The sequence below is a fragment of the Cypionkella psychrotolerans genome (genome assembly GCF_001294535.1).
Taxonomy (GTDB): Bacteria; Pseudomonadota; Alphaproteobacteria; order Rhodobacterales; family Rhodobacteraceae; genus Cypionkella; species Cypionkella psychrotolerans.
Map to the genome: position 1 here is coordinate 169,144 of NZ_LGIC01000033.1, position 102,900 is coordinate 272,043.

At 61.8% G+C, this 102,900-nt stretch carries 102 protein-coding genes and 2 pseudogenes (1 of these 104 only partly in view); 68 read left to right on the top strand and 36 right to left on the bottom strand.

Annotation, left to right across the window (positions count from 1 at the left end; translation table 11 throughout):
• A protein-coding gene (locus tag AKV04_RS07180; RefSeq protein ID WP_054005767.1) for a group III truncated hemoglobin crosses the window boundary here: on the bottom strand, window positions 1-298 show its 5' portion. 107 nt of this gene lie to the left of the window's left edge; the window shows 298 of its 405 coding nt (coding positions 1-298); it begins with the start codon at window positions 296-298; the stop codon falls past the left edge of the window.
• Between the two features lie 251 nt (window positions 299-549).
• Between AKV04_RS07180 and ileS the strand changes: the two genes are divergently transcribed.
• Window positions 550-3,492: an isoleucine--tRNA ligase gene (gene ileS, locus AKV04_RS07185; protein ID WP_054005768.1), complete on the top strand. Its 2,943-nt coding sequence runs from the start codon at window positions 550-552 to the stop codon at window positions 3,490-3,492.
• 122 nt (window positions 3,493-3,614) lie between these two features.
• Here the strand turns inward: ileS and AKV04_RS26095 are convergent, their stop codons facing one another.
• Window positions 3,615-3,806, bottom strand: coding sequence for a DUF1127 domain-containing protein (locus AKV04_RS26095; protein WP_156317407.1), 192 nt, complete (start codon window positions 3,804-3,806; stop codon window positions 3,615-3,617).
• A gap of 132 nt (window positions 3,807-3,938) precedes the next feature.
• Here AKV04_RS26095 and AKV04_RS07195 point away from each other — a divergent pair, with 132 nt between their 5' ends.
• The 4 genes from AKV04_RS07195 to AKV04_RS07210 all read left to right on the top strand — a co-directional run bounded on the left by AKV04_RS07195 (window position 3,939) and on the right by AKV04_RS07210 (window position 7,180).
• The gene (locus AKV04_RS07195) at window positions 3,939-4,814 is read left to right on the top strand and encodes a LysR family transcriptional regulator (RefSeq protein ID WP_054005770.1); all 876 of its coding nucleotides are present in this window, start codon (window positions 3,939-3,941) and stop codon (window positions 4,812-4,814) included.
• Window positions 4,814-5,260, top strand: coding sequence for a methylated-DNA--[protein]-cysteine S-methyltransferase (locus AKV04_RS07200; RefSeq protein ID WP_054005771.1), 447 nt, complete (start codon window positions 4,814-4,816; stop codon window positions 5,258-5,260). The genes AKV04_RS07195 and AKV04_RS07200 overlap by 1 nt, the downstream gene beginning before the upstream one ends.
• 110 nt (window positions 5,261-5,370) lie before the next feature.
• On the top strand, window positions 5,371-6,243 hold the full coding sequence (locus tag AKV04_RS07205) for a class I SAM-dependent methyltransferase (RefSeq protein ID WP_054005772.1): 873 nt from the start codon (window positions 5,371-5,373) through the stop codon (window positions 6,241-6,243).
• Between the two features lie 76 nt (window positions 6,244-6,319).
• On the top strand, window positions 6,320-7,180 hold the full coding sequence (locus AKV04_RS07210; protein ID WP_054005878.1) for an EamA family transporter: 861 nt from the start codon (window positions 6,320-6,322) through the stop codon (window positions 7,178-7,180).
• Window positions 7,181-7,277: 97 nt separating this feature from the next.
• On the opposite strand, the gene AKV04_RS07215 is transcribed toward AKV04_RS07210, so the two are convergent.
• The 3 genes from AKV04_RS07215 to AKV04_RS07225 are packed head-to-tail and all read right to left on the bottom strand — an operon-like array spanning window position 7,278 to window position 9,641.
• Window positions 7,278-7,976 carry a CDP-alcohol phosphatidyltransferase family protein gene (locus AKV04_RS07215; protein ID WP_054005773.1) on the bottom strand — a complete coding sequence of 233 codons (699 nt, stop codon included), beginning with the start codon at window positions 7,974-7,976 and terminating at the stop codon, window positions 7,278-7,280.
• A gap of 49 nt (window positions 7,977-8,025) precedes the next feature.
• On the bottom strand, window positions 8,026-8,952 hold the full coding sequence (locus AKV04_RS07220) for a tyrosine recombinase XerC (RefSeq protein WP_054005774.1): 927 nt from the start codon (window positions 8,950-8,952) through the stop codon (window positions 8,026-8,028).
• Window positions 8,949-9,641: a DUF484 family protein gene (locus AKV04_RS07225; RefSeq protein ID WP_054005775.1), complete on the bottom strand. Its 693-nt coding sequence runs from the start codon at window positions 9,639-9,641 to the stop codon at window positions 8,949-8,951. The genes AKV04_RS07220 and AKV04_RS07225 overlap by 4 nt, the downstream gene beginning before the upstream one ends.
• A 101-nt stretch (window positions 9,642-9,742) precedes the next feature.
• Here AKV04_RS07225 and AKV04_RS07230 point away from each other — a divergent pair, with 101 nt between their 5' ends.
• The 3 genes from AKV04_RS07230 (at window position 9,743) to AKV04_RS07240 (ending at window position 13,305) form a co-directional block, all read left to right on the top strand.
• A complete protein-coding gene (locus tag AKV04_RS07230; RefSeq protein WP_054005776.1) occupies window positions 9,743-11,935 on the top strand; it encodes a primosomal protein N' in 2,193 nt (730 codons plus the stop codon).
• A gap of 27 nt (window positions 11,936-11,962) precedes the next feature.
• Complete coding sequence (locus tag AKV04_RS07235) at window positions 11,963-12,835, top strand: 50S ribosomal protein L11 methyltransferase (RefSeq protein WP_054005777.1); 873 nt, start codon at window positions 11,963-11,965, stop codon at window positions 12,833-12,835.
• A gap of 119 nt (window positions 12,836-12,954) precedes the next feature.
• On the top strand, window positions 12,955-13,305 hold the full coding sequence (locus AKV04_RS07240) for a hypothetical protein (RefSeq protein WP_054005778.1): 351 nt from the start codon (window positions 12,955-12,957) through the stop codon (window positions 13,303-13,305).
• A 185-nt stretch (window positions 13,306-13,490) separates the two neighbouring features.
• On the opposite strand, the gene AKV04_RS07245 is transcribed toward AKV04_RS07240, so the two are convergent.
• Entirely contained in the window at window positions 13,491-13,694 is a 204-nt protein-coding gene (locus AKV04_RS07245; protein ID WP_054005779.1) for a DUF1127 domain-containing protein, read from the bottom strand.
• A 340-nt stretch (window positions 13,695-14,034) separates the two neighbouring features.
• Here AKV04_RS07245 and ruvC point away from each other — a divergent pair, with 340 nt between their 5' ends.
• From ruvC to AKV04_RS07325, 16 genes are all read left to right on the top strand, one after another.
• Window positions 14,035-14,553 carry a crossover junction endodeoxyribonuclease RuvC gene (gene ruvC, locus AKV04_RS07250; protein WP_054005780.1) on the top strand — a complete coding sequence of 173 codons (519 nt, stop codon included), beginning with the start codon at window positions 14,035-14,037 and terminating at the stop codon, window positions 14,551-14,553.
• Window positions 14,550-15,230, top strand: coding sequence for a Holliday junction branch migration protein RuvA (gene ruvA, locus AKV04_RS07255; RefSeq protein ID WP_054005781.1), 681 nt, complete (start codon window positions 14,550-14,552; stop codon window positions 15,228-15,230). Before ruvC ends, ruvA begins: the two co-directional genes overlap by 4 nt.
• Entirely contained in the window at window positions 15,227-16,255 is a 1,029-nt protein-coding gene (ruvB, locus tag AKV04_RS07260) for a Holliday junction branch migration DNA helicase RuvB (protein ID WP_054005782.1), read from the top strand. Before ruvA ends, ruvB begins: the two co-directional genes overlap by 4 nt.
• A 277-nt stretch (window positions 16,256-16,532) precedes the next feature.
• Window positions 16,533-17,144, top strand: coding sequence for a hypothetical protein (locus AKV04_RS07265; protein WP_054005783.1), 612 nt, complete (start codon window positions 16,533-16,535; stop codon window positions 17,142-17,144).
• Window positions 17,141-17,821 (top strand): DUF2161 family putative PD-(D/E)XK-type phosphodiesterase, encoded by a 681-nt coding sequence (locus tag AKV04_RS07270; RefSeq protein WP_054005784.1) that lies wholly within the window; start codon window positions 17,141-17,143, stop codon window positions 17,819-17,821. Before AKV04_RS07265 ends, AKV04_RS07270 begins: the two co-directional genes overlap by 4 nt.
• The gene (gene ybgC, locus AKV04_RS07275; RefSeq protein WP_054005785.1) at window positions 17,808-18,206 is read left to right on the top strand and encodes a tol-pal system-associated acyl-CoA thioesterase; all 399 of its coding nucleotides are present in this window, start codon (window positions 17,808-17,810) and stop codon (window positions 18,204-18,206) included. The genes AKV04_RS07270 and ybgC overlap by 14 nt, the downstream gene beginning before the upstream one ends.
• Window positions 18,207-18,360: 154 nt before the next feature.
• Complete coding sequence (gene tolQ / locus AKV04_RS07280) at window positions 18,361-19,056, top strand: protein TolQ (RefSeq protein WP_054005786.1); 696 nt, start codon at window positions 18,361-18,363, stop codon at window positions 19,054-19,056.
• A 1-nt stretch (window position 19,057) separates the two neighbouring features.
• A complete protein-coding gene (gene tolR, locus AKV04_RS07285; RefSeq protein WP_054005787.1) occupies window positions 19,058-19,522 on the top strand; it encodes a protein TolR in 465 nt (154 codons plus the stop codon).
• A gap of 6 nt (window positions 19,523-19,528) precedes the next feature.
• Window positions 19,529-20,782, top strand: a complete 1,254-nt coding sequence (locus AKV04_RS07290; protein WP_054005788.1) for a hypothetical protein — start codon at window positions 19,529-19,531, stop codon at window positions 20,780-20,782.
• A 95-nt stretch (window positions 20,783-20,877) separates the two neighbouring features.
• Window positions 20,878-22,194, top strand: a complete 1,317-nt coding sequence (gene tolB, locus AKV04_RS07295) for a Tol-Pal system beta propeller repeat protein TolB (RefSeq protein WP_054005789.1) — start codon at window positions 20,878-20,880, stop codon at window positions 22,192-22,194.
• A gap of 84 nt (window positions 22,195-22,278) precedes the next feature.
• On the top strand, window positions 22,279-22,806 hold the full coding sequence (gene pal / locus AKV04_RS07300) for a peptidoglycan-associated lipoprotein Pal (RefSeq protein WP_054005790.1): 528 nt from the start codon (window positions 22,279-22,281) through the stop codon (window positions 22,804-22,806).
• Between the two features lie 67 nt (window positions 22,807-22,873).
• Entirely contained in the window at window positions 22,874-23,698 is an 825-nt protein-coding gene (gene ybgF / locus AKV04_RS07305) for a tol-pal system protein YbgF (RefSeq protein WP_054005791.1), read from the top strand.
• Window positions 23,689-24,957, top strand: coding sequence for a tRNA lysidine(34) synthetase TilS (gene tilS / locus AKV04_RS07310; protein WP_235815558.1), 1,269 nt, complete (start codon window positions 23,689-23,691; stop codon window positions 24,955-24,957). The genes ybgF and tilS overlap by 10 nt, the downstream gene beginning before the upstream one ends.
• 84 nt (window positions 24,958-25,041) lie before the next feature.
• Window positions 25,042-26,955 (top strand): ATP-dependent zinc metalloprotease FtsH, encoded by a 1,914-nt coding sequence (gene ftsH, locus AKV04_RS07315; protein ID WP_054005793.1) that lies wholly within the window; start codon window positions 25,042-25,044, stop codon window positions 26,953-26,955.
• Entirely contained in the window at window positions 26,952-27,734 is a 783-nt protein-coding gene (locus AKV04_RS07320; protein WP_054005794.1) for a methyltransferase domain-containing protein, read from the top strand. Before ftsH ends, AKV04_RS07320 begins: the two co-directional genes overlap by 4 nt.
• A gap of 1 nt (window position 27,735) precedes the next feature.
• Window positions 27,736-28,347, top strand: a complete 612-nt coding sequence (locus AKV04_RS07325) for an MOSC domain-containing protein (protein WP_054005795.1) — start codon at window positions 27,736-27,738, stop codon at window positions 28,345-28,347.
• A gap of 11 nt (window positions 28,348-28,358) precedes the next feature.
• On the opposite strand, the gene AKV04_RS07330 is transcribed toward AKV04_RS07325, so the two are convergent.
• Entirely contained in the window at window positions 28,359-29,570 is a 1,212-nt protein-coding gene (locus AKV04_RS07330) for a calcium-binding protein (protein ID WP_054005796.1), read from the bottom strand.
• Window positions 29,571-29,894: 324 nt separating this feature from the next.
• Between AKV04_RS07330 and AKV04_RS07335 the strand changes: the two genes are divergently transcribed.
• The 5 genes from AKV04_RS07335 (at window position 29,895) to AKV04_RS07355 (ending at window position 34,656) form a co-directional block, all read left to right on the top strand.
• Window positions 29,895-31,571, top strand: a complete 1,677-nt coding sequence (locus AKV04_RS07335; protein ID WP_054005797.1) for a formate--tetrahydrofolate ligase — start codon at window positions 29,895-29,897, stop codon at window positions 31,569-31,571.
• 88 nt (window positions 31,572-31,659) lie between these two features.
• On the top strand, window positions 31,660-31,962 hold the full coding sequence (locus tag AKV04_RS07340; RefSeq protein ID WP_054005798.1) for a chorismate mutase: 303 nt from the start codon (window positions 31,660-31,662) through the stop codon (window positions 31,960-31,962).
• A 9-nt stretch (window positions 31,963-31,971) separates the two neighbouring features.
• On the top strand, window positions 31,972-32,850 hold the full coding sequence (locus AKV04_RS07345; protein WP_054005799.1) for a bifunctional 5,10-methylenetetrahydrofolate dehydrogenase/5,10-methenyltetrahydrofolate cyclohydrolase: 879 nt from the start codon (window positions 31,972-31,974) through the stop codon (window positions 32,848-32,850).
• Between the two features lie 9 nt (window positions 32,851-32,859).
• A complete protein-coding gene (gene folD / locus AKV04_RS07350) occupies window positions 32,860-33,750 on the top strand; it encodes a bifunctional methylenetetrahydrofolate dehydrogenase/methenyltetrahydrofolate cyclohydrolase FolD (protein ID WP_054005800.1) in 891 nt (296 codons plus the stop codon).
• 162 nt (window positions 33,751-33,912) lie between these two features.
• Window positions 33,913-34,656 carry a LytTR family DNA-binding domain-containing protein gene (locus tag AKV04_RS07355; protein ID WP_235815559.1) on the top strand — a complete coding sequence of 248 codons (744 nt, stop codon included), beginning with the start codon at window positions 33,913-33,915 and terminating at the stop codon, window positions 34,654-34,656.
• Window positions 34,657-34,658: 2 nt separating this feature from the next.
• On the opposite strand, the gene pdeM is transcribed toward AKV04_RS07355, so the two are convergent.
• Both pdeM and AKV04_RS07365 read right to left on the bottom strand, forming a co-directional pair.
• Complete coding sequence (gene pdeM / locus AKV04_RS07360; RefSeq protein ID WP_054005802.1) at window positions 34,659-35,300, bottom strand: ligase-associated DNA damage response endonuclease PdeM; 642 nt, start codon at window positions 35,298-35,300, stop codon at window positions 34,659-34,661.
• A 105-nt stretch (window positions 35,301-35,405) separates the two neighbouring features.
• Window positions 35,406-37,796, bottom strand: a complete 2,391-nt coding sequence (locus AKV04_RS07365; RefSeq protein ID WP_054005803.1) for a ligase-associated DNA damage response DEXH box helicase — start codon at window positions 37,794-37,796, stop codon at window positions 35,406-35,408.
• A 145-nt stretch (window positions 37,797-37,941) separates the two neighbouring features.
• On the opposite strand from AKV04_RS07365, the gene AKV04_RS07370 reads away from it, so the two are divergent.
• The 3 genes from AKV04_RS07370 (at window position 37,942) to AKV04_RS07380 (ending at window position 40,523) form a co-directional block, all read left to right on the top strand.
• Window positions 37,942-38,754 carry a TIGR00282 family metallophosphoesterase gene (locus AKV04_RS07370; RefSeq protein ID WP_054005804.1) on the top strand — a complete coding sequence of 271 codons (813 nt, stop codon included), beginning with the start codon at window positions 37,942-37,944 and terminating at the stop codon, window positions 38,752-38,754.
• Entirely contained in the window at window positions 38,751-39,695 is a 945-nt protein-coding gene (locus AKV04_RS07375; RefSeq protein ID WP_054005805.1) for a DMT family transporter, read from the top strand. Before AKV04_RS07370 ends, AKV04_RS07375 begins: the two co-directional genes overlap by 4 nt.
• Before the next feature lie 84 nt (window positions 39,696-39,779).
• The gene (locus AKV04_RS07380; protein ID WP_054005806.1) at window positions 39,780-40,523 is read left to right on the top strand and encodes a YebC/PmpR family DNA-binding transcriptional regulator; all 744 of its coding nucleotides are present in this window, start codon (window positions 39,780-39,782) and stop codon (window positions 40,521-40,523) included.
• 107 nt (window positions 40,524-40,630) lie between these two features.
• Here the strand turns inward: AKV04_RS07380 and AKV04_RS07385 are convergent, their stop codons facing one another.
• Complete coding sequence (locus AKV04_RS07385) at window positions 40,631-41,509, bottom strand: DUF2189 domain-containing protein (RefSeq protein WP_054005807.1); 879 nt, start codon at window positions 41,507-41,509, stop codon at window positions 40,631-40,633.
• Between the two features lie 337 nt (window positions 41,510-41,846).
• Here AKV04_RS07385 and AKV04_RS07390 point away from each other — a divergent pair, with 337 nt between their 5' ends.
• Window positions 41,847-42,944: a GTP-binding protein gene (locus AKV04_RS07390; protein WP_235815560.1), complete on the top strand. Its 1,098-nt coding sequence runs from the start codon at window positions 41,847-41,849 to the stop codon at window positions 42,942-42,944.
• Between the two features lie 468 nt (window positions 42,945-43,412).
• Here the strand turns inward: AKV04_RS07390 and AKV04_RS07395 are convergent, their stop codons facing one another.
• A complete protein-coding gene (locus AKV04_RS07395) occupies window positions 43,413-44,291 on the bottom strand; it encodes a LysR family transcriptional regulator ArgP (protein ID WP_054005808.1) in 879 nt (292 codons plus the stop codon).
• A gap of 84 nt (window positions 44,292-44,375) precedes the next feature.
• On the opposite strand from AKV04_RS07395, the gene AKV04_RS07400 reads away from it, so the two are divergent.
• From AKV04_RS07400 to galE, 9 genes are all read left to right on the top strand, one after another.
• Window positions 44,376-44,618 (top strand): ACT domain-containing protein, encoded by a 243-nt coding sequence (locus tag AKV04_RS07400; RefSeq protein WP_054005809.1) that lies wholly within the window; start codon window positions 44,376-44,378, stop codon window positions 44,616-44,618.
• Window positions 44,611-45,216, top strand: a complete 606-nt coding sequence (locus AKV04_RS07405) for a LysE/ArgO family amino acid transporter (RefSeq protein ID WP_054005810.1) — start codon at window positions 44,611-44,613, stop codon at window positions 45,214-45,216. The genes AKV04_RS07400 and AKV04_RS07405 overlap by 8 nt, the downstream gene beginning before the upstream one ends.
• A gap of 18 nt (window positions 45,217-45,234) precedes the next feature.
• The gene (locus tag AKV04_RS07410) at window positions 45,235-46,116 is read left to right on the top strand and encodes a DMT family transporter (protein ID WP_156317410.1); all 882 of its coding nucleotides are present in this window, start codon (window positions 45,235-45,237) and stop codon (window positions 46,114-46,116) included.
• 78 nt (window positions 46,117-46,194) lie between these two features.
• Window positions 46,195-47,805, top strand: a complete 1,611-nt coding sequence (locus AKV04_RS07415; RefSeq protein ID WP_054005811.1) for a DUF2793 domain-containing protein — start codon at window positions 46,195-46,197, stop codon at window positions 47,803-47,805.
• Window positions 47,806-47,815: 10 nt separating this feature from the next.
• A complete protein-coding gene (locus AKV04_RS07420) occupies window positions 47,816-48,229 on the top strand; it encodes a hypothetical protein (RefSeq protein WP_054005812.1) in 414 nt (137 codons plus the stop codon).
• Window positions 48,229-49,095: a hypothetical protein gene (locus AKV04_RS26100; RefSeq protein WP_054005813.1), complete on the top strand. Its 867-nt coding sequence runs from the start codon at window positions 48,229-48,231 to the stop codon at window positions 49,093-49,095. The genes AKV04_RS07420 and AKV04_RS26100 overlap by 1 nt, the downstream gene beginning before the upstream one ends.
• A gap of 154 nt (window positions 49,096-49,249) precedes the next feature.
• Window positions 49,250-50,554: a UDP-glucose dehydrogenase family protein gene (locus AKV04_RS07430; RefSeq protein WP_054005814.1), complete on the top strand. Its 1,305-nt coding sequence runs from the start codon at window positions 49,250-49,252 to the stop codon at window positions 50,552-50,554.
• 72 nt (window positions 50,555-50,626) lie between these two features.
• On the top strand, window positions 50,627-51,544 hold the full coding sequence (locus tag AKV04_RS07435; RefSeq protein ID WP_054005815.1) for a hypothetical protein: 918 nt from the start codon (window positions 50,627-50,629) through the stop codon (window positions 51,542-51,544).
• 98 nt (window positions 51,545-51,642) lie between these two features.
• Complete coding sequence (gene galE / locus AKV04_RS07440; protein ID WP_054005880.1) at window positions 51,643-52,629, top strand: UDP-glucose 4-epimerase GalE; 987 nt, start codon at window positions 51,643-51,645, stop codon at window positions 52,627-52,629.
• Window positions 52,630-52,734: 105 nt separating this feature from the next.
• Here galE and AKV04_RS07445 read toward each other — a convergent pair whose 3' ends face one another.
• Entirely contained in the window at window positions 52,735-53,508 is a 774-nt protein-coding gene (locus tag AKV04_RS07445; RefSeq protein WP_054005816.1) for a nitrilase-related carbon-nitrogen hydrolase, read from the bottom strand.
• 119 nt (window positions 53,509-53,627) lie between these two features.
• On the opposite strand from AKV04_RS07445, the gene AKV04_RS07450 reads away from it, so the two are divergent.
• From AKV04_RS07450 to AKV04_RS07465, 5 genes are all read left to right on the top strand, one after another.
• Window positions 53,628-53,849, top strand: a complete 222-nt coding sequence (locus tag AKV04_RS07450) for a hypothetical protein (protein WP_156317411.1) — start codon at window positions 53,628-53,630, stop codon at window positions 53,847-53,849.
• Window positions 53,850-53,967: 118 nt separating this feature from the next.
• Complete coding sequence (locus AKV04_RS07455; protein ID WP_054005818.1) at window positions 53,968-55,782, top strand: DNA methyltransferase; 1,815 nt, start codon at window positions 53,968-53,970, stop codon at window positions 55,780-55,782.
• Between the two features lie 20 nt (window positions 55,783-55,802).
• Window positions 55,803-56,060 (top strand): hypothetical protein, encoded by a 258-nt coding sequence (locus AKV04_RS07460; RefSeq protein ID WP_156317412.1) that lies wholly within the window; start codon window positions 55,803-55,805, stop codon window positions 56,058-56,060.
• Entirely contained in the window at window positions 55,999-56,508 is a 510-nt protein-coding gene (locus AKV04_RS27685) for a type IIL restriction-modification enzyme MmeI (protein ID WP_328287142.1), read from the top strand. The genes AKV04_RS07460 and AKV04_RS27685 overlap by 62 nt, the downstream gene beginning before the upstream one ends.
• A gap of 114 nt (window positions 56,509-56,622) precedes the next feature.
• Window positions 56,623-57,024 (top strand): RNA-binding protein, encoded by a 402-nt coding sequence (locus tag AKV04_RS07465; RefSeq protein WP_235815562.1) that lies wholly within the window; start codon window positions 56,623-56,625, stop codon window positions 57,022-57,024.
• 5 nt (window positions 57,025-57,029) lie between these two features.
• Here the strand turns inward: AKV04_RS07465 and AKV04_RS07470 are convergent, their stop codons facing one another.
• Entirely contained in the window at window positions 57,030-58,877 is a 1,848-nt protein-coding gene (locus tag AKV04_RS07470) for a sigma-54-dependent Fis family transcriptional regulator (protein WP_054005820.1), read from the bottom strand.
• A 261-nt stretch (window positions 58,878-59,138) separates the two neighbouring features.
• Between AKV04_RS07470 and AKV04_RS07475 the strand changes: the two genes are divergently transcribed.
• Together AKV04_RS07475 and AKV04_RS07480 are read left to right on the top strand one after the other, a co-directional pair.
• A complete protein-coding gene (locus AKV04_RS07475) occupies window positions 59,139-60,209 on the top strand; it encodes a 2,3-butanediol dehydrogenase (RefSeq protein ID WP_054005821.1) in 1,071 nt (356 codons plus the stop codon).
• An 81-nt stretch (window positions 60,210-60,290) separates the two neighbouring features.
• Window positions 60,291-62,093: an NAD(P)/FAD-dependent oxidoreductase gene (locus AKV04_RS07480; RefSeq protein WP_054005822.1), complete on the top strand. Its 1,803-nt coding sequence runs from the start codon at window positions 60,291-60,293 to the stop codon at window positions 62,091-62,093.
• A gap of 74 nt (window positions 62,094-62,167) precedes the next feature.
• On the opposite strand, the gene AKV04_RS27010 is transcribed toward AKV04_RS07480, so the two are convergent.
• The 3 genes from AKV04_RS27010 to AKV04_RS27020 form a co-directional block, all read right to left on the bottom strand.
• Window positions 62,168-62,332: a sugar-binding domain-containing protein gene (locus AKV04_RS27010; RefSeq protein WP_235815563.1), complete on the bottom strand. Its 165-nt coding sequence runs from the start codon at window positions 62,330-62,332 to the stop codon at window positions 62,168-62,170.
• Entirely contained in the window at window positions 62,329-62,490 is a 162-nt protein-coding gene (locus AKV04_RS27015) for a hypothetical protein (RefSeq protein WP_235815564.1), read from the bottom strand. Before AKV04_RS27015 ends, AKV04_RS27010 begins: the two co-directional genes overlap by 4 nt.
• A gap of 194 nt (window positions 62,491-62,684) precedes the next feature.
• Window positions 62,685-62,864, bottom strand: a complete 180-nt coding sequence (locus AKV04_RS27020; protein ID WP_235815565.1) for a hypothetical protein — start codon at window positions 62,862-62,864, stop codon at window positions 62,685-62,687.
• Window positions 62,865-62,932: 68 nt separating this feature from the next.
• On the opposite strand from AKV04_RS27020, the gene AKV04_RS26480 reads away from it, so the two are divergent.
• On the top strand, window positions 62,933-63,130 hold the full coding sequence (locus AKV04_RS26480) for a hypothetical protein (protein ID WP_162232840.1): 198 nt from the start codon (window positions 62,933-62,935) through the stop codon (window positions 63,128-63,130).
• A 396-nt stretch (window positions 63,131-63,526) separates the two neighbouring features.
• On the opposite strand, the gene AKV04_RS27025 is transcribed toward AKV04_RS26480, so the two are convergent.
• The 12 genes from AKV04_RS27025 to AKV04_RS07540 form a co-directional block, all read right to left on the bottom strand.
• Entirely contained in the window at window positions 63,527-63,694 is a 168-nt protein-coding gene (locus AKV04_RS27025) for a hypothetical protein (protein WP_235815566.1), read from the bottom strand.
• 154 nt (window positions 63,695-63,848) lie between these two features.
• Window positions 63,849-64,430 carry a type 2 periplasmic-binding domain-containing protein gene (locus AKV04_RS27030; protein WP_235815567.1) on the bottom strand — a complete coding sequence of 194 codons (582 nt, stop codon included), beginning with the start codon at window positions 64,428-64,430 and terminating at the stop codon, window positions 63,849-63,851.
• Window positions 64,431-64,495: 65 nt separating this feature from the next.
• Entirely contained in the window at window positions 64,496-65,131 is a 636-nt protein-coding gene (locus tag AKV04_RS27035; protein WP_235815568.1) for an ABC transporter substrate-binding protein, read from the bottom strand.
• A 54-nt stretch (window positions 65,132-65,185) separates the two neighbouring features.
• Complete coding sequence (locus AKV04_RS27040) at window positions 65,186-65,425, bottom strand: hypothetical protein (protein WP_235815569.1); 240 nt, start codon at window positions 65,423-65,425, stop codon at window positions 65,186-65,188.
• A gap of 240 nt (window positions 65,426-65,665) precedes the next feature.
• A complete protein-coding gene (locus AKV04_RS07505; protein ID WP_054005824.1) occupies window positions 65,666-65,893 on the bottom strand; it encodes a hypothetical protein in 228 nt (75 codons plus the stop codon).
• Between the two features lie 94 nt (window positions 65,894-65,987).
• Complete coding sequence (locus tag AKV04_RS07510) at window positions 65,988-66,626, bottom strand: hypothetical protein (RefSeq protein ID WP_054005825.1); 639 nt, start codon at window positions 66,624-66,626, stop codon at window positions 65,988-65,990.
• An 8-nt stretch (window positions 66,627-66,634) separates the two neighbouring features.
• Window positions 66,635-67,000 (bottom strand): hypothetical protein, encoded by a 366-nt coding sequence (locus AKV04_RS07515; protein WP_054005826.1) that lies wholly within the window; start codon window positions 66,998-67,000, stop codon window positions 66,635-66,637.
• A 398-nt stretch (window positions 67,001-67,398) separates the two neighbouring features.
• Complete coding sequence (locus AKV04_RS07520) at window positions 67,399-68,373, bottom strand: FAD:protein FMN transferase (protein ID WP_054005827.1); 975 nt, start codon at window positions 68,371-68,373, stop codon at window positions 67,399-67,401.
• The gene (locus tag AKV04_RS07525; protein WP_054005828.1) at window positions 68,354-70,558 is read right to left on the bottom strand and encodes a PepSY domain-containing protein; all 2,205 of its coding nucleotides are present in this window, start codon (window positions 70,556-70,558) and stop codon (window positions 68,354-68,356) included. Before AKV04_RS07525 ends, AKV04_RS07520 begins: the two co-directional genes overlap by 20 nt.
• Before the next feature lie 13 nt (window positions 70,559-70,571).
• Window positions 70,572-71,036 (bottom strand): DUF2271 domain-containing protein, encoded by a 465-nt coding sequence (locus AKV04_RS07530; RefSeq protein WP_054005829.1) that lies wholly within the window; start codon window positions 71,034-71,036, stop codon window positions 70,572-70,574.
• A 35-nt stretch (window positions 71,037-71,071) separates the two neighbouring features.
• Window positions 71,072-71,401 (bottom strand): hypothetical protein, encoded by a 330-nt coding sequence (locus AKV04_RS07535; protein WP_054005830.1) that lies wholly within the window; start codon window positions 71,399-71,401, stop codon window positions 71,072-71,074.
• Window positions 71,402-71,584: 183 nt separating this feature from the next.
• The gene (locus AKV04_RS07540; RefSeq protein ID WP_054005831.1) at window positions 71,585-71,902 is read right to left on the bottom strand and encodes a PepSY domain-containing protein; all 318 of its coding nucleotides are present in this window, start codon (window positions 71,900-71,902) and stop codon (window positions 71,585-71,587) included.
• A 142-nt stretch (window positions 71,903-72,044) separates the two neighbouring features.
• On the opposite strand from AKV04_RS07540, the gene AKV04_RS07545 reads away from it, so the two are divergent.
• The 7 genes from AKV04_RS07545 (at window position 72,045) to cydX (ending at window position 80,534) form a co-directional block, all read left to right on the top strand.
• On the top strand, window positions 72,045-72,704 hold the full coding sequence (locus tag AKV04_RS07545) for a response regulator transcription factor (RefSeq protein WP_054005832.1): 660 nt from the start codon (window positions 72,045-72,047) through the stop codon (window positions 72,702-72,704).
• Window positions 72,701-74,041: an ATP-binding protein gene (locus AKV04_RS07550; RefSeq protein ID WP_054005833.1), complete on the top strand. Its 1,341-nt coding sequence runs from the start codon at window positions 72,701-72,703 to the stop codon at window positions 74,039-74,041. Before AKV04_RS07545 ends, AKV04_RS07550 begins: the two co-directional genes overlap by 4 nt.
• A 200-nt stretch (window positions 74,042-74,241) precedes the next feature.
• The gene (gene cydD / locus AKV04_RS07555; protein ID WP_082351551.1) at window positions 74,242-75,894 is read left to right on the top strand and encodes a thiol reductant ABC exporter subunit CydD; all 1,653 of its coding nucleotides are present in this window, start codon (window positions 74,242-74,244) and stop codon (window positions 75,892-75,894) included.
• Window positions 75,891-77,528 (top strand): amino acid ABC transporter ATP-binding/permease protein, encoded by a 1,638-nt coding sequence (locus AKV04_RS07560; RefSeq protein WP_054005834.1) that lies wholly within the window; start codon window positions 75,891-75,893, stop codon window positions 77,526-77,528. The genes cydD and AKV04_RS07560 overlap by 4 nt, the downstream gene beginning before the upstream one ends.
• Window positions 77,529-77,620: 92 nt before the next feature.
• Entirely contained in the window at window positions 77,621-79,231 is a 1,611-nt protein-coding gene (locus AKV04_RS07565; protein WP_054005835.1) for a cytochrome ubiquinol oxidase subunit I, read from the top strand.
• 4 nt (window positions 79,232-79,235) lie between these two features.
• On the top strand, window positions 79,236-80,399 hold the full coding sequence (gene cydB / locus AKV04_RS07570; RefSeq protein ID WP_054005836.1) for a cytochrome d ubiquinol oxidase subunit II: 1,164 nt from the start codon (window positions 79,236-79,238) through the stop codon (window positions 80,397-80,399).
• A gap of 12 nt (window positions 80,400-80,411) precedes the next feature.
• Window positions 80,412-80,534, top strand: a complete 123-nt coding sequence (cydX, locus tag AKV04_RS07575; protein ID WP_054005837.1) for a cytochrome bd-I oxidase subunit CydX — start codon at window positions 80,412-80,414, stop codon at window positions 80,532-80,534.
• Window positions 80,535-80,546: 12 nt separating this feature from the next.
• Here the strand turns inward: cydX and AKV04_RS07580 are convergent, their stop codons facing one another.
• Window positions 80,547-81,548, bottom strand: a complete 1,002-nt coding sequence (locus AKV04_RS07580) for a hypothetical protein (protein ID WP_054005838.1) — start codon at window positions 81,546-81,548, stop codon at window positions 80,547-80,549.
• Between the two features lie 90 nt (window positions 81,549-81,638).
• Between AKV04_RS07580 and AKV04_RS07585 the strand changes: the two genes are divergently transcribed.
• On the top strand, window positions 81,639-82,055 hold the full coding sequence (locus tag AKV04_RS07585; RefSeq protein WP_054005839.1) for a hypothetical protein: 417 nt from the start codon (window positions 81,639-81,641) through the stop codon (window positions 82,053-82,055).
• Between the two features lie 88 nt (window positions 82,056-82,143).
• On the opposite strand, the gene AKV04_RS07590 is transcribed toward AKV04_RS07585, so the two are convergent.
• The 7 genes from AKV04_RS07590 to AKV04_RS07620 all read right to left on the bottom strand — a co-directional run bounded on the left by AKV04_RS07590 (window position 82,144) and on the right by AKV04_RS07620 (window position 93,146).
• Window positions 82,144-82,935 (bottom strand): dimethylarginine dimethylaminohydrolase family protein, encoded by a 792-nt coding sequence (locus tag AKV04_RS07590; RefSeq protein ID WP_054005840.1) that lies wholly within the window; start codon window positions 82,933-82,935, stop codon window positions 82,144-82,146.
• A 335-nt stretch (window positions 82,936-83,270) separates the two neighbouring features.
• Window positions 83,271-84,044 (bottom strand): crotonase/enoyl-CoA hydratase family protein, encoded by a 774-nt coding sequence (locus AKV04_RS07595; protein ID WP_054005841.1) that lies wholly within the window; start codon window positions 84,042-84,044, stop codon window positions 83,271-83,273.
• Window positions 84,041-84,898 carry a hydroxymethylglutaryl-CoA lyase gene (locus tag AKV04_RS07600; protein WP_054005842.1) on the bottom strand — a complete coding sequence of 286 codons (858 nt, stop codon included), beginning with the start codon at window positions 84,896-84,898 and terminating at the stop codon, window positions 84,041-84,043. Before AKV04_RS07600 ends, AKV04_RS07595 begins: the two co-directional genes overlap by 4 nt.
• Complete coding sequence (locus AKV04_RS07605) at window positions 84,891-86,894, bottom strand: acetyl-CoA carboxylase biotin carboxylase subunit (RefSeq protein WP_054005843.1); 2,004 nt, start codon at window positions 86,892-86,894, stop codon at window positions 84,891-84,893. The genes AKV04_RS07600 and AKV04_RS07605 overlap by 8 nt, the downstream gene beginning before the upstream one ends.
• 10 nt (window positions 86,895-86,904) lie before the next feature.
• Window positions 86,905-88,512, bottom strand: coding sequence for a carboxyl transferase domain-containing protein (locus AKV04_RS07610; protein ID WP_054005844.1), 1,608 nt, complete (start codon window positions 88,510-88,512; stop codon window positions 86,905-86,907).
• Window positions 88,509-89,675: an isovaleryl-CoA dehydrogenase gene (locus tag AKV04_RS07615; protein WP_054005845.1), complete on the bottom strand. Its 1,167-nt coding sequence runs from the start codon at window positions 89,673-89,675 to the stop codon at window positions 88,509-88,511. The genes AKV04_RS07610 and AKV04_RS07615 overlap by 4 nt, the downstream gene beginning before the upstream one ends.
• Before the next feature lie 12 nt (window positions 89,676-89,687).
• Entirely contained in the window at window positions 89,688-93,146 is a 3,459-nt protein-coding gene (locus AKV04_RS07620) for an indolepyruvate ferredoxin oxidoreductase family protein (RefSeq protein WP_215905423.1), read from the bottom strand.
• A gap of 185 nt (window positions 93,147-93,331) precedes the next feature.
• On the opposite strand from AKV04_RS07620, the gene AKV04_RS07625 reads away from it, so the two are divergent.
• From AKV04_RS07625 to AKV04_RS07680, 10 genes and pseudogenes are all read left to right on the top strand, one after another.
• The gene (locus AKV04_RS07625) at window positions 93,332-93,790 is read left to right on the top strand and encodes an Lrp/AsnC family transcriptional regulator (RefSeq protein WP_054005847.1); all 459 of its coding nucleotides are present in this window, start codon (window positions 93,332-93,334) and stop codon (window positions 93,788-93,790) included.
• Window positions 93,791-94,228: 438 nt separating this feature from the next.
• Window positions 94,229-96,055 (top strand): phosphomethylpyrimidine synthase ThiC, encoded by a 1,827-nt coding sequence (gene thiC / locus AKV04_RS07630; RefSeq protein ID WP_054005848.1) that lies wholly within the window; start codon window positions 94,229-94,231, stop codon window positions 96,053-96,055.
• The gene (locus AKV04_RS07635) at window positions 96,052-97,014 is read left to right on the top strand and encodes an FAD-dependent oxidoreductase (RefSeq protein WP_054005849.1); all 963 of its coding nucleotides are present in this window, start codon (window positions 96,052-96,054) and stop codon (window positions 97,012-97,014) included. Before thiC ends, AKV04_RS07635 begins: the two co-directional genes overlap by 4 nt.
• Window positions 97,004-97,201 carry a sulfur carrier protein ThiS gene (thiS, locus tag AKV04_RS07640; RefSeq protein ID WP_054005850.1) on the top strand — a complete coding sequence of 66 codons (198 nt, stop codon included), beginning with the start codon at window positions 97,004-97,006 and terminating at the stop codon, window positions 97,199-97,201. The genes AKV04_RS07635 and thiS overlap by 11 nt, the downstream gene beginning before the upstream one ends.
• A gap of 1 nt (window position 97,202) precedes the next feature.
• Window positions 97,203-97,991 (top strand): thiazole synthase, encoded by a 789-nt coding sequence (locus AKV04_RS07645; RefSeq protein WP_054005851.1) that lies wholly within the window; start codon window positions 97,203-97,205, stop codon window positions 97,989-97,991.
• Window positions 97,988-98,590 (top strand): thiamine phosphate synthase, encoded by a 603-nt coding sequence (locus AKV04_RS07650; protein ID WP_202905578.1) that lies wholly within the window; start codon window positions 97,988-97,990, stop codon window positions 98,588-98,590. Before AKV04_RS07645 ends, AKV04_RS07650 begins: the two co-directional genes overlap by 4 nt.
• The gene (locus AKV04_RS07655; RefSeq protein ID WP_054005852.1) at window positions 98,587-99,540 is read left to right on the top strand and encodes a HesA/MoeB/ThiF family protein; all 954 of its coding nucleotides are present in this window, start codon (window positions 98,587-98,589) and stop codon (window positions 99,538-99,540) included. Before AKV04_RS07650 ends, AKV04_RS07655 begins: the two co-directional genes overlap by 4 nt.
• A complete protein-coding gene (locus AKV04_RS07660) occupies window positions 99,537-100,235 on the top strand; it encodes a hydroxymethylpyrimidine/phosphomethylpyrimidine kinase (protein ID WP_054005853.1) in 699 nt (232 codons plus the stop codon). The genes AKV04_RS07655 and AKV04_RS07660 overlap by 4 nt, the downstream gene beginning before the upstream one ends.
• Before the next feature lie 295 nt (window positions 100,236-100,530).
• Window positions 100,531-101,345: pseudogene (locus tag AKV04_RS25435) on the top strand (IS5 family transposase).
• A 102-nt stretch (window positions 101,346-101,447) separates the two neighbouring features.
• Window positions 101,448-102,563 (top strand): annotated as a pseudogene (locus AKV04_RS07680) (IS110 family RNA-guided transposase).
• Window positions 102,564-102,900 lie beyond the last annotated feature (337 nt).

Below are 102,900 nucleotides of genomic sequence, written 5' to 3' on the forward strand. Positions count from 1 at the left end.
CGGGCGGCAGTTCGCGCGTAAGGGTGGCATCGAACAGCGCCAGCCAGGGATCAAACATGCCGGGGCGGACGTTGCCCGCGGCCTTATGCACGGCCATCGGATTGCCGTCATAGCCGCCCTCTAGCAGAATGGCGTTGCGCCAAAAACGGGCGATTTTCGCCTCATGTGCCGGCCAGTCGGTGATGTGAGAGGCGAAAACCGGGGCCAAGGTCGGGTGGCTGCGGACGGCTGCATAAAACGCCGATACAACGGCGTCGATCTGGGCGGGCGTGATCGGAAAGCGGGCGAGGGGGGACATATCAGGCTCCTATCCGTCTAGGGTGCGGGTTTTCCCGGCGCGCTGCAACAGGGCGCGCTGACGCAGGGGCTTTGACCTTTCCGCGCGAGGTTTCTATAAGGCCCGCATGGACCGCATATTCGTGAGCATAATCCGAATTATCGGCCCGGCGCTCTGACGTTTCAGACGCCGGGATTCTGGTGCATTGCACCCCTCCGATACCCTCCTTCCTAAGGCCTGCGACCAAGGCCCACCTTCCAAGGACTGCCGCGATGTGCGCTGATACGACTGACTATTCCAACACCGTTTTTCTGCCCGAAACCGATTTCCCGATGCGGGCGGGCCTGCCTGCCCGCGAGCCTGATTGGCTGGCGCGTTGGGAGAAGATAGGGGTTTACGACCGCCTGCGCGAAAAGGCCGTGGCGGATGCCCGCACGCCGTTCACCCTGCATGACGGCCCGCCCTACGCCAACGGCCATCTGCACATCGGCCATGCGCTGAACAAAATCCTGAAGGATATGGTGGTGCGCTCGCAGCAGATGATGGGCAAAGACGCCCGTTATGTGCCGGGTTGGGATTGCCACGGCCTGCCGATTGAGTGGAAGATCGAAGAACAATACCGCGCCAAGGGTCTGAACAAGGACGACGTGGATGTGGTGGCCTTCCGTCAGGAATGCCGCAAGTTTGCCGAGGGCTGGATCGACGTGCAACGCTCGGAATTCAAGCGGCTGGGCGTGACGGGGAAGTGGGAAAAGCCATATCTCACGATGGATTACCACGCCGAGGCGGTGATCGCGGATGAGTTTATGAAATTCGTGAGCAACGGGTCTTTGTATCAGGGGTCGAAGCCTGTGATGTGGTCGCCAGTGGAGAAAACGGCCTTGGCCGAGGCGGAGATCGAGTATCACGATCATACCAGCCACACGATCTGGGTGCGGTTTAAGCCGCATTCAGTTCCACAGCACAATGACACCGACTTGCGGACGCACGAAGATTTGCGTCAGGCATCTGTCGTGATCTGGACGACGACTCCTTGGACCATCCCTCAGAACCGGGCTATCGCGTTTAATCCTACCATTCAATATGGCCTTTACGAGGTTGCCGAAGTTGCCGAAAACTCGACGGCCAAAGCTGGAGAACTTTTAGTTCTCGCAAATAAACTTGCTGAAGGCGTGATGTCGGCTGCAAAAGTTACGCAATTTGTTAAGCGTCGGGACGTTCCAGCAGTTCAATTGGAGCAGATGGACTTTGCCCATCCCTATCGCGGCATTGAAGGCGGAGATAGCGAGTGGGATTATAATGTCCCGATGATCGCTGGCGATCATGTCACTGACGACGCAGGCACGGGCTTTGTTCACACCGCCCCCAGCCACGGCGATGACGACTATCAGATGGGCCTCAAGTTCCAGCTGCCGATGACCTATAACGTCGAAGCCGATGGATCATATCGCGCCGATCTGCCGCTGTTCGGCGGCCAGTTCATCATCAATGCCGAGGGCAAAGAGGGTGCGGCCAACGTCAGCAATATCAAGGCCCTGCACGCGCAAGGGGCGCTGCTGGCCAAGGGTAAGGTCAAGCACTCCTACCCGCATTCCTGGCGATCGAAGGCTCCGGTGATCTACCGCAACACGCCGCAGTGGTTTGTTGCCATCGACAAGCCGCTCGACGATGGCATGTCGACCTATGGCGAGACGATCCGCCAGCGCGCGCTGAATTCCATCAACCAACTGGTGACTTGGACGCCGATTGCGGGGCGCAACCGGCTGCATTCGATGATCGAAGCGCGGCCGGATTGGGTTCTCAGCCGTCAACGCGCTTGGGGTGTGCCGCTGACTTGTTTCACCAAAGTGGGTGCGAAGCCGACCGATGCGGACTTCCTGTTGCGCAACCAAGACGTGAATGCGCGGATCAAGGAAGCGTTCGAGGCTGAAGGCGCGGATGTTTGGTATGTGCAAGGATTCAAGGAAAAGATGCTGCATGGCATCGTTGATCCGTCGCAATATAACCAAGTCTTCGACGTGCTGGACGTGTGGTTTGATAGCGGCTCGACCCATGCTTTCGTGCTGCGCGACCGCGAGGATGGCAGCAGCGACGGCATTGCCGATCTTTACTTGGAAGGCACCGACCAGCATCGCGGCTGGTTCCATAGCTCGATGCTGCAAGCCTGTGGCACCAAGGGCCGCGCGCCGTATCGCGGCGTGCTGACGCATGGGTTCACGCTGGACGAGAAGGGCATGAAAATGTCCAAATCGGTCGGCAATACCGTCGCCCCGCAAGCGGTAATTGATGAGTATGGCGCGGATATTCTGCGGCTTTGGGTGGCGTTGTCGGATTACACCGTCGATCTGCGCATCGGCAAGGAAATCCTGAAAGGCGTCGCCGACAGTTATCGCCGTTTGCGCAATACGATGCGGTTTTTGCTGGGGAATTTGGCGGGGTTTAGCGAGGCAGAAAAGGTCGCCCATGCCGATATGCCAGAACTGGAGCAGTGGGTTTTGCACCGTCTGGCGGAACTTGACGCCGAGGTGCGGGCCGGTTATGCGCGCTACGATTTCCAAGGCGTGTTCCAGAAACTGTTCACCTTTGCCACCACCGATCTGTCGGCGATCTACTTCGATATCCGCAAGGATTGCCTGTATTGCGACCCGGCAGACAGCCAACGCCGCCGCGCCGCGCGCACGGTGTTGGACATCGTGTTCCACCGTTTGACCACTTGGCTCGCCCCAGTGCTGGTGTTCACGATGGAGGAGGTTTGGCTGTGCCGCTTCCCCAGTGAGGACTCGTCGGTGCATCTGGTCGATATGTCGGAAACCCCTGCGGAGTGGTTGAACCCTGACTTGGGTGCCATGATGGATTATAAGCGCTTGGTCCGAAAAGATGTGACAGAGGCTATTGAAGTTTATCGCGTCAAGAAGGAAATTGGGTCTAGTCTTGAGGCTAGTCCGATTGTCTATTTTGCTGGTGACTCAGCTATGCCGGATCAGTTTGGTGGTCTTGAGGCGTTTGGCAAAGACTTTGCGGAATTCTGCATTACTTCAGGAATTGAACTGAAGATTGGACAGCCGCCGGGTGTCGAATACGCAGGAATGGCCCGATACATACAGTACCGCGCCGCTCCCGGTGAGAAATGTCAACGTTGCTGGCGGATTTTGCCAGACGTGGGCAGCCACAAACACCCCGGCACCTGCAAACGGTGCAACGACGCGCTGGGCTAAGCAAACCGCCGCCGCCTTGGACTTGATCCGGGGCGGTGTGGGTTTTGGGGTTGAACACTTGATGCAAAAAAACGGGCAGAGGTGGTGCCTCTGCCCGTTCAAGTTGCCAGGGTAGGGAAATCTTAGGCGTGAAACGGCGCGAAATAGCCGGATTTCGGCTGGGCAGGCGCGCTGCCAGCGATCAAACCCTGCACTTCACAACGGGTCAGTCCGATATCCTCCAGCAAATGATCATCGGCGCGGCGCAGCAGGCTGCCGATGGACTGACGCAAAGCATGGCGCTGGCGCAGGGTGGCGAGGGTGGAACGGATCATGGCGGACTCCTTCATGGCGCGGTTTTGATCGGACGGCTTCGTTTCGGATAAGCCTGTTTTGCCCGAATCCTTGACATAAGACAAACGAATAGAAATGATGCCAGCCATCGGTTTCATAGATGGCGATGCGCAATGGTCCCCCTTGATAGCGATTTGATGCGGGCGTTTCTGGCGGTGGTGGATACGGGCTCGGTGACGGCGGCGGCAGACCGGGTTGGGCGCACGCAATCGGCGGTGTCGATGCAAATTCGCAAGCTGGAGGAGAGCCTTGGTCAGCCGCTGTTCACCCGGCTGCCGCGCGGCGTAGCGCTGACGCCTAGGGGGGCGCAACTGCTGCCCTATGCGCGCCGCGTCACCAGTCTGCTGGAGGAAGCGGCGACGGCTTTGCGGGAAAAACCGCTGCAAGGCCCAGTGCGGATCGGCATCCCGGATGAATATGCGGAAACCATCCTGCCCCGCGCTTTGGCTGCGTTTTCCGAGCGTCATCCGGGCGTGGAAGTCACCGTGCGCTGCGATTTCACCGCACCCCAGCAGGCGGCTCTGGACGAGGATCATCTTGATCTGGCAGTGATTTATGACAGCAGCCATACCTCGGGTGATGAGGTGTTGTGTCTGGACCCGACGGTTTGGGTGACTTCCATCGCTCATGCCCAACACCTGCAACAGCCGGTGCCGGTGGGGGTGTATTTCCGCTCTGACTGGTGCCGGGATTTCGCGTTGCGGTCCCTGGATCAGCAAAGCATCCCGTGGCGGGCGGCGTTTGAATGTGACACCTCGGCCAGCCTGCGGGTGGCGGCGCGCACGGGGCTTGCGATCTCACCCCTCTCACGCAGCACGATCCCACCGGGGTGTCGCGAGTTAACTAATGCAGATGGCTTCCCCATCGTGGATCGCGCCCGCGTCGTGCTGAAACGCAACCCGCGCGGCGGATCGGCGGCGATTGAGGGGCTGGCCGACATGCTGCGCGAGGCGTTTCGGCCTTTGGCTTCAGGGGGGGCGGTGGCGTGATGCAGGCGGGGATGCAAAGCCCGCTGGGGCCGATCAGTGTGACGGAAACGGACGGTGTGATCACGGCACTGCAGTGGCACGCGGGGCCTGCGCCCGAGACGCCGCTGCTGATCGAGGCGATCCATCAACTGACCGCCTATTTTGACCGCCGCCTGACCACGTTTGATCTGCCCTTGGACTTTGGCAGAGGTTTCGCCGAGCAGGTCCGCCGCGCGATGGCAGCGATTCCTTATGGCGAGACGCGGCAGTATGGTGATCTTGCGCGGGAAATCGGGGCACCTGCGCAGGCGATTGGGCAGGCTTGCGGGGCAAATCCGATCCCGGTGCTGATCCCCTGCCACCGGATTCTGGCCGCCAAAGGCTTGGGTGGATTCTCGGCGAAGGGCGGGGTGGAGAGCAAAGTGTTCTTGCTCAAATTGGAAGGCGCGGCCAGTCTTTTAATTTGATCGGGCCTGCTGATTTGAGCGGTCAAATGGCCAGAGGTGTCTGTTGTACAGGGCAAAAATTGCACCTAGTCTCTGGTGAAAGTTCAGCTCTGCAGTGGAGAGACGCGACGATGGATGACGAGAAACAGCGCGTCAAACTGTTTGCAAAGCCGGGGCATTACTACAGCCCGGTTGGCAATCAGGCGGAATTGCAGGCCTTTTGGCAGTCAGACCATCACGCCCGGCAATATGACCGCGTGGATGCGCTGTTGGACTATGACGCAATGCGAGCGCTGTACGAAAAGATTGCGCCGCTGGTCGTGGCGTTTCCCTTTAAACCCACCGAAGGTTTTCGGTACTATGGCCGCAACACACAGTTTATGTATTACGATGCCTCTATCCTGTCCGCGATGCTGCGCTGGCTGAACCCACGCCAGATCATTGAAATCGGTGCGGGCTATTCCTCGGCGGTGATGTTTGACACGCTGGATCGGATGACCGATGCCAAGTTGGAAAAATTCACCACGATCGACATCGACTTGACGCGCATCAAGGGACTGAACCCGCCCGACAGCTCTTGTCTGATCGAAGCGCCTGTTCAATCCTTGCCGCTCGAAACCTTCACGGCATTGGAGGCGGGTGACATCCTGTTCATCGACTCGTCCCATGTTTTGAAGACCGGTAGCGATGTGCATTACGAATATATGCATATCCTGCCGGCGCTGAAATCCGGCGTGATCGTGCATATTCATGATATATTTTACCCGTTCGAGTATCCCGAGCGTTGGGTGTTTAACGACAACAGATCGTGGAACGAGGTCTATCTGGTGGATGCCATGCTGACCCATGGCAACGCTTTTGAGGTGCTGTTCTTCAACGATGCCGTGCTGCAAAAGCTTGGGCCCAGCCTGAAAGCTAAGGGCGACATGTTTGAGCGGTTTGAGCGGATGAAAACCAATCAGATGGTGCGCAACAACGGCTCGATCTGGCTGAGAAAGCGGTAAGTCCAGTTTGCGCCGGACCTTGCCTATTCAAGGCCGCTCTGTAACAGTTTGGTAACACTTACAGGCGGGATTGATCTTGAGCTTTGCTATTCTGCTGGCCGTCCTCGGCTCGGCCTTCCTGCACGCCCTCTGGAACGCGCTGATCAAAACCGGAACCTCTCGGATGGGGGCGATGATCATCCTGTCGATTGGCGAGGTGCCGATTGGCCTTGCGGTTGCCAGTTTCTGCCCGCTGCCCGCGCCCGAGGTGTGGAAATGGGTGCTGATGGCGGGCTGCGCGCATTTCTTCTACAAATCCTTCCTGACCTATGCATATGAGCACGGCGATCTTTCGCGCGTCTACCCGATTGCGCGCGGATCGGCCCCTTTGATCGTGGCGCTGTTGGGGCCGGTACTGGCGATGCTGTGGCCAAGTGCGATGCCTGCGGATGCGCTGAGCTTGCATGAATATGCCGGGATTTTCGTGCTGGGCTGCGGGATTTTGCTGATGGCGCAGGGGATTTTCTCGAATGGTGAAAGCCGCAAGATGCTGCCGTTTGCGCTGGGATCAGCTTGCGCGACGGCGAGCTACACGCTGCTGGACGGTCACGGCGCGCGGGTGGCGGGCGACGCGATTGCCTATGTGGCGTGGGTTTTCGTCGCCGATGGGTTGATGTTTGCGACGGGCATGCTGGCTTATCGGGGCCTTGACGTGCTGCCGCGCGACCGCAAGGCCTGGGGCGTTGGCATGATTGCGGCGGCGGCGTCTTATGGGGCTTATGGCGTGTCGGTCTGGGCGATGACGAAAGCGCCGATTGCGGTGGTGGCGGCGGTGCGCGAAACCTCGATCCTGTTCGCAGTGCTGATCGGCTGGCTGGCGTTTGGCGAGCGGATGACGAAGGGCAAGGCTATAGCCTCGGCGGTGATCGTGGCTGGGGTCATCCTGACACGGCTTTGACCGCTACAATTTGACTAAAATTTGTTTCATCTTGGCAAAAATATCCCGGGGTCCGGGGCTGGCCCCGGCTTGGCCTGACCAAAACGCCACGCCAGACTTAGTGCGCCGAGCGATCCGGCACGATCTGCTGCACGATCCCGGCCAAACACAGATACAGCGAGGTGATCACCAAGCCCCAATGCGCCAATGATCCTTCGGCGAAGTTCATCCAAGCCGCCCATCCGGCGAAGATCACCCAAGCCAGTGACATCGGCAGGGTGATCCAACGCCAGCGTTTGGTGCGGGTGGGGTGGACGAATTTCAACCGCAGGAACATCGCCACGGTCAGCAGGATCACCGCGATCAGGATCACCCATTGCGAGGGTGCGACGGCGAACAGCACCAGCACCACCATGTTCCAGCAGGCAGGAAAGCCCGAGAACGACTTATCCTTGGTTTTCATCCGGGTATCGGCGAAATAGATCACCGAGCCATAGCAGATCGCGATGATCGCCAGCCAGCCGGTCCAGCCATCCAGCATGCCGGATTTGAACAAAGCATAGGCCGGAATGAACACATAGGTCAGGTAATCGACGATCAGATCCATCAACACGCCGTCGTAGATCGGAAAGTTGTTCGGCGTGTCGTAGCGCCGCGCGAGGGGGCCGTCGATGCCATCGACGAACAACGCCACCACCAACCAGAGGAACATCACGCGCCAGTTGCCTTCAACCGCCGCGAGCATCGCGAACATCGAAAGCACCGCGCCAGAGGCGGTCAGCAGGTGGACGGAAAGGGCTTTAAGGCGAATATCCATGCGTTGTGATCGCTCAAATTGGGATTCGGGGCAAGGCTTGGGGCGTAAATCAGGCGCGGGGATGGGCTTTTTCGTAAACTTCCATCAGGCGGGCGGCATCTACCGCCGTATAGGCTTGGGTTGTCGACAGCGAGGCATGGCCAAGCAATTCCTGAATGGCGCGCAGATCGCCGCCCGCCGACAGCAGATGGGTGGCAAAGCTGTGGCGCATCGCGTGCGGGGTGGCCGATGAGGGCAGGCCAAGTTGCATCCGGGCTTTCTCCATCACCAAGGCGATCAGGCGGGGGTTCAAGGCACCGCCGCGCGCGCCCCGGAACAGCGGTTCGGTGCGGGTCAGATCGTAGGGGCAGAGCCGGGCATATGCGGCCACGGCATCACGCGCGGCGGGGAGGGTCGGGACTAAGCGCTCTTTGCCGCCTTTGCCCAAGATGCGTAGGGTGTCGGACAAAGGGTGTGCGGCTCCGGTCAGGCCCAAAGCCTCGGATATCCGCAAGCCGCAGCCGTAGAGCAACGTCACCACGGCGATATCGCGGGCGGCGATCCAGTCTTCACGGGCTTGCTCGCCGACTTGGGCGATCATATCGCGCGCACCATCGACGGTCAGCGGGCGCGGCAGTTTGCGGCGGAATTTTGGGCCACGCAGGGAGAGGACGGCGGTTGCGTCTATGTTTTCACGATCGGCGACCCAGGCAATGAAGTTCTTCACCGCAGAGAGTTCGCGGGCCAGACTGCGCGACGAGAGTTTGCGCTCACGCTCATACGCCATCCAGGCGCGCAGGTCGGACTGATCGATCTGCGCGATGACTTTCAGGCCTTCGGATTCGCCGTGATGGATAGCGAGGAAGCCTAGAAATCCTGTCACATCATGCGCGTAGGCGGTGAGGGTGTTCACTGCCACCGCATCCAAAGCCCGCAGATGATCCAGCCAGCGCGCGAGCGCGTCGCGTTGCGCGGGCGGGATGGCGAGGCTGTTCAAGACAGCCAGCGGCGCATCGTCCGCTCAAACACACCTGCGAAGAAGGCCAAAAGGTCGGTGCCATGCGTCGGTTTGAACTGATGCGGGTCTTCAGCGCCCAACACCAACATGCCGGGCAGGCGGCCTTTACCGAAATCGAGTTTCATCAGGGCTTCTGACCTAACCCAGCCCGCGCGTTCGCCATAAAGCGCGTCCGATTGTGGCAGCACCTGCCGCAGCACGACCGGGCGCAGCGGTACATTGCGCCCGCCTGAAATATATTCGCCGACGAAGCCCGGCTCGGCCACATAAAGCACGTCGCCCAGTTTGCGCAGGGCGGGGTCTTCGGCGTCTTGCACCGATTCCAGCACCAAGCGCACGCAATCCACCCGCAAGGTGCCCGCCACGTCCGAAGCCAAAGTCTTGAGAAACTCCTCAAAACTCAGCGGGTCCATCATCTGCAAAATTGCGCGATGCACCTGATTGGTGCCCGCGAGATTTTCATAGGCCGCCGCGATCACGGTGCGATGAGTGTCTTCCAAACGGTCCAGCCGTCCCTCAAGACGCTCCATCGCGATGCCGCGCAGATCGACGATATTGCTGCCCATCAACCGCTCATTCGCGCCGATCAGCGCGTTCATCACATCGCGGTCTTCCAGCAGAACCTCGGGTTCCGCGAGGATTTTGTCGCGCAGCTCTTGGTCGATCATGCTTGGCCTATCTTGGTTTTTTGTAACTATAGCAGATTGGGGTGGGTTGCGGTGGCTTGGGTGGGGGTTTACCTCAAAACCACATAACAAGGAAAGAGTGGATGCTGGTCGAGCGGGTCTATCAGGCGGGTGATTTGGTTGGCGTGCTGACCACCGAGCCTTTGGGCCGCATGCTGGATTACAAGGCGCCCGAGGGCGGCTGCGGCGATGGCGATTTCGTCGAGGTGCCACTTGGGCCGCGCAAAGTCATTGGCGTCGTTTGGGGCAAGGGTGAGGGCAAGTTTGATCCAGCGCGTATTCGCAGCGTCTACCGCGTGCTGGATGCCGCCCCGATGCGGGCTGAGTTGCGCTCGTTTTTGACCCGCGCCGCCGAATACACCCTGACGCCGATGGCCGCGATGCTGCGCTTGGCGACCCGCGCGCCGGGGTTGGGTGACCCGCCGTCGATGAAGAAGACCTATGTTTTGGGGCCAGTGATTCCGAACCAGATGACCGAAGCGCGGTTTCGAGTGGTTGAGGCTTTGCGGCGGTTTGGTAGCGCCCCGGTGACTTTGGGCGAATTGGCCGAAGAAGCGGCTTGTGGGCCTGCGGTGGTCAAGGGCCTTGTCAAGCTGGGCGTGGTGTTGGAGCAGGATGCGCCCCGTGATCTGCCCTATCCGGCCCTCAACCCGGTAACGAATACGCGGCTGGCGGGGGATCAGGTTGTTGCCGGGGATGCGCTGGTCGCTTTGGTCGCCCAAGGGGGGTATTCGGGGACGTTGTTGAAGGGCGTCACGGGGTCGGGAAAGACGGAAGTGTATCTCGAGGCGGTGGCGGAATGTCTGCGCAAGGGGCGGCAGGCACTGGTGCTGCTGCCCGAGATTTCGCTGACGGCGGATTTCCTGACCCGCGTGCAGGCGCGGTTTGGCGCGCGGCCCGCGGAGTGGCACTCGGGTGTCACGATGACCGAGCGGCGTCGGTTGTGGCGAATGGTGGGGCAGGGCGAGGCTTCATTTGTAGTGGGCGCGCGGTCGGCTTTGTTCCTGCCGTTCCGCGATCTGGGGTTGATCGTGGTCGATGAGGAACACGACACGTCCTATAAGCAGGAAGAAGGCGTGTTCTATAATGCCCGCGATATGGCGGTGCTGCGGGCGGCGATTGTCGGCGCGCCGATTGTGTTGGCGAGTGCTACTCCGTGTTTGGAGACTTGGGCGAATGTCGAGGCGGGCAAGTATGGCCGCTTGGATCTGGGCGCGCGGTTTGGCGTGGCGGAGCTGCCGGATATGCAGGCGATTGACATGCGGGCGCAGAAACTGGCGTCAAATACGTGGATTTCGCCGAAGCTGGCGGCGGAAGTGAAGGTGCGGATCGCGCGCAAAGAGCAATCCTTGCTGTTCCTGAACCGTCGCGGCTTTGCGCCGATCACTTTGTGCCGTGCTTGTGGGCATCAGGTTGGCTGCGACGATTGCGATGCGCGGATGGTGGAGCATCGGTTTTTGAAGCGGCTGCAATGCCATCAATGCGGCGCGACCAAGCCGATCCCGACCGAATGTCCGGCGTGCAAGGTCGAGGGCAAGATGGCTCCGGTTGGTCCCGGCGTTGAAAGGCTGGCCGAGGAAGTGGTGGCTTTGTTCCCGGATGCCCGTGTGGCGGTGCTGTCGTCGGACCTGTTTGGCTCCGCCCGCGCGCTGAAAGAGCAGATCGTGGCGATTGCCGAGGGGGCTGCGGATATCATCATCGGCACGCAGATTGTGGCGAAGGGGCATAACTTTCCGCTGCTGACTTTGGTGGGGGTGATTGACGCTGACCTTGGCTTGCAAGGCTCAGACCTGCGCGCCGCCGAGCGGACGTTTCAACTGATGCGGCAGGTTGCGGGGCGGGCGGGGCGTGCGGATAAACCGGGCACCGCGCTGTTGCAGACATTTCAGCCCGAGCATCCGGTGATCCGCGCTATCCTTGGTGGCGATGAGGAAGCCTTCTGGCGGGCCGAGGCCACCGAGCGGAGGATGGCGGGCGTGCCTCCCTATGGCCGGATGGCGGGGATTATTCTATCGTCGCCCGATGTAGCGCAGGTGTTTGATTTCGGCGCTGAACTCGCTCGCCGCGATGGGCCCTTGCGCAAGGTTGGCGCGCAGGTTTACGGGCCGGCGCCTGCACCGGTTGCGCGGGTGCGCGGGCGGCATCGTGTGCGGCTGCTGATCAAGGCCGAGAAAACCGCCCCGCTGCAGGCTGCGATTGCCGAATGGGTGGGCCAGTTCAAACTGCCGAACAATCTGCGGCTTTCCATCGACATTGACCCGCAAAGCTTTTACTAGGCGCGCAACCCTAGAACGGATCATCCCATGCCCACCTACACCGCTTTGACCACCCTGATGGGCGAAGACGCCGCCAATGCGCTCGCCGAGGCCATTGAGAAGATGGAGCCAGAGCCCACCGGGGTTGGCGTCTTTGAGATCGAGGACGACTCGGGGCTGTGGGAGGTTGGCGCTTATTTCCTTGAGGCTCCGTCCGAGGCGGTGTTGGAACTGCTGGCGATGGCGTTTGATGCCAAGCCCTTCGCGCTGTCGGAATTGCCGGAAATCGACTGGGTCGCCAAAGTGCGCCGCGAACTCTCGCCTGTCGAGGCGGGTCGGTTTTTCGTCTTTGGCTCGCACGACGCCGACAAAATCCCCGCTGACAAGATCGCGCTGCAAATTGAGGCGACCGTCGCCTTTGGCACTGGCCATCACGGCACCACCTTGGGATGTCTGCGGGCCTTTGATCGGCTCTATGGTGAAGGCTTCCGCCCCGCTAAGGTCGCCGATATCGGTTGCGGCACCGCCGTTCTGGCGCTGGCCGCCGCTGCCGTGCTGCCCGATGCCTTGGTCATTGCCAGCGATATTGACGAAGTCGCGGTGGACGTCGCCGAAGCCAATGTTGCCATCAACCATATGGAAGGCCGGATTGAGACGATGGAGGCCGCAGGTTTCGCGCATCCGCGTCTCGCCGAGGCTGCGCCCTATGATCTGGTGTTCGCCAATATCCTCAAAGGCCCGCTGGTCGAACTTGCCCCGGATATGGCCAAGCATCTGGCGCACAACGGCCTGATTATCCTGTCAGGGCTGCTGGTGGTGCAGGCCGAAGCGATCACCGCCGCCTATGTCGCCAACGGCTTCACACCGGAAGCCCGCGAAGACCTGGGTGAGTGGTCCTGTCTGATGATGCGGCGGAACTAAGACGCTTAACACAAGATTAACGGCGAAATGACGGCAGCTTTTACACATTGCCCAAATTTTGCCATAATCTGTGGGTAAAAGGTGCGAAGGCGGGGGCAAGTGAATACGGAGTTATTCGGATGGCCGACCCGAATCTGGTAGATTTCTACAACAATGTTGCGCGCTTTGAGAAAAAGCGCGCCAAAGGCTATGGCTTTGATGCCGCCGGAACGCTCGGGCGTTCCTATTTCAACCCTCCTGCCCGCAAACGCCGCTCTTGGCTGGTGCCGATGATCATGGTGCTTTGCGCAGGCATCGGTCTGAAAGGCATGATTTATCAATCGGTTGGCGCGAAAGCCTATGATCAACGCGTGCAGGCGTTACAGGTCGGCGAAGGCTTTGACCGCTTGGGTGGTTGGCTGATGCAGGCTGATCCGGCGACGGTGTTCGTGGCAGGCAAAATCAGCGAAGGCCTGAAGGCATTCAAATAATCCATTTTCATGTGGACGATTTCTAGCAGAACGCAGGCGGGCCACGGCGGCCTTGCCTGCGTTTCTATTTGTTCAACACCACAAACGCAAAGGGCCGATGCCACGCGGCACCGACCCTTTTTACATCCGATAAGATCAGGCGCCTGCGTATGAACTGATCTGATTTCAGATCAATTCAAAAGCAGTTAGCGACCGATCAATTCCACATCACCACGGCACAGACCGATATCATCAAGCTCACGGTCAGACAGTTTGCCCAGAGCGCGACGCGTGATGCGTGCATCATTCCAAGCAGCGAAGCCGTTCGCGAACGTCGAAACGAACTGAACAGAGCGGAAAATCGAGATGGCACCAAACGGCGCCGCGCGGGACGACTCATAGGCGGCCATAGCGGTTATCCTTTACAAACTTTATCTCCGGCAAGCCCCTTGCTTCCGGTGAGGCCTATCTAGCTATGCTGCAAGTGCGAAGCAATGGGTGCGCTAGCATGTCTGCATTGCGCCCATTGCATAGCCATCCGGCACCGATATTTCGTTAATTTATAGGCGATTTGAAAACAACGACGGGATTGGTCGTTTTTCATGCGCCGGATGTCGCTTTGCTGCGTCTGCATAGTCTCGGGTTGCATCTGCGGCAAGATTCAATTGCCCCTTGGCGGATGTTCTCTTTTCGTGCTAATTCTGGGGGAAGCAGAAAATCTGCGTAAAAACAAAAGAAAAAGGGGCGGGGATGCGGGTTTTGGGAATCGACCCCGGTTTGCGCAACCTCGGCTGGGGGGTGATTGATGTGGTGGGCTCGAAACTCACCCATGTTGCCAATGGCATTTGCCACTCGGCCCCCGGCGAGGGGGAGGGTGATTTGGCGCAAAGATTGTTCTCCTTGCACGGCCAGTTGACGGAAGTTCTGCGACAATATGGCCCCGATGCGGCAGCGGTCGAACATACGTTTGTCAACAAAGACGCGGTGGCGACGCTAAAGCTGGGCCAAGCGCGCGGCATCGCCTTGCTGGTGCCCGCGCAATTTGGCCTGACGGTGGGCGAATATGCCCCGAACGCGGTGAAGAAAACCGTGGTGGGTGTGGGCCACGCCGACAAGGGCCAAGTGGATCATATGGTGCGGGTGCAACTGCCCGGCGTGAAAATTGCCGGCCCCGATGCGGCGGATGCGCTGGCCATCGCGATCTGTCACGCGCATCATCTGCAAAGCGCGGGCCGTTTGCAGGCGGCGATGAAAAGGGCGGTTGGATGATCGGGAAGCTTTCGGGGCGGCTGGATTGGCGCGGGTCGGATCAGGTGTTGATCGACGTGCGCGGCGTGGGCTATATCGTCTATGTCAACGAACGCACTTTGGCTGCGATGCCTGCGGTGGGCGAGGCGGTGTCTTTGTATACCGATCTGCTGGTGCGCGAGGATCTGTTGCAACTCTTTGGTTTCGCAACACTTCTGGATAAGGAATGGCACAAGCTGCTGACCACGGTGCAAGGGGTTGGCGCAAAGGCCGCAATGGCCATCATGGGCACTCTGGGTGCCGATGGTGTGGCCCGCGCGCTGACTTTGGGCGACCAACGGGCGATACAGGCGGCTCCGGGCGTGGGGCCGAAATTGGCACAGCGGGTGATACTGGAGTTGAAATCGAAGGCACCCGGCATCATGGCGATGGGGGCCAATTTGGCGGTGGCGGCTGTGGCGGATGATAGTGTGTTGGAGCCTGTGACGCCGATGGCCCCGCGCAAAGCAGTCGCGCCAACCGCTGCGCAAAACCGCGCTGGGTTCACGGCGGATGCTCTGTCGGCGCTGGTGAATTTGGGCTATGCGCATGGCGAGGCCGCGCAGGCGATCTCCACCATCGCGATGGATCAGCCCGAGGCTGACACCGCTACGCTGATACGGGCGGCGTTGAAACTGCTGGCTCCGAAGGCGCGCTGATGCAACCTGACCCCGATCTGCGCCCCGAAGCTTTGCCGGAAGACCTTGACCGTGCCCTGCGCCCGCAGGTGTTGGAGGATTTTGTCGGCCAGCAAGAAGCCCGTGCGAACCTGCGGGTGTTCATCGAAAGCGCGAAAATCCGTGGCGAGTCGATGGATCACACGCTGTTTCATGGGCCGCCGGGTCTGGGCAAGACCACCCTCGCGCAGATCATGGCGCGCGAATTGGGGGTCGGGTTTCGGATGACCTCTGGCCCGGTGCTGGCGAAACCCGGCGATCTGGCGGCGATCCTGACCAATCTTGAGCCGCGCGATGTGCTGTTCATCGATGAGATTCATCGGCTGTCTCCGGTGGTGGAAGAAGTGTTGTATCCGGCGATGGAAGATTTCGCGCTGGATCTGGTGATCGGCGAAGGCCCTGCGGCGCGGACGGTGCGGATTGAGTTACAGCCGTTCACGCTGGTGGGGGCGACGACGCGGTTGGGGCTGCTGACCACGCCGCTCAGGGATCGGTTTGGCATTCCCACGCGCTTGCAGTTTTATACCGAGGATGAGCTGGATTTGATCGTGACCCGTGGTGCGCGACTGCTGGGGATCCCGTCCGATCCTGAAGGCACCCGAGAGATCGCCAAGCGGGCGCGGGGGACGCCTCGGATCGCGGGGCGGTTGTTGCGGCGGGTGGTGGATTTCGTGACCGTTGAGGGCGACGGGCGGCTGACGCGGGCGATTGCGGACCGGGCGCTGACGCGGCTGGGGGTGGATGAGATCGGGCTGGATGGCGCGGATCGGCGGTATTTGATGCTGCTGGCCGAGCATTATGGAGGCGGGCCTGTCGGGGTGGAGACGATCGCGGCGGCGCTTTCAGAGGCAAGGGATGCGGTGGAGGAGGTGATCGAGCCTTATTTGCTGCAACAGGGATTGCTTCAGCGGACCCCGAGGGGGCGGATGTTGGCAGCTCGGGCTTGGCGGCATTTGGGGTTGGATGCGCCGAAGCCACCGGGGCAACAGGATTTGTTTGAGGGCTAGTGTCCACGCGTGGACAGGCTGTTGGTTTATATGAAATCAAGGGGTTATGGGGGCCTTGTTCATAGATTATTAAGGTTTGATGCGGGGCGTTTGTTGATCCCTAAGAGCCTCCGGCGGGGATATTTAGGCCAATGTGAACTGGGCAGGCGGAGGCTCTTAGGTCATCCTCTGCGCTAAAATATCCCCGTCGGAGACGCAGCTTTCCACGGGATCCGCGCCACATGGTTGAGCCTGCACCAAAGCCGCGCTATCGGAGGGGCGCAAGAGGGAGGCCCGCATGACGCCGGAACAGGTTCAGACGTTTTTCACCCGCTCGGATGGCAGCTATCTGTTCGCGCGCTGGGGGCGGCCGATTGTGCCGGTAGTATTTGGGGTCGAGGACGCGACGTTAAGCGTGGTCAAGGGCGCGATTGAGGCGGTTGTGACTCTGGCGGATCACAAGATGGCCGAGCATGACCCGGAACTGGGCGCGAACCTGATGGTGTTTTTCTTCCGCGATTGGGCGGAGTTGCCGCAGGTTCCTAATCTGGAACGCTTGGTGCCGGATTTGGGGCCGCTTTGCGCGCGGCTGGAGCAAGCGGGGGCAAATCAGTATCGGTTTTTCCGTTTTGATCCCGACGGCGCGATCAAGGCGGGTTTCGTGTTTTTGCGGATGGATGAGCATTTACAGGCGATTGCGGCGGCGGATTTGGCGCTTGCGCAGGCGGCGCAGGTGATTTGCTTGTGGTCGGATAGGGCGTTTGCCGAGGTGTCGCCGCTGGCGTTGATCGACGGTCAGGTGATTTTGCGGCCCGATGTGGCGGGGCTGATCCGGGCGGGCTATGCGCGGCATATGCCAGTGGTGGCGCGGGATGCGTCCCACGCGTTCCGTTTGGCGGCGCGGCTGTGAAAGAAGCCGATCTTTACCCGGACCTGAAGGCCTATCTGGAGGCGCAGGGTTATGTGGTGAAGGGCGAGGTTGGCGCTTGCGATATTCTGGCGCGGCGGGGAGATGAACCTGCGGTGGTGGTCGAGATGAAACTGTCCTTCAGCCTCGCTTTGGTGATGCAGGGTGTGGCGCGGCAGGCTCTGTTTGACGATGTCTATCTGGCGGTTCCGGTGACGGAAAAAGGTTGGAGGCTGCGCTATAAGGATATTGTGGCTTTGTGTCGGCGCTTGGGGTTGGGGCTGCTCGCGGTGAAGCCGGGGCTGGTTGAGGCGCATCTGGACCCCGGCCCGTATAGCCCGCGCAAGAACACCCTGCGGGCGGGGCGGTTGTTGCGCGAGTTTGAGCGGCGGGTGGGCGATCCGAATTTGGGTGGCACCACTGGGATCAAGCGGGTGACGGCGTATCGGCAGGATGCGTTGCGGTGTTTGCTGGCACTGCAGGCGGGGGCAGTGAAACCCGCCGCCATCGCCAAAGTTGCAGGTGTTGCACGGGCAGGCGATATTTTGCGCGCGGATCATTATGGCTGGTTTGAGCGCGTCTCGGTGGGGATTTACGCTTTGACGCCGCAGGGGCAGGCGGCGATTGTCTCTGAGGCTGCCGAGATCGCGCGGCTTGGGGGGCAAGATGCATCAGTTTGATTTGCGGGTGTATTATGAGGACACCGATCTGGCGGGCATCGTCTATTACGCCAATTACCTGAAATTCATCGAGCGTGGGCGGTCTGAATGGGTGCGGGCTTTGGGGGTGGATCAGGTCGCGCTGAAAGCCGCACAGGGCTTGGTGTTTGCGGTGCGCAGGGTCGAGGCCGATTATCTGCGGCCCGCGAAGTTTGACGATGCGTTGCAGGTGACGACGGAATGTTTGGCCGTTTCCGGTGCGCGCATTGAGCTCAGTCAAGCGGTTTTGCGCGCGGGTGAGCGGCTGTTTGTGGCGTTGGTTACATTGGTGTGTCTGACGGAAACGGGCCAGCCTGCGCGGATTCCCGTGGATATCCGCGCTAAGCTGTTGCCAAAGCGGCATTAAAGCCGCGCGGCAAATTTAAGCACCTGTTCACGCAATCGAACTTTGGGGGCGGTTTGTTGCTTGGATCGCGCCATTGTGTTGGCAATAGGGTTCAATTCTTGTTAAGATTAGGGCAATAAGCGGCCAAAGAGCCCCGATAACAAGAGCAGGCATAATGAACACGGAAGCCGTCGGCATGGCGCAAGAGATTGATTTCTCTATGCTCGCCCTATTTTTTCGCGCAACCCTCACGGTGAAGCTGGTGATGATGTGCTTGATTATCATGTCGTTTTGGTCATGGTCGATCATCATCCAGAAACACATCCTGTTCCGCAAATCGCGCGGCGAAGCGACGGTGTTTGACCGCGAGTTCTGGTCGGGAGAGCCTTTGGATGGTCTGTTCGAGAAGATCGGTGGCGATCCGCAGGGTCCGTCCGAGAAGATTTTCGCTGCCGGGATGCTGGAGTGGCGACGCTCACACCGGCAGGATGGCGGCTTGATCGCGGGGGCGCAGGCGCGGATTGACCGGGCGATGGATGTGGCGATTGCGCGCGAGGCCGGGGTGTTGAACAAAGGCCTGTCGTTCTTGGCCACCGTGGGGGCGACAGCGCCGTTCATCGGGCTGTTCGGCACGGTCTACGGCATCATGCACGCCTTTACCCAGATTGCGGCGACGAAGAACACCGATCTTGCGACGGTGGCTCCGGGTATTGCCGAGGCTTTGATGGCGACCGGGATTGGTCTGGTTGCGGCTATTCCAGCGGTTATTTTCTACAACAAGCTGAATGCGGATAGCGAGCATATCACCAGTGGATATGAGGCGTTTGCCGACGAGTTTGCGACGATCCTGTCGCGCCAGTTGGACGCTTGATATGGGCGCGGGGGTGGTCAAGAAATCCGGTGGCGGTGGGCGCAGGCGGCGGCGGGGTTCGTCGGCGGCGATGGCCGATATCAATATCACGCCGTTTGTCGATGTGATGCTGGTGCTGCTGATCATCTTCATGGTGACAGCGCCAATGCTGACGGTTGGGGTGCCGCTGGAGCTGCCGAAGACGGCGGCGGCCAGCTTGCCGACCGAGCAAGAGGAGCCTCTGACGGTGTCGATCACCAAGGAGGGTGTGTTGATGATCCAGACCTCGGAAGTGGCGGACGCCGATCTGATCGCCAAGCTGCAAGCGATTGCCTCGCAGCGCAAATCCGACAAGATTTTCCTGCGCGCCGATGGGGCGCTGCCTTACACGCGTGTCGCCGAGGTGATGGGCGCGCTTTCAGCGGGCGGGTTTAGCAATATTGGGCTGGTCACCGATGCGGGCGGGCCGAAGATGGACGGCAACTAGGGCGCGATGGACAAGAGCCAGATCCTTTCCGGCATCGGCCATGCGGTCGTCATCACCTGGGTTGTCCTGGGCGATTGGCTGTTTGCGCCGCGTGAGTTACCGCCACCGGATTCGGTGCAGGTCTCGATGGTGTCCGAGTCGGATTTGAAGGCGATGCAGGATGCGGCGGCTAAATCCGTCAAGCCGAAGGCGGATAAGCCTGAGGTGAAGCCTGCCAAGCCTCCATCCAAACCGCAGGTTGAAGCGCCTGCTCCGGTCGAGCCTGAGGTGGCGGTGGCGGAACCTGCTCCGGTGAAGCCTGCGCAGCCCTCGCCCGATATTCCGGTGGCCGCCGATCCGCAGCCGAATGAAGCGCCGCCGCCGGTGGCCCCGATTGCCGAGGCAGAACAGCCGATCCCGGTGCCGACGGTGAATGAGAAACCGAAGCCCCGGCCTGCGACGCGGATCACCGATACGCCGATGGTCAGCCCTGAGAAAACCCCGGAAATGGCCGATACAGCCACGCCGGAGGTGACGGATCAGCCGACCGATCAGCCGGTGGTCGAGGAGCCGAAACCCGCAGCCGCCCCGGAAGAGGCCGCAGCCCAGACTGCACCGGATGCGGTGGTGACGGATGCGCCGGAACTGGCCCCGACCTCCAGCCGTCGCCCGCAGACCCGGCCGGACAAGCCTGTGGTCGAGACGCCTGTGGAAGACCCGCAGGTTGCGCTGGATGCGCAGGCCGAGAAGGATGCCAAGGCCAAGGCTGACGCGCAGGCCAAGGCGGATGAAAAGGCGGCGAAAAAGGCCAAAGAGAAGGCCGATGCGCAAGCCAAGGCTGATGCTGAGGCAGCGGATCAGGCGGCGATTGATGCGGCTTTGGCCGATGCGGCCTCGGATGCTCCGGCGACCGATGGCGGTCAGACCGATATTCCCGAAGGCCCGCCGATGACGGCGGGTGAGAAAGAAGGCTTGCGGGTCTCAATCAACCAATGCTGGAACATCGGCACGCTTTCCACGGCGGCGCAGCGGATCAAGCTGACCTTGCGGGTTGAGATGAAGGAAGACGGCACGCCGGATAGCAATGGCATCACCATGACCACCTTCTCGGGTGGCGATGAGGCGACAGCGAGCCAAGCCTTTGAAGCCGCCCGCCGCGCCGTGATCCGGGGTGTTAAGGGCTGTGGCGGCAAGGCTGGCTACGACCTTGACCCTGCCAAATACGCCGAGTGGAACGTGATGAACCTGAATTTCGACGCTTCGGGCATGAGGTTGAGATGATTTTCTTAACTTTCCCCTGCAAACTCCGCGACAAACCCACAGACTTACAAGGCCAGAGCAGGCCACATAATTCGCCCTTGAAAAACGAGGACAAGATGCGCCCTTTCAAATCCCTGACCGCCGCCCTGCTGATTGGGCTTTCCAGCCTGACCACAGCCGCCCAAGCCGAAATCACCATCGACATCAACTCTCCGGTGATCGAACCGATGCCGTTCGCGGTGCCGGATTTCATTGATGAGGGCGGGGCGGGAGAGTTGGCCGCGAATATCTCGCGGGTGGTGGCGGCAGACTTGGCGGGCACGGGGCTGTTTATTGAGACGCCGAAGGATGCCTATATCAGCCGAGTCACCTCGTTTGATGCACCGATTTCGTATCCCGATTGGCAGGCGATCAACACCCAAGCCCTGATCACCGGAGCAGTGCAGGCCGGTGGCGACCGGATTGTGGTGAAGTTCCGTTTGTTTGACGTGGCCTCGGGGCAGCCGCTGGGCGAGGGGCTGCAATTTGCGGGCACGCCGGCCAGCTGGCGGCGGATGGCGCATAAGGTCGCGGATGCGGTCTATAGCCGGATCACCGGGGAAGGCCCATATTTCGACAGCCGCGTGGTCTATGTCGCGGAAAGTGGGCCGAAAAACCAACGCCAGAAACGCCTCGGCGTGATGGATTATGACGGCGCGAATGTGAAATATCTGACCGACAGCAGCAGCATCGTACTGGCGCCGCGGTTCTCGCCGAATGGCGACCGGATTCTGTTCACCTCGTATGCCTCGGGCTTTCCGGCGATTTATGTGATGAACGTCGGCAATCTGAAAACCCGCAATCTGGGCGAAGTGCCCGGCACGATGACCTTCGCGCCGCGCTTCAGCCCCGATGGCAATACCGTGGTGTTCAGCCTTGAGAAGGGCGGCAATACCGACATTTACTCGATGGATATCAACTCGGGCGCGATGAGCCAGCTGACCAATGCGCCGTCGATTGAAACCTCGCCCAGCTTCAGCCCGGATGGGTCGCAGATCGTGTTTGAGAGCGACCGTTCCGGCAGTCAGCAGATCTATATGATGCCCGCGGGCGGTGGCGAAGGGGTGCGGATTTCCGGCGGCAAGGGGCGGTATTCGACCCCGGTGTGGAGCCCGCGCGGCGATATGATCGCGTTCACCAAGCAAAACGAGGGCCGCTTCCACATTGGCGCGATGCTGACCGATGGCACCGAAGAACGTCTGCTGACGGCGTCTTTCCTCGATGAAGGCCCGACCTGGGCGCCGAATGGCCGGGTGATCATGTTCACCCGTGAAGGTGCGGGCGCGGGCGGTCAGGCGGGGTTGATGTCGGTGGATGTCTCGGGGCGGAACCTGAAGGCGATCCCGACCGAAGGCCCGGCCTCGGACCCGTCCTGGTCGCCGATGTTGCCATAATTCTTAAAGCGCGGCTGATTCCCTTAGCCGTGCAAAGCTGATATAACGGGCGCAATCGAGCCCATAAGAAAAGGATAACCCCTGATGACCCTGCTTCCGAAAGCCCTTCTGATCGTCGCTGCCCTTGGTTTGGCCGCCTGTAACAACCCCGACCGCTATAAAAACGGCGCTGGTGCCGATGGCATGAACAATGGCGCGGGCTCTGGCATCAACACCAATGGTCTGGGTGATCCGAGCAATCCGCGCTCCATCGCCTATTTCAACCAATCGGTGGGCGACCGCGTGCTGTTCCCGGTGGACACCTCGACCCTGACGCCGGAAGCGCGTGGCGTGCTGGCGGGGCAGGCCGCGTGGCTGGCGACGAACGGCGATTACGCGATCATCATCGAAGGCCATGCCGATGAGCAGGGCACCCGCGAGTATAACCTTGCACTCGGCGCGCGTCGGGCGGCTTCGGTGCAGGATTTCCTGATCAGCCAAGGCGTGAAACCCAGCCGGATGCGGACGATTTCCTACGGCAAAGAGCGCCCGATTGAGGTGTGTTCGGAAGAAGCCTGCTATGCCAAGAACCGCCGCGCTGTGACGGTGCTGTCGATGGGAACCGGGGCCTAACTTGACGGTTTAAACTAACAGGGGCTTGCCGCAGGGCGGGCCCCGATCTGAAACGGAGACTGATCTGATGCGTTGGCTGGTTCTGTGTCTTGCTCTGCTTCCCTTACCTGCGCTTGCGCAGGACAAGGCGCAGACCCTTGCTGATCTGAAGGCCGAGTTGGGCCAGTTGTCGGCTCAGTTCAATGGCTTGAAGGCCGAGCTGGTGCAATCGGGGGCGGCCTCGACCGGGGCTGCGGGCGGTGACGCCTTGCAGCGGATGGATGCGATGGAAGCCGAGCTGACACGGGTGACAGCGAAGGCCGAGGAAATTGAGCTCAAGCTGAACCGGGTGATCAGCGATGGCACCAACCGGATTGGCGATATCGAGTTCCGGTTGTGCGAGCAGACCGAGGGCTGCGATCCGTCGAATATCCCGGAGACGCCGGTTTTGGGTGGGAATACGGCAGCGGCAGCTCCGGCGGCGACGGCTCCGGCTGCGACCGCTCCGGCCAGCGATGCGCCGGAATTGGCAATGGGCGAAAAGAACGATTTTGACCGGGCCAAGGGGGTGCTCGGTCAAGGTGACTTTCGCGCCGCCGCGGACCTCTTTGCGACCTTTACGCAATCCTATCCTGGCAGCCCATTAAGCGAGGAAGCCAATTTCAACCGCGGCGAGGCTTTGACCAAGCTGGATGATACCGCCAACGCGGCGCGGGCTTATCTGGAGGCGTTTTCCGGCAAGCCGGATGGGCCGTTTGCTGCCGAGTCGCTGCTGAAGCTGGGGCAGGCCTTGGGCGCATTGGGTCAGGTGCCGGATGCTTGCGTGACCTTGGCCGAAGTGGGCAACCGCTTTCCGGGGACGATTCACGCCACCAATGCGCAGGTTTCCATGCAGGGGCTAGGGTGCCAATAGGCGCGCCAGCCTCTGACTTAGAAACGCGCCTGCTGAATGAAGTCGCGCAAAGCTATGCGTGGCGAGACCCTGTGCCGCAGGTGGTGGGGGTGATGGTTTCGGGCGGCGGCGATTCGATGGCGCTGCTGCATTTGATGCACAGGGCAGGGGTCTTGCGCGGCTGGCGAGTGGAAGCGATCACCGTAGATCACGGATTGCGCGCCGAGGCGACGGCAGAGGCCGCGATGGTGGCGCAAGTTTGCGCAGGTCTTGGGATTGCGCATCAGACAAGCGTTTGGGATCATGGCGATATTCCAGGAAACCTGATGGATCAGGCTCGGCGCGCCCGCTATAAGTTGGTGGCCGATTGGGCGCATCAGCGCGGCATTGCCGATGTGGTTTTGGGTCATACCGCTGACGATCAGGCCGAGACATTTTTGATGGGGCTTGCGCGGAAGGCCGGATTGGACGGGCTTTCCGGGATGCGGGTGGCTTGGCCAGAGCATGAGATTGGCTGGTTGCGTCCGCTGTTGTCGGTGACGCGCGCGGAATTGCGCCAGTATTTACGCACGCGGAGTTTAGCTTGGGTGGAAGACCCCAGCAATGACGATGAGGGCTTTGCCCGCGTGAAAGCGCGCCGTGTACTACAGGCGCTGCGTCCTTTGGGAATTACTGCGGCCACGTTGGCGGCGGTCAGTGAAAATCTTGCTATGGCGCGCGGGGCGATTGGCTGGCAACTCGCCAAGACGGCGCAGATGGTCACGCAGACGGCGGCGGAATCATTGAGCTTTTCGCGTGACCAATATCTCGCGCTCCCTATGGAAATTCAACGCCGCCTGTTGATTGCCGCGCTGCGCTGGACGTCGGGCGTCGAATATCCGCCGCGCGAAAGTGGGCTGATGGCGGTGCAATGGGCGATTGCTGCGGGGAAAGACGCGACTCTCGGCGGTGTGCGCTTTAAGGCCCGCGCCGATACGATCCAGATTTTGCGCGAGGCGAAGGCGGTGCAAAGCCTTGCCTGCCCGACCACACAGCTGTGGGATCATCGCTGGCAACTGATCGGCCCACATGCCCCCAATCTAACCATCCGGGCGCTTGGCACCGCAGGTCTGGCCGCCTGCAAAGACTGGCGCAGCCTTGGCCATCCCCGCGATGCGCTGCTGGTGACCCCGGCGATCTGGCAGGGTCAGACGCTTATTGCCGCACCCCTCGCCGGGTTTCCGAACGATTGGTGCGCGAATTGCGGCCCCAGCTTCGCTTCCTTTGTCTTATCGCATTGAACCCGGCGGACTTATCTCTATCTTAAGAACAACCGCCGAAACTGGCCCCGTTCGGGCCTCCCGGCCAATCATACGGAGAAGTTCGTGGGTAACGCACGAAACATTGCATTCTGGGTCGTCCTCTTTCTGCTGATCCTTGCGCTATTTCAAATGTTCAACACCGGGGCGGGCACGTCGGGGTCGTCCAACGTGCCTTATTCTGAATTTATTCAGCGGGTTGACGCGGGTGAGGTTGCCTCGGCAACGCTGGATGGTGAAAGCGTGATCGTCAAAGGCAAGGATGGCAGCTCTTACGCCACCATCGCGCCGAATGACCCGATGCTGACCGATCGGCTGCTGGCCAAGGGCGTGGAAGTGCGCGCGAAAAGCCAACAGCAGTCGGGAATCCTGTCGCTGATGTCGGTCTGGTTGCCGTTCATCGTGCTGATCGGGGTGTGGATTTTCTTCATGAACCGGATGCAGGGCGGCGGCAAAGGCGGGGCGATGGGCTTTGGCAAATCGCGCGCCAAGCTGCTGACCGAAAAGCAAGGCCGGGTGACGTTTGACGACGTGGCGGGCATTGATGAGGCCAAGGAAGAGTTGGAAGAGATCGTTGAATTCCTGCGCAATCCGCAGAAATTCTCGCGGCTTGGCGGCAAAATTCCGAAGGGCGCACTGCTGGTCGGCCCTCCGGGCACCGGTAAGACCCTGCTGGCGCGGGCGATTGCGGGCGAGGCCGGTGTGCCGTTCTTTAGTATCTCGGGTTCGGATTTTGTTGAGATGTTTGTGGGTGTGGGTGCAAGCCGTGTCCGCGATATGTTTGAACAGGCAAAGAAAAACGCGCCCTGCATCGTGTTTATCGACGAGATCGACGCCGTGGGCCGCGCGCGTGGCGTCGGCGTCGGCGGCGGTAATGATGAACGCGAGCAGACTCTGAACCAACTGCTGGTGGAGATGGATGGCTTTGACGCCAATGAAGGCGTGATCATTGTGGCTGCGACCAACCGTAAGGATGTTTTGGATCCGGCTTTGCTGCGTCCGGGCCGGTTTGACCGCACCATCCATGTGCCGAACCCTGATATCAAAGGTCGCGAGAAAATCCTGTCGGTGCATGCCCGCAAAGTGCCCTCGGGCCCGGATGTGGACCTGCGGGTGATTGCACGCGGCACGCCGGGATTCTCGGGTGCTGATCTGGCGAACTTGGTGAACGAGGCGGCTCTATTGGCCGCCCGCGTTGGCCGTCGCTTTGTCACCATGTCGGACTTTGAATCTGCCAAAGACAAGGTGATGATGGGGGCCGAGCGCCGCTCGATGGTGCTGACCGATGAGCAGAAAGAGCATACAGCTTACCATGAGGCCGGCCACGCGATTGTTGGCATGGCTTTGCCGAAATGCGATCCGGTTTACAAAGCCACGATCATCCCGCGCGGTGGCGCTTTGGGCATGGTGGTGTCTTTGCCCGAGATTGATCGGCTGAACTGGCACAAGGATGAGTGCAAGCAGAAGATCGCCATGACGATGGCCGGGAAAGCCGCTGAGATTATGAAATGGGGCGAAGATACCGTCTCAAACGGGCCGTCGGGCGACATTCAGCAAGCCTCGGGCCTTGCCCGCGCGATGGTGATGCGCTGGGGAATGTCGGATGCGGTTGGCAATATCGACTATGCCGAAGCACATGAAGGCTATCAGGGCAAAACCGCCGGGCTTTCGGTGTCGGCTGAGACGAAAATGCTGATCGAACATGAGGTTAAGGGCCTGATTGATGAGGGCTACGAGACCGCGCGCCGCATCCTGATCGAACAGGCCGAAGGCTTTGAGCGGTTGGCGAAGGGGCTGCTGGAATATGAAACCCTGACCGGCGAAGAGATTCGCAAAGTGGTCGCGGGCGATACACCGAGTGCTGTCGATGACGGTATGGGCGATGGGCCAAGCGGCGGCTCGGGGGTGATTGCGATCCCGAAAACCCGGGCGCGCAAGCCGAAAGCGGTGCCTCCGGTGGCACCGGAGCCCTCTGCGTGAGCGCAGACGACAAAGACTGGAGCCCCGAAACCTACGCAAGGTTTCGGGGTTTGCGTTTGCGCCCTGCACTGGATTTGCTGGCGCAGGTGGGGGAATTGCCTAAGGGTGAGGTGGTTGACCTTGGCTGCGGCGATGGCGCGGTGGCCGAGGCTTTGGCTGTGCGGCTTCCGGGGCGCGTGTTGCGGGGCGTGGATAGCTCGCAGGCGATGTTGGCACAGGCTCGGGGCTTGGGGATTTATACCAGCCTTGAGGCGGTTGATATCGCGGGCTGGCGGCCTGAAACACCGCCCGCGCTGATTTATTCAAATGCGGTGCTGCAATGGCTGCCAGATCACGCCAGCCTGATGCCTCGTCTTGCGGGCTATTTGGCGCCCGGTGGTGTGCTGGCGGTGCAGATGCCGCGACAGTTCAAAGCCGCCTCGCATCGGTTTCTGCGCGACATTGCGGGGTCGATGTTCCCCGACCGCTTTGATTTCTCGAAAGAAACCTCGCCCTGCGCCAAGGCTGAGGAGTATCACGCGCTGCTCTCGCCCTTGGGCGCGGTAGAGGCTTGGGAAACCGAATATATCCAACGGCTTGATCCGACTGCTGCGATGCATCCGGTGCGCGCTTTCACTCAAGCCACCGCGATGCGACCGATTGCCGACAAGCTGTCGGTGACGGAGTTGGCCACCTTCTGTGCCGCCTATGAAGCCAGCCTTTCGGCCGCCTATCCGCTGCAAAAGGATGGCGCGGTGCTGTTCCCGTTCAAGCGGGTGTTCTTCACGCTAAAGATCTGAGATGCCCGCACTTATCCCCACCGAATTTTACGGCACCATCACTTGGCTGGGCCGCGTGGCGGACCGCGATGCGGCGCTGGAAAGTGCCGCGCTGACCGAGATTTTCGCAGGCTTCGATGGCCCCGAGGGTGAGGCGCATGGCGGGATCAACCGCCCTGCCTGTAGCCGCGTCGCAGCCCTTTACAAACGCAACCACACCATCCGCAACACACGGCAATTCGCGGTGATGGCGGCAGAGGATTTGGCGCAGATCGCGGCGAAGATGGGCCTCGACAGTCTTGACCCCGCGCTGCTCGGCACCAGCCTTGTGATTTCAGGTATCCCGGATTTCAGCCATCTGCCGCCCTCCAGCCGCTTGCAGGCCGAAGGCGGGGCGACGCTTGTGGTCGATATGGAAAACCGCCCCTGCACTTTGCCCGCCCGCCCGATTGAGAGCAATCACTCCGGATATGGCAAACATTTCAAGCCCGCCGCGCAAGGTCTGCGTGGCATCACTGCTTGGGTTGAAGCCGAGGGCATGTTGCGGATTGGCGCGAAAATCCGGCTGTTCGTGCCTGATCAACCGGCGTGGAGCCAGCTTGACCGCGTCAGAAGCGGTCATAGCCTGATCTGAGGCTGCACACGCTACAGCATGAAGTCGGTATCGACCAACACGCTGACATTCTTCACCAGTATCGCGAAATCCGCTGTCAGATCGCCGTTCAGATCGCCACTGACGATCACATCATTGCCCGATGTGGTGTAATGGAGCAAGCCTTGACGATGATCGAACGGATCGGTGCCGATAAAAGTAAATGCTTGATCTGTGCCGCCCGGGATGGCGTCTATATCCAGCAGGTCGATGCGGTCAGCCTCGGCACGATGAAAATCGCTAATGGTATCGCGCCCAGCGACAGCCACCGTCGAACTTGACGTTTTTTCAAACACAAACCGATCCGATCCAACCCCGCCATAGAGCCGGTCTGCGCCCGCGCCGCCCACCAGTGCATCATTGCCATCGTCGCCGTACAAGAGATCATTGCCCAACTCGCCGAGTAACGTGTCCCTGCCTGCGCCGCCGTGGCCATCATCTGCGCCGCCACCAAGGATCAAGCCATCATTACCCAAGCCACCGTAAAAGCTGTTGGCATTGCCGCCAAAGGCGACCGTGGTCTTGATAGTGTCTGTCAGACGGTCATCAAAGCTGGAGCCTATGATGTCACTGAAGCCGCCGATGACATCCCCCTGAGCATCGCCACCAATGCCGGTGGTGGTGGTGCCAAAGGTCAAGGCCACAACGACACGCGCCGATGATCCCGCATAAGACAGCGTGTCGTTGCCATCCGCGCCGCCAAACATCACGTCCGCGCCTGCGCCGCCGATGATCAGATCGCGGCCGCCGCCGCCGTTGAGGCTGTCGGCCCCGGTGCCGCCATACAGCCGATCATTGCCGAGATCGCCGTTGACCGTATCATCCCCCGCGCCGCCATAGATGCTGTCGTTGCCGTCAAAACCCGAAATCGTATCATTGCCGCCCGGTCCGGTGGCAGCCGCGTCGCCGTAAAGAATGTTCGCAACCTCGTTGCCTTGGATAAAATCGGCGCTGATCGCGCCGCGCACGTTCTCGATCAGCCCATTGACCACCAAGCGGTGGCTGTCGGTGGCCGAGGTGTCAAACCGCGCCGAGGCTTGGGTTGAGATGCCGTCCACCGCCCACCAGCTGAGCCGAACGTCCGTTGCCAAAGCGTAGCTGCCACCCACCACCAGCCAATCCAGCCCGACGTTGTTGGGGTCGTTCACGGTCACCGTTGCGGTGGTTGGTGCCAAAATGTCGGCGTTATAGATGTCGTTGCTCATATGCATGTTCCTGTGAAAAGTGTGTTTAAGTCGGGCGAGAAAGCCAATTTCAAGTCTTTGGGTGCTAAATTGATCTCAGGTTAGGCCAGGTTTTGACTTGGCTCAAGCCTGCAAAGCCGCGTTCAGATGACAACTGCTGTCATGCGCCGTTATGGAATATGTGTTCCAAGCGTAGAATTTTTCCTCCACCCGCCCCGCACTTTCCGATCGGAAACATCGGCTGGCGATTTTGCATGGGAAGAAGTCGGAAAAGCGCGTTTGAATCGTCATTTTCTCCGGTATCACGTCGCCAACGGGACAGTCCGTGCCCCTTGGGAGAATGAAATGGCCTTCAAAACCGACATCGAGATTGCACGCGAAGCCAAGAAAAAGCCGATCATGGAGATTGGCGCGAAGCTGGGCATCCCGGCTGAGCATCTGCTGCCCTACGGCCATGACAAAGCCAAGGTGAGCCAAGAGTTCATCAAATCTTTGGCCGGCCGCCCAGACGGCAAGCTGATCCTTGTCACCGCGATCAACCCGACGCCCGCTGGCGAAGGCAAGACCACCACCACCGTGGGTCTGGGCGATGGCCTGAACCGCATCGGCAAAAAGGCCGTGGTCTGTATTCGCGAGGCGTCCTTGGGCCCGAACTTCGGCATGAAGGGCGGCGCTGCGGGCGGCGGCTACAGCCAAGTCGTGCCGATGGAAGAAATGAACCTGCATTTCACCGGCGACTTCCACGCGATCACCAGCGCCCACAACCTGCTGTCGGCGATGATCGACAACCACATCTACTGGGGCAACAGCCTTGAGATCGACGCCCGCCGCATCGTCTGGCGTCGCGTGATGGACATGAACGACCGCGCGTTGCGTGATATTGTGGTCAACTTGGGCGGCGTGTCGAACGGCTTCCCGCGTCAGACTGGCTTTGATATCACCGTGGCTTCGGAAGTCATGGCGATCTTGTGCCTGTCGAACGATCTGGAAGATCTGGAAAAGCGTTTGGGCGATATCGTCGTGGCCTACACCCGCGCCAAAACCCCGATCTATTGCCGCGACATCAAGGCGGACGGCGCTATGACCGTTCTGCTGAAAGACGCGATGCAGCCGAACATCGTGCAGACGCTGGAAAACAACCCCGCCTTCGTGCATGGCGGCCCGTTTGCCAACATCGCCCACGGCTGTAACTCGGTGATCGCCACCAAGACCGCGCTGAAGCTGGGCGAATATGTGGTGACCGAAGCTGGTTTCGGTGCTGACTTGGGCGCTGAGAAATTCTTCGACATCAAATGTCGCAAAGCGGGCCTGAAGCCTTCTGCGGCTGTCATCGTCGCCACCGTGCGCGCGATGAAGATGAACGGCGGCGTGGCCAAGGCTGACTTGGGTGCGGAAAATGTTGAAGCGGTGAAAAAAGGCTGCCCGAATTTGGGCCGTCACATCGGCAACGTCAAAGGCTTTGGCGTGCCGGTTGTGGTTGCGATCAACCACTTCTTCAGCGACACCGATGCCGAGATTGCAGCCGTGAAAGCCTATGTGGCCGAGCAGGGCGCAGAGGCGATCCTGTGCAAACACTGGGCCTTGGGGTCGGAAGGCATTGAAGAACTGGCGCATAAGGTCGTTCAAATGGCCGAGTCTGGTGCGGCCAACTTCGCACCGCTGTATCCCGACGAGATGCCTCTGTTCCAAAAGCTGGAAACCATCGCCAAGCGGATCTATCATGCTGACGCTGTGATCGCCGACAAGTCGATCCGTGATCAGTTGCGCGTTTGGGAAGCGGCGGGCTACGGCCATCTGCCGATCTGTGTGGCCAAGACCCAGTACAGCTTCACCACCGATCCGACCGTCCGCGGTGCGCCGACTGGCCATACCGTGCCGGTGCGTGAAGTGCGGCTGTCGGCAGGGGCTGGTTTCATCGTCGCGATCTGCGGTGAGATCATGACCATGCCGGGTCTGCCGAAAGTGCCGTCGGCTGAAGTGATCCGCCTGAACGCGGATGGCAATGTCGAAGGACTGTTCTAAGCCACGATTGAAACAGGCTGGGGCCATTCGTCGCCTTGCCTTTGGACCGCATCGGAATTAACTCCATGCCAGCCCAAAGGAGAGCGCGATGAAGGCCCCCGCCGATTGCCTAACGATGCAAGATTTGCGTGTGCAGATTGATCTTCTGGATGCGGAAATCGTTGCAAAACTGGCGGCGCGGGCGAGCTATATCGACCGCGCTGCTGTGCTCAAACAAACCGAAATGCTGCCCGCGCGGATCAATGACCGGGTGGAGCAAGTGGTAGATCGGGTGCGGGCAGGGGCAGAGGCCGAAGGTCTGGACCCGGCGCTTGCAGAAGATCTCTGGCGGCGGATCATCGAATGGTCGATCGCCCGCGAGGAACAGGTTCTGGGGCCGGACAGCCCCTGAAAGGGCGGTATGACGGCGACGCTGATTGACGGAAAAGCCATTGCGGCGCGGATGCGCGGCGAGACTTTGCTCGAAGCGCAGGCTTTGACGGACGCGGGCTGGACGCCGAAGCTGGTGTCGATCTCGGTCGGTGATGTGGCTGCTGCGGAATTGTATGTGCGCAACCAGCAGCGCCAAGCGCAGGATGCGGGCGTTGGGTTTGAGGCGCGGAATTATCCGGAAAGCATTAGTTTAGAGCAACTTACCGGGGTTTTGGCCGGCCTGAACGCTGATCCTCGGGTGAACGGCATCATCATTCAGCGGCCCTTGCCTGCGCATATCCCGGTGAAGGCGTTGCAAAAGGCGGTGCATCCGTTGAAAGATGTTGAGGGGATGCACCCGGCCTCGATTGGCAATATCGTCTACAACGATCTGGCGCTTGGCCCCTGCACGGCGGTTGCCGCCGTGGAAATCCTGAAAACCCTGCCGTTGAAGCTGGAAGGCCTTGATGTCTGCGTTATCGGCCACTCTGAAATCGTCGGCAAACCGATTGCCTTTCTGATGATGGGTCTGGGGGCAACCGTGACCGTCTGCCACCACATGACCCGTCAGGTTGCCGTGCATAGCCGCGCGGCGGATGCGGTGTTCGTCGCGGTGGGCAAGCCGGGGCTTGTCACCGGAGCGATGCTGAAGCCCGGCTCGGCTTTGATCGACATTGGCATCAACCGCGTCGATGGCAAAACTGTCGGGGATGCGGATTTTGAAAGCTGCTCGAAGGTCGCTGGCTGGATCACCCCGGTTCCCGGCGGTGTTGGCCCGGTGACCGTCGCCACATTGATGAAAAACGCCGTTCTGGCGACCCGGATGCAAATGGACCATTATCGCAGCGCCTTCGCGGCTGCGAGCTAGGAGAATAACATGACCGCTACAGTGATTGACGGCAAAGTTTTCGCGGCCAAAGTGCGCGCGCAGGTGCAGGCGCATGTCGCCAAATTGCGCGAAAGCCATGGCATCCAGCCGGGCCTCGCGGTGGTTCTGGTCGGTGAAGACCCGGCGTCTCAGGTTTACGTGCGCAACAAACACGCCTCGACCATCGAAGTCGGCATGGCATCTTTCGAACATCGCTTGCCTGCGGACACCTCTGAGGCCGATCTGCTGGCCTTGGTCAACAGCCTGAACGCCGATCCGAAAGTTCATGCCATTCTCGTGCAGTTGCCGCTGCCTGCTCATCTGAATTCTGAACTGATCATCAACACCATCGACCCCGCTAAGGATGTCGACGGCTTTCACATTTCCAACGTTGGTCTCCTGGGGACCGGACAAAAGAGCATGGTCCCTTGCACGCCGCTCGGCTGTCTGATGATGCTGCGCGATCATCATGGCAGCTTGGCGGGCCTCAACGCGGTTGTCGTCGGCCGCTCCAACATCGTCGGCAAACCGATGGCACAACTGCTGCTGGGCGACAGCTGCACCGTGACCATTGCGCACAGCCGCACCAAGGATCTCGCCGTCGTCTGCCGGGGCGCCGATATCCTCGTCGCCGCCGTCGGGCGCCCGGAAATGATCACCGGAGATTTCGTCAAACCCGGTGCCACGGTGATCGACGTCGGCATCAACCGCATTGAACGCGATGGCAAAAACAAGCTGGTCGGTGATGTACACTACGAATCAGCCGCGAAAGTGGCGGGCGCGATCACCCCGGTTCCGGGCGGCGTTGGCCCGATGACCATCGCTTGCCTGCTGGCCAATGCCCTGACGGCATGCTGCCGCGCCAATGGCCTGCCCGAACCAGAGGGTTTGACGGCCTGAAACCTGTAAAGCGTTGTTAAAACGCAGCAGTTATCCATTTGGATAATTGAAATGATTGCCACAAGGTTAACCAGTCGCTAAGCACCGCCGAAGTAACCAGTAACGCGCCAGAGGCCCATGTCGGCGTTCGCCCAAAGATTTAAACAGGAAATAAGCTCGGGCGTGTCCATTAGTTTTTGGGCCGTCCTGCTGCTTTTTGTCGCTTTGACGGGCCCGTTTGGCACCTATGCCGCCTATAGTTTTGGCCAGCGTTTGCTGGCGGTCGCCCCCCTACTGGCGGCGATCATGTTGGTGGGCGTGGCGATCCGGGTGCTGGTGTTCAGCACGCTGCCGCCGCGGCGGTTTCGCTGGGCCTCGGCGCTGAATGCGGGCCTTGCCAGCCTGATCATCGCGCCAATGCTGGATCAATTTCTGCACCAGATCCCGCCGACCGACACCGTCAGCTATCCCGGTTTGGGTGAGTTGATGCTGCTGGTGTTTTCGCTGTCATTAGGGCTGTCGTCGTTGCGCCGCACGGTCGCGTTAGACTTTGACCCGCCGCCCGCTGCGCCGGAGCCCGCGCTCGCGCCGGAACCAGAACCCGAAGCGCCGCCTCTGCCCCGGCTGTTGCAACGGTTGGATGTCGTGACCCCCGGCGCTTTGTGGTCGATTTCGGTGCGCGATCACTATGTTGACGTGCAGACCAGTTGTGGCACCACCAGCCTGCTGATGCGGCTCAGCGATGCGATGGTCGAGACGGCTCCGGTTGAGGGTGCGCAAATCCACCGCTCGCATTGGGTGGCGTGGGAGGCGGTGCAGGGGGTAGAGCGCGACGGTGCCAAGCTGTTCGTGGCGCTGGAGGGCGGCAATCGTCTGCCGGTGTCGAAAAACCACCGTGAAAAACTGGTGGCGCGCGGCTTGCTGTAGGGCTAGCGCGGCATCGGCAAGGGCAGGGCGGTTTTGCCAATCGCCACCGCCAAGGCTTGCGGCTGCATCAGCGCGGTCAGGGTAGGATCATGGCTCCACAACCCGCCCGTATAGCTGCCATAGGCGGGCAAGATCACCCGGGCTTGGTCCAGCAGAAAACAGCGCCGCGCCTGTCCCGCCAGCCGCAGCTTTGGGTGGTAATGGCCGGAAATTTCAGGTGTTTGCGTGGTGGCGATATGGCGAAACGCCAGCGGCCCGATCTGCAGTTCCGCCCGGTGACTGCCGCCCAAAGCAAACGGGCCCGCGTCATGGTTGCCCTCAATCCAGACCCAATCGCGCCCCGCCATCAAGCGGGTGAGCCAAAGCTGATCGGCGGGGTCCATCGCTTCGGCGGCGCGCAGATCATCAAAGCTGTCGCCCAAACAGATTACCCCCCGCGCGCCCGTCGCCTCCAGATCATCATCCAACCGTTGCAAGGTGTCGCGGGTCTCGAACGGTGGTAGCAGCGCACCACCCCGCCGCGCGAGGCGTTCCGACTTGCCGAAATGCAGGTCAGAGACGACCAACAGCTGTTCGGCAGGCCAATGCAATGCGCCCGAGGGCAGGGCGTGCAGATCAGCCGAAGACAGGGAAAACCGATACATGGCGAGCAGCTTTGCCCTGTGATGGTCAACTTGACAAGACCTGCCCGCATCCCGTGGCAACGCCGATGAGTGGGGGCTCGATGCCCCCCGAAGCGGCATCTGTTGCTAGGTCAACCCGGCATCCCGCATCAGCTGTGCCGCCGCATCTTCCGCCAAACGCTCGCGACCCTTGCCGTCGACTGGAACCTTGCCCATCTCTAAAAACAGCGGCGCCGCGAGGGGCGAGGGGCGCTCCAGCCGGACATGATCCAACCGGTCGCCAATCCGTTGCAACATCGCCTCCAACCGCCCGAAATCAACCAGCCCGCGCATCGCCGCATCCTTGGTGATCGCCAGCATCAGATGGCCCGCATCATATTTGCGCAGCGTGTCATAGAGGATATCGCTGGAGAACGTCGCTTGCCGCCCGGATTTGCGCCGCCCTTGATGGCTGCGCTCGATCAGCCCAGCGATGATCGCCACATTGCGGAAGGTGCGCTTCATCACCGCATTGCCGCCCAGCCAGCCCTCCAGATCGGCGCGTAAGCTGGCACGGTCAAGCAACGCCGCCGGATCAAGCACCTCTGTCAGCCCCCAGATCATCGTGGCATAATCGGTGGCGACAAAGCCCAAAGGATGCAGCCCCTGATCCTCCATGCGTTTGGTCAAGAGCAGCCCCAAGGTCTGCTGCGCATTGCGCCCCGCGAAACCATAGAGCACCAGATGCTGCCGCGCCTCATAGCCAAAGGTTTCCACCAGCAGCCGCCCCGGCTGCGGCAGCTGCGAGACTTCACGCTGCAAGCTCAACCACTGCGCGGTGTGGGAGGGCAGGTCAGGCCAGTCCCCCTGCTGGAAAATCTGCAAAATCCGCTCGGACAGCTGGGTCGAGGTGGCGAATTTCGTCCCCGAGAACACCGCCACTTTCGGATCACGTCCGGGCTGGCGCGTCACCTCTACCGTCATCTCGCGCAAGCCATCGTAGCGCACCACCTGCCCGCCGATCAGAAAGGTATCGCCGGGGGTCAGGGTGCTGGCAAACGCCTCCTCCACCTCGCCCAAAGGTGTGCCACCCATGCGACCCTTCAGCCGCACCTTCAGGGTCTCGGTGTCGATGATCGTACCCAAATTCTGCCGGATCACCGCTGCTGTGCGCGGATCGCGCAGCGACCATTTGCCGTCGCGGATCATCAGCCGCTGCCATTTGTCATAGGCGCGCAAAGCGTAGCCGCCCGTGGCGACAAAATCCAGACAGCTGTCGAATTCCGCCCGCGTCAGGCCCGCATAGGGCCCCGCCGTGATCACCTCGCCGTAAAGCGCACCCGCGTCAAACGGCGCGGCGCAGGCGGTTGCCAGAATATGCTGGCACAAAACATCCAACGGCCCCGGCCCGCGCGGATCGCCATCGAGCTGATGCGCTTTCACCGCTTGTAGAGCCGCCTGACATTCCACCACTTCAAAGCGATTGGCGGGCACCAGCAGCGCTTTTGATGGCGCGTTGTAACGGTGGTTGGCGCGGCCAATGCGCTGCACCAAACGTTTGACGTTCTTGGGTGCGCCGACCTGAATCACCAGATCAACATCGCCCCAGTCGATGCCCAAATCGAGGCTACCCGTGCAGACAATCGCCCGCAGCCTGCCGTCCACCATCGCCTGCTCCACCCGGTCGCGCTGTTCGCGCGACAGCGAGCCGTGATGGATGCCAATCGGCAAATCCTCGGTATTCAGCAGCCACAAACGGTGAAAGAAAATCTCGGCCTGCGCGCGGGTGTTGTGAAAGATCAGCGTGGTTTTATGCAGCTTCACCTGATCCAAGATCGCCGGAATCGCATAATGCGCACCGTTGCCCGCCCAAGGCGGCGGCTGTTGCGTGATCAGCATTGAAATGTCCGGGTCCGGTCCCGGATCGGCCTGCATCACCTGCGTGCCCGCCCCCAAAAATGCCGCCAGCGCAGGCGGGTCCTCCACCGTCGCCGACAGCCCCACCCGTCGCAGGCCGGGGGCCAGAGTCTCCAACCGCGCCAGCTGCAACATCAACTGATCGCCACGCTTGCTTTCGGCGAGGGCATGGATTTCATCGACAATCACCCGCGACAGCCCGGCGAATATCCGTGGCGCATCCTCGTAACTCAGCAGCAGCGCAAGGCTTTCCGGCGTGGTCAGCAGAATATGCGGTGGATCGGCGCGCTGCCTACGGCGCTGGGTGTAAGTGGTATCCCCGGTGCGATCCTCGATGCGAATCGGTAGACCAACACCTTCGACCGGACGGCGCAAATTCCGTCGAATATCCGCCGTCAGCGCTTTCAGCGGCGAGATATACAGCGTGTGCAGCCCCTTGTGCTTGCCATCCGCCAGTTCTGCCAAACTCGGCAAAAACCCCGCGAGGGTCTTGCCCCCGCCAGTCGGCGCGATCAGCAAAGTCGAAGCATCCCCCGCCCGCTCCAACATCGCCAACTGATGCGGATGCAAGGCCCAGCCTTGGGCGGCAAACCAATCGGCAAGGGCTGCGGGCAATTCCATCCCGCTAACCTAAGCGCAAGCCATGCAAAGAAAACCCCCGCGCAATTTCATCTTGGCCTAAATACTCCCGCCGGAGGCTCCCACCGCCGCCACAATGTCGCGGATGGACTTGCTGCCACCGCGATCACAGCCTAAGCCGATTGCCATGAAAATACTATTTTTAGGCGATGTGATGGGGCGGGCAGGGCGGGCGGCGATTGTGGATCGCCTGCCCACATTGCGCCGCGATTGGGGTCTCGATTTTGTCGTGGTCAATGGCGAGAATGCATCACAGGGCGCGGGCTTGACGGCGGAGCACGCCCGCGTCTTGCTCGGCGCGGGGGCGGATTGTCTGACCTTGGGCGATCATGCGTTCGACCAAAAAGACATGCTGCAATATATCGAGCAGGAACCCCGGATCATCCGGCCGTTGAACTTCTCCAAGGTCGCTCCGGGGCGGGGCGTGAAGATTTTCGACGCCACGCAGGGGCGCAAAGTTCTGGTGACGCAGGTGCTGGGGCAGGTGTTTATGAAGCGCCCGTTTGACGATCCGTTTTCTGCGGTGGAAACCATCCTGAAAACCCACCGCATGGGCGCAAGCGTTCAGGCGGCGGTGGTGGATGTCCATGCCGAGGCCACGTCCGAGAAGATGGCGATGGGGCATTGGTGCGACGGGCAGGCGTCCTTGGTTGTCGGCACCCACACCCATGTGCCGACCGGAGACGCGCAAATCTTGGCCGGTGGCACGGGCTATATGACCGATGCCGGGATGTGCGGTGATTACAACTCGGTGATCGGCATGGAAAAGCTGGAGCCTTTGCGCCGCTTCATCACCGGCATGTCAAGCGCGCGGTTTACCCCCGCCGAAGGCCCCGCCACTTTGTCAGGTGCCTATGTCGAAACCGATGATCGCACTGGCAAGGCGCTGAAAATCAAGATGATCCGCAATGGTGGCACTTTAGAGCAATCCTCGCCATGATCGCGACCCCACCCCACGCCCAGACTCAAGTCGCGCCAAAACGCCTGCAACTGTTGCTGATCCTACTGTGCCTTGGCCTCGGCTGGGGGTTGACGCAACCGCTTGGCAAGATCGCGGCCTCGACCGGGCATAAGCCGTTCGGGCTGATCTTCTGGCAGTTGATCGTTTGCACGCTTGTCTTGGGCAGCGTAACCTTGCTGCGCGGCAAACGCCTGTCGTTGCGGCCCGAGGCTTTGCGGTTCTACGTCGTCGTCGCCGTGCTTGGCACGCTGGTGCCGAATGCCACCTTCTACATCTCGGTGGCGCGCTTGCCGTCGGGGATCATGTCAATCCTGATCTCGATGGTGCCGCTGTTGGCCTTCCCGATGGCGATGGCCTTGGGGATGGACAATTTCTCACCCCGCCGTTTGGCGGGTCTGGGCATGGGGCTGGCCGGAGTGCTGCTGATCGCTTTGCCCAATGCCAGCCTGCCTGATCCGGCCATGGCTGCCTTCCTGCCGGTGGCGATGATCGGGCCGCTGTTTTACGCGATGGAAAGCACCTATGTCGCCAAGACCGGCACCGCTGGGATGGACGCGCTGCAAGCGATGTTCGGGGCCTCTCTCGTTGGGTTGATCCTCTGCACGCCGATCATGCTGGCCTTGGGCCACGGCTTTGCGATGCCGCTGCCGCCGGGAAAGGCGGAATGGGCGCTGATCGCCTCGTCTGCCCTGCACGCGCTGCTCTATTCCGCCTTCGTCTGGCTCGCCGCCAAGGCCGGAGCCGTCTTCGCCTCGCAATCAAGCTACATCGTCACCGCCTCGGGCGTGATCTGGGCGATGCTGCTGTTGGGCGAGCGCTTCAGCCCTTGGGTCTGGGCAGCGGCGGCGGTGATGCTGGCGGGTCTCAGCCTTGTGCAGCCGAAACTGCGGCACCAAACCCTGCAACCGTTGAACGAATAGCGTGGATTTGCGGTCGGGGTTGCAGCCGCACCCTTGGCTGGTGTAAGGCAATCCAACACCTGAATTAGGGATCGGAGACGGGTCATGGCAGGCCATTCAAAATGGGCGAACATCCAGCACCGCAAGGGCAAGCAGGATAAAGCCCGCTCGAAAGTGTTCTCAAAGCTGGCGAAGGAAATCACCGTCGCCGCCAAAATGGGGATGCCCGACGTGGATATGAACCCGCGTCTGCGTTTGGCCGTGAAGGCCGCGAAAGCGGTGTCGATGCCGAAAGACGTGATCGACCGCGCGATCAAGAAATCGCAGATGGGTGATGGTGCCGATTACACCGAAATCCGCTATGAAGGTTACGGCGTCAACGGCATCGCCATCATGGTTGAGGCGATGACCGACAACCTGAACCGCACCGCTTCGAACGTGCGCAGCTATTTCAGCAAATGCGGTGGCAATCTGGGGCAAACCGGGTCGGTTTCGCACGGCTTTGACCGCATGGGCGAGATTTCCTATCCCGCCTCGGCTGGCTCTGCTGATGACGTGATGATGGCGGCTTTGGATGCCGGGGCCGATGATGTCGAATCCGATGAGGATGGCCACTGGATTTATTGCTCGGTCGAAAGCCTGAACGAGGTTTCCGACGCTTTGGAAAAAGCCTTGGGCGAGTCGCTGGAATCCAAGCTGATCTGGAAGGCGCAAGTGCTGACTGAGGTGGATCTGGACACCGCCACCAAACTGATGCGACTGATCGACATGCTGGAAGAGGATGACGATGTGCAAACCGTCACCCATAACTTCGATATGTCTGAGGAAGTGGCGGCACAGCTGGAGTAGGGTGCGCTTCAGCGCACCATACGCGCCCAAACCCAAAGCCGCGCACATCCTGCGCGGCTTTTTCAATGCTTTAACGGCCCCGCGTCAGCAATCCGGCGCTATTCGCCTTACGGCTTGACCTGATTTAACGGCGGGGCCACGGCACGGCGGTAGAGATGCCAACTGGCATGGCCCAGCACCGGCAACACGAACATCAGCCCGACGAAGGCGGTAAGCACCCCAAATCCCAGCCCGATCACCACCACCGCCCCCCAAGCCGCTGCCGCCAGCGGAGAGCGCCGCGCCACGCTGAATGAGGTCATCACCGCCCGCACCACGCCGACATGGCGGTCGACCAGCAGCGGGAAAGACACCAGTGACAGCGCAAGCACAACGCAAGCAAACAGAAATCCCACCCCGATGCCCGCGGCCGCCATCGTCCTGCCCGCCGAGGTCATCAAAATATCCTGCAGAAACCCCTGCACCGAGGCGGGTGCTGCCGGGCCAAGCGTGGCGTTGTAAATCTCATTCGCGCTGAGCAACCAAGCCAAGAAGATCCCGAACAGGTAGACCCCCAGCGTCAGGATCGGGAACAGCGAGGGCGATCCAAGCACGCCAAATGCATCGGCCCAAGTCGTCGGTAACCCCAACTCGCGCCGTCGGCTCATCTCATAAAGTCCGATGGCGGCGACGGGGCCAAGCAAGGCAAAGCCCGAAATCATCGGAAACAGCAGCGGCAACATGCCCCGGTTGAGTGCGAATCCTGCCAGCGCCAGCCCGATGATCGGATACATCAGCACAACAAAGATCACATCGGTGCGTAGGGCCAAGAAATCCTGCAGCCCCTTTTTCAGCGCGATGCGCAGATCGGCGATCTGCAAGCCGGTGATGACGATCGGGGCGCGGTCGCTGCCGGCGATTTCTGCCGTCCCGTCCTCAATGCGATGAAAACCCGCGCCAAGTTGCCGCGCGGCCCATGAGAGCGGATTGCCGATTGTTTCTGCCATGACGTTTCCTCCACCTGTTTCGGCGGGCACATCGCAAGAATGCGACCGCATCCAAGGACAACAACACTGAAGCCACTTTAGCACGGATGCGGCCCGCAGTCGCGCCCCATCGTCTGGATCACGCAGGCGTGTCGGTGGATGGCGGTCAGGCGCTGTGCCCGGCGGCGCTTTCGCGCCTTGAAGTCTGGGGGGTGAGTCATTCTGCACGGCAGAAACGATCTCGCCTTGCAGCCTTCACTTCCGCTTGTTATGTTATAGTATAACATAACGGAATCACGCTATTCCCAAACTCCCCGTCACCGTCCTCTCCGGCTTTCTCGGCGCGGGCAAAACCACCTTGCTGAACCATATCCTGAACAACCGCGATGGCCGCCGGGTGGCGGTGATCGTCAACGATATGTCCGAGGTCAATATTGACGCAGACCTGATCCGCGACGGCGCCTCGCTGTCACGATCAGACGAAAAGCCGGTTGAGATGACCAATGGCTGCATCTGCTGCACCCTGCGCGATGATCTGCTGATTGAGGTCCGCAAACTGGCCGCCGAGGGCCGTTTTGACTACCTGCTGATCGAATCCACGGGTATTGCCGAGCCGCTCCCCGTCGCCGCCACCTTCGATTTCCGCGATGAGCATGGCGATAGCCTGTCGGATGTGGCGCGGCTTGATACGATGGTCACGGTGGTGGATGCGCTGAACCTGCTGCGCGATTTCTCCAGCCAAGATTTCCTCAGTGATCGCGGCGAAACCACGGACGAGGGCGATCAGCGCACATTGGTCAACCTGCTGACCGAGCAGATCGAATTCGCCAATGTGATCATCCTGAACAAGATCAGCGATGCCGGGCCTGCGCGCGCCGATGCCGTCCGCAAGATCATCCGGGCGCTGAACCCGGATGCACGGTTGATTGAAACCGACCACAGCATCGTCTGCTCCGATGTGATCTTTGACACAAACCTGTTCGATTTTGACCGCGCGCAAGAGCATCCTTTGTGGGCGAAAGAACTCTACGGCTTCGCGCATCACACGCCGGAAACCGAGGCATTCGGCATTACCTCTTTCGTCTACCGCGCCCGCGCGCCGTTTGATCCCGCCCGCATCCATACCGTGCTGAATGGTGAATTGCCGGGGGTGATCCGCGCCAAGGGGCATTTCTGGATCGCCAGCCGCCCGAATCTGGCGCTGGAATTCAGCCTTGCCGGGGCTTTGTCCAGCGTCACGCCGCTCGGCGGCTGGTGGGCGAGCGTGCCGCCGACGCGCTGGCCCACACATCCTGATGCGCTGGCAGAAATGGCCGCGAAGTGGACTGAGCCTTGGGGCGATCGGCGGCAAGAGCTGGTCTTCATTGGCGCATGCATTATCCCACACCACCGCCAAGCAAGACCAAGCCCCCAAGCCGCAAATCCGGCCCGCCGATGCCATCTTGGCGAGCCCTGAACCGCAAGGCCGGGAGCCCGCGCGTTGCCAGATGAGGGCATTGCGGATGCTGCGCGCTCTGAACGGTCACAACACGAGGGCAACGCCTGACCGCCGGGTGGGCGAGCCCCAGCAGTTCTAAGCGAGACAGCGCAATAGCGCCCGCCCGAGGGGGCGGTCAGGCGCTGCCCGGCGGCGCATTCGCGCCTTGTTTCCGGGCGGGTTGTTTGCTTGTGAGGGCGGAAGAAGGAGTTTTTGGGAATGAGTGCTAGGCGGACCAAGCGGGCCTAGAAGCTCTTAGCACGCAAAATCGGGCTCCCCAAGATACGCTTCGGAAAACAGAACGCTTATGGCAGGCAAAACAGAACAATCCTGCGGCTCAGGTTGGCAGCTTTTGGGATCAAACGTTAAAAATCCCTTAAATCACCCACCCTATCCATCTGATATCAAACAATAAAAAAAGGTCCCGAGTTGGGACCACTGCTATCCCTACACCAAAACCCGCCCCGCCGCCGCCCGAATTTCTCGAGTCAGCGGAGCCAAAGCCGGGGCCGTCAGGCGACTGAATTGCCAGTGCAGGGCGACATCCAACGGTGTGCCCGCCACCATCTCGATCAACGCGCCCGAGGCGAGGTGGGGGGCCACCAGAGCCTCCGGGTTCAACGCCCATCCCAAGCCCGCCAAGCAGCCATCGACGAAGCCCTGACTGCTCGCCAGCCGATGGCTTGGAAACGCCCGTTTGGATTGCCGCCCGATCTGCCGCTCCACCCAAATCTCTTGCAGCCGATCGTGATCCGAGAAGTTCAGCCCAGGTGCCGCCGCAAGGCTGGCCGCCGTCACCCCCTCGGCCATCCAGCGCGCCATATAGGCGGGCGAGGCCGTGGCCCGGTAGCGCAAAGCTCCCAGTGGGATCGTATCGCAGCCCTGCAACGGGCCGGGATGGGCGGTGATGGCGGCGGCAACCTCGCCGCGCTTCAGCCAGTCTTGGCTGACCTCCTGATCGTCGATCACCAGATCGAATAGGAAGCCCTCGGTTGCCGCCAACGCCGGGATCACCCAAGTGGCCAGACTGTCGGCATTGACCGCGATCCGTAGCGTGGCGGGGCGAGGCGACAGCCACGGCAGGTCGGTGGCGAGGGTGCGTTCCAGCAGCGTCACCTCATCATGGTGGCGGATCATCCTGAGGCCCGCCGGGGTGGCGGTGCAGGGCTGGGCGCGGCGGATCAGCAGGGTGCCCGCAGTTTCCTCCAGCGCTTTGAGGCGTTGGGATATTGCCGAGGGGGTGACGTGCAGCTCAGCCGCAGCAAGGTCAAACGAGCCACGACGATGCACGGCGGCGAGGGCTGCGAGTTGGGCGGGATCGAACATTAGCTAGGCTTATCTAATTGGAGAATGATTAACTTGAGTGAAGTTGCGACAGGCTGCTAGGTCAAGCCGAAAGTGGAGGATGTGATGGCGGGTGAGGTGGATTTGGCGATGTGGTTGCGGTCTATGCAGCCGGAGTTGCATGCGGTGGCTTACGGATATGTGGTGACCGATACGGCGGTGGGACTGACGGCGACGATCTCGGCGGCTTTGGCGGGGCCAGGGATCAGCGCCAATGTGGGGGCGGGGTTTTATCATGATCATGTGTTTGTGCCTTGGGAGCGGCGCTTGGAGGCGATGGCGGCGCTGCGGGAGTTGAACGATGCTTGAGGCGGCGGTTCAGGGTTATTTGGTGTCACTCAGCCTGATTTTGGCGATTGGGGCGCAGAACGCGTTCGTGTTGCGGCAGGGCTTGCGGCGCGAGCATGTCGGCGTGGTGGTGCTGGCTTGCGCCATTTCGGATGCGATTCTGATCGCGCTTGGCGTGACGGGGTTTGGCGTGGTTTCCGCATCGGTGCCGTGGATTGGTGAGGCGATGCGCTGGGGTGGGGTGATTTTTCTGCTGGTTTATGGTGGCCTGCGGTTCAAGGCGGCTTTGGCGGGGGGTGAGGCTTTGAAGCCGGGGGATGGGGCGGCAACCAGCGTGTCAAAAGTGCTGACGACGGTGTTGGTGCTGACATGGGCCAATCCGCATGTTTATCTGGATACGGTGGTGCTGCTGGGATCCATCTCGGCGCAGTATCCGGGGCATCGGCTGGCGTTTGGGGCGGCGGCGGCTTGCGGCAGTTTCAGCTTTTTCACCGCTTTGGGCTATGGTGCGCGGCTTCTGGCCCCGGTGTTTGCCAACCCGAAGGCTTGGGTGGTGTTGGAGATTATTGTCGGGGCGACGATGTGGGCGATTGCGGCAGGGCTTGCCTTTGGCGGTTAGGCTTGGTTCTGTCCGCGGATGAATATGACTGATTTGGGGCGCCCCCGCGAGGGGGTGATGTGGATGGTGCTGTCGGGGCTTTCCTTCGTGGGGGTCAACGGCATTGTGCGCTATCTCGGCACTGATCTGCCTGCTGCACAGTCGGCGTTTTTGCGGTTTGCCTTTGGAGTGGTGTTGCTGGCTCCGGTCTTGCCGGGGTTGGCGCGCGGGATGAGCGGGCAGGTGTTGAAGCTGTTCGCATGGCGCGGGGTGATGCACACGATTGCGGTGCTGTTCTGGTTCTATGCGATGGCGCGAATCCCGGTCGCCCATGCCACGGCGATTGGCTATCTGAACCCGGTTTTGATGCTGATCGCCGGGGCATTGATTTTGCGGGAGCGGCTGACAGCACGGCGGATTATCGCGGTTGGGGCGGCGTTGGCGGGGGCGCTGATTGTGCTGCGTCCGGGGGTGCAGGCGCTGAATATGGGACATTTCAGTCAGATCGGGGCTGCGGTGTTTTTCTGCGGAAGTTATTTGTTTGCCAAGCGGTTGACGGGGTTGGCGAATGCCTCGGTGATCGTGGCGATGATGTCGGTGACGGTGACTTTGGGGCTGGCACCGCTCGCATGGTGGGTTTGGGTTCCGGTCAGTTGGGCGCAGCTTGGCTGGCTGGCGGTGGTGGCGGGCTGTGCGACCTCGGGGCATTATTGCATGACGCGGGCATTCCGGGCGGCTCCGCTGACTGTGACGCAGCCGGTGACCTTTCTGTCGCTGATCTGGGCGACGGCCTTGGGGGCTATCTTGTTTGGCGAGGCGGTGGATGTGTTTGTGCTGCTGGGCGGTGCGATGATTATTGGCGCGATCACCTTTGTGACATGGCGGGATGCCGTCGATAGCGCGGCGTTGCAGCAAGAGTAACCACCGCGCGCTCTGGTGCGGCGGTGTTAACGGGGTTTTCATAGCTTCTGCCTCCACGAGCGTTTTGCGGAGGTCTATATGCCCGATACATCGACAATCCTGTCGCTGCCCCTGATCCAACCCGCGCAAGCGCAAAAACATGTGACGCATAATGAGGCTGTGCGGTTGCTGGACCTGATGGTGCAGCTGTCGGTCAAGGCGCGGGCTGTCAGCGCACCGCCTGTTGGTCCGGTGTTGGGCGACCGCTATATCGTGCCTGTGGGCGCGAGCGGGGCTTGGGCGGGGCAGGCGGGGAAGATTGCGCTGTTCGAGACCGGGGTTTGGCAGTTTTTCACGCCACTGGCGGGCTGGCAGGCCTATGTCGTGGCCGAAGCGGCGATGGCGGTTTACAACGGCACGGCTTGGCTTGCGCTGACCGATGGGCCGTTGTTGGTGGGGCAGCTTGGCGTGTCGGCGACACCGGATGCGACCAATCGGCTGGCCGTCTCCTCGCCTGCATCGCTGTTCGATCATGCGGGCGCTGGGCATCTGATGAAGCTGAACAAGGCCAGTGCGACGGACAGCGCCAGTCTGGCATTTCAGACCGGGTATTCCAGCCGCGCTATGCTGGGCACGCAAGGCTCGGATGATTTCAGCCTAAAAGTCTCGCCCGATGGCAGCAGTTTTCTCGATGCCGTAACAGTGGCGGCGGCGACGGGTTATGTGGCGATGCCGCAGGGGATGCTGGCAAGTGGGTTCAGCCTGCGCGATCCGACGGACCCTACCAAGCGCGCGAGTTTCTCGGTGGCGTCGGTGACGACGGGCACGACGCGGAGCTATACGCTGCCGAATGGCGCGACTGAATTGGCGGGGCTGGCGCTGACGCAGACCTTCACCGGAGCCAAGACGTTTTCGGGCGGCTTTACCATCAGCGGGGCCACGGCGAGCCTTGGCACTTCAACTGCGACCAGTACCTATAGCATGGGGAGCGGGGCTACGGCTGCGGGCAATACCTCGACGATCAATCTCGGCACTGGCGGGATCAGTGGCTCGACCACGGTGGTCAATATCGGATCGAGCGTGACGGGGGCGCTGGGCACAACGGTGATCAACTCGCCCAGCGTCAGCTTTGCGGCGAGCGTCACCAGCATTTCGGCCCCAGCGGCGGCGGTCACGGCGGATAAGCTGGGTCTGGGGGGGGCTACCCCCGATGCGACCAACCGCTTGTCGGTCAATGCAGCCGCGACATTGTTGAACCATGCCGGAGCCGGGCATCAGGTCAAGCTGAACAAGGCGGCGGCAACAGATACCGCCAGCTTGACGTTTCAGACTGGGTTTTCCGGGCGGGCCGAGATGGGGACCACCGGCTCGGATGATTTCGCGATCAAGGTCAGCCCGGATGGCAGCACGTTTTACACTGCGCTGACGGTGGCGCGGGCGACGGGGCAAGCGACACTGCCGCAGGTGCTGAATTTGGGCGGGCAGGCGGCGGATCCTGCCAGCCCGGTGAATGGCATGGTCTGGCTGAATACCACCTCGGGACAGGTCAAGGTGCGCAGCGCTGGGGTCAGCCAAGTGATCAGCGCCGGGATCAGCGATGGGGTCAAGGGCGATGTCACGGTATCGGGCGGCGGCACGGTTTGGACGCTGGCGGCTTCGGCAAAATACGGCGTGCAGGTCGCGCTGAATCAACAAGCATTCATCAACTAGGAGAGCGGCAATGCCCGGCAATACTTCCCCGATTTTCTCAAAAGTTGCCCGTGTCGAGTGGGCGGGCGGCATTACGGCGGCCAATACCGCCAAGGATGGCACTGGCACTGTCGATACGGTGTTCACGGCGGATGCGACGAATGGCTCGTATCTGCAAAAGCTGAATGTGAGGCCGAAAGGCACCAATGTGGCCTCGGTGCTGCGGGTGTTTTTGAACAATGGTGCGACCAATGCGACGGCCGCCAATAACGTGCTGATCGCGGAATTGTCGCTGCCTGCGACCACGCTTTCGGAAGCGGCGGCTTTGTCGGGCAATGAACTGCCGCTGAACATCCCGGTTCCCCCCGGCTACCGGGTGCAGGTGGCTTTGGGCACGGCGGTGGCGGGCGGTTATGCGGTGGCAGGTTTGGGGGGGGATTACTGATGAGTTTTCCGCATTTCCTGCCGCGAGAGGCAGGACAGACCCGGCGGTTTGATCCTTCGGGTGCGGCGGGCCAATGGCAGAGCTACACGGTGCCGCTGGGCGCTGTGCTGCTGGAGATCGTGCTGGTCGGCGGGGGGGGCGGCGGTGGGGCTGGCTTTGCAGCGGCAGCGGCTGCGGCGCGCGGCGGTGGCGGTGGCGGTGGCGGTGGGGCGGTGTCGCGCATCGTCGTCGCGGCGGCACTGCTGCCGGGGACGCTGTTCGTATCGGCGGGCGCGGGCGGTGCGAGTGGGGGGGCGGGGGGGGGCTCAACCATCGGTGTCGCCCCGGTTGCGGCGGTGGCGAGCGGCTTGGCCAGCGCCAATGGCGGTGGCGCGGGTGGCACGGGCACCGGGGCGGCGGTGGGGGCTGCGGGGGCTGCGGGCACTATCTCCACCGGCGGGGCCTATTCGGCGCTGGGCAGTTTTATCAGCGTCGCGGGGCAAGCGGGCGGCGCGGGTGGGGCTGTGGCGGGTGGCACTGGCACGGCGGTGGCGTTTGGTGGCGTCAATATTTTCATCACAGGCGGCGCAGGGGGGGGCGGGGCAACCTCGGCTGATTTCGCGGGCGGCGCGTTGAATGGGGCTGGGCTGTGCCCGACGCTTGCAGGCGGTGCGGCGGGCAGCAACAACGGTGCGGCGGGCTATGAGCTATGGTTGCCGCCAACCTTCTCGGGTGGTTCGGGCGGTGGGGCTTCGAACACTGCTGCGGGCGGGACGGGTGGCGCGGGCGCGCGCGGCTCGGGCGGCGGCGGCGGCGGGGCTGGCGTTACCGCAGGTCAGGGTGGGCGCGGCGGCGACGGCTTTGTGCTGATCACCTGTATTTCGTAAATTGCGGCAAGCGCGCGGGGCCGGGGGCAAGTCCTCCGGCCTTTTGCATGGCTCGCGACTTTTCGCTTGATTTTCCACGCTTTGATTGTTCGCGGATTTGACACAGTGCCCGGCTCTGCCTAAGACAAGACTGGAACAGCCAGGAGCGTTTGGCATGAAGATTGCGATGATCGGAACCGGTTATGTCGGTTTGGTTTCGGGCGTGTGTTTCTCGGATTTCGGGCATGAGGTGATTTGCGTCGACAAAGATCCCGGCAAGATCGAGCGTTTGCGCGCGGGTGAGGTGCCGATCTTTGAGCCGGGGCTAGAGGCCTTGATGGCGAAGAACGTCAGCGCCGGGCGGTTGTCGTTCACGCTGGATCTGGCCGAGGCTGTGGCGGGCGCAGATGCGGTGTTTATCGCGGTGGGCACCCCGACGCGGCGCGGTGACGGCCATGCAGATCTGACCTATGTGATGACGGCGGCGGAAGAAATCGGCCGCGCCTTGACGGGTTATGCGGTGATTGTCACCAAATCGACGGTGCCCGTGGGGACCAACCGCAAGGTGGCCGAGGCTGCTGCTGCGGCCAACCCGGATGCCAAGTTCGACGTGGCCTCAAACCCGGAATTCCTGCGCGAAGGCGCTGCGATTGACGACTTCATGCGGCCCGACCGGGTTGTGGTGGGGGTCGAATCTCAGCGCGCGCGCAAGGTGATGGCGGATATTTACCGCCCGTTGTTCCTGCGCGAATTTCCGGTGGTCTACACCGGGCTTGAGTCCGCCGAGATGATCAAATACGCGGCCAATGCGTTTCTGGCGACCAAGATCACCTTCATCAACGAAATCGCGGCTTTGTGCGAGAAGGTTGGCGCGGATATCAAGGATGTGTCGAAAGGCATGGGGATGGATGGCCGCATCGGCAATAAGTTCTTGCACGCAGGCCCCGGTTATGGCGGGTCGTGTTTTCCCAAGGATACCATGGCTTTGGCCCGTATTGGTCAGGATCATGCTGTGCCGATGCAGATCACAGAGACCGTGATCAAGGTTAACAATGAAATCAAGCGCCGGATGATCGACAAGATCGTTGATCTGTGTGACGGCAGCCTGAACGGCAAGACCATCGCCGTGCTGGGTGTCACCTTCAAGCCCAACACCGACGATATGCGCGACGCGCCCAGTTTGACCATTGTGCCCGCCTTGGTGGGCGGTGGTGCGAAGGTGCGCGTCGTTGATCCGCAGGGCCAGCGCGAGGGCGAGGCGCTGTTGCCGGGGGTGAAATGGGTCGAAAGCCCGTATCAGGCGGCGCATGGTGCTGATCTGGTGGTGCTGCTGACCGAATGGAACGAGTTCCGCGCCTTGGATCTTGCGAAGCTGGCGAAGAAGATGGTCACGCCGCGGATGGCCGATCTGCGCAATATATACTCGCTGGAAGAAGCCACCGAGGCAGGGTTTGAAACCTATGTCGCGGTGGGGCGCTAAGCCGAGGGAAGTGGTTTAAGCTTTGCCGGGGCGACAGGCTCTGGCAAAGCTTGGTGCAAGTGAGGTGCTCGGATGTCTGAGGCGAAAGACTCGATCCTTTTCGTGGTGGATGGCCCGGGGCTTGAGGCGCAGTCTATGCTGCTGGCCGCGTCTTTGGCCAAGTATCACCCCGATCGCAGCAAGGTTGACCTGATCGCCTATGTCTCGCCACGCTCGGCGGACAGCTTGTCAGAGGTGACGCGGGCGCTTTACGCCGATTGCGGTGTGCAGGTGCAGCCCTTGCCCTCGGCTGACGGTGTTTGGGCCAAGCCCTATCCGCATGGCAATAAGATCCTCGCCTGTGCGGCCCCGCGCAGCTCACACCGCAGCCTGTTCATTGACACCGATACGGTCTGCCTTGGCCCGCTGACCGGGCTTGATCTGGTGGGTCCTGATGCGGTGGCGGTGGTGCCGGAGGGTCTGCCGACTTGGGGCAAAGAGCCCGACAAATGGCCGCGCGCCTATGATTTCTTTGGCCTGCCGCTGCCGGAAGATCGGGTGCAACTGACGCGGGGGCGGCAGCTGGATTATCTGCCCTATTTCAACGGCGGTTTTATCAGCTTTAGCGACCTGCCGCGCTCCGGTTCGACCACGAATTTTGCGCAAGACTGGTTGCAGACCGCCATCGACTTTGACCATGGCTGCCCGATCAAGGGCAAGCGGCCTTGGCTGGATCAGATCACGCTGCCGCTGACGATGAAGCGGTTCGGCTTTTCCTATCAGGTGCTGCATGAGCTGTGGAACTTCTCGATCGCGGACCGTTTGAAGCTGAACCGCGCGAAAAAGGCCCGGTTGATCCATTATCACCGTTTTGTCCATCTGAAGCGGCTCGACTTCCACGCCACCTTCATCGCTGATGCGCTGGCCTGTGTGCCTGCCGCGATGGCGGAGGCGCTGCTGGCGCAGTTGAGCAGTCTCGCCGTCGATCCGGTGGAAACAGCGGCGGCGTGACGTGTAAATTTGCCCGCAGTCTCGGCGATTGCGCTGGACCTTGGCGCTAAAACTCTCGTTTAGTCGCGGCATTGGCTGGGGATGGGCGAAAGCGGATGATGCAAAAGCATGTGTTGGTGACGGGCGGGGCGGGCTATATTGGCGCGCATGCCTGCAAGGTTTTGGCGCAGGCGGGCTTTGTGCCGGTGGCGTTTGACAACCTGTCGACCGGCTGGGCGGAGGCCGTTAAATTCGGGCCATTTGTGCAAGGCGATCTGCTGAATCGTGCCCAGATCGACGCGGCCTTCCTGCGCTATCGCCCCGTTGCCGTCATGCATTTTGCCGCGCTGTCGCTGGTTGGCGAGTCGATGTCCGACCCGGGGCGCTACTGGCGCACCAATGTCAACGGCTCGCTCAATCTGGTAGAGGCGGCGGTGGCGGCGGGCTGCATGAACTTCGTGTTCTCCTCGACCTGCGCGACTTATGGCGATCAGGATGGCGTGCTGCTGGATGAAAACACCCCGCAGCATCCGATCAATTCCTATGGCGCGTCAAAGAAAGCCATCGAGGAAATTCTGAAGAATTTTGGCGCGGCTTACGGTCTGAACCATGTGATCTTCCGTTATTTCAACGTCGCAGGTGCCGACCCCGAGGCCGAGGTGGGCGAACAGCACCGCCCGGAAACCCATCTGATTCCGCTGATGCTGGATGCGATTGAGGGCCGCCGCCCGGCGCTGACGGTGTTTGGGCAGGACTATCCGACACCCGACGGCACCTGCGTGCGCGATTATGTGCATGTGATGGATCTGGTCGACGCGCATGTGAAGGGGCTGAATTGGCTGCTCGACGGACGCGGCAACCGGGCGTTCAATCTGGGCACCGGGCATGGCTTTTCGGTGCGTCAGGTGATTGATGCCAGTCGTGTTGTGACCAACCGCGACGTACCGATCCTCCAAGGCCCGCGCCGCGCAGGCGATGCGGCGGCGCTGGTGTCGGGTTCGGACCGCGCCCGCGCCGAATTGGGGTGGGAGCCAATACGCTCCACCCTGCCCGAGATGATCCGTGATGCGCTGGGCTGGAGTCAGACGCCGGGATTTCTGCGCTAATTCCTAAAACTTAGCTAAAATTGTCATCCTCTGTGCGCAAATATCCTCGGGGGGCACTATTGGCCCTTCGCCAATAGTGTTTGGGGGCAGACAGCCCCCACGCGCTTAGGGCAGGGCGATGTCGCGATAATCCTGCGCTTGGCTCGACAGCCTCCCCGCCTCTACCTGAGGTACATCGGCAATCAGCAAGGCAGGCCCCATCCCGGCTTGCGCCAACAGCTCACCGTCTGCCCCCACGATCAAAGACCCGCCCGCATAGGTCAAATCGCCCTCTATCCCGCAGTAATTGGCATAGACGATGCTGATGCCATGATTGGCCGCCATCGCGGGCACCGTGGCACGCATCACATGGGTATAGGGCAGCATATTGGCGGTGGGCACCAGTAGAACCGTCACGCCTGCCGCCGCCAAAGCCGCGATATGGGGCGCGAATTCAACATCATAGCAGATCAGCAGTGCGGCCTTATGCCCGGCCAGATCGAAGGTGACATAGGCGTCGCCCGCGCGATAGATCGACGCCTCACGCGCGCCATAAAGCTGGATTTTGCGGTAATGCGCCAGTTCTGCGCCATCCGGCCCCAAGGCCAAAGCGGCGTTATAGACCACATCACCATCCCGCTCGGCATAGCCGAACACCAGCCCGCAGCCTGCGCCGTGACAGGCATCGGCAAGACGATCCTGCCACGCGCCGCCATGCAGCAGCGCCAATTCTGCAATCGCATCGCTGTTATAGCCCGGCGCGAAACTTTCCGGCACCACCAGCATGTCGGCCCCTGCCGCCCCCGCTGCGCGCAGGGCACGCTCCACGGCCACAAAGGCAGCCTCGCAATCGCCGGCGGACGAGGGTGCTTGCATCAGCGCAAGACGAAGATCGGGCATCGGAGGACTCCTGCTTTGGTTTGGCTGCATCATGGCGCGTGGCGCTTGCCCTGTCACCCCCAGCCGCACTGACTTTCCCTGCGTGCTTTCTGCATCTGACACAAAACCAAGAGGTCCGCTTGCCGCCCCGCCACACTCTGATTTCCAGCGTCAAAGACGAAGGCCCGTTCCTGCTGGAATGGGTGGCGCATCATCTGGTGTTGGGGGGTGAACCGCCAAAGCCCGCCACCAGTGATGGCCAGAACAACGACTACCGCTTTGAGCGCCCGGTTAGCTTCACCCATACCGGAGCGATCAGCCGGGGCGCATCGACCTCTATCGCCGGGGCTGTTTCATCCTAGAGGCCAAGCAGGGTGCCAACCCTGATCCCACCCGACCACCCAGCTTTCGCTGCTGGGCGACGACGCCATCACCCAGAAAGGCCATGCCCGGCGCGGCTCGGCGAAATGGGATGACACCATGCTGCGCGCCCGCAATCAGGCCTATGGCTATGCCCGCGCGGTGGCGAAAGAGGATGGCTGGCCGCCGTTTCTGCCGGCGGTCGATGTCGGCCATGTCATTGAGGTCTATGCCGATTTCTTGCGCCAAGGCCAAGGTTATACCCAGTTCCCCGACGATCTGCACAACCCTGAGGTCCGCGCTCGGCTGATCGCGATCTGGAATGACCCCTTGTCGCTCGATCCCGCCAAGATCAGCGCCGCTGTCACCCGCAAGGTTGCGGGGCATCTGGTGGAACTTGGCCAATTCTTTGAGGGGCAGGGCCATGCGCCCGAAGATGTCGCCACCTTCCTGATCCGCTGCCTGTTCACCATGTTTGCTGAAGATGTCGAACTGATCCTGCAGGGCAGCTTTACCGCCAAACTGCAAGACCTGCGCGGCCATCCGCAGCATGCGCAGCCGACGCTACAATCCCTGTGGCAGACCATGGACACAGGTGGGTTTTCCACCGTGCTGTCCACCGATCTGAAACGCTTCAACGGCGGGTTGTTCAAGAACGCCACGGCCCTCCCGCTGAACGCCCTGCAACTCGGCCTGTTGATCGAAGCCGCCTCTCACAACTGGCGCGAGGTCGAACCCGCGATCTTCGGCATCCTGTTGGAGCGGGCCTTGGACAAACGTCAACGCCACAAGCTGGGCGCGCATTACACCCCGCGCGCCTATGTCGAACGCCTCGTGACCCCAACCGTGATGGAGTCTTTGCGGGCCGATTGGCGGGATGTGCAGGCCTCGGCACTGACCTATGCCACCCAAGACAACCTCAAGGACGTCCGCGCCACGGTGGAGGCTTTCCACCGCCGCCTGTGTGACATTCGGGTGCTCGATCCGGCCTGTGGCTCGGGCAACTTCCCTTATGTCGCGCTGGAGCTGATGAAACGGCTGGAGGGTGAGGTGATCGCCTTGCTGCGCGATCTGGGGCAGGATCAGGCCGCCTTGGGGCTTGTCGGCCATACCGTCGATCCGCATCAGTTTTTGGGGCTAAAGCTGAACCCTTGGGCCGCTGCCGTCGCCGAATTTGTGCTGTGGATCGGCTATCTGCAATGGCATTTTCGCACCCATGGCAAGGCCAGCCCCGCCGCGCCTGTGCTGCGCGACTTCAAGAATATCGAAAACCGCGATGTCGTGCTGGATTGGGATGCAAGGCGCGAACGCCGCGATACCACCGGCGCGCTGGTCACCCGCTGGGACGAAATCGGCACCTTTGTGCATAATGTCACAGGTGAGCGGGTGCCTGATCCGCAGGCCCGCACCCAAGTCTTGGATTACACTAAACTCCGCCCCGCCAAATGGCCCGTGGCCGATTTCATCATCGGCAACCCGCCGTTTTTTGGCGCCTCACGGATGCGCGAGGCTTTGGGCGATGGCTATACCGAGGCGATCCGGGCGGCCTATCCAAAGGTGCCGGATTCTGCCGATTTCGTGATGTTCTGGTGGGAGAAAGCCGCTTTGGCCGCCCGCGCCTATGCGCCTGCCCACGACAAAGGCTGCCGCCGTTTTGGGCTGATCGCCACCAATTCCCTGCGCCAAACCTTTAACCGCAAGGTGCTGGAGACGCATCTGAACGACCCCACAACCCCCGCCAGCCTGATCTTTGCCATCCCTGACCACGCTTGGGTCGATGCAGGCGACGGGGCTGCGGTGGGGATTGCGATGACCGTCGCCGAAAAGGGTCGCTGCGAGGGTCGCCTGTTCACCGTAGCCACCGAGTCAAAAACGCCGATGCCAACGAAGCCGCGATGTGTCGCTGAATATGCAACGCGGCATGATCTTCGCTAAGCTGCGGGTTGGGGGCGGAGGTGGCGGGGGCGAAGACGCTAAGTGCCAATCAGGATATTGCTTATCAGGGAGTTACGCCATTGGGCGAAGGATTCCGCGTCTCCGCGCAAGAGGCGCAGCAACATCAGCTAGCAATAAAGAAAGGCGCACTGCGCCGCTACATAAACGGAAAGCAGTTCATAGCCGCCAAAGTGCCAGGATACATTATTGATTTCATTGGAAATACTGAAGCAGAGGCGCGCGTTCAATATCCGGAGTTTTTTTCAACAGGTTCTTGATAGGGTTAAGCCCGCAAGAGCGGAACAGAAGCGGGATAGCTACAGAACAGGCTGGTGGCAATTTGCTGAAACGCGCGTGAACCTCAGAAAGTCTTCAGCGGGCCTCGCACGTTTTGTTGCAACTTGCAGAACTGCAAAACACAGGGTCTTTGGTTTTCTTGACGCTGATATTTTGCCAGACGCAAAACTGATCGCAATATGCCTCGATGATGCTTGGTTGCTTGCCGTGTTATCATCGCGCTTTCACATCAGTTGGGCGCCCGCTTCCGGTGCATTCCTAGAAAATCGTCCTAATTACAATCACGCTCAATGCTTCAACCCTTTCCCCTTCCCAACCCCGTCCGAGCCGCTCAAAGCCGCGCCTGCGGCAACGCGGCGAAGACCTCGACGCGCATTGCAAGCTGCGGCAGGTGCAGCACCCCAAGCTGACGCCGACGGCGATGTATAACTGCCTCGAAAAAAACTCCGCGCGGGCGATCGGATTGAGGGTCGCGATAAAGAAACCGACGACCAAGGCCTGATCGGCAGCCTGCGGGATCTGCTTGACCAGATCGACGCCGCCGTGGCCGAAGCCTACGGCTGGCCCGCCAGTCTGAGTGACGATGAAATCCTGCACAACCTTGTCGCCCTGAACCGCAGCCGCACGGCGGAAGAAGCCAACGGCCAAATCCGCTGGCTGCGCCCCGAGTATCAAAACACCGCAGGCCAAGCCGCCGCAGCACAGGGCGAGCAAACCAGCATGGACATCGGCCCCGTCCTCACCACCGACAAAACCCCATGGCCGAAAACCATGCCCGAGCAAATCGCCGCCGTCCGTGCAGCCCTTGCTGCGATGGGCGAGGCGACCCCTGACCAGTTCGCCCGCCACTTCGCCCACGCCACTTCGGCGCAACCCCTGCTGGAAAGCCTCGCCGCCCTCGGCAGCGCCACCCGTGCCGAAGGTGGGCAGTTCTTGAGTCCGTAACCGCTTTAGCTGCGGCGCAGACCAAAGCGCAGGATCTGGCGATGCACCGTGCTGCGGTCCACCGCAAGTTGCCGGGCGACGGCAGACACATTCCAGCCTTGTTCGGTCAGCAAATGCTGCAACAGCGCGGGCCCGGTGGTGGTGCGATCGGGCTGCGCCCGCGGCAGATGCGGCAGCAGATCGGCCTTGCCCAGTGTCGCCTCGCCTGCCTGCAGCGGGTAATTGGCGGCAAGGCATGCGGCCAGCGCCACCATCTGATGCAGATTGCCGCCCCAGTCCTGTGCCGCCAGCAGTGCCGCCGCTTGGGCATCAAAGCACACCGGCACACCAAACGCCCGCGCGAACAGCCGCTCGGCCAGCGCGATCAAATCCTGCCGCTGCCCGATGGGGGGCAGATGCAGCGCCGCGCCCGCCAAGCGGTGCAGCAGATCCGGCCGGATGCCGCTTTGCTGATCGGTGCTCAGCGTGGCGATGATCCGCGCGTTTGAGCGGCGCTCGCGCAACGCCCCCACCGGGCGATAGCTGCCCGCCGCGATCAACGTCAGCAGCCTGGCCTGCAAGCGCGGCGGCAGTTCATTGAGGTTCTCCAGCAGCAAGGTGCCGCCCTCTGCCGCGTCAATCAGGCCGGGGCTGTGGCCGCGCGGATCGCCGCGCCCGAACAGCACCGCCGCCTCATCTTCGGTCAAGCTTTCACAGGCGACCGGGATGCAGGGACCTTGGCGGCTGATGGTATGGATGGCTTGCGCAAGGCTGGTTTTGCCCGCGCCACTTGCGCCCGTGATCAGCAGCGGCATCTGCCCCGGTGCCAACAGGGTGGCGCGGTTCAATAGCTGCCGCATCGCCGGATCATCCCCCGCCAAAGCGCGCAGGGCAGGCGGCACCGTTGGGCTGCGCATGACTTGCGGCATCGTGGTGCGGCGCGGCTCAATCGCATGGGCGAACAGGCGATAACCGTCGCGGGTCTGGATCAGGCGATCCCGCGCAGCGCGCTGGCGGGTTAGGCCTTCCAGCGTCTCAAGGCCAAGCTCGAACACCTCGGACACATGCCGCCCGATCAAGCCCAGCCCCTTGCGCCAATCCTGCCCCAAGGTGCGGGCCATTAGACGAGCTGCGCCATTGGTCATGCCGATGACATGGCCGCCCGCATCCAGCGTCAGCGCGGCCTCGGGGTCGACATCCAGAAAATCCGGGCTGCTGGCCAGTCGCAGCACCCAATCGGATCGGCTTTCGGCCATGATATTGGCCATCTCGATCCGCCGCGCGGTCTGGCGCACTAGGTTCAGCGCCAAGAACTGGCTGGCCCGCGCCAAGGGCGAGGACAGCAGCGAGATATCCAGCACCGCCGCAAGACTGCCTGCGGTGTCATAGATTGGCGCGGCGGTGCAGGACAACCCGCCATGCGTCACATCGAAATGATCGCTTTGATGGATGATCAGCGGCTCACCCGTCTCAATACAGGCCCCCAGCGCACAGGTGCCCGCCCGCGCCTCGGACCATTCCGCACCCATGTAAAGCCCGCTGCGGCGCAGGTCCTGTTTGTGGTTATCCTCGCCGAGATATTCCACCGTCACGCCATCGCGGTCCGACAGCAGCAGCACATAATTCTGCCCGGCGACCAGCTTGTACAGGTCATCAATCCCCGAGCGCGCAATCGAAATCAGATCTTCCGAGCGTTGCCGATGCTGGCGCAGCGCAGTATCGGGCAGAATATAGGCCTCTGCCCGTGCGGTCGGGTCCAGCCCGTGTTTGTCCAGACAGCGCAGCCAGCTTTGCACCACCAGCGGATCACGGCTGCCGCTGCCATGGCGGGCGGCACCTTCGATTTCGCGGATATGCTCGATATCGCTCTGCATTGTCCCTCCCGCCACGGCCCCGGTTTTGCCGATAGGTTCGGCGCGATCCTAGCCGACAATTTCCGATTGCATAACCCAGCCGTCTGCATGGCGCAGCATTCCGCCATGCCGCGCGCGCACCTGTTGCAGCCGATGCAACAGGTGCGCGCAAGGTTGCAACAGGCGGGCGGGTTAAGCCGTTGAAATCGCTTGCGGTGGTTTTCAAGCTTCGGCGCGGTGAGGCCGCGCGCCACTCTGTCCCCCAAGTTGAGGGAGGACCACATGAAAGCCTTACGTTTCCACGCCGCCAAGGATTTGCGGATTGAGCAGATCGACGCTGTTCCCACTCCCGGACCGGGGCAGGTGGCAATCCGCAATCGCTTTGTCGGCATCTGCGGCACCGATCTGCATGAATACGCCTATGGGCCGATCTTCATTCCTTCCGCACCGCATCCCTTCACCAAAGCCAAGCTGCCGCAGGTTCTGGGCCATGAATTTGGCGGTGTGGTGACAGCCGTGGGCACGGGCGTTGCCCATGTGCGGGTGGGCGACCGGGTGTCGGTGCAACCCCTGATCATGCCACGCGCCGGGGATTACTTCGCAGATCGCGGGCTGTTTCACCTGAGCGAAAATCTGGCACTGGCGGGGTTAAGCTGGATTTCGGGCGGCATGGCGGAAGCCGCTTTGCTGAACGATTACAACGTGGTGAAAATACCCGATGCGATGCGCGATGAGGAGGCCGCTTTGGTCGAACCCACCGCCGTTGCCGTCTATGCCTGTGATCGAGGGCAGGTTTCGGCGGGTCAGTCGGTGCTGATCACCGGGGCTGGGCCGATTGGAATTCTGACCCTGCTCGCCGCCAAAGCCTTTGGGGCAACCAAGCTGTTTCTGTCCGATCTCAACGACACAAGGCTGGAGCTTGCGCGCAATATCCTGCCCGAAGTCATCACGCTGAACCCCAAACGTGACGATATCGGCGCCGTGATCCGGGCGCAGACCGAGGGCGGTGTCGGTTGCGACGTGGCACTGGAATGTGTCGGCAATGAAAAGGCACTGCAAAGCTGCCTCGATGCTGTGCGCAAGCAGGGCACCATCGTGCAGGTCGGTCTGCATCCGGGGAACTCGGGGATCAACTGGCACAATGTCACCTTCAAGGATGTCGATATTCGCGGCTCTTGGGCCTATCCGACCCACCTTTGGCCGCGCGTCATCGACCTGATCGCCAGTGGAGCGATTCCGGCGATGAAGGTGGTGACGAAGAAAATCCGGCTGGATGACGCGGTGGCGCAGGGCTTTGACGCCCTGCTCGATCCTGCCGGGACGCAGTTGAAGATCCTGATTGATCTTGGGTGACACGCAATCGCCGCGCAGGTCACGGGTCTGGGAGGGCCTGCGCGCGGCACTTCAACACGAAAGCAAAAGGGAGGAAACCATATGCTTGATAATACCCCTCAGGGCGCACTTGCGACGCTTGTGGCTGATCTGGATCGCGCGCTGGTGGCGCAGGACGGCGATGCGGTAGCGGATTTGTTTCTGGAAACCGGATATTGGCGCGATCTTGCCGCCTTCACTTGGAATTTGAAAACCTGCGAAGGTTGGGCGCAAATCGGCGCGATGGCCAAGGCGCAACTGCCAAAAATCGCGCCGAAATCGCTTACACTTGATCCTAGTGAAGCGGTCGCCCACGCTGATGGCGTCACCGAAGGTTGGCTAGTGGTGGAAACCGCCACCGGGCGCGGTCAGGGCTATATTCGGATGAAAGACGGGAAGATCTGGACGCTTTTGACCACCTTGCATGAACTCAAAGGCCATGAAGAACCGCGCAAGCTGCGCCGCCCGATGGGGGCCGAGCATGGCCATGATCCTGAGCGTAAGACATGGAAGGAAAAGCGCGAGGACGAGGCCGCGCGACTTGGTTACGCCGATCAGCCCTATGTGCTGGTGATCGGCGGCGGGCAGGGCGGCATAGCTCTAGGTGCGCGGTTGCGGCAGTTATCGGTGCCGACCATCGTGATCGACAAAAACCCCCGCCCCGGCGATCAGTGGCGCAACCGCTACAAATCGCTCTGCCTGCATGATCCGGTCTGGTACGATCACCTGCCCTATATCCCATTCCCCGACAACTGGCCGGTGTTCGCGCCCAAGGACAAGGTCGGCGATTGGTTGGAGATGTATACCAAGGTCATGGAGCTGAATTACTGGTCCTCTACCACTGCCACATCCGCCAGCTATGATGAGGCGAAAGGCGAATGGACCGTCACCGTTCTGCGTGACGGACAGGAGGTTATTCTGCACCCGAAACAGCTTGTGCTGGCCACCGGCATGTCGGGCAAGGCGAATGTGCCGGTCTTCAAAGGGCAGGACATCTTCAAAGGTGAGCAGCAGCATTCCAGCCAACACCCCGGCCCGGATGCCTATCGCGGCAAGAAGGTGGTGGTGATCGGGGCCAACAACTCAGCGCATGATATCTGTGCCGCCCTGTGGGAGAATGGTGCGGATGTGACGATGGTGCAGCGGTCTTCCACCCATATCGTCAAATCCGACAGTCTGATGGAGGTTTGTCTGGGCGGGCTTTACTCGGAACAGGCAGTGGCGAATGGCATCACGCATGACAAGGCCGATATGATCTTTGCCTCGGTGCCCTATGGCATCATGGCGGGGTTCCATGTGCCGCAATATGACGAGATCAAGAAGCGCGACGCGGGGTTTTATGCGGCGCTGGAAAAGGCCGGCTTCCAGTTGGACTTCGGCGATGATGAGTCCGGGCTGTTCATGAAATATCTGCGGCGCGGGTCGGGCTATTACATTGATGTCGGGGCGTGTGATCTGATCATCGACGGCTCGATCAAGCTGCAATCGGGCAAGGGCATCAGCCATTTGTCAGAAACCGCTGTGGTTTTGGATGATGGCACCGAACTGCCCGCCGATCTGGTGGTTTATGCCACCGGCTATGGTTCGATGAACGGCTGGGCCGCCGATCTGATCAGCCAAGAGGTTGCCGATAAGGTTGGCAAATGCTGGGGCCTTGGTTCCGATACCACCAAAGACCCCGGCCCGTGGGAGGGCGAGCAGCGCAACATGTGGAAACCGACGATGCAACCCGGGCTGTGGTTTCATGGCGGCAACCTGCACCAGTCGCGGCACTACTCGCGCTATCTTGCACTGCAACTGAAGGCGCGCCATGCCGGGTTGGATACCTCGGTCTGGGGGCTGGAGCCACCGCACCATTTGCGTTGAGGGCAAGAGTCACCGCCGCGCATCGCCTTGCGCGGCGGTGGGCTTGAAGAGTCACAGCTTCGACGCGGCGGCGGCTAAACCTCTGCTAACCGCAGCACTTCGGCAAGCTTCACGTCAACGACAAGATGATCGACAAAGCCGCCACGCAGCGCCGCGCGGGTAGCTGCGGCTTTGTGCAGGCCGCTGACCACCAGCAGCCCGATCATCTCGGCCAAAGTGGCATGATCGGCCCCAATCAACCGATCATCCAGCGGCCCAAGCAGGGCAGCACCTTGGTGGCGATCAGGAACTGCACCACATGCGTGTCAGGCGTGCAGGGGCTCAGCGAGTAGATTACCTTGTTGCAGCGCCGCAGATTGATCAGTTGTTCGGCGATGATCGGCTCGGCCCGCAGCATCGTGGCCAAATCGGCGGGGGTGCAGACCGCAGGTGCGTTCAGGTTGATGCAAGCCGCAGACAGCCGCCGGGCGATTTCGCTTTAACAGCTTTCCGAGGTTGGCAGCAGCGGGTTGGCCATTGATCCGATCAACTGGCGCACCGTCAGATCCGCCACTGGCCACCACGGCACGCTTTGCAGGCTGAACCGTTCCTTCAGCGCATCCGCAGCGGCATTGACCCGAAAATGGTCCCCGCAATCTTGACGCAGACAATCTGGCGTTCGCGGGCCAAGCGCAAATAGCTGATCACGGTGGGGCGCGACAGGTTCAGCGCCTTGACGATATCGCCCTGAGTCATTTCCTTGGTGTAGTAAAGCCAAGCGACCTCGGCCACATTGCGGTTTGACGGGTGATTGACGCGGGTTATGGGGCTTCCGGTATGGGTCAGCGCGCGGCGGGTCAGTGTGCGCCGGGGCGGAGCGCATCTTCAGTGATTGTCAGGTCAAAGTCCAATGCGGTATCAGCGGTCAAACCAAGGGCGGCCAGATCGGAGTGGTAGCCGCGCAGGGCGTCGGTGGAACCGAGCTCAGTATCGGTAAAACGATTGTGAAAGCTACAGTGGTGGTGATCATCAGCAAGATCGCCATCGCCGAGGCGTAAGAGATCTTGCCGCCCATGTTGATGCCAACCCGATAGGCATAAACATCCAGCGTCTCGGTCGCGGTGCCGGGGGGCCGCCGCCTGTCATCACAAAGATCAGATCGAAGGATTGCAGCGACTCGACGGCTTTGACCAAGGCCAGGCTGATCAGCGGCGCTTTCAGCATCTGCAGGGTGATATAGGCATGAATTTCCTATGTTCGGGCATTGTCGAGCATCGCGGCTTCGACCGGGGCGCGGGGCAGGGTTTCCAGCAGCTTCACAAAGATCACGGTGAAAAACAGCCCCCATTGCCAGATATCCACCACCGGCACCGCGATCAAAGCGATGGACGGATCGGCCAGAAAGGCAAAGCAGATCAGGTTGCGCCACTAGGGCTTTTTCACGGTTTCATGCATCAAAACCGCCATGCCCATCGCCAGTAGTAACACGTGCCAGTGACGGTGATCACCTCCCACAGCGCCGAGATTTGCAGCGCAGTCAGAAAGCGGGGATCGCGCAGCAGTCGGGCGAAGTTATAAAGACCGACAAAATCCGCATCCGCATTGCGCAAGGTGCGGTTCATCAGCGCCTGCCAAGACGGTACCTGCGGTGGAGACAAAGGCAAGACTGGCCTGCTCCAGCGTGGTAGGCGCGAGTGTTCAGAAAACGGCTTCGGGTCATGGTCAATTCCGATGCGAAAAGCGCTTGCCGGAACATCCTCCCGGCGAGCAGAGGGATCATTTCACGGCGGCGAGACTGTCTTCGGCGGAAAAAGCCACCTTATCCAGGGTGGCTTTGATGTCGGTTTTTCTGCCAGTGAACAGCTCTTCCAGCGCAAGATCCAGATTGTCGCCGATCTCTGGCCGCGCTGGACTTGCCATGATCAGCAGGTTGGTTTTAGGGTTGGTATCCAGCAGCGCCTGAATATATTCCGCAGGCCCCAATTTCTTGTAAGCCGCGCTTTGCAGGGTTGAAACCCGGCCAACGTCGGACGAAATCCCTTCCGCCAGACGGCTGGCTTCCATATCTTTCGAGGCGGCCCAACACACGAAATCACCCGCCACGATCTTGGTGCAATCGTCCTTCGTGCCCACTGTCGACACCGCCCAGCCATGGCCCCAGCCCGCCGAACGCAGCGGGTCCGGCGGCGGCGCATAGCCAACCTTGCCCACCGCAGTTGATTTTGAGGCATCCTCTATCCAAGGCCCGAACACATCGGATTCAATCAGCAAGGCAACTTGGCCGCCACGGAACGCCTCAACCGAATCCGACCAGTTGAAGGTGCCACCGCCCGGAGGCGCGTTCTGCATCAGATCCATGTAAAGTTTGGTCGCCTTCGGCGGCTTCCGAGGCGAAGGCCGGGCTGCAGTCTCCGTTCAGCCGCTCACCACCCACCGCCCGGATGAACGGCGTCCAGCGCCAGACGTTCATCCCCGAGCCGCGCTGACCGCGTGCCGACCAGCTTGTTGTCAGGATCGTTGGTGGCTTTGATGGCTGCCACAAGTTCGTCCAGTGTTTTGGGCAAGGCGATGCCCTTGGCCTCAAGAACGTCCTTGCGATACATCAGCACGTCGCCGCCGCCGACGAAGGGCGTGAAATACTGCACGCCGTTGTAGCTGGCCACATTGGCCAGATCGACATGGAAGCTTTTGATATCATTGGGATCCGGCACCACCTCCGCCAGCGGATAGACCCAGTCCGCGCTAGCACATTCCGCCAGATTGGCCTCGTCGATATAGATCACCTGATAGGCACCCGCCCCGGTCGAGGCATCCAACCGGGCTTTTGAGCGGCGCTCGTTCTCGCCCAGCGGGGTAATCTTAACCTCGGTGCCCCATTTGGCGTTGAGCGCGACCAGATGTACATCGAGTGCGGTTACGGCGGGCACGCCTTGGGCGATCACCCCCAATGTCGGCACCTTACCGATGCAGGCGTCGGCGTCGTGCGCGGAGGCAATCCCCGGCAGCAGGCTTAGAATCATCGGGCATGCCGTGCCCAAAAGCAGATGTGTCAGTTTCATGTCTCCCTCTTCCTTGTTGCAGTCCGTTTTTCGCAATCCCAGCGCGCCACTCCCTCAGGCAGTCAGCGCCAGCATCCCCAGATCAAACCTGACGAATTCTTGAAACCTTTGGTCGTCAAACCCAGCGTGGTCCGGGTTCGGATCATACCTGCGCCCCACGCTAGGCATCGCAGCTGTGGCGCGGGTCAGATAGGGGTGCAGACCGCCCGCAACCGCGGCACCAAATCGCCGCCCCCAGCGCGCCAACTTCTTCAGCTTCGCAAATCTCGACGGGAAGTTGGTAGATGTCGGCAAAGATCTGGGCCCAAGGCCCGCTGCGCGCCGCAATCCTACCCGCGTGGCTGAAATCCTCGGCCAACAGTGCCGAAATGGCGGCGACGGTAGCAAGTCAGAACGCCTCGGGGTCGCGTTCTACCCGACCATCGGGGTGATGCATCGTCACTACCGAGGCCATGCGCAGCCCAATCAGCCCCCGTCACAGCGGTCAGCAAGACCTTTACGCCGGTTCCGCCTGTATCAATCGCCAGAACAAGATCAGCCATGCGCGGCACCCCGATCCGGGTGGCGCAGAGCAAAGATCCGCGGGTCGGCCATGGCGCGTGCCAGTTCTGCCGCCCGCCGCTCCGGGTCTTCGCCAAGCGCGGCTGCGAGGATCGCTGCCAAATCCTGCAGCGTGGCCGCGCCGAGATGGGCCCCCAGCGCCAACTGGGTGCGCCGCAACTCCAGATCGTCCAAATAACAGGCCGCGCGGTTGCGGATCAATCACAGGGTTTCGCGCATCGTATAGCTGGGTGCATCCACCACGGGCCGATCCACGGCCTCGTCGGAAAACCGCGCGACCTCCGCGCCAATCCGGTCATAGCGCCGCCCCTGCGCCGGTATAGCCGCGGTCGCGCGTCGAGAGCTGTCGTGCGCGGCCCAAATGCGCCAGCATGCGATCAGAGGCGAGTTCTGCAAACGAGCGAAACGTCATCCACTTGCCACTGACCAGTGACAGCAACAGCCACGCTCTGTGGCAAGTGATCCTCGTGCAAAGCGTGGTCGCGCGGGGCGCGATTGACCGAGCCGTCAGCGTTCTGCAATGGCCTGATCCCGGTGCCACGGAAACCAGATGCGCTATGATCACGGTGATGTCGTCGAACAGCCGTGAGATCGCAGCCAACAGATAGCTGATTTCCGCCAAGGGCAGGCAAATCACCATACGCCCGCGCCCGTCATCAAAGTTAAACCCCTGGCCCGCCAGACGGGCGTGCAAGGCCGGATGGTGCAGCATCATATGCGCGCCCTTGACGCCGCGCACATGCTGGATCTCCACGCCAAGCCGTGCATTGACTCGGTCAATCCATGCCCCGGTCGCATTCAGGATCACCCTTGGCCGCAACATCAGCGGACCACTGGGGCGATCGACCACGACGTCACAATCTGCCGATACAGTCCAACGGGCATGGTTCAGCGCCGCCACGGCGGGATGGGCCGCAACCGATTCCGCCAGCACCTCAAAGATCAGCGCTTCGGGATTGCTGATCTGACCGTCAAATACTGCACCACGGCGCGGGTGCCCCTGCGAAAGCTGATGGGAAATTTGGCCGTGTCGGTTGTGGCCTTATGGGCTGGCAACATACGCTCGATGGCACCGAACCATTCGTAGAGCACCAGACCCGCTTTCAACGCGAACAGACGCATCGGACCGGATTTCTGCGACACGCCGACAAAGCGCATCGCCTCGCCAAACAGCCCGCGTGGGATCCCATTCAGCGCCCCCACGATTTCCAGCGGCCTGACCAGATGCGGCGCATGACGCAACAGCAGATTACGTTCACGCGCCGCTTCGGCAACGAGGCGGAATTCGCGCCCCTCAAGATAGCGCAAACTGCCACCCCATTCACCCCGCCGCCAAGCACCAGCACCTCGGGGGCAAGGCTCTGCGTAATCCGGGCAATCCCAGCCTCGCGAAACGTCAGGATAGAAGGGGGCAGCATTTCGGACATGGGCTCATTGGGTTGAAGCGTTTGATCTGCTCCAAATTCATCACATCTTTTCTTTTGTAAGATATGATTATCAAATATTAGGTGTGTGTCACGACGGACCGGTGCCTGAAAAGCCCGATGCCCGGCCTGCCAACGGCCTGCCGCAGTCGCCTTTCCGACTTTCGCAGAGCGACAAGACGCCCCATGCCATTGAATTTCGCACGCCAGCAGGCTGGAGCGACCAACCGTGCAATGTTCAGGAATCGTGATGCAATGCTGTCATCCGCGGTGTGACTGCGTTCATACCTTGCCCCGGTGGTCATGACGCGGGCCGAACAGCGCGCCCACCCGGGTTTCACGAAAACCCTCGCCTGTACGATCAAGGAAAAGCGCGTCAATCCGGTGTCTGCGCGCCACTACCGCGCCCTCCACGCTGCCTTTGACCATCAGGGCTGTGGCCCAAGCATCGGCCTGCATACAAGTGGCGGCGATGACCGTGACAGAGGCAGGTGACTCTGCCAGCGGACCGCCGCGCGCAGGGTCAATTGTGTGCGACAGCTGCTTTGCTCCAAGCGTGATCCAGTGGCGGTAATCCCCCGAAGTGGCCACCGCCGCGTCTTGCAGGGCGAGCATGGCATGGGGTGCCCGGATCTGGCGATCTGGACGCTCGACAGCAATGGTCCACGGCGCGCCGTCAGGTTGCAGGCCTATGGCGCGCAGTTCACCGTCGATCGCAACAAGGGCGTTCGTGATGCCAAAGTCTGCCGCAACTTCGGCCAAGCGGTCCACGCCGTAGCCCTTGGCAATGCCTGACAGATCAAGGCTGATCGGGCCGTGTTTGCGCGCGCGCAGGTTGGTGGGATCGAGTTCCACCACGTCGTGCGCAGGGCGGCGGGGGCGCGCAAGTGCGGCACGAATGGCGGTTTGATCCACCTGTGCTGCCCCAAAACCCCAAGCAGTGACGGCATCGCCGACGCCAATGTCAAACGCGCCACCCGAGGCTTGCCCAATGGTAAGCGCGGTCTGAAGCACCTGCATCAGGCGGGCGGGCAGAGGTCGCCAGACCTCCGGTGGGGCTGCATTGAACTGCATTAGGGCGCTGTCGGCGCGCCATGTCGACATTTGCGCATCAACTTCAGCCACGGCAATTTGGAGGGCTGCGGTCAGTGGGGCGGGGGCAAAGCCCTGTGGCATATCGAACAAAACCTGCCACCGCGTGCCCATCGTCTGCCCGTTCAAAGCATGGCGGGTCAGCTCAGTAGATATCTTCAACATAGCGTCCCTCGGCTTTCAGCGCCGCCGGGGTCAGGCCCGAGGGTGCTAGGATTTCGGTCAATGCCACGGCCACGCCAGCCGCCATCTCGCGCCCGCCGCAGACCATCACGCGTGCCCCGTCGCGGATCAGACGGGCGATTTGGGCGGCCTCGCCGCGCAGCGCGTCTTGGACGTAATGTGGCTTAGTGCCGCGCGAAACGGCGGTGGTCAGCATGGCAAGGCGGTCTTTGACCTGCCACCGGCTAAGCTCTGCACCATAGAGAAAATCACTGTCAGGGTGGCGCATACCAAAAAACAGGTGGATCGGGCGCAGCCGGTGATTGCCCCGGATGATGCCAGCCAATGGCCCTATGCCCGTGCCCGCGCCGATCAGGATCAGTGGCACGCGATCACGTCCGGCGTGGAAGTTGGGGTTGTGACGCAGGAAAGCGCGCACAGTATCACCGGGCTCCAGCGCCAGAAGTTGGCCCGAGCAGAGCCCGCCTGTGCGTTTCCTTACCACGATTTCAACAAAACCATCCCGGCTGGCAGAGGCCAGTGAGTAGAACCGCGCCACATCAGCGCCTTCTGGCAGAATGCCCAGCAAATCACCCGCCTGAAAACGGCTGATACCGCGCCCGACAAGGCGCTGCCACAGCGAGGTCTTGGGCAAGGCAAAGCGCAGTATAGACGTCGGGGCCTGCACCTCGGCACCATAATCGTGCCGCGACAGCAGGGTCAGGCTTTGGGTGGTAGCCAAGATGGGCTGATGGGCAAGTGTGAGCGGGACATCCAGCGCCGCGCCCAGCGCTTGACCCCAGCGGGCAAAGTCCTGCGGTGACTGGCGGTCGATGGTGTCGAAGGGCAACAGAATGGCGTAGCCCTTGGCCGCGGCCTCTGCGGCGATGGTTTTGGCAAAAGCGCAAAAGGCTGGAAAGCTGCGGTCGCCAAAGCCCAATACGGCCAGTGCGGCGGCGGGCGTATCAGACCGCGCCAAGCGATTAAGAAACCCCTTGGCCGATGCCGGGGCGTCACCGTCGCCATAGGTCGCGGTCAGTATCAAGATGCGCTGGGCCTTGGCGTAGCGGGCCGGGTCATAGCTTGAAAGCGCCGCAGCATGGACGCTTTGCCCCGCTGCCGTCAACGCTGCCTGCAGCGTGGCCGCAAAGCCCCAAGTGCTGCCGCCTTCGCTGCCAACCAACAGGATCGTCTCGGCATGGGCAGCGCTTACATTGCCTTTGATCTTCGGGCGCACGCGCCGCCCTGTCAGCCACAGGATCACCCCAGTGCCACCCATCACAGGCACGCCCAAGGCCATCAGCCCCAACACCAGCCCCAATGCCGCCGCACCTTGGCCGGTGTGCAGCATGTAGATGGTTTCCGAGACACGCTGCCATGTCGAAAGCCCTGCCCAGGAAAGCTGCACCCCGGTGCCCTGATCCAGTGTGGTGATACCGGACTCTGTCGTCAGGGTGAAAACATCGCTGGCGTCGCCCGCATAGGGAAAGGATAATTCCCGCAGCGTGTTCACCGGGGTGTGCTGCAACTGCTGGATGGACGTCAGAGCGATCCCGGTTTTGCCACTCGGCTCGGCCAAGACGGTCGGCGGGGCTGCGTTATCGGGCAACAGATCGAAGGTTGAGGCTGTCATCCACAAAGCCGTGCTGGACGACAGCAGCAACCCAATCACCGCGATACGGGCGATCTCCACATGCAGCCGCCCTGAAAGCGGGCCACGCAACCGCGCAAACCAGCGCTGCCACCCGCCCGCCCTCCGCGCCACCAGCACCATGCCCGACAGCGCCAAGACCAGCATCGCCGCCGCGCCGCCTGCGGTGACGATCCGCCCGCCATCGCCCAGAAACAGCGCGCGATGCAGGTTGATCAGCCAACGCTCGGTCTGATTGGGATCTGCCGAGGCGATGGCTTGCCCGGTGCTTGGATCAACCAGCGCAGAGCCGGGGGTGCCGCCATCGAACCAATAGGCGGTGATCCGCCCCGACGGCGCGCGGACAATCTGCTCCACCGCCGGGATGGCCTTTTGCACCCGCTGGGCAAGCTCGGCCACGGTTAAGCCAGCCTCTGCCGGGGTAACGCCAAGACGCTCGGCGGCGGGAAACACCGAAAGCGCCGCGCCGCTCAGCGCCAGCACGGTGAGAAGGGCAAGGGCCAACAGCCCTGGCCAGCGGTGAAGCGCGCGGATCATTGCAGTCGCCTCCTTAAAGACCGTAGGCGAAGCTGGCGATGTAGCGCCGCCCCTGTGCCGAGGCCCCCGCCGTGGTCAGCGGCACAGCGATCTCATTCGGACTGTTGCGCATGTCTTCAACCGCCGCATCAATATGCAGCGTGTAGCCCGCATCAAACAGCGCATCGGCCAGATCAAGCGTGATTTCAAGCGAGCGACCCGCACCCACACTGGCGCCAGTAATCCCGTTGATCTGCGCGGTATCGCCGCTCGTGGCCGCATACCAGTCTGACAAATGCGGGTAATACTTCGATTTGCCACCTGCCATCCACAAGCTGCCCGCATAAGCGCCTTGTGGATCGGTGACATAGATCGCGAGATAAGCGCCGTTGCCGCCGTAATCGTTCAGCGTGGTGGTCAGCGTAACCGGGCGGGCCATCGCTAGACCGGGAAGCGTCAGCGCGGTGGTTAGGGCAAGGGCGGTGAGCAAGGATTTCATAGCAGATCTGCCTTATGGGTTGGGGAAGGGGTGGCTCAGTTCACTTGCACCTTCGGCGGCGCACCCGTGCCGAACAGCCCGTTCGAAGGGGGCGCTACGGTGCCAGCGGGGGCAGGATTGCTTGTGCCACCGCAAGCGGCACCACCATCGCCATCATCCCCACAGTCATCCTCCGAACTTTCGTCGTCATTATCGTCTTCGTCGCTGTCGATCAGCACGAGCGGAAGCGCCTGCGCCCCGCCCGGCATCATCGAAGCGACGGAATCTGCCGGGGTGGGCGGCGAACTTGTGGCACTGAAGGCTGGTAAGCCAAGGCAAACGGTGAAGGCGGTAGAAGCAGCCAGCAGGGCGCGCGTGGTTTTCATGGTCAGTCTCCTGTTTCGATGTGGCCAATTTGGCCGTCTCACCTGAGCGATTCCTGACAGCCGCGCAGTTTCTGCTTCAGCTTGGCGTCAGGAAGAAAAACCCCGGCCAAAACGGCGGGGCGAGGTTGGGCCGTGGGACAGTCGACCGGTGGGGGAGGCGACAAGACGATTGCGCGGCTGGACTCAGTCGTCACTTTTGACCTTGCCACCTTTGCGGGCGCCATCTTCGTCGTGACCTTCGAATTCGATCTGAAGCACCTGAAGTGTTGCGGGTTGCACCGTCACTTTAATCCGCCGACCAGACGCGTCGCTGCCATCAATCTGATAGCAGCCGTCGTCAATTTTGATGCGGCGCACGCTCCAGTTGTTCTTGACGGCCAATGCAGCCACGGTCTCACGCGGCTGCCAATCGGCCATTGGCACAAAGCAGTCGTCGTCAGCCAGCGCCTGGCTCGCCGGAAAAGCGGCGAGAAAGGTTAGAATTGTCAATGTCTTCATCATGGGCCAAACTCCGGGTTGCGGCCGTCTTGCGTAGGTTTGCACCATGAAGCTGACGTGAGCCTGAAGCTGTGCATCTGCTCACGTCAGCTTGGCGTCAGCCCCGGCGCATAGACGGGTCCAACACCAAAGGAAGACACACGCCATGCGCATCTTGCTGATCGAGGACGACACGGTTCTGGGTGCTGCGGTGCGCGACCAGATCGCAGGCGATGGCCATTCGGTCGATTGGGTGACGCGGCTGGACGCGGCGGCAGATGCGATGGCGGTGGCGGGCTATGATCTGGTGCTGCTTGATCTGATGCTGCCTGATGGGCGCGGTATTGGGTTTCTGAAAACCCTGCGTCAGCGCGGCGATGTCAGCCCTGTGATCATTCTGACTGCGCTGGATCAGGTGTCTGACCGCATCGAAGGGCTGAATGCCGGGGCGGATGACTATCTCGTCAAACCCTTTGATCTGGCAGAATTATCAGCGCGAATCGGATCGGTCGCGCGGCGCTATAGCGGCAATCCGAACCCGATCATCAGCCACGGCGTGCTCGACATCGATCTCGCCGCGCGCAGCTTACGGCGTGACGGCAAGGCAGTGCCGCTGACCGCGCGCGAATGGGCGCTGCTTGAGGCATTGCTGGCCCGTCCCGGTCAGCTTTTGTCGAAAGCGCAACTGGAAGAAAAGCTTTACGCCTTCGATACCGAGATCGAAAGCAACACGATTGAGGTGCATGTCAGCCGCCTGCGCAAAAAGCTGGGTGCCGCGGTGATTGAGACCGAGCGCGGGCTTGGCTATCGGCTGGGCACGGCATGAGCCGCCCGCGCAGCCTGCAAGCCCGGCTCGCTCTGTCGCTCGGGGCGCTGCTGACGGTGCTGTGGCTGGCGGCGGCTTGGGTGACCGGGCTGGTGTTGCGTCACGAGATGGACGAGGTCTTTGACTCGGCGCTGCAAGAAACCGCGCAACGTCTGCTTCCACTGGCGGTGCTGGATATTCTCGGCCGCGATGATGATGGCGTGACCCAACGGCTTGGCGCGATCCGCACACATGGCGAGTTCTTCACCTATATCGTCCGCGACGCGCAGGGGCGGATTTTGTTGCAATCCCATGCGGCGGACCCTGCGGATTTTCCGGCCTATGACGGGGCGGGGTTCCGGCAGACCGACAGCCATCGCTTCTATAGTGAGGACGCCGTGCAGGGCAGCGTGCGGATCACCGTGGCCGAGCCACTAGAACAACGCGCCAAAGTTGCTTGGGAAATCCAGATGGTGCTGGGCCTGCCGATCTTGCTGGTGATCCCGATTGCTTTGCTGGCGATCATACTGGCAGTGCGCGCCAGCCTCGCACCGCTGCGCCGCTTTCGCGAAACGCTGTCCGCTCGCAGCGCGCGCGATTTGTCGCCAGTGACGGTTAGCGGCTTGCCTGCTGAAATCCTGCCCGTAGCCGCCACATTGAACGGCGTGTTAGAGCGCCTGAAGGCGGCCTTTGAGGCCGAGCGCAGCTTTGCCGCCAATGCCGCCCATGAGTTGCGCACACCCTTGGCGGGGGCCATCGCGCAGGCGCAGCGGTTGCAGGTGGAAACCAAGGATGCGAGTGCAGTGCGCCGCGCGGCGGATATCGAAGCCGCGCTGAAGCGGCTGACCCGGATGGCCGAACGGCTGTTGCAACTGGCCCGTGCCGAGGGCGGGCCGCTGCGCTTGGATCACGCGACCGATCTGGGGCTGGTGGCGCGGCTGATCGTCGAGGATATGCGGCGCGCAACCGCCTCCCAAATCCGGTTGACCCTACCGGATCAGCCGGTTTTGTCGGACCTGGACCCTGATGCTTTTGGCATCATTTGCCGCAATCTGGTCGAGAACGCCCTGCGGCATGGCACGCCACAAGGACAAATCGACGTGACTTTGGCGCAAGACGGCACATTCCGCGTTGGCAATGATGGCCCGCTCGTTCCAGCGCAAAGCCTCAGACTGCTCACCCGACGATTTGAGCGCGGCGACGCTGGCACCGAGGGCAGCGGTCTTGGCCTTGCGATTGTCGCAGCCATTGCCGACCGCATATCGACACGGCTCATTCTCACCTCCCCCCGACCCGGCACAGCGTCGGGATTTGAAGCCGCTTTGACAGTGCCAATCGCTGCCACGGCCCCCCTTTGACCCAGTGATTCCATTCCGGCATCTGCTGCAAGGGACCGAGGACGGCATAGTCTTTTCCCACGACTGAGAGGCTAGTTCTGCGCTTGGCACCCCGCTCCACACCCAGGCCTATTGCCGCAGGCAGCCCGCCGAGGGCTGGATTCCATTGCTGTATGATGCGGCACAGATTAGGCATTTCCCGATCTAAGACCGGGCGGGACATGACGCAGCAGGGCGATCAGAGCAGTGCCAAAGTGCTGGCCGAATTGGTCGCACCCGAGCGGCGTGCGCTGCGTTGGGCGGCGGTTTTGTCCGGGCTGGCGGCGCTGATCTGGCCGTTGCAAGCGGCTTTGGTGGCAGGCGCTCTGGCCGGATTGCTGACCGATACCGCGCCGCTTTGGTCATATGTCGCCGGATTTGCGCTGCTGGGGGTGCTGCGTGCGCTTCTGAACCACTGGGCCGAGGGCATCGCCTTCACCGCAGGTCTGCGCGTCAGCAGCCAGTGCCGGGCTGCGATTGTGGCGCGCGAGGCTTGCCGCAGTGATGGCCCCGCCGCTGGACCCATCGCCGCCCTTGCCACCGAAAAGCTGGAGGCGCTTTTGCCCTATGTCAGCCGCTACGCCCCGGCGAAGGCGCGGGTGATGGTGGTCCCCGCGCTGATCTTGGCGCTGGCGTTCTGGCAATCCTGGGCGGTGGGGGTGATTTTTCTGATCACCGGCCCGTTGATCCCGGTGTTCATGGCGCTGATCGGTTGGGCCGCACAAGCCGCCAGCCAACGTCAGATGGCGGAGATCGGCAGCCTGAACGATCTACTGGTTGAACGCCTGCAAGCGCTGCTCGACATCCGGCTGCTTGGCGCGGGCGAGGCTGTGGTTAGCAGCTTTGCCGAAGCTGCCGACCGTCTGCGCGCGCAAACCATGGCGGTGCTGCGGGTGGCCTTTCTGTCCTCGGCGGTGCTGGAGTTGTTCGCAGCCATCGGGGTTGCGATGGTGGCGGTTTATGTCGGGTTTTCCCTGTTGGGCCTGCTGGGGTTTGGCAGCTATGCAACACCTCTGACCCCCGCCGCTGGCATCTTCCTGCTGCTGTTGGCCCCAGAATTCTACCAACCGCTGCGCGATCTGTCGGCGGCATGGCATGACCGCGCGGCGGCACTGGCGGTAGCTTCGGAATGGGCCGAATGGCAGGCGCGCGCCGATCCGTCGCAGCTGGGGCAGGGCGCTACGGCGGCGCGATTGGCAGGACCGGCGGATATCGTCGCCACCGGGCTGCAGGTACGCCTTGGACAGCATTTGCTGACCCTGCCGGATTTCAGCCTTGCCGCAGGCGAGACGCTCGCGCTGCTCGGGCTAAGCGGCGCGGGCAAGACCACGCTGTTGCGGCTGCTCGCCGGGATGCTGCAACCTGAATCAGGGCAAATCCGTGTCGCAGGCCAGCCCTTGAACGACCAGACCGCCGATGGCTGGCGCGCGCGCCTCGGCTGGATGCCACAACAGCCGCATTTCCTGAACGCCAGCCTGCGGCACAATCTAAGCTTCGGGCGACCCGGCGATCTGGCTCCCGTGCTGCGGGTGGTGTCGATGCAAGACGTGGTCGCGGGGCTGCCGCAGGGCCTGACAACCCGGCTGGGCGAGGGCGGCGGCGGGCTTTCGGGCGGCGAGGCGCGTCGCCTGACCCTTGCCCGTGCCCTGCACGCCCGCCCGGATGTGCTGCTCGCCGATGAGCCAACCGCCGATCTTGACGCCACCACCGCCGAGGCTGTCACCGCTGGCCTGATGGCGCTGGCAGCCACCGGGTGCAGCCTGATCGTCGCCACCCATGACGAGGCGCTGGCCGCCCGGATGGATCGGGTGATCCGGCTGGAGGCGCTGGTATGACTGCGCTGTGGCAGGTGTTTCACTTAATCTGGCGCGATCAGCGCACGTCCCTGTTACGAGGGGCTTTACTGAGCGTGGTGGTGCTGCTGGCTGGGGTGGCGTTGCTGGGGCTGTCTGGCTGGTTCATCACCGCTGCCGCTGCGGCAGGGCTGGCCGGGGTCGGGGTTTCGTTTGACGTGTTCCGCCCCTCGGCCTCGGTGCGTTTCCTCGCCTTGGGGCGCACCGCTGCGCGCTATGGAGAGCGGGTTTTGACGCATGACGCGACCTTGCGCGCTTTTACCACGCTGCGGGTGCGCCTGCTGCAAAGCTATACACGCGCGCCTTATGATCGCCTGAGCCGCTTGCGTGGTCCGCAGATGCTGAACCGTCTTACCGCAGATATTGACGCGTTGGATGGCCTGCCATTGCGGCTGATCTTGCCACTGATCGCTGGGATCACCACACATCTGCTCACTTTCGCGGTACTTTGGGCGCTGGTGGGGATGGGCGTTGCCGCTACCTTGGCGTTGGGCTTTATCGGCGGTGGCGCTGTGGTGCTGATGTGGGCGGGCAGGGTGGGCTTTGCGCCCTCGCGCCGCGCCGAACTGGCCGCCCAAGCCTTCCGCAGCCGCTTCATTGATCTGGTGCAAGCGCGTGGCGATCTTGCAGTTTACGGCCAACTGACTGTGCAGAAAAACGCGGTTCTGGCCGCAGACAATCGCAGGCAAGCCGCCCGCCTTGCACAAGACCGTGTCGAGCGCCGCGCAGGCCTCGCGCTGTCCTGCCTCGGCACTGGGCTGGCGACGGCGGCCTTGGCGCTAGGGATGGCGCTGGCGCAAAACGGGCAACTCAGCCCTGCGCTGGCCGCGATGGGCTTCTTCGCTGCCCTCGCCTTGTCGGAAACCGTGTCCCCGCTGCGCCGTGCGGTGGCCGAATTGGGCCGGATGACCCTCGCCGCCCGCTGCGTGGTGCAGGGCCTGTCTGCACCGGCCCTCCAAATCGGACAAAACGACACGGCGACCACGCTGCGCTTTGAGGCCGTCAGCCACCACCGCACCGGAGCCAGCCGCCCCAGCCTGCACCCGCTCAGCTTCACCCTGCACCCCGGCGAAACCCTCGCCCTTGCCGGTCCCAGCGGTGCGGGAAAATCCACCGCTTTGCTGCTGGCCGCAGGTCTGCTCCGCCCCACCAGCGGCGCGATCTGGCTAGGCGACCACAAGCTGCCCGACTGGAGCGAAACCGCCCTGCGCGCGCAACTGACCCTAATCCCGCAACGCGCCGCCCTGATGGCGGGCAGCATCCGTCAAGCGCTGACCCTCGCCGCGCCCGAGGCCGACGACGCCAGCCTCTGGACCGCGGTGCAAGCCGTGGCGCTCGACCAAGTGATCCGCGCCAAAGGTGGCCTTGACGCCCAACTCGGCCCGCGCGGCGCGGGCCTTTCCGGTGGAGAATCCCGCCGCCTGACCATCGCCCGCGCCCTGCTGCGCTGCCCCGCGATCCTGCTGTTGGATGAGCCCACCGAGGGCCTCGATACCGCCACCGCCCGCGACGTCTTGCACGGCATCCGCCGCTATCTGCCCCATGCAGGGATCCTTACTGCGTCACATCGCCCTGTCGAGCTGGATTGGGCTGACATTGTGCGGATGCTGCCCTAAATTATAATCTCTGATATAGCTTAGCCCGTGCGATTGGGTGCAGGCTTGAGACAGCAAGCGACATCGGCCCCCCGATCAGCAGGAGTACATCTATGGAATTCGGCATCGTCGAACTGTCGCGGTTGCAATTCGCCACCACCGCGATGTTTCACTTTCTGTTCGTGCCGCTGACCATCGGCCTGTCGATCATCGTCGCCATTATGGAGACGGTCTATGTGATGACCAACCGGCCGATCTGGCGGCAGATGACCAAATTCTGGGGGGCTTTGTTCGGCATCAACTTCGCGATTGGTGTGGCGACCGGCATCACCATGGAATTCCAGTTTGGCATGAACTGGAGCTATTACAGCCAATACGTTGGCGACATTTTCGGAGCACCCTTGGCGATCGAAGGCCTGATGGCGTTCTTTCTGGAAGCCACCTTCGTCGGGCTGTTTTTCTTCGGCTGGGACAAGCTGAGCAAAACCGCCCACTTGGCAGTGGCTTGGCTGGTCGCGATTGGTTCCAACTTCTCGGCCCTGTGGATTCTAATCGCCAACGGCTGGATGCAAGACCCGGTTGGCGCCGCATTCAACCCGATGACGATGCGGATGGAGATGACCGATTTCTGGGCCGTTTTGTTCAACGAAGTCGCGCAGGCGAAGTTCGTCCATACCGTCTCGGCGGGCTATGTCACGGCTTCGGTCTTCGTGCTCGGCGTCTCGGCGTGGTATCTGCTGCGCGGACGCCACATCGAACTCGCTCGCCGTTCTATAGCGGTGGCCGCCGCCTTCGGTCTGGCCTCGGCGTTCTCGGTTGTGCTTTTGGGCGACGAATCCGGCTACAACGCCACCCACAGCCAAAAGATGAAACTCGCCGCGATTGAGGGCATGTGGCACACCGAACCCGCCCCTGCCGCGATCACCGCCTTCGGCTTCCCAGATCAAGAGGCGCGCAAGACGCACTATGCCATCCATATCCCCTATGTGATGGGCCTGATCGGCACCCGGTCATTGACCACCGAAATCCCCGGCATCTCGGAACTTGTCGCCCAAGCCGATACCCGCATCCGCTCTGGCATGATCGCCTATGAAGCGCTGCTGACCCTGCGCGCCGAGCGTGAGGCTACGCCGCAGGTGGTGAAAGATACGTTCGAGCTGCACTCTGCCGATCTCGGCTTTGCTCTGCTGTTGCGCAAATATACCGATACGCCGCAGCTGGCGACCGAAGCGCAGATCAAAATGGCCGCCAATGACACCGTGCCCACGGTCTGGCCGTTGTTCTGGGCGTTCCGCATCATGGCGGGCTTGGGTTTCGCCTTCATCGGCACCATGATCTATTTCTTCTATCGCGCCTCGTTCAAGCGGATGCAATTCCCGCGCCCGGCGCTGCATCTGGCGGTCTGGATGATCCCGGCACCATGGATTGCCGCTGAAATGGGCTGGTTTGTTGCCGAATTTGGCCGCCAACCTTGGACGGTGGACGGGGTGCTCCCCACCGCGATGTCAGTGTCAGCGCTGTCGATGACCGAGGTGGCGATCACGCTGGCAGGCTTTGTGATCTTTTATTCCGTGCTGTTCGTCGTCGAGATGGGCCTCATGCTGAAATACATCCGCAAAGGCCCCTTCCTTGAAGTCGCGGAAACCGAGGCTTGGATGCAGCGCCACGATGCCCGGTTGGCAGGGCGCAAAAACGCCGATGCCATCGCGATGGTAAGGGAGTAACGCCATGATCTTGCATGAACTTCTCAGCTACGAAACCCTGCGCCTGACATGGTGGGTCTTGGTCGGTGTGTTGCTGATCGGCTTTGCGCTGACCGATGGCTTCGATATGGGGGTAGGGGCCTTGCTGCCTTTCGTCGCCAAAACCGATACCGAGCGCCGGGTGGCCATCAACACAGTCGGCCCGGTGTGGGAGGGCAATCAGGTCTGGTTCATCGTGGGCGGCGCTGCGATTTTCGCCGCGTGGCCGCCGCTTTATGCGGTGTCATTCTCTGGCTTCTACCTTGCGATGTGGATCGTACTGGCGGCGCTGATCGTCCGACCCGTGGCGTTCAAATACCGCTCGAAACGCGATGATCCGCGCTGGCGGGCGGTGTGGGATTGGGCGCTGTTTGCGGGCGGCGCTGTGCCTGCCACAATCTTCGGTGTGGCGGTTGGCAATGTACTGCAAGGTGTGCCGTTCCATTTCACCGACGATCTGCACGCGATCTACGAAGGCGTGTGGTATATGAAATTCCTGAGCCTTCTCAATCCATTCGCTTTGTGTGCGGGTTTGGTTTCGCTGTCGATGCTGGTGATGCACGGCGCGGCTTGGCTGACCCTGAAAGCCGAAGGTCCGGTGCAAATCCGCGCCCGTCGTCTCGGCTCGTGGGCCGCATTGGTGGCGGTTGGCGGCTATATAGGCTTAGGCCTCTGGCTGGCCTACGGCTTTGACGGCTACCAAATCGCGGGCGCTTACGTCACCGACGGCCCCTCCAACCCGTTGCATTTTCAGGTGAACAAGGGTGGCAGCTGGATGGATGCCTACGCCTTACGCCCATGGATCGCGATTGCCCCCGCGATGGGCGTGGTCGGCGGCTTGCAGGCATTTTTGGGACTGAGGGCAGGACGCGAAATTACCACCTTGCTTGCCTCTAAAATGGCAATTTTCGGCATGATCGCCTCGGTTGGCCTGACGATGTTCCCGTTCATCCTGCCATCCTCCAGCGACCCAAGATCCTCGCTGACGGTCTGGAACGCATCCTCCTCGCACCTGACCCTGTTCATCATGCTGGTGGTCACGGCGATTTTCCTGCCGCTGATCTTGATCTACACCGCATGGGTTTACAAAGTGCTGTGGGGCAAAGTCACCGAGGCGGACGTGTCTGAAAACTCCCATGGCCTCTACTGAAAGGACAGATAGATGTGGTATTTCGCTTGGATGCTCGGCCTGCCGCTGGCCGCGATGTTCGCCGTGGTCAACGCGATGTGGCTGGAGATGCAGGAAGACAGCCGCAAAATCGGCACTCTTGAAGACGACGCATAAGCTGCCGCGAGATTAACGCAGCCACAACCCTTCACGCTTCAGCACAAACCTAATCGCCTGCTCGCGCCGCGGCAGGTCGTTACGGTCAAACAACGCCCGAACCTTTTTACCCCGATTCTGATAAATCATCAGCCGTGCAGGCTCGTGATCCCGCAAAATCCGCCGCAACTCTTTCTGCCCCGCCACATGCTCTAAAACCTCAACCACCCGGTCACTTTCCCGCGCATAAAGCAGCGGCAAAGTGCGGTAATGACAAGTCACGTCGCCATCCAGCCCCGCCAATGTCGGCCCCGGACGCCCGCCGCCAAAGCTGTGGATGACCAAGGGCAAAGCGATCTGGTCCAGCCAAGGATAAATCTCCTGACAGATCAAAGCCTCGGGCCGATCATCGCGAATGGCCAAAGCATAGTCCAAGAACTGCTGCCCAAAGGCCTTCGGGCTGGCATGGAAGAACCACCCCGCGTTGAAATACATAAACCTTTGCCAGTAATTCTCGGGCTGGCTGGGATCAATCGTATCGTCGAACGATAGCCCAAACCGATCGTAGAGCGCGCGCCATGTTGCCGTTAAATCCGGCCCATATAACTCTTGGCTCGGCCAAGTCCCCTCGCGCCGCATCGAGGCTGAAGGCCGCGTGAAATCAAACACCACGCTGCCGAAATCCCCGGTGATCAGCGTATCGGTGTCCAGAAACAAGAATGGCTGATCCGGCAGCGCAGTCAGTGCCTCAATCTTATTGCCATGCGGATAGCTTTGCCCGAAATGCCGCGCCTCAAACGGCAGAAACTCTGCCCCAAGCTCCACCAGCATCGCTCGCACCGCCGCGTCACTCACACCAACAGATTTCGGCCAAGCCCCGCCCTGCTGCGGCTCGGCCAGATACAGCTTGCCGGCAAAATCCGGATTGGTCGCCCGCAAACTCGCCGCCAGCAACAACGCCTCGTATTGCAGCCGCCCCGCTTGCACCACCGCGACGATATTGAACGCTTGCCGCGCAGGCTTGGGATCGGTCATGTTTCTCTCGCGGGGATTGGCCCCCGTGCTGCTGCTGTTGGCGCGACATTAGGCGCGATTGCAGGGCAGCAAAAGCAAAAGGAGGTTCAGATGTTCAGGAATTCCCTGATTGTTGCCGTCATCGCGACAATCCCCGCTGCGGCCTTGGCCGAAAACTTCACCACCGCCGCCGAGATCAAACCGATCCTCGATGCCACCCGCGCCAACTGGATCGCGGTGCGCGAATTTGACGGCAAGGATCTGCTGTATTTCACCCAGCTTTTGTCATGGCGTTGTGGGCTCAGCGAAATCCGCTACGGCCTGAATGGGGCCACCGCTGACAAGGTGTGGGCGATGGAACCCTGCTATGACACCGAGCCGCAGCCCAACGCGCTGAAGATGGAGGGGGCAGAGATTTTTCTCACCGCACCGTTAGGCTCGATCCAGACCATCTCGATCAGTGTCACCTACGATGACGGCACCGAGGCCAGCGCCGATTTCAAGCGCGCCGATGTGATGACGCCTTGATTTCATCTTGGCAAAAATACTCCCGCCGGAGGCATCCCCGATATCGTCAGGAGCCTCCGGCGGGAGTAATTTTTAAAAGAGCAAATCCTCAGCGCGCAGGCGTGAACCGCAACGACAGGCAAGACATCCCGCCGTCCAGTTTCGCGCATTCGCTGTTGCCGATCTCGCGCACGTTATATCCCGCCTGTTCCAAGATGCGGCGGGTTTTCGCAAAACCTGCAGGCATGATCACCAGATCATTGAAGCGGATCGAATTGGCGCAAGCTTCCTCGCCATCGGCGACATGGATCACCTTATACCCGTCAAAACAGCCCGAGTCCGCCAGCCGTTTGGTCGAAAGGATCGTCTCGGCGTCGAGCAGCGAGCAATCGGTTTTGAAATGCAGCACCCCCGGCGGCGTGAAGACCTCGCGCACCGTGTATCCCCAGTCGGCCACCAGCCGCGCCAGTTCCGCCACCCCGGCGGCATTGGTGCGCGCCGAACGCCCGACCAGAATTTCGGTCTCGGTGGTCAGGATATCGCCGCCTTCGATGAAGCTATCTGCCCCCTCAATCCGCAGCACGTGGCCGTAAAGCGTCTCCAGATGCGGTGCCATCTCTGCCGCTTCCCCTAGACGCGACGGCGCACCGGGCCGCATCACCACAGCACCTTTGGGCAGACACAACGCGGTATCTTCGACAAACACCGAATCCGGGAAAGCCTCCAGCGCGCCCAATTCGACCACTTCCGCCCCGGTTGAGATCAGCGCCGCGATATAATCCGCATGATGCGCCTGCATCAGCGCCAGATCCGGGGTGCCGGTATCCACCGCCCGCAATCCCGCGATGATGCTGGCCGCGGGCCTGCGGGTGATGGCATGGCTGAACGTGTAAGACTGCATGAAAGACTCCTGATCCGAATTTGCGCGACACTAGTGCAAAGTCCAAGCGCCCGCAAACCCAAGCACGGCAGCCGACAGCCAAAACCGACAAGCCAAAGCTTAAGCCGTTCCTCTGTAAGTATATTCCAGAAACAGGTTGGGCGATATAGCCCCCGCATTTGGCGCTGATACGTCCTGTTTTGTTTATCAGCCCCCCGATCACCCTGCCGAGCAGTCAGCAGTGCCACAGCGCGGGCGATGGCGGCTGGGCGACCTGTCGTGTGATCTGCGCGATATAGCCATCGGGCCGGATCAACGGCCGGATGCCCCCGTCCCAATCTCATTCTTCGTCGTCTTCAGCTCCAAGGCGGGATCTTCTTGTCCAGAAAGGCCCGGACGCCAATCACGGCCTCGGGTCCCTCCCAGATGTCGGCCAGACGCCGGATGCTGTCGTCGATCACATCGGCATCAACCCGAGGCCCAAGGGCGCGGGTGAGCGCCTTGGCGGCGGCTACTGCACCGGGGGCGGTTGACAGATAGGGCGTGACCTCGGCCTCTAGGGCGGCGTCAAGGTCATCTGCATCGACCACTCTGGAAACGATGCCTAGGGTTGCGGCCTCCTCTGCGGCAAACATACGGGCCGACATGAAAACGCGCCGCGCGTGGCCTTCGCCGATGCGGGCCAGCACGTAGGGGCCAATGGTAGCGGGGATGATCCCCAGCCGGGTTTCTGAGAAACAGAACTGCGTGCCGCGTGCCGCCACAACGACGTCACAGACGCAGGCCATGCCGATCCCACCGCCAAAAGCACCTCCATGCAAACGACCGATTAGCGGAAACCGCATGGTGTTCAGCGCTTGCAACATCTCGGCCAGTTTGCGCGCTTCGCGCAGGCGCTGCGGGCGGTCGGCTTCGATCTGCGCTTGCATCCAAGCCAGATCCCCGCCTGCGCAAAAGATCGGGCCGGCACCGGAAAGCACCACGGCGCGGGCCTGATTCAGCGTGCGGGCGAACTCGGTCAGTTCTGCGATCATTGCGGGGGACAACACGTTGCGGCGTTCGGGCGTGTTCAGCGTGACATACACCACGCCGCGCGGATCGGTGCGGATGTCGAGCGTTTGCCAGCTCATGCGGGTCTCCTCAGGCTTTGGGCAAAGGTGGCTGCATCGGCCAGTCGGTCAAGGTCCAGCCCGGTATCGAATCCGCGGCCATGCAGCATCGAGGCCACGGCTTCGGTGGCGACATTGCCTTTGGCGCCGGGTGCGTAGGGACAGCCACCTAAGCCCCCGACCGAACTGTCAAACACCCGAAGCCCCCTGTCGAGACTGACCGCGATGTTCAAAAGCGCAATGCCGCGCGTGTCATGGTAATGCCCCGAAAGGCGGCTGGCGGGCAGGCGCTGCAACACGGCATCCAGCATCCGCGCGATCCCTTCGGGCGTGGCTGCACCCAAAGTGTCGCCAAGGCTGATCTGGTAGCAGCCCATCTGAAAAAGCGCCTCGGCCACCTCGGCCACGGCGACGGGCGCAATCGGCCCGTCATAGGGGCAGTCGGTGACGCAAGACACATAGCCCCGGACCGGGATCATCGCGGTGCGGGCGCTGCGCAGCACGGGCCGGAAACGCTCAAGGCTTTCGCTGATCGAGCAGTTGATATTCTTTTGTGAGAAGCCTTCCGAGGCCGAGGCGAAGACGGCCACTTCGTCGGCGTGGGCAGTGATTGCGCGTTCGAAGCCCTGAAGGTTGGGCGTGAGTGCTGCGTAGGTGACGCCGGGCTTACGGGTGATGCCCGCCATGACCTCGGCGGCATCGGCCATCTGCGGCACCCATTTCGGGCTGACGAAGCTGGCGACTTCGATATGGCGGAAGCCGCAGTCGGACAGCAGATTGACCAGCTTGATCTTGTCGGCTGTGCTGATCAGGCGCGCTTCGTTTTGCAAACCGTCGCGCGGGCCCATTTCGTAAAGCGTGACCGGATCAGCCATCTTCGGCCTCCATCCGCACCAACACGGTGCCGTCGCTGACCTGATCGCCTTCGGCCACCAGAATCTCGGCCACGATACCATCGCGGGGGGCGGTCAGAATATGCTCCATCTTCATCGCTTCAAGGAAGATCAGCGCGTCACCTTTGGTTACCCGAGCGCCGGGGCTGGTCCGCAGCGACGCCACCAAGCCCGGCATCGGAGCAAAGATCGCGTCACCACCTGCGTGGTCGTGCTCGGCAGCCAGCAGGGGATCGACATGGGTGAAATCGTGCTTGTGACCTGACAGGAACAGGCTGATCCGGTCTGCGGTTGCGACCACATGCGCCGTGGATTGCAGGCCGTCACGGGCAAAGCGAACGGTGCCGCCGCGATGATCCAGCATGGTGAGCGTGGTGTCGTACCCGGCCCCGGTGACATGGAACTGCCGGGAGCCAAGATGAATGACACGCAGGGCAAGCGGGCCATCCTTGTGGTTCAGCACGGCAAAGCTTTCGGCCTCTGACCAGCCTCGCCAGCCCGTCAGTCGATCCCAAGGGTCGGCTGCGTCGGGTGGGTCGAGCAGGTTTAGCGCGGCAAGGGCCGCCAGTGCCGGGGCCTCGGCGGGCAGCGGGGCCGTGTTGATCAGTCGATCCAGATCGCGGGCGATCAGGTCGGTATCGACATGGCCAGCGCGGAACCCGTCATGCCGGGAAAGAGCGGCGAGAAACTCCACATTTGTGGTCGATCCGGCGATCCGGCAATGCTCCAGTGTCGTGGACAACAGGCTCAGCGCCGCCGCGCGATCCGGCCCGTGGACTATGACCTTGGCGATCATCGGATCATACCAAGGCGAAATTTCGTCGCCTTGACGGATGCCGCTGTCGATGCGCACCGTACCGCGCATGAATTCAACGCCCGCCGGAAAAGACAGGTGATCCAGCCTGCCCGTCGCGGGCAGAAAGCCCTTTTCCACATCTTCGGCATAGATCCGAGCCTCAAAGGCCCAGCCGTCGATTTTAAGATCCTCCTGCCGGAAGGGCAGCGGTTCGCCTGCGGCGATGCGCAGTTGCAGTTCAACGAAATCCAGCCCGGTGATCGCCTCAGACACCGGATGCTCAACCTGAAGCCGCGTGTTCATCTCCATGAACCAGAACCTGTCGGGCCGCAGCGGGCCAGAGCCGTCAACGATGAATTCGACAGTTCCGGCACCCTGATAGCCGATCGCTTGCGCCGCCTCGACCGCAGCCTTGCCCATCGCGGCGCGAACCTCGGCAGACATACCGGGGGCAGGGGCTTCCTCGATCACCTTCTGGTGGCGGCGCTGCAGGCTGCAATCGCGCTCGAACAGATGCACGACATAGCCCTGCGTGTCGCCAAAGACCTGAATCTCGATGTGGCGCGGGTGGGTGATGTATTTCTCAACCAGACAGGCCGGATCGCCAAAGCTGCTGCGGGCCTCGCGCTGCGCACTTTCCAGCGCTTGGGCAAAATCGCCGGGATCGGTGACAAGCCGCATTCCCTTGCCGCCACCGCCAGCGCGGGCCTTGATCAGCACCGGATAGCCGATGGCGGCAGCTTCGGCGGACAGATGCGCCGGGTCTTGGCTTTCGCCATGATAGCCGGGCACGACCGGCACCCCGGCAGTGATCATCAGCGCCTTAGCGGCATCCTTCAGGCCCATAGCCCGGATGGCGCTGGCGGGTGGGCCGATAAAGACCAGACCTGCGGCTTGAACCGCTTCGACAAAACCGGGGTTTTCCGACAGGAAGCCATAGCCGGGATGGATCGCCTCGGCCCCGGTGCGCAGTGCTGCGGCGATGATCGCATCGCCCTTCAGATAGCTTTCGGCGACGGCGGCGGCACCGATGCGCACCGCCTCATCGGCCATCGCCACATGTTTGCTGGCCGCGTCGGCGTCGGAATATACGGCGACGGTGGCGATGCCCATGCGGCGGGCAGTGGCGATGACGCGGCAGGCGATTTCGCCCCGGTTGGCAATCAGGATCTTGCGGAACATCTTGCTTGCCTCACATGCGGAACACGCCGAAGCGCGTCTCTGGGATCGGAGCGTTCAGGGCAGCTGAAAGCGACAGCGCCAGCACTTGTCGCGTGCGGCGCGGGTCGATGATGCCATCGTCCCACAGGCGGGCGGTGGCATAAAGCGGGTGCGATTGACGCTCAAACATCTCGACCGTGGGGCGCTTAAACGCGGCCTCGTCCTCGGCTGACCAACTGCCGCCCTTGCGCTCGATTGCGTCGCGGCGGACGGTGGCCAGCACACCTGCCGCCTGTTCGCCGCCCATCACCGAGATGCGGCTGTTGGGCCAGGTCCACAGGAAGCGCGGGCCATAGGCGCGGCCACACATGCCGTAATTTCCCGCCCCGAAGGAGCCACCGATCAACAGCGTGATCTTCGGCACTTGGCTTGTGGCCACCGCTGTCACCAGCTTGGCACCATCCTTGGCGATGCCGCGGTTTTCGGCGGTTCGGCCCACCATGAAGCCCGAAATGTTTTGCAGGAAAACTAGGGGGATTTTGCGCTGCGAGCAAAGCTCGACGAAATGTGTGGCTTTCAGCGCGGCTTCGGAAAAGATCACCCCGTTATTGCCGATAATGCCGACGGGCATGCCCATAACATGGGCAAAGCCGCAGATGATGGTGGTGCCGTAGCGCGGTTTGAACTCGTCAAAGCGCGAGCCGTCCACCGTGCGGGCGATCACTTCGCGGATGTCATAGGGGGTTTTCACCTCGGCCGGGACCACACCCATCACCTCGGCGGGGTCGTAAAGCGGCTCCTCCGACGATTGCAGCACCAGTTGGGGCGGCTTTTTGCGGTTCAGGTTGGCGACGGCGCGGCGTGCCAGCGCCAGCGCGTGCAGATCGTCCTGCGCCAACAGATCGGCCACGCCGGAAAGCCGGGTATGCACATCGCCGCCGCCAAGGTCTTCGGCGCTGACCACTTCGCCTGTCGCGGCCCGGACCAAAGGCGGTCCCGCGAGAAAGATCGTGCCCTGCCCCTTCACGATAATGGTGACATCCGACATCGCCGGCACATAGGCCCCGCCTGCGGTACACGACCCCATCACAACGGCGATTTGCGCGATGCCCAGCGCCGACATGTTGGCTTGGTTGAAGAAGATGCGGCCAAAGTGGTCGCGGTCCGGGAACACTTCGTCTTGATTGGGCAGGTTGGCCCCGCCAGAATCCACGAGGTAGACGCAGGGCAGCCGGTTTTCGGCGGCAATTTCCTGTGCGCGCAGATGCTTCTTCACCGTCATCGGATAATAGGTGCCACCCTTCACCGTGGCGTCGTTGCAAATGATCATCACCTCTTGGCCTTCGACCCGACCAATCCCGGCGATCAGGCCCGCCGAGGGGCTGGCACCGTCGTACAGCCCATGCCCGGCAAATAGGCCGATCTCCAGAAAGGGCGAGCCTGCATCAAGCAGGCGGTCGATGCGTTCGCGCGGCAACAGCTTGCCTCGGCTTTGGTGCAGATCACGCGCCTTGTCGCCGCCCCCTGCAAACGCCAACTCTGCCGCCGCCCGGACTGTATCAAGTGCGGCCATATTTGCTGCAAGGTTCGCCCGGAACCCAGCACTGCGCGGCGAGATATTGGTGGTCAGGATTGTCATGCGGTCATCGCCCCCATCAATTCGCGCCCGATCAACATCCGGCGGATTTCAGAGGTGCCCGCACCGATTTCCATCAGCTTGGCATCGCGGAAGATCCGGCTGACTGGCGTTTCGTTCATAAACCCGGCACCTCCCATGGCTTGCACCGCCTGATGGGCGACCTCCATCGCCGCTTCCGAGGCATAGAGCACACAGGCGGCGGCGTCCTGCCGGGTGACGGTGCCCCGATCACAGGCGCGGGCCACCTCATAGACATAGGCGCGGGCCGAGTTCAGTTTGGTGTACATATCGGCGATCTTGGCCTGCATCAGTTGGAAATGACCGATGCTTTGGCCGAACTGCTTGCGGCTGACCATATAAGGCATGATCTCATCCAGACAGGCCGCCATGATGCCGGTGCCGATGCCCGACAGCACCACGCGCTCGTAATCCAGACCTGACATCAACACCCGCACGCCCTTGCCCTCGGCCCCAAGCAGGTTTTCGGCAGGCACCTCGACATTGTCGAAAATCAGTTCGGCGGTGTTCGATCCCCGCATCCCCAGCTTGTCGAAATGCGGTGAGGTGCTGAAGCCTTTCATGGTCTTTTCCACGATGAAGGCGGTCATGCCCTTTGATCCGGCATCGGGATCGGTTTTGGCATAGACCACCAGCACATCGGCGTCGGGGCCGTTGGTGATCCAGTATTTCGTGCCGTTCAGCACATAGTGCTCGCCCTTCCGATCCGCCCGCAGCTTCATGGACACGACATCCGACCCAGCCTCTGCCTCAGACATCGCCAGCGCACCGACATGCGCACCCGAGACCAGTTTGGGCAGGTATTTCTGCCGCTGCGCCGCACTGCCGTTCAGCTTGATCTGGTTGACGCAAAGGTTGGAATGCGCGCCATAACTTAGGGCAACTGAGGCCGATGCGCGGGCGATTTCCTCGACCGCGACGACATGGGCGAGATACCCCATACCCGCACCGCCATATTCTTCGGGCACCGTGATGCCGAGAAGGCCAAGACTGCCCATCTCTGCCCAAAGCTCGGCGGGAAAGGTGTTTCGCTTGTCCAAATCCTGCGCGCTGGGCTTCACCCGCTGTTGCGCCCAGCGGTGCACCATGTCGCGCAGTGCGCCTACCTCATCGCCCAGATCGAACTGCATAGATGCCAGAAACATTCCGGTGCCTCCCTATTCCGCAGCCATCGCCACGGGACTATTGCCTTGCAAGGTGGCGCGCAGATCCTCCCGCCGCGCCATCTGTTTTTGATAGGCCGCTTGCTTGACCGGACCATAGCCGCGGATCTCTAGCGGTAGCGACAGCAGGTCCCGCACCAGTTGCAGCGTCTCGGCGGACAGCACCTGCTCTGCCAATGTCAGATCGTCCTCGTAGTGCGCGATCAAGTCACGCTCCAGCTTGCGGTCGTGGCTGTGCCCGAAAGGGTCTGCCCAACTGCCGCGCAGGAATTTGAACCGCGCGAGCAGGCCCAGAACAGGCAGGATCCATGCGCCGAATTCGCGCTTTTTCGGTCGGCCGTCCGAAGCCTTGCCGGACAGGATCGGCGGCGCGAGGTTCAGCGACAGACGATAGGGGCCAGAGAACTCGGCCTCAAGCCCGGCGCGGAATGCGGGCAGGCTGTACAGTCGCGCGACCTCGTATTCGTCCTTGTAGGCCAGAACTTTGGCGTAAGTCTCGGCCACCACGCGGGGCAAGTCATTGTCGCCCACACGTTCGGAGCGGGCGGCGGCAGCGATCCGGGCAACGCCGTCCAGATAGCGCTGGGCAAGGCCCGCGTTTTGATACGCCCGCAGAAGATCGGCGCGGCGGGCAATCAGCGCGTCAAGCGGCAGGGTGTCGGGCATGGGGGCCTCCTGCCCAATGCCTGCCAGAGTGGCTACTTTCGCTGGGTCATGCGCCAGCAGGCGGCCCCAGTTGAACGCTTCGGTGTTGGGCTTGATGGCCGTGCCGTTCAAGCGGATGGCTTCAAGGATCGAGGCACTGGTCAGCGGCACCATCCCGCATTGCCACGCATAGCCCAGCATCATCAGGTTTGCCCCGATCACGTCGCCGGTCAATCGTGTCGCTAGATCCGAGAAGTTCAGGAAATGCCGGGCCGAGCGCACCGCCCCCGCCACGCAGGCCTCAGAACTGGCTTCCTTGAAATCAAAATCACGATGGCGGATAAAATCCGATACTGGGGTGATGTGGGTGTTCAGCACGGCCTGCGTCCGATCGGGGCTGCACACTAGGATGCAGTCCTTTGACGCGGCCACCACAGAATCCGCGCCGATCAAAAGATCGGCAGAACCTGCCGCGATGCGGGGCGCGGCAATGGGGCGGTCGGGGCGTGAGATGCGGACATGGCTCATCACCCCGCCACCTTTCTGGGCCAGCCCCGCCATGTCCAGCACCATTGGGATTTTACCCTCGACATGGGCGGCCATGCCCAGAATAGCACTGATGGTCAGCACGCCCGTGCCTCCGACACCGGCAAGGGCGAGGTTCCAAGCTCGCTCGATCTGCGGCAGTACCGGGTCGGGCAGCGCGGAAACATCCGCACCGCTCTGGGGTTGGTTCTTGCGCAACGCCCCGTCGCGCACCGTGACAAACGACGGGCAAAACCCCTTGAGACAAGAATAATCCTTGTTGCAGGCCGATTGGTTGATCCGGCGCTTGCGGCCCTGATCGGTTTCCAGCGGCTCAATCGCGATGCAGTTCGACTGCACGGAACAATCGCCACAACCTTCGCAGACCGCAGGGTTGATCCAAAGCCGCATATCGGGGTCCACAGCGGTGCCCCGCTTACGCCTACGGCGCAATTCAGCAGCGCAGATCTGCTCGAAGACGATCACCGTGACTCCGGGCAACTCGCGCAACGCCAACATCACCGCGTCGATATCGTCACGGTGGCGGATTTCGGTGCCGGGGGCGAGGTCTGCGGCGTGATAGACCTCGGGATGGTCGGACATCAGCACGATCCGCGCCACCCGCTCGTGATAAACCTGATGGGTGATCTGCTCCGGCGTCAGTTCACCATCAATCGGCTGGCCTCCGGTCATCGCCACGGCGTCGTTGACGAGAATTTTGTAGGTCAAGTTGACCCCTGCCGCGACCGACTGTCGGATCGCGAGATGGCCCGAGTGGAAATAAGTACCATCGCCGATATTGACGAAGCGGTGTTTTTCGTCGGTGAAGCGGCTGATTGCCGTCCATGGCACGCCCTCGGCACCCATATGGGTGAAGGTTTCAGTGCGACGGTCCATCCATTGCACCATGAAGTGACAGCCGATCCCGGCCATCGCCTTCGATCCTTCAGGCACCCGGGTCGAGGTGTTGTGCGGGCAGCCTGCGCAGTAGTGCGGCAGTCGCAAGACCGGGGGAATATGCGCCTCGGCACGCGCCTCGATCCGATGCAGATCCTCGACGCGGGCGCTTAGACGTGCGGCGAGATCACTGGGCAGATCAAGCCGCAGCAGCCGTTCTGCAATCGCCCCGGCAACGCGGCCCACGGTCAGACCGGCGGACAGGCTGAGAAACGGCTTGCCCGTCTCATCGAACTTGCCGACGATGCGGGGTCGCACATCGGCGCGCCAGTTGAACAACTGCTCTTTGATCTGGTTCTCGATGATCTCGCGGCGTTCCTCGACGATCAGCACCTCATCCAGACCCTGCGAGAAGGCGCGGATGCCTTCGGGCTCCAGCGGCCATGGCATACGCACTTTGTAAAGGCGCAGCCCGATCAGCGCCTGCTCTTGCGGACCAAGGCCCAGTTCCGCCAACGCTTGCCGCACATCCTCATAGGCCTTGCCCGAGGCGACGATACCAAAGCGGGCGCGGGCGTGGTCGATGATCAGGCGATCAACGCCATTGGCGCGGGCAAAAGCGATGGCGGCGTAGCCCTTGTGCTCTTGCAGCCGCTCGTCCTGCACAAGCGGTGGATCGGGCCAGCGCAGGTTCAACCCGTCAGGCGGCAGTTCAAAATCGGTGGGCAGCACGAACTGTCGCATCTCTTGCGCCAGATCGACGACCGAGGTGATCTCGACGGTTTCGGAGATCACCTTGAAGCCGACCCAGCAGCCGGAATAGCGCGACATGGCGATGCCGAGCAGCCCCATCTCCAAGAACTCATGCACCGACGAGGGGTAAAGCATTGGCATCAGCGCCGAGATGAAGGCATGATCGGACTGATGCGGAATCGAGGACGACTTGCAGGTGTGATCATCGCCCGCAATCGCCAGCACCCCACCATGCCGCGCGGAGCCTGCCGCATTGGCGTGCTTGAAGACATCGCCTGAGCGATCAACGCCCGGCCCCTTGCCATACCAGATGCCGAGGATGCCATCCTTGCGGGCGCCCGACGACAGATGCAACTGTTGGCTACCCCAGACCGCAGTTGCGGCCAGATCCTCGTTCACCCCCGGCTGGAACACCACGTCATGGCGATCCAGAAACTTGCTGGCCTTGACCAGTTGCTGATCATAGCCGCCCAAAGGCGAGCCGCGGTATCCAGAGATAAACCCCGCAGTGTTCAGCCCGCTGCTGCGGTCGCGGCGCATCTGGGTCATCGGCAGCCGGACCAAGGCCTGTGTCCCGGTCAGCAAGACGGAACCGCTCTCTGCCGTGTATTTGTCGTCCAGCGTGATGGCCATGTGCATCCTCCCGACGCGGCTTGGTCCTTCTGGCAACACTCTAGTCCAGGCTGTGCGAAACAAGGTCGCTATTGCTGGCCTTGTTGACGGCTCTCTGGCAACATTGTACCACTTATACGCCACATAGGGGCAGGTTGTTCTGCATTCTGCGGGAATTTCACCGCATCTGTCATAACGGGTAGAACATGCTGCTGGACGATTCGGATCGACGTATCCTGAAGGCGCTGCAAGAGCGGCCCGACCTGACTTTGCGGGAATTGGGAGAGATCACTGGCCTCAGCCACTCACCATGCTGGCGGCGGCTGCAACGGCTTCAGGCGGCGGGGGCCATCAGTGCCAAACGCTTCATCGTCGATCCCGAGGCCATCGGGTTCGAGATTCTGGTGTTTTGTTTTGTGAAGATATCGCATCACCAGCGTGACAGGCTCAAAGCCTTCGAAGATGCTGTGGCGAAAGTCCCTGAGATCATGCAATGCTACTCGTTAAGCGGCGAATATGACTATGTGCTACAGGTGATCGCGACCAGCGTTCGTGAATATGAGGCGACGGTCAAGAATGCACTTGTCGAACTGCCAAACGTGCAGTCGATCAACACCAGTTTCACGCTGAAGCGGGTCAAGAACAGCCTGAACGTGCCGCTCTAAGGCGCATTTGCCTATGTTCAATCGCTCAGACCTGTGGCGGCGACCCCGTGCAACATGTCGCGGCCGATCTGGCCCCGCCGTAAGGGGCGGTTGTGCCGCTGCGATGATGTTTTTCCTTGGTTATGCCGCCGCTGACTCCGGGACGGCATTGCCATGCCAGAGATTGAGCGGACAGCCCCTATTGACGCAGCACCGCCGGCTGTCTAGAAAACTTCCACTGTCGGGGGAGTCCTGCCTAAAGGACTGAGAGGCTGATAGTGGGGCGAACAGCAATGTTTGGCCTGCGGTGAAGCGACCCTTTGAACCTGACCCAGTTGATACTGGCGTAGGAAGCACAAGCGGTCGCCACTTCGTCAGTTTTCGACGGGGCACCACCATACGGGCGCAATCCCGGCTTCTTTCCCTTTACCACGGTTCATCAACGCGAAAGAGGCTTTGATGAACCACACCACCCAAATCCCGCAGAACGGCGTGCTACCCTCTGTCACCACAGGCCCGCTGCCCGGCTCCAGCAAGGTTTATGTGCCGGGCATCCTACATCCCGATCTGTTGGTGCCGATGCGGCAGATCGCCGTGCATCCCTCGGCGGGTGAGCCGCCGGTGACAGTCTATGACCCCTCTGGCGCTTACACCGATCCAGCGATTACCACCGATATTGCACAAGGATTGGCACCTTTGCGCGCCACATGGGTGGCCGCCCGCGGCGATTGTGCGGTCTATGCACCGCGTGCCGTACAGCCTGCCGACAACGGCTTTGCCACAGGCGAGCGGCTGGTGCCGAGCTTCCCGCAAACCCGCCAGCCGCTGCGCGCCGTGGATGGCAAGGCTGTTACCCAACTCGCCTATGCCCGTGCCGGGATCATCACGGCTGAGATGGAATATGTGGCGATCCGGGAAAACCTTGGCCGCACCGCCCCGACGGGCAACCCCCGCGATGGCGAAGATTTTGGTGCTGCGATCCCCGACCATGTCACGCCCGAATTCGTGCGGCGGGAGATTGCCGCTGGTCGCGCCATCATCCCCGCCAACATCAACCACCCCGAACTGGAACCGATGATCATTGGCCGCAACTTCGCGGTGAAAATCAACGCCAACATGGGCACCAGTGCTGTCACCTCGTCGATGGCGGAGGAAGTTGACAAGATGGTCTGGTCGATCCGCTGGGGCGCGGACACCGTGATGGACCTGTCCACCGGGCGCAACATCCACAACACCCGCGAATGGATTCTGCGCAACGCCCCGGTGCCGATTGGCACGGTGCCTTTGTATCAGGCGCTGGAAAAGGTCGATGGCGTGGCCGAAAATCTGACATGGGAGATTTACCGCGACACGCTGATCGAACAGGCCGAACAAGGGGTGGATTACTTCACCATCCATGCCGGGGTGCGTCTGCACTACATCCCGCTGACTGCGAACCGGGTCACTGGCATTGTCAGCCGTGGCGGCTCGATCATGGCCAAGTGGTGCCTGCATCACCACCGCGAAAGCTTCCTTTACACCCATTTTGACGAAATCTGCGACATCATGCGGGCGTATGACGTCAGCTTCAGCCTGGGTGACGGGTTGCGCCCCGGTTCGGTCGCCGATGCCAACGATGCCGCGCAATTTGCCGAATTGGAAACGCTGGGAGAGTTGACGCAGATCGCTTGGGCGAAGGATTGTCAGGTGATGATCGAAGGGCCGGGCCATGTGGCGATGCACAAGATCAAGGCCAATATGGACAAGCAACTGGCCACATGCGGCGAGGCTCCGTTCTATACGCTCGGGCCGCTGACCACCGATATCGCCCCCGGCTATGACCATATCACCAGCGCCATTGGTGCTGCGATGATCGGTTGGTTTGGCACCGCGATGCTGTGTTATGTCACGCCGAAAGAGCATCTGGGCCTGCCCGACCGCGCCGATGTGAAGACGGGCGTGATCACCTACAAGATCGCCGCCCATGCCGCCGATCTGGCCAAAGGCTTGCCGGGGGCGCAGGCGCGCGATGATGCGCTGTCCCGCGCGCGGTTCGAATTCCGTTGGGAGGATCAATTCAACCTCTCGCTTGACCCCGACACGGCGCGTTCGTTCCATGACGAGACCCTGCCGAAAGAGGCGCATAAAACCGCGCATTTCTGTTCGATGTGCGGGCCGAAGTTTTGTTCGATGCGGATTTCGCACGACATCCGCGCCGAGGCGCAGAAAGAGGGCATGGCCGCGATGGCGCTGAAGTTCCGCGAGAAGGGTGAGGTCTATCTGCCCACCACAGAGGTCGCGGAATGATCACCATTCTGGGTGCCGGGGTTGCGGGGCTCTGCGTCGCAACCGCCTTGGCCGAGCGCGGCTTGCCGGTTGAGGTGGTGGACAACGGGCCCGCCCATGGCGGCGCAAGCTGGCTGGCGGGGGGCATGATTGCGCCCTATGTCGAAGCCGAAACGGCCGCGCCCGATGTGGCGCGGCTGGGGGCCAGTGCGGCCGACTGGTGGGCAGTACGGGTGCCGGGTGTGGTGCGGCGTGGCTCATTGGTGGTGGCCCCGGCACGCGACCGCGCTGAGCTTGACCGTTTCGCCTCCCGCACCACCGGGCATAGGCGGCTGGATGCCGAGGCAATCGCCACGCTGGAAGGCGATCTTGCCGGACGTTTTGCCTCTGCGCTGTTCTATGCCGACGAGGCGCATCTTGACCCGCGTGCCGCTTTGGTGGCGCTGGCCGATGGCTTGCGACAGCGCGGCGTTGCGATCCGCAGCAACACTCCGCTTGACCCCGAACAGGCCGATATCGACTGCCGGGGCATCGCTGCCCGCGCTGATTTACCCAGCCTGCGCGCCGTGCGGGGGGAAATGCTGCTGCTGCATTGCCCCTCTGTGACGCTCACCCGCCCGATCCGCCTGCTGCATCCGCGCTTTCCGGTCTATGTCGTGCCGCGCGGCCACGCGCTTTATATGATCGGGGCCACCATGCTGGAAAGCGACGATCCCGGCCCGATCACCCTGCGCAGCGCCATGGAACTGATGTCGGCGGCTTTCACCCTGCATCCCGGCTTTGCCGAGGCCGCCATCGTCGAGACCGGCAGCGGCCTGCGCCCAGCCTTTGCCGACAATGTGCCGCGCATCGTCAAGGCAGGCGGACGCTGGCATTTGAACGGGCTGTACCGCCACGGCTTTCTGACCGCCCCGGCGCTGGCCGAACAACTGGCCGATCAATTTGCCCTTGCACCACAGGAGGCCGCCGTTGCGCATTGAACTGAACGGAAGCCAATGCGAGATCAGCGCGGCAACTCTAGCCGAGGCGCTGGTCGAACTCGGCTATGGTGCTGCTGCCCTCGCCACCGCTTTGAACGGCGCTTTCATCGCCGCCACTGCCCGCCCCACAACCCCGCTGCACGACGGCGACCGGGTCGAGGTGCTGACCCCGATGCAGGGGGGTTAAGATGCGGCTCTACGACATCGACGTGCAATCGCGTTTGCTGCTGGGCACAGCGCAATACCCTTCGCCGCAAGTGCTGACCAAGGCGATTGCCGCCTCCGGCTGCGACATCATCACCGTATCCCTGCGGCGTGAGGCGGCGCGGGGGGCTACCGCAGGCAACGGCTTCTGGTCGCTGCTGCAAGCCAGTGGCGCGCGGCTGTTGCCCAACACCGCAGGCTGTCATTCAGCCCGCGAAGCCATCACCACCGCCCAGATGGCGCGTGAGGTGTTCGGCACCAACTGGATCAAGCTAGAGGTAATCGGCCATGCCGACACGCTGCAACCCGATCCCTTTGCGCTGGTCGAAGCGGCGCAGATCCTCTGTGCCGACGGGTTTCAGGTGTTCCCCTATACCACCGAAGATCTGATCGTCGCCGAACGCTTGCTAGACGCGGGCTGCAAAGTGCTGATGCCGTGGGGTGCGCCCATCGGATCAGGGCAGGGGCTGCGTCATGCCGAGGCCTTAGCCTCAATGCGGCGGTATTTTCCGCAGGTGCCGCTGATCATTGATGCGGGGCTTGGCGCGCCCAGTCAGGCGGCGCGGGCGATGGAGATGGGGTTTGACGCGGTTCTGTTGAACACCGCCGTCGCCAAGGCGGGCGACCCGGTGGCAATGGCACGCGCCTTCGGGCAGGCTGTGGAAGCCGGACGGATCGCCTATGAAGCCGGTTTGATGCCACCGCGCAATATGGCGGTGCCGTCAACCCCAGTGCTGGGCATGGCCGATCTGAACCTTGGGGGCCGGGCATGATTTTGCCGCGCTTTTACCCAGTGCTGCCTGATGCCGATTGGGTGGGCCGCGTGGTCGCTCAAGGCGCAAGGCTGGTTCAGTTGCGCTTCAAGGGCGATGCGGCGGATATTCCCGATCAGATCGCCGCTGCCCAAGCCACCTGCCTGCGTCACGGTGCGCAGCTCGTCGTCAACGACCATTGGCGCGCGGCATTGGAGGCCGGGGCGGATTTCATTCATCTGGGCCAAGAAGATCTCGACACCGCCGACCTGTCCGCAATGACCCGCGCCGGGTTGCGCTTCGGGATTTCCACCCATGACCGCGCCGAACTCGATCGGGCTTTGGCACTGCACCCGGCCTATATCGCCCTCGGCCCAGTTTATCCGACCACGCTCAAGCAAATGAGATGGCAGCCGCAGGGGTTGGAGAAACTGGCGCGCTGGAAAACACGGATCGCGGATATACCGCTGGTCGCCATCGGTGGCCTGACCTCCGAACGCCTGCCCGCTGTCTTTGCCGCCGGGGCGGATGTGGCAGCGGTTGTCACTGACCTTGTGACCGCCACCGATCCCGACGCGCGTGCGCGGCAATGGGTCGCCGCCTGCGAGGTGGGCCAATGAGCCGCTATATCCGCCAGATTCAGCTGCCACAGGTGGGGCTGTCCGGGCAAGCAAAACTTGCCACTGCGCGAGTACTGGTGGTGGGGGCTGGCGGTTTGGGCTGCACGGTGATCCCGGCTCTGGCGGGAGCAGGTGTCGGCCAGCTGATCCTCATCGACCCCGATGTGATCGAACTGGCCAACCTGCACCGCCAGACCCTCTACACCATGGCCGATATCGGTACGCCCAAGGCCATAGCCGCCGCCCGGCGCGTCAAAGCCCTGAACCCTGACTGTCAGCCCACCCCGTTGGTCGCCCGGCTGGACCCCGCCAACGCGCCCGACCTGATCGCCGCCGCAGATGTGATCGTCGATGCCGCCGACAGCTTTGCCGTGACCTATACTCTGTCAGACCTGTGCCTTGCCGCCGCTAAACCACTGATCTCGGCCTCGGTCATCGGGCAATCCGGCTATGTCGGCGGTTTTTGTGGCACGGCCCCCAGTTACCGCGCCGTGTTTCCCGACTTGCCTGCGCAGGCGGCAAGCTGTGCGACAGCGGGGATTCTGGGGCCGGTGGTTGCTGCATTGGCGGCAGTGCAGGCGCAGATGGTTCTGGCTCAACTCATCGAGTTGGAACCAAGCCCGCTGGGGCGCGTCGTCACGCTGGATCTGTCCAACTGGCGGCTGGGCGGCTTCAGCTTTGCCGGTGCTGCGGAGTCCGAAGGCGTTGGCTTTGTCGCCGCCTCGCAGCTAACGCCCGACGATACTGTGCTCGATCTGCGCCCTGTCGGATCGGTGCACATGATTAGTGGCGCACAATGGGTGGCACCGCATGATCTGATCAACTGGCCGCTTCCCGGTGCAGGCCGGGTGGTGCTGTGCTGCGCGTCGGGCTTGCGGGCTTGGCGCGGCGCGCAGGTTCTGGCAGGTCGTGGTGCGGCGTCGCTGGCCCTGTTGGCGGACGGCCAATGACGGTTCTGCTGATTGCCGGATTGGACAGTTCCACCGGGGCCGGGCTGGCCCGCGATCTGGCGGTGCTGGCGGATCATGGTGTGACGGCGCGACTGGCGGCCACAGCGGTGACAGCACAGGATGCCGGGGGCGGATGTTGCGTGCATCCAATACCTGCTGCCATGGTTGTCGCCCAAATCCGCGCCGCAGGCTCGTTGCGAGCGGCCAAGCTGGGCATGCTGGTCAATGCCGACATTGTCACCGCCATTGCCGAGACCTTGCCGGATCTGCCCTTCGTGTTGGATCCCGTTCTAGCGACCAGTGCGGGGGCCGTGCTGCTGGATGCCATCGGACGCGCCGCGATGATTGCCCGGTTGATCCCGCGCGCAGCGCTGGTGACCCCGAACTTACCGGAAGCAGCCATCCTGACCGGCCTTGCCGCTGCTGCGCCGCTGCAAGACCTTGCCGCAGGCTTCTTTGCGATGGGCGCAAAGGCGGTGCTGCTGAAGGGTGGCCATGCTGACGGGCCGGAGGCGGTCGATTGGTTGTTTCGTCCGGAACGCCTGCCTCTGCGGTTCGCCGCACCGCGAAAATTCGGCACGCAGCGCGGCACCGGCTGCACTTTGGCCACGGCTATCGCCGCCGACTTGGCGCTTGGAGAGGATCTGATCAAGGCCTGCGATCAGGCAAAGCGTTATCTGAATGCATGGTGGTGAGCTTACAGCGTCCGGCGTCGACGTTGACATCTCCGATAGCTCAACGCTGCGCCTGCAGGGTACCCCGATCATCGATCATCGATCATCGATCATCGACCTGCGCCACCGCATCGCGCTTGAACTCGTCTGTGAATTTTGCTCCGGACATCTCGTCCTCCCTGCTTCCAAATTTACCAAGCAAGGTGTCTAGAAAACTAGGGGCTTCTGTGGTTGCCGTCCTAGGCTCAGGACCTATTGATCTGCTTGAGGTCGCTGCGGCTGCATGATTCAAGCTCTCGAACTAACGGGGGTGATGATGAGCAATCTTTTCTGGCTGACGGACGCACAGATGGCCCGGCTTCGGCCGTTCTTTCCAAAGAGTCATGGCGTGCGGCGGGTCGATGACCGACGTGTCCTGAGCGGTATTATCTTCATCAATCGCAATGGCTTGCGGTGGCGCGATGCACCGAAGGAGTAGGGCCCGCAGAAGACGTTATACAACCGTTGGAAGCGGTGGGGGGGCATGGGGGTCTTCGCCCGGATCATGGAGGGGCTGGCCTCCGAGGCGGCCGTTCCGAAGACGGTGATGATCGACGCGACCTACCTGAAGGCACACCGCACGGCGACCAGCCTGCGGTCGAAAAAGGGGGGCCTGATGACCAAAGGGGCCGCCTGATCGGCCGAACCAAGGGCGGCATGAACACCAAACTGCACGCCGTCACCGATGCGGAAGGTCGTCCGATCCGGTTCTTCATGACCGCAAGCCCCCTCTCGGCGATGCATGCATCGCCTGCCGGGCAGCGGGTCAGCGACTACACCGGGGCAGCTGCCCTTCTGGGCGGTTTGCCAAAGGCGGAGTGGCTTCTGGCCGACCGGGGGTATGACGCCGATTGGTATCGAGAAGTATTGAAAGACAAGGGGATACGGGCTTGCATCTCAGGCAGGAAGAGCCGCAGGAAGAAAATCCGCTTCGACCGCCGCCGCTACAAACGACGCAACCGCATCGAGATCATGTTCGGCAGGCTCAAGGACCGGCGCCGGGTCGCAACCCGATACGACCGATGCCCCATCGTCTTCCTCTGCGCCACCGCTCTCGCCGCAACCGTGCTCTTCTGGCTGTCAAATCCATGAGATGCCGTAACGGGGCCTGCGTCGCGGCCCGCCCGTTACCGTTGCAGAATCGCGGGCAAGCTGGCGCCATTCCCGTATCGGATTCACAGGCAGGAGTGCGGGATGAAGCTGTTTGTCGGACTGGATGTGTCGCTGGAGAAGACCGCGATCTGCGTGATCAGCGAGCATGGGAAGATCGTGAAGGAGGCGCAGGTGGCGCGCGAACCCGAGGCGCTGTTGCGTTGGATCAACGATCAGGACGGCGCAATCGCTGCCGTCGGGCTCGAGGCTGGCCCCTTGTCGCAGTGGTTGCATCGCGGGTTGTCCGAGGCTGGGCAGCCTGTCGTGCTCATGGAAACCCGGCAAGTGAAGGGCGCCCTTAAGGCTATGCCGATCAAGACGGACCGCCGTGATGCGACGGTATCGCGCGCTTCTGCACCTCGGCTGGTTCCGGCCTGTTCACTGCAAATCGGTGTCCGCACAAGAGGTTCGGGCGGTGCTCACTGCTCGAAAGGCCGTGCAACAGGGGTTCATCACGCTGGAAATGTCTTTGCGCAGTCTCCTTCGGAACTTCGGACTTAAGGTCGGCACCATATCGCGAGGCCGGTTCGAACAGCGTATCCGCGAGCGGGCGGCCGGTAATCCGATGCTGGAAGCGGCAACCGAACCCATGCTCAGCGCGCGGTCGGCGCTGCGGCGAGAGTTGGCGAGCCTTGAACGCCATGTCCGGCAACGCGCGCAGGAAGATCCGGTCTGCTGCCGGTTGATGTCGATGCCCCCTCTCGGCAGATTTGCTTCGCAAATCGCCTGCCGGGCAATGGGGATCGGCGCTGTTGTGGCACTGACCTATCGATCTGCGGTCGACGATCCCGACCGGTTCACTTCCTCGAAGAGGGTCGGGCCGTGGGTCGGCCTGACTCCCTCGCGAAACCAGTCGGGCGAGCGAGCATCTCGGGTGGGATCACCAAGGCGGGCGACGTCAACCTTCGACGCGCGCTGTGTCAGGCTGCCACGGTCATGATGTATGAGGAGGGTCAGAAAACAGTCCAGTGGACTGTTTTCCCGACGATTGGTGGGCGGGCGAGCTGGCTGCGAACCTGGGCCGCAAAGCTTGCGCGCCGTCGTGGTGCCAAGCGCGCGATGGTTGCGCTGGCGCGGCGTATCGCCGTGATCCTGCACCGCATGTGGAAGGATGACATCGACTTCCGCTTCGATACTCCGGTGATCCATGCCGGCTGAAGACGCAAGCTCCAGACTGCTGCCCGCCTGATCGCGGGCCTTCGAGGTCCCCACGGGACGCGGTTGCGATGATGCCGTGCTCAGGACTGATGCCGATCGCATCGAGCACGCTCATGAGATGGGCACATCGGAATTGCATTGAACCAGCATCATGTTGGCGGCCATCGCGCTGACCCGGACCGAAGCATGCACCCGGGTCGACCTCAGGCGAAGGTTGCCGAGAAGGGAAGCAGACTAAGCTCTCAAAGCACAAAACCGCAGTTCGGCGGCGCATCCCGCATGCGCAAAACCGCTTGACTGGGACGACCCCGTTACCGAAGTCTGGAGCCTAGAAGAC

What these genes read in the sequence shown, in the direction of transcription:
- AKV04_RS07650 (WP_202905578.1), top strand. Translation starts at nt 97,988, where the DNA reads ATGATTTTGCCGCGCTTTTACCCAGTGCTGCCTGATGCCGATTGGGTG.
- AKV04_RS07585 (WP_054005839.1), top strand. Translation starts at nt 81,639, where the DNA reads ATGTTCAGGAATTCCCTGATTGTTGCCGTCATCGCGACAATCCCCGCT.
- cydB (WP_054005836.1), top strand. Translation starts at nt 79,236, where the DNA reads ATGATCTTGCATGAACTTCTCAGCTACGAAACCCTGCGCCTGACATGG.
- AKV04_RS07475 (WP_054005821.1), top strand. Translation starts at nt 59,139, where the DNA reads ATGAAAGCCTTACGTTTCCACGCCGCCAAGGATTTGCGGATTGAGCAG.
- AKV04_RS07290 (WP_054005788.1), top strand. Translation starts at nt 19,529, where the DNA reads ATGGACAAGAGCCAGATCCTTTCCGGCATCGGCCATGCGGTCGTCATC.
- AKV04_RS07590 (WP_054005840.1), bottom strand. Translation starts at nt 82,935, where the DNA reads ATGCAGTCTTACACGTTCAGCCATGCCATCACCCGCAGGCCCGCGGCC.
- ileS (WP_054005768.1), top strand. Translation starts at nt 550, where the DNA reads ATGTGCGCTGATACGACTGACTATTCCAACACCGTTTTTCTGCCCGAA.
- AKV04_RS07605 (WP_054005843.1), bottom strand. Translation starts at nt 86,894, where the DNA reads ATGTTCCGCAAGATCCTGATTGCCAACCGGGGCGAAATCGCCTGCCGC.
- AKV04_RS07520 (WP_054005827.1), bottom strand. Translation starts at nt 68,373, where the DNA reads ATGTTGAAGATATCTACTGAGCTGACCCGCCATGCTTTGAACGGGCAG.
- AKV04_RS27030 (WP_235815567.1), bottom strand. Translation starts at nt 64,430, where the DNA reads ATGGATCTGATGCAGAACGCGCCTCCGGGCGGTGGCACCTTCAACTGG.
- AKV04_RS07610 (WP_054005844.1), bottom strand. Translation starts at nt 88,512, where the DNA reads ATGACAATCCTGACCACCAATATCTCGCCGCGCAGTGCTGGGTTCCGG.
- AKV04_RS26100 (WP_054005813.1), top strand. Translation starts at nt 48,229, where the DNA reads ATGAGTTTTCCGCATTTCCTGCCGCGAGAGGCAGGACAGACCCGGCGG.
- AKV04_RS27015 (WP_235815564.1), bottom strand. Translation starts at nt 62,490, where the DNA reads ATGCTGCGGGCCGAGCCGATCATCGCCGAACAACTGATCAATCTGCGG.
- AKV04_RS07480 (WP_054005822.1), top strand. Translation starts at nt 60,291, where the DNA reads ATGCTTGATAATACCCCTCAGGGCGCACTTGCGACGCTTGTGGCTGAT.
- AKV04_RS07335 (WP_054005797.1), top strand. Translation starts at nt 29,895, where the DNA reads ATGGCCTTCAAAACCGACATCGAGATTGCACGCGAAGCCAAGAAAAAG.
- AKV04_RS07380 (WP_054005806.1), top strand. Translation starts at nt 39,780, where the DNA reads ATGGCAGGCCATTCAAAATGGGCGAACATCCAGCACCGCAAGGGCAAG.
- AKV04_RS07415 (WP_054005811.1), top strand. Translation starts at nt 46,195, where the DNA reads ATGCCCGATACATCGACAATCCTGTCGCTGCCCCTGATCCAACCCGCG.
- AKV04_RS07545 (WP_054005832.1), top strand. Translation starts at nt 72,045, where the DNA reads ATGCGCATCTTGCTGATCGAGGACGACACGGTTCTGGGTGCTGCGGTG.
- AKV04_RS07265 (WP_054005783.1), top strand. Translation starts at nt 16,533, where the DNA reads ATGACGCCGGAACAGGTTCAGACGTTTTTCACCCGCTCGGATGGCAGC.
- AKV04_RS07345 (WP_054005799.1), top strand. Translation starts at nt 31,972, where the DNA reads ATGACGGCGACGCTGATTGACGGAAAAGCCATTGCGGCGCGGATGCGC.
- AKV04_RS07635 (WP_054005849.1), top strand. Translation starts at nt 96,052, where the DNA reads ATGATCACCATTCTGGGTGCCGGGGTTGCGGGGCTCTGCGTCGCAACC.
- AKV04_RS07395 (WP_054005808.1), bottom strand. Translation starts at nt 44,291, where the DNA reads ATGTTCGATCCCGCCCAACTCGCAGCCCTCGCCGCCGTGCATCGTCGT.
- pdeM (WP_054005802.1), bottom strand. Translation starts at nt 35,300, where the DNA reads ATGTATCGGTTTTCCCTGTCTTCGGCTGATCTGCACGCCCTGCCCTCG.
- AKV04_RS07230 (WP_054005776.1), top strand. Translation starts at nt 9,743, where the DNA reads ATGCTGGTCGAGCGGGTCTATCAGGCGGGTGATTTGGTTGGCGTGCTG.
- AKV04_RS07205 (WP_054005772.1), top strand. Translation starts at nt 5,371, where the DNA reads ATGGATGACGAGAAACAGCGCGTCAAACTGTTTGCAAAGCCGGGGCAT.
- AKV04_RS07430 (WP_054005814.1), top strand. Translation starts at nt 49,250, where the DNA reads ATGAAGATTGCGATGATCGGAACCGGTTATGTCGGTTTGGTTTCGGGC.
- AKV04_RS27025 (WP_235815566.1), bottom strand. Translation starts at nt 63,694, where the DNA reads ATGAACCGCACCTTGCGCAATGCGGATGCGGATTTTGTCGGTCTTTAT.
- ybgF (WP_054005791.1), top strand. Translation starts at nt 22,874, where the DNA reads ATGCGTTGGCTGGTTCTGTGTCTTGCTCTGCTTCCCTTACCTGCGCTT.
- folD (WP_054005800.1), top strand. Translation starts at nt 32,860, where the DNA reads ATGACCGCTACAGTGATTGACGGCAAAGTTTTCGCGGCCAAAGTGCGC.
- AKV04_RS07385 (WP_054005807.1), bottom strand. Translation starts at nt 41,509, where the DNA reads ATGGCAGAAACAATCGGCAATCCGCTCTCATGGGCCGCGCGGCAACTT.
- thiC (WP_054005848.1), top strand. Translation starts at nt 94,229, where the DNA reads ATGAACCACACCACCCAAATCCCGCAGAACGGCGTGCTACCCTCTGTC.
- AKV04_RS07235 (WP_054005777.1), top strand. Translation starts at nt 11,963, where the DNA reads ATGCCCACCTACACCGCTTTGACCACCCTGATGGGCGAAGACGCCGCC.
- AKV04_RS07240 (WP_054005778.1), top strand. Translation starts at nt 12,955, where the DNA reads ATGGCCGACCCGAATCTGGTAGATTTCTACAACAATGTTGCGCGCTTT.
- AKV04_RS07565 (WP_054005835.1), top strand. Translation starts at nt 77,621, where the DNA reads ATGGAATTCGGCATCGTCGAACTGTCGCGGTTGCAATTCGCCACCACC.
- galE (WP_054005880.1), top strand. Translation starts at nt 51,643, where the DNA reads ATGCAAAAGCATGTGTTGGTGACGGGCGGGGCGGGCTATATTGGCGCG.
- ruvC (WP_054005780.1), top strand. Translation starts at nt 14,035, where the DNA reads ATGCGGGTTTTGGGAATCGACCCCGGTTTGCGCAACCTCGGCTGGGGG.
- AKV04_RS07595 (WP_054005841.1), bottom strand. Translation starts at nt 84,044, where the DNA reads ATGAGCTGGCAAACGCTCGACATCCGCACCGATCCGCGCGGCGTGGTG.
- AKV04_RS07215 (WP_054005773.1), bottom strand. Translation starts at nt 7,976, where the DNA reads ATGGATATTCGCCTTAAAGCCCTTTCCGTCCACCTGCTGACCGCCTCT.
- AKV04_RS07470 (WP_054005820.1), bottom strand. Translation starts at nt 58,877, where the DNA reads ATGCAGAGCGATATCGAGCATATCCGCGAAATCGAAGGTGCCGCCCGC.
- AKV04_RS07540 (WP_054005831.1), bottom strand. Translation starts at nt 71,902, where the DNA reads ATGATGAAGACATTGACAATTCTAACCTTTCTCGCCGCTTTTCCGGCG.
- cydX (WP_054005837.1), top strand. Translation starts at nt 80,412, where the DNA reads ATGTGGTATTTCGCTTGGATGCTCGGCCTGCCGCTGGCCGCGATGTTC.
- AKV04_RS07600 (WP_054005842.1), bottom strand. Translation starts at nt 84,898, where the DNA reads ATGGCTGATCCGGTCACGCTTTACGAAATGGGCCCGCGCGACGGTTTG.
- AKV04_RS07420 (WP_054005812.1), top strand. Translation starts at nt 47,816, where the DNA reads ATGCCCGGCAATACTTCCCCGATTTTCTCAAAAGTTGCCCGTGTCGAG.
- tolB (WP_054005789.1), top strand. Translation starts at nt 20,878, where the DNA reads ATGCGCCCTTTCAAATCCCTGACCGCCGCCCTGCTGATTGGGCTTTCC.
- AKV04_RS07225 (WP_054005775.1), bottom strand. Translation starts at nt 9,641, where the DNA reads ATGATCGACCAAGAGCTGCGCGACAAAATCCTCGCGGAACCCGAGGTT.
- AKV04_RS07245 (WP_054005779.1), bottom strand. Translation starts at nt 13,694, where the DNA reads ATGGCCGCCTATGAGTCGTCCCGCGCGGCGCCGTTTGGTGCCATCTCG.
- AKV04_RS07530 (WP_054005829.1), bottom strand. Translation starts at nt 71,036, where the DNA reads ATGAAATCCTTGCTCACCGCCCTTGCCCTAACCACCGCGCTGACGCTT.
- AKV04_RS07550 (WP_054005833.1), top strand. Translation starts at nt 72,701, where the DNA reads ATGAGCCGCCCGCGCAGCCTGCAAGCCCGGCTCGCTCTGTCGCTCGGG.
- AKV04_RS07645 (WP_054005851.1), top strand. Translation starts at nt 97,203, where the DNA reads ATGCGGCTCTACGACATCGACGTGCAATCGCGTTTGCTGCTGGGCACA.
- AKV04_RS07615 (WP_054005845.1), bottom strand. Translation starts at nt 89,675, where the DNA reads ATGTTTCTGGCATCTATGCAGTTCGATCTGGGCGATGAGGTAGGCGCA.
- AKV04_RS07410 (WP_156317410.1), top strand. Translation starts at nt 45,235, where the DNA reads ATGAATATGACTGATTTGGGGCGCCCCCGCGAGGGGGTGATGTGGATG.
- AKV04_RS07660 (WP_054005853.1), top strand. Translation starts at nt 99,537, where the DNA reads ATGACGGTTCTGCTGATTGCCGGATTGGACAGTTCCACCGGGGCCGGG.
- AKV04_RS07525 (WP_054005828.1), bottom strand. Translation starts at nt 70,558, where the DNA reads ATGATCCGCGCGCTTCACCGCTGGCCAGGGCTGTTGGCCCTTGCCCTT.
- AKV04_RS26095 (WP_156317407.1), bottom strand. Translation starts at nt 3,806, where the DNA reads ATGATCCGTTCCACCCTCGCCACCCTGCGCCAGCGCCATGCTTTGCGT.
- AKV04_RS07435 (WP_054005815.1), top strand. Translation starts at nt 50,627, where the DNA reads ATGTCTGAGGCGAAAGACTCGATCCTTTTCGTGGTGGATGGCCCGGGG.
- AKV04_RS07330 (WP_054005796.1), bottom strand. Translation starts at nt 29,570, where the DNA reads ATGAGCAACGACATCTATAACGCCGACATTTTGGCACCAACCACCGCA.
- ruvA (WP_054005781.1), top strand. Translation starts at nt 14,550, where the DNA reads ATGATCGGGAAGCTTTCGGGGCGGCTGGATTGGCGCGGGTCGGATCAG.
- AKV04_RS07370 (WP_054005804.1), top strand. Translation starts at nt 37,942, where the DNA reads ATGAAAATACTATTTTTAGGCGATGTGATGGGGCGGGCAGGGCGGGCG.
- AKV04_RS07365 (WP_054005803.1), bottom strand. Translation starts at nt 37,796, where the DNA reads ATGGAATTGCCCGCAGCCCTTGCCGATTGGTTTGCCGCCCAAGGCTGG.
- AKV04_RS07400 (WP_054005809.1), top strand. Translation starts at nt 44,376, where the DNA reads ATGGCGGGTGAGGTGGATTTGGCGATGTGGTTGCGGTCTATGCAGCCG.
- ybgC (WP_054005785.1), top strand. Translation starts at nt 17,808, where the DNA reads ATGCATCAGTTTGATTTGCGGGTGTATTATGAGGACACCGATCTGGCG.
- AKV04_RS07325 (WP_054005795.1), top strand. Translation starts at nt 27,736, where the DNA reads ATGCCCGCACTTATCCCCACCGAATTTTACGGCACCATCACTTGGCTG.
- AKV04_RS07455 (WP_054005818.1), top strand. Translation starts at nt 53,968, where the DNA reads ATGCTGCGCGCCCGCAATCAGGCCTATGGCTATGCCCGCGCGGTGGCG.
- tolR (WP_054005787.1), top strand. Translation starts at nt 19,058, where the DNA reads ATGGGCGCGGGGGTGGTCAAGAAATCCGGTGGCGGTGGGCGCAGGCGG.
- AKV04_RS07445 (WP_054005816.1), bottom strand. Translation starts at nt 53,508, where the DNA reads ATGCCCGATCTTCGTCTTGCGCTGATGCAAGCACCCTCGTCCGCCGGC.
- AKV04_RS07625 (WP_054005847.1), top strand. Translation starts at nt 93,332, where the DNA reads ATGCTGCTGGACGATTCGGATCGACGTATCCTGAAGGCGCTGCAAGAG.
- cydD (WP_082351551.1), top strand. Translation starts at nt 74,242, where the DNA reads ATGACGCAGCAGGGCGATCAGAGCAGTGCCAAAGTGCTGGCCGAATTG.
- AKV04_RS07655 (WP_054005852.1), top strand. Translation starts at nt 98,587, where the DNA reads ATGAGCCGCTATATCCGCCAGATTCAGCTGCCACAGGTGGGGCTGTCC.
- AKV04_RS27035 (WP_235815568.1), bottom strand. Translation starts at nt 65,131, where the DNA reads ATGAAACTGACACATCTGCTTTTGGGCACGGCATGCCCGATGATTCTA.
- tolQ (WP_054005786.1), top strand. Translation starts at nt 18,361, where the DNA reads ATGAACACGGAAGCCGTCGGCATGGCGCAAGAGATTGATTTCTCTATG.
- AKV04_RS07200 (WP_054005771.1), top strand. Translation starts at nt 4,814, where the DNA reads ATGCAGGCGGGGATGCAAAGCCCGCTGGGGCCGATCAGTGTGACGGAA.
- AKV04_RS07340 (WP_054005798.1), top strand. Translation starts at nt 31,660, where the DNA reads ATGAAGGCCCCCGCCGATTGCCTAACGATGCAAGATTTGCGTGTGCAG.
- AKV04_RS07560 (WP_054005834.1), top strand. Translation starts at nt 75,891, where the DNA reads ATGACTGCGCTGTGGCAGGTGTTTCACTTAATCTGGCGCGATCAGCGC.
- pal (WP_054005790.1), top strand. Translation starts at nt 22,279, where the DNA reads ATGACCCTGCTTCCGAAAGCCCTTCTGATCGTCGCTGCCCTTGGTTTG.
- AKV04_RS07195 (WP_054005770.1), top strand. Translation starts at nt 3,939, where the DNA reads ATGGTCCCCCTTGATAGCGATTTGATGCGGGCGTTTCTGGCGGTGGTG.
- AKV04_RS07580 (WP_054005838.1), bottom strand. Translation starts at nt 81,548, where the DNA reads ATGACCGATCCCAAGCCTGCGCGGCAAGCGTTCAATATCGTCGCGGTG.
- AKV04_RS07405 (WP_054005810.1), top strand. Translation starts at nt 44,611, where the DNA reads ATGCTTGAGGCGGCGGTTCAGGGTTATTTGGTGTCACTCAGCCTGATT.
- AKV04_RS07535 (WP_054005830.1), bottom strand. Translation starts at nt 71,401, where the DNA reads ATGAAAACCACGCGCGCCCTGCTGGCTGCTTCTACCGCCTTCACCGTT.
- AKV04_RS07620 (WP_215905423.1), bottom strand. Translation starts at nt 93,146, where the DNA reads ATGGCCATCACGCTGGACGACAAATACACGGCAGAGAGCGGTTCCGTC.
- AKV04_RS07375 (WP_054005805.1), top strand. Translation starts at nt 38,751, where the DNA reads ATGATCGCGACCCCACCCCACGCCCAGACTCAAGTCGCGCCAAAACGC.